The 115,343-nt window shown below is 46.1% G+C and carries 107 protein-coding genes, 1 tRNA gene and 2 pseudogenes (1 of these 110 only partly in view); 28 read left to right on the plus strand and 82 right to left on the minus strand.

Annotated features, from left to right (window positions below; all coding sequences use genetic code 11):
* Nucleotides 1–336 precede the first annotated feature (336 nt).
* Nucleotides 337–753 carry a GNAT family N-acetyltransferase gene (locus HU147_RS11790; protein ID WP_224076422.1) on the minus strand — a complete coding sequence of 139 codons (417 nt, stop codon included), beginning with the start codon at nt 751–753 and terminating at the stop codon, nt 337–339.
* A gap of 77 nt (nt 754–830) precedes the next feature.
* Between HU147_RS11790 and HU147_RS11795 the strand changes: the two genes are divergently transcribed.
* On the plus strand, nt 831–1,151 hold the full coding sequence (locus tag HU147_RS11795; protein ID WP_224076423.1) for a cupin domain-containing protein: 321 nt from the start codon (nt 831–833) through the stop codon (nt 1,149–1,151).
* Between the two features lie 256 nt (nt 1,152–1,407).
* On the opposite strand, the gene HU147_RS11800 is transcribed toward HU147_RS11795, so the two are convergent.
* The 4 genes from HU147_RS11800 to HU147_RS11815 all read right to left on the minus strand — a co-directional run bounded on the left by HU147_RS11800 (nt 1,408) and on the right by HU147_RS11815 (nt 6,083).
* On the minus strand, nt 1,408–2,334 hold the full coding sequence (locus HU147_RS11800; protein ID WP_224076424.1) for a bifunctional helix-turn-helix transcriptional regulator/GNAT family N-acetyltransferase: 927 nt from the start codon (nt 2,332–2,334) through the stop codon (nt 1,408–1,410).
* Between the two features lie 129 nt (nt 2,335–2,463).
* A complete protein-coding gene (locus HU147_RS11805) occupies nt 2,464–4,470 on the minus strand; it encodes an ABC1 kinase family protein (RefSeq protein ID WP_224076425.1) in 2,007 nt (668 codons plus the stop codon).
* A 221-nt stretch (nt 4,471–4,691) separates the two neighbouring features.
* Nucleotides 4,692–5,201, minus strand: coding sequence for a GNAT family N-acetyltransferase (locus HU147_RS11810; protein ID WP_224076426.1), 510 nt, complete (start codon nt 5,199–5,201; stop codon nt 4,692–4,694).
* 87 nt (nt 5,202–5,288) lie between these two features.
* Nucleotides 5,289–6,083 carry an MBL fold metallo-hydrolase gene (locus HU147_RS11815; protein ID WP_224076427.1) on the minus strand — a complete coding sequence of 265 codons (795 nt, stop codon included), beginning with the start codon at nt 6,081–6,083 and terminating at the stop codon, nt 5,289–5,291.
* Between the two features lie 593 nt (nt 6,084–6,676).
* Here HU147_RS11815 and HU147_RS19585 point away from each other — a divergent pair.
* On the plus strand, nt 6,677–6,772 hold the full coding sequence (locus HU147_RS19585) for a putative holin-like toxin (RefSeq protein WP_220629479.1): 96 nt from the start codon (nt 6,677–6,679) through the stop codon (nt 6,770–6,772).
* A 257-nt stretch (nt 6,773–7,029) separates the two neighbouring features.
* Here the strand turns inward: HU147_RS19585 and HU147_RS11825 are convergent, their stop codons facing one another.
* The 6 genes from HU147_RS11825 to HU147_RS11850 form a co-directional block, all read right to left on the minus strand.
* Nucleotides 7,030–7,686, minus strand: coding sequence for a Yip1 family protein (locus HU147_RS11825; protein WP_224076428.1), 657 nt, complete (start codon nt 7,684–7,686; stop codon nt 7,030–7,032).
* A 55-nt stretch (nt 7,687–7,741) separates the two neighbouring features.
* Nucleotides 7,742–8,614 (minus strand): phosphotransferase family protein, encoded by an 873-nt coding sequence (locus HU147_RS11830; protein ID WP_224076429.1) that lies wholly within the window; start codon nt 8,612–8,614, stop codon nt 7,742–7,744.
* Between the two features lie 215 nt (nt 8,615–8,829).
* Complete coding sequence (locus HU147_RS11835) at nt 8,830–9,351, minus strand: DNA topology modulation protein FlaR (protein ID WP_224076430.1); 522 nt, start codon at nt 9,349–9,351, stop codon at nt 8,830–8,832.
* 74 nt (nt 9,352–9,425) lie between these two features.
* Nucleotides 9,426–9,881, minus strand: coding sequence for an SRPBCC family protein (locus HU147_RS11840; protein WP_224076431.1), 456 nt, complete (start codon nt 9,879–9,881; stop codon nt 9,426–9,428).
* Between the two features lie 104 nt (nt 9,882–9,985).
* Nucleotides 9,986–10,705, minus strand: coding sequence for a 3-ketoacyl-ACP reductase (locus tag HU147_RS11845; RefSeq protein ID WP_224076432.1), 720 nt, complete (start codon nt 10,703–10,705; stop codon nt 9,986–9,988).
* A 284-nt stretch (nt 10,706–10,989) separates the two neighbouring features.
* On the minus strand, nt 10,990–11,355 hold the full coding sequence (locus tag HU147_RS11850; RefSeq protein WP_224076433.1) for a nuclear transport factor 2 family protein: 366 nt from the start codon (nt 11,353–11,355) through the stop codon (nt 10,990–10,992).
* An 81-nt stretch (nt 11,356–11,436) separates the two neighbouring features.
* Here HU147_RS11850 and HU147_RS11855 point away from each other — a divergent pair, with 81 nt between their 5' ends.
* Nucleotides 11,437–11,628, plus strand: coding sequence for a hypothetical protein (locus tag HU147_RS11855; RefSeq protein ID WP_224076434.1), 192 nt, complete (start codon nt 11,437–11,439; stop codon nt 11,626–11,628).
* A 247-nt stretch (nt 11,629–11,875) separates the two neighbouring features.
* Here the strand turns inward: HU147_RS11855 and HU147_RS11860 are convergent, their stop codons facing one another.
* The 4 genes from HU147_RS11860 to HU147_RS11875 all read right to left on the minus strand — a co-directional run bounded on the left by HU147_RS11860 (nt 11,876) and on the right by HU147_RS11875 (nt 17,778).
* Complete coding sequence (locus HU147_RS11860; protein ID WP_224076435.1) at nt 11,876–13,990, minus strand: sensor domain-containing protein; 2,115 nt, start codon at nt 13,988–13,990, stop codon at nt 11,876–11,878.
* Nucleotides 13,991–14,183: 193 nt separating this feature from the next.
* Nucleotides 14,184–16,100: a PTS fructose transporter subunit IIABC gene (locus HU147_RS11865; protein WP_224076436.1), complete on the minus strand. Its 1,917-nt coding sequence runs from the start codon at nt 16,098–16,100 to the stop codon at nt 14,184–14,186.
* Complete coding sequence (gene pfkB / locus HU147_RS11870; protein WP_224076437.1) at nt 16,097–17,029, minus strand: 1-phosphofructokinase; 933 nt, start codon at nt 17,027–17,029, stop codon at nt 16,097–16,099. The genes HU147_RS11865 and pfkB overlap by 4 nt, the downstream gene beginning before the upstream one ends.
* Nucleotides 17,026–17,778, minus strand: coding sequence for a DeoR/GlpR family DNA-binding transcription regulator (locus HU147_RS11875; protein ID WP_224076438.1), 753 nt, complete (start codon nt 17,776–17,778; stop codon nt 17,026–17,028). Before HU147_RS11875 ends, pfkB begins: the two co-directional genes overlap by 4 nt.
* A gap of 177 nt (nt 17,779–17,955) precedes the next feature.
* Between HU147_RS11875 and HU147_RS11880 the strand changes: the two genes are divergently transcribed.
* Together HU147_RS11880 and ptsP are read left to right on the plus strand one after the other, a co-directional pair.
* The gene (locus HU147_RS11880; RefSeq protein WP_224076439.1) at nt 17,956–18,222 is read left to right on the plus strand and encodes a phosphocarrier protein HPr; all 267 of its coding nucleotides are present in this window, start codon (nt 17,956–17,958) and stop codon (nt 18,220–18,222) included.
* Nucleotides 18,222–19,934 (plus strand): phosphoenolpyruvate--protein phosphotransferase, encoded by a 1,713-nt coding sequence (gene ptsP / locus HU147_RS11885; RefSeq protein WP_224076440.1) that lies wholly within the window; start codon nt 18,222–18,224, stop codon nt 19,932–19,934. Before HU147_RS11880 ends, ptsP begins: the two co-directional genes overlap by 1 nt.
* A gap of 494 nt (nt 19,935–20,428) precedes the next feature.
* Here ptsP and HU147_RS11890 read toward each other — a convergent pair whose 3' ends face one another.
* The 3 genes from HU147_RS11890 to HU147_RS11900 form a co-directional block, all read right to left on the minus strand.
* Nucleotides 20,429–20,794 (minus strand): nuclear transport factor 2 family protein, encoded by a 366-nt coding sequence (locus tag HU147_RS11890; RefSeq protein ID WP_224076441.1) that lies wholly within the window; start codon nt 20,792–20,794, stop codon nt 20,429–20,431.
* 71 nt (nt 20,795–20,865) lie between these two features.
* A complete protein-coding gene (locus tag HU147_RS11895; RefSeq protein WP_224076442.1) occupies nt 20,866–21,825 on the minus strand; it encodes an MBL fold metallo-hydrolase in 960 nt (319 codons plus the stop codon).
* 123 nt (nt 21,826–21,948) lie between these two features.
* On the minus strand, nt 21,949–22,701 hold the full coding sequence (locus HU147_RS11900) for a ZIP family metal transporter (protein WP_317985517.1): 753 nt from the start codon (nt 22,699–22,701) through the stop codon (nt 21,949–21,951).
* 169 nt (nt 22,702–22,870) lie between these two features.
* Here HU147_RS11900 and HU147_RS11905 point away from each other — a divergent pair, with 169 nt between their 5' ends.
* Together HU147_RS11905 and HU147_RS11910 are read left to right on the plus strand one after the other, a co-directional pair.
* Nucleotides 22,871–23,725: an NAD(P)H-hydrate dehydratase gene (locus HU147_RS11905; RefSeq protein WP_224076443.1), complete on the plus strand. Its 855-nt coding sequence runs from the start codon at nt 22,871–22,873 to the stop codon at nt 23,723–23,725.
* 63 nt (nt 23,726–23,788) lie between these two features.
* Nucleotides 23,789–24,124 (plus strand): hypothetical protein, encoded by a 336-nt coding sequence (locus HU147_RS11910; RefSeq protein WP_224076444.1) that lies wholly within the window; start codon nt 23,789–23,791, stop codon nt 24,122–24,124.
* Nucleotides 24,125–24,166: 42 nt separating this feature from the next.
* Here the strand turns inward: HU147_RS11910 and HU147_RS11915 are convergent, their stop codons facing one another.
* From HU147_RS11915 to HU147_RS11930, 4 genes are all read right to left on the minus strand, one after another.
* The gene (locus tag HU147_RS11915) at nt 24,167–25,162 is read right to left on the minus strand and encodes a bile acid:sodium symporter family protein (RefSeq protein WP_224076445.1); all 996 of its coding nucleotides are present in this window, start codon (nt 25,160–25,162) and stop codon (nt 24,167–24,169) included.
* On the minus strand, nt 25,159–26,562 hold the full coding sequence (locus HU147_RS11920) for an FAD-binding oxidoreductase (RefSeq protein WP_224076446.1): 1,404 nt from the start codon (nt 26,560–26,562) through the stop codon (nt 25,159–25,161). Before HU147_RS11920 ends, HU147_RS11915 begins: the two co-directional genes overlap by 4 nt.
* Nucleotides 26,563–26,814: 252 nt before the next feature.
* Nucleotides 26,815–28,245 carry a carbon starvation CstA family protein gene (locus tag HU147_RS11925; RefSeq protein WP_224076447.1) on the minus strand — a complete coding sequence of 477 codons (1,431 nt, stop codon included), beginning with the start codon at nt 28,243–28,245 and terminating at the stop codon, nt 26,815–26,817.
* A gap of 275 nt (nt 28,246–28,520) precedes the next feature.
* Nucleotides 28,521–29,258, minus strand: a complete 738-nt coding sequence (locus tag HU147_RS11930) for a GDSL-type esterase/lipase family protein (RefSeq protein ID WP_224076448.1) — start codon at nt 29,256–29,258, stop codon at nt 28,521–28,523.
* A gap of 157 nt (nt 29,259–29,415) precedes the next feature.
* On the opposite strand from HU147_RS11930, the gene HU147_RS11935 reads away from it, so the two are divergent.
* The 3 genes from HU147_RS11935 (at nt 29,416) to HU147_RS11945 (ending at nt 31,658) form a co-directional block, all read left to right on the plus strand.
* Nucleotides 29,416–30,405, plus strand: a complete 990-nt coding sequence (locus tag HU147_RS11935) for a potassium channel family protein (protein WP_224076449.1) — start codon at nt 29,416–29,418, stop codon at nt 30,403–30,405.
* A gap of 41 nt (nt 30,406–30,446) precedes the next feature.
* A complete protein-coding gene (locus HU147_RS11940) occupies nt 30,447–30,959 on the plus strand; it encodes a GNAT family N-acetyltransferase (RefSeq protein ID WP_224076450.1) in 513 nt (170 codons plus the stop codon).
* 123 nt (nt 30,960–31,082) lie between these two features.
* Nucleotides 31,083–31,658: a TVP38/TMEM64 family protein gene (locus HU147_RS11945; RefSeq protein ID WP_224076451.1), complete on the plus strand. Its 576-nt coding sequence runs from the start codon at nt 31,083–31,085 to the stop codon at nt 31,656–31,658.
* 17 nt (nt 31,659–31,675) lie between these two features.
* Here HU147_RS11945 and HU147_RS11950 read toward each other — a convergent pair whose 3' ends face one another.
* Nucleotides 31,676–32,251: a divergent PAP2 family protein gene (locus HU147_RS11950; RefSeq protein ID WP_224076542.1), complete on the minus strand. Its 576-nt coding sequence runs from the start codon at nt 32,249–32,251 to the stop codon at nt 31,676–31,678.
* A gap of 231 nt (nt 32,252–32,482) precedes the next feature.
* On the opposite strand from HU147_RS11950, the gene HU147_RS11955 reads away from it, so the two are divergent.
* The gene (locus HU147_RS11955; protein WP_224076452.1) at nt 32,483–32,881 is read left to right on the plus strand and encodes a DUF2512 family protein; all 399 of its coding nucleotides are present in this window, start codon (nt 32,483–32,485) and stop codon (nt 32,879–32,881) included.
* A 68-nt stretch (nt 32,882–32,949) separates the two neighbouring features.
* Here the strand turns inward: HU147_RS11955 and HU147_RS11960 are convergent, their stop codons facing one another.
* Both HU147_RS11960 and HU147_RS11965 read right to left on the minus strand, forming a co-directional pair.
* The gene (locus HU147_RS11960; protein WP_224076453.1) at nt 32,950–33,399 is read right to left on the minus strand and encodes a DUF1259 domain-containing protein; all 450 of its coding nucleotides are present in this window, start codon (nt 33,397–33,399) and stop codon (nt 32,950–32,952) included.
* 3 nt (nt 33,400–33,402) lie between these two features.
* Nucleotides 33,403–33,726 carry a GNAT family N-acetyltransferase gene (locus HU147_RS11965; RefSeq protein ID WP_440137300.1) on the minus strand — a complete coding sequence of 108 codons (324 nt, stop codon included), beginning with the start codon at nt 33,724–33,726 and terminating at the stop codon, nt 33,403–33,405.
* A 414-nt stretch (nt 33,727–34,140) separates the two neighbouring features.
* Between HU147_RS11965 and HU147_RS11970 the strand changes: the two genes are divergently transcribed.
* Both HU147_RS11970 and HU147_RS11975 read left to right on the plus strand, forming a co-directional pair.
* Entirely contained in the window at nt 34,141–35,808 is a 1,668-nt protein-coding gene (locus HU147_RS11970) for a DUF2207 domain-containing protein (RefSeq protein WP_224076455.1), read from the plus strand.
* A 158-nt stretch (nt 35,809–35,966) separates the two neighbouring features.
* The gene (locus HU147_RS11975) at nt 35,967–36,728 is read left to right on the plus strand and encodes an arylamine N-acetyltransferase family protein (protein WP_224076456.1); all 762 of its coding nucleotides are present in this window, start codon (nt 35,967–35,969) and stop codon (nt 36,726–36,728) included.
* Between the two features lie 63 nt (nt 36,729–36,791).
* Here the strand turns inward: HU147_RS11975 and HU147_RS11980 are convergent, their stop codons facing one another.
* The 8 genes from HU147_RS11980 to HU147_RS12015 all read right to left on the minus strand — a co-directional run bounded on the left by HU147_RS11980 (nt 36,792) and on the right by HU147_RS12015 (nt 47,091).
* On the minus strand, nt 36,792–37,688 hold the full coding sequence (locus HU147_RS11980) for a proline iminopeptidase-family hydrolase (RefSeq protein ID WP_224076457.1): 897 nt from the start codon (nt 37,686–37,688) through the stop codon (nt 36,792–36,794).
* Between the two features lie 138 nt (nt 37,689–37,826).
* A complete protein-coding gene (locus tag HU147_RS11985; RefSeq protein WP_224076458.1) occupies nt 37,827–39,854 on the minus strand; it encodes a Na+/H+ antiporter in 2,028 nt (675 codons plus the stop codon).
* An 87-nt stretch (nt 39,855–39,941) separates the two neighbouring features.
* Complete coding sequence (locus HU147_RS11990) at nt 39,942–40,940, minus strand: HNH endonuclease (protein ID WP_224076459.1); 999 nt, start codon at nt 40,938–40,940, stop codon at nt 39,942–39,944.
* A 157-nt stretch (nt 40,941–41,097) separates the two neighbouring features.
* Nucleotides 41,098–41,928 (minus strand): carbohydrate ABC transporter permease, encoded by an 831-nt coding sequence (locus HU147_RS11995; RefSeq protein WP_224076460.1) that lies wholly within the window; start codon nt 41,926–41,928, stop codon nt 41,098–41,100.
* Nucleotides 41,929–41,941: 13 nt separating this feature from the next.
* Complete coding sequence (locus HU147_RS12000) at nt 41,942–42,820, minus strand: carbohydrate ABC transporter permease (protein ID WP_224076461.1); 879 nt, start codon at nt 42,818–42,820, stop codon at nt 41,942–41,944.
* A 92-nt stretch (nt 42,821–42,912) separates the two neighbouring features.
* A complete protein-coding gene (locus HU147_RS12005; RefSeq protein WP_224076462.1) occupies nt 42,913–44,178 on the minus strand; it encodes an ABC transporter substrate-binding protein in 1,266 nt (421 codons plus the stop codon).
* Nucleotides 44,179–44,500: 322 nt separating this feature from the next.
* Nucleotides 44,501–46,243 (minus strand): adenine deaminase, encoded by a 1,743-nt coding sequence (ade, locus tag HU147_RS12010; protein ID WP_224076463.1) that lies wholly within the window; start codon nt 46,241–46,243, stop codon nt 44,501–44,503.
* Between the two features lie 23 nt (nt 46,244–46,266).
* Entirely contained in the window at nt 46,267–47,091 is an 825-nt protein-coding gene (locus tag HU147_RS12015; RefSeq protein ID WP_224076464.1) for a hypothetical protein, read from the minus strand.
* Between the two features lie 153 nt (nt 47,092–47,244).
* Here HU147_RS12015 and HU147_RS12020 point away from each other — a divergent pair, with 153 nt between their 5' ends.
* Nucleotides 47,245–47,676 (plus strand): YgaP-like transmembrane domain, encoded by a 432-nt coding sequence (locus HU147_RS12020; protein ID WP_224076465.1) that lies wholly within the window; start codon nt 47,245–47,247, stop codon nt 47,674–47,676.
* Between the two features lie 58 nt (nt 47,677–47,734).
* On the opposite strand, the gene HU147_RS12025 is transcribed toward HU147_RS12020, so the two are convergent.
* The 12 genes from HU147_RS12025 to HU147_RS12080 all read right to left on the minus strand — a co-directional run bounded on the left by HU147_RS12025 (nt 47,735) and on the right by HU147_RS12080 (nt 59,976).
* Nucleotides 47,735–48,997: a mechanosensitive ion channel gene (locus HU147_RS12025; protein WP_224076466.1), complete on the minus strand. Its 1,263-nt coding sequence runs from the start codon at nt 48,995–48,997 to the stop codon at nt 47,735–47,737.
* Nucleotides 48,998–49,187: 190 nt separating this feature from the next.
* Nucleotides 49,188–49,275, minus strand: a tRNA-Ser gene (locus HU147_RS12030).
* 118 nt (nt 49,276–49,393) lie between these two features.
* The gene (locus HU147_RS12035) at nt 49,394–50,545 is read right to left on the minus strand and encodes a mannitol-1-phosphate 5-dehydrogenase (RefSeq protein WP_224076467.1); all 1,152 of its coding nucleotides are present in this window, start codon (nt 50,543–50,545) and stop codon (nt 49,394–49,396) included.
* Nucleotides 50,546–50,983: a PTS sugar transporter subunit IIA gene (locus HU147_RS12040; RefSeq protein ID WP_224076468.1), complete on the minus strand. Its 438-nt coding sequence runs from the start codon at nt 50,981–50,983 to the stop codon at nt 50,546–50,548.
* A gap of 34 nt (nt 50,984–51,017) precedes the next feature.
* Entirely contained in the window at nt 51,018–52,496 is a 1,479-nt protein-coding gene (locus HU147_RS12045) for a PTS mannitol transporter subunit IICB (protein WP_224076469.1), read from the minus strand.
* A 495-nt stretch (nt 52,497–52,991) separates the two neighbouring features.
* Nucleotides 52,992–54,074 carry a YkvI family membrane protein gene (locus HU147_RS12050; RefSeq protein ID WP_224076470.1) on the minus strand — a complete coding sequence of 361 codons (1,083 nt, stop codon included), beginning with the start codon at nt 54,072–54,074 and terminating at the stop codon, nt 52,992–52,994.
* Between the two features lie 29 nt (nt 54,075–54,103).
* Nucleotides 54,104–55,240 (minus strand): o-succinylbenzoate synthase, encoded by a 1,137-nt coding sequence (gene menC / locus HU147_RS12055; RefSeq protein WP_224076471.1) that lies wholly within the window; start codon nt 55,238–55,240, stop codon nt 54,104–54,106.
* Nucleotides 55,237–56,079 carry a GNAT family N-acetyltransferase gene (locus HU147_RS12060; protein WP_224076472.1) on the minus strand — a complete coding sequence of 281 codons (843 nt, stop codon included), beginning with the start codon at nt 56,077–56,079 and terminating at the stop codon, nt 55,237–55,239. Before HU147_RS12060 ends, menC begins: the two co-directional genes overlap by 4 nt.
* A gap of 5 nt (nt 56,080–56,084) precedes the next feature.
* The gene (locus tag HU147_RS12065) at nt 56,085–57,221 is read right to left on the minus strand and encodes a M20 peptidase aminoacylase family protein (RefSeq protein WP_224076473.1); all 1,137 of its coding nucleotides are present in this window, start codon (nt 57,219–57,221) and stop codon (nt 56,085–56,087) included.
* Nucleotides 57,218–58,084 (minus strand): MurR/RpiR family transcriptional regulator, encoded by an 867-nt coding sequence (locus HU147_RS12070; RefSeq protein WP_317985518.1) that lies wholly within the window; start codon nt 58,082–58,084, stop codon nt 57,218–57,220. The genes HU147_RS12065 and HU147_RS12070 overlap by 4 nt, the downstream gene beginning before the upstream one ends.
* 397 nt (nt 58,085–58,481) lie before the next feature.
* Complete coding sequence (locus HU147_RS12075) at nt 58,482–59,090, minus strand: TetR/AcrR family transcriptional regulator (RefSeq protein ID WP_224076474.1); 609 nt, start codon at nt 59,088–59,090, stop codon at nt 58,482–58,484.
* A gap of 394 nt (nt 59,091–59,484) precedes the next feature.
* Complete coding sequence (locus HU147_RS12080; protein ID WP_224076475.1) at nt 59,485–59,976, minus strand: DUF1648 domain-containing protein; 492 nt, start codon at nt 59,974–59,976, stop codon at nt 59,485–59,487.
* A gap of 168 nt (nt 59,977–60,144) precedes the next feature.
* Here HU147_RS12080 and HU147_RS12085 point away from each other — a divergent pair, with 168 nt between their 5' ends.
* A complete protein-coding gene (locus tag HU147_RS12085) occupies nt 60,145–60,555 on the plus strand; it encodes a DUF4275 family protein (protein ID WP_224076476.1) in 411 nt (136 codons plus the stop codon).
* A gap of 31 nt (nt 60,556–60,586) precedes the next feature.
* Here HU147_RS12085 and HU147_RS12090 read toward each other — a convergent pair whose 3' ends face one another.
* Nucleotides 60,587–62,185: a pyruvate oxidase gene (locus tag HU147_RS12090; protein ID WP_224076477.1), complete on the minus strand. Its 1,599-nt coding sequence runs from the start codon at nt 62,183–62,185 to the stop codon at nt 60,587–60,589.
* Between the two features lie 53 nt (nt 62,186–62,238).
* Nucleotides 62,239–63,258, minus strand: a complete 1,020-nt coding sequence (locus tag HU147_RS12095; RefSeq protein ID WP_263427844.1) for a zinc-binding alcohol dehydrogenase family protein — start codon at nt 63,256–63,258, stop codon at nt 62,239–62,241.
* 201 nt (nt 63,259–63,459) lie between these two features.
* Here HU147_RS12095 and HU147_RS12100 point away from each other — a divergent pair, with 201 nt between their 5' ends.
* Entirely contained in the window at nt 63,460–64,488 is a 1,029-nt protein-coding gene (locus tag HU147_RS12100) for an alpha/beta fold hydrolase (RefSeq protein ID WP_224076479.1), read from the plus strand.
* A 74-nt stretch (nt 64,489–64,562) separates the two neighbouring features.
* On the opposite strand, the gene HU147_RS12105 is transcribed toward HU147_RS12100, so the two are convergent.
* The 4 genes from HU147_RS12105 to HU147_RS12120 all read right to left on the minus strand — a co-directional run bounded on the left by HU147_RS12105 (nt 64,563) and on the right by HU147_RS12120 (nt 68,170).
* A complete protein-coding gene (locus HU147_RS12105; RefSeq protein WP_224076480.1) occupies nt 64,563–65,543 on the minus strand; it encodes an aldo/keto reductase in 981 nt (326 codons plus the stop codon).
* A gap of 144 nt (nt 65,544–65,687) precedes the next feature.
* Nucleotides 65,688–66,248, minus strand: a complete 561-nt coding sequence (locus tag HU147_RS12110) for an alpha/beta hydrolase (RefSeq protein ID WP_224076481.1) — start codon at nt 66,246–66,248, stop codon at nt 65,688–65,690.
* Between the two features lie 196 nt (nt 66,249–66,444).
* Nucleotides 66,445–67,092, minus strand: coding sequence for a vWA domain-containing protein (locus tag HU147_RS12115; protein ID WP_224076482.1), 648 nt, complete (start codon nt 67,090–67,092; stop codon nt 66,445–66,447).
* A gap of 82 nt (nt 67,093–67,174) precedes the next feature.
* The gene (locus tag HU147_RS12120; protein ID WP_224076483.1) at nt 67,175–68,170 is read right to left on the minus strand and encodes a macro domain-containing protein; all 996 of its coding nucleotides are present in this window, start codon (nt 68,168–68,170) and stop codon (nt 67,175–67,177) included.
* A 176-nt stretch (nt 68,171–68,346) separates the two neighbouring features.
* Here HU147_RS12120 and HU147_RS12125 point away from each other — a divergent pair, with 176 nt between their 5' ends.
* The gene (locus HU147_RS12125) at nt 68,347–68,781 is read left to right on the plus strand and encodes a DUF2809 domain-containing protein (protein WP_224076484.1); all 435 of its coding nucleotides are present in this window, start codon (nt 68,347–68,349) and stop codon (nt 68,779–68,781) included.
* Between the two features lie 256 nt (nt 68,782–69,037).
* Nucleotides 69,038–69,580, plus strand: a complete 543-nt coding sequence (locus tag HU147_RS12130) for an ECF transporter S component (protein WP_224076544.1) — start codon at nt 69,038–69,040, stop codon at nt 69,578–69,580.
* A 52-nt stretch (nt 69,581–69,632) separates the two neighbouring features.
* Here the strand turns inward: HU147_RS12130 and HU147_RS19615 are convergent.
* The 4 genes and pseudogenes from HU147_RS19615 to HU147_RS12145 all read right to left on the minus strand — a co-directional run.
* A pseudogene (locus tag HU147_RS19615) lies at nt 69,633–70,877 on the minus strand (ATP-binding protein); the annotation flags it as partial.
* A 125-nt stretch (nt 70,878–71,002) separates the two neighbouring features.
* Nucleotides 71,003–71,708 (minus strand): annotated as a pseudogene (locus HU147_RS19620) (GAF domain-containing protein); the annotation flags it as partial.
* A gap of 267 nt (nt 71,709–71,975) precedes the next feature.
* Nucleotides 71,976–72,923, minus strand: coding sequence for a cation diffusion facilitator family transporter (locus HU147_RS12140; RefSeq protein ID WP_224076486.1), 948 nt, complete (start codon nt 72,921–72,923; stop codon nt 71,976–71,978).
* Between the two features lie 320 nt (nt 72,924–73,243).
* Nucleotides 73,244–74,827: a BCCT family transporter gene (locus HU147_RS12145; protein WP_224076487.1), complete on the minus strand. Its 1,584-nt coding sequence runs from the start codon at nt 74,825–74,827 to the stop codon at nt 73,244–73,246.
* Between the two features lie 523 nt (nt 74,828–75,350).
* Between HU147_RS12145 and HU147_RS12150 the strand changes: the two genes are divergently transcribed.
* On the plus strand, nt 75,351–76,214 hold the full coding sequence (locus tag HU147_RS12150) for a metallophosphoesterase family protein (RefSeq protein ID WP_224076545.1): 864 nt from the start codon (nt 75,351–75,353) through the stop codon (nt 76,212–76,214).
* A 69-nt stretch (nt 76,215–76,283) separates the two neighbouring features.
* Here HU147_RS12150 and HU147_RS12155 read toward each other — a convergent pair whose 3' ends face one another.
* From HU147_RS12155 to HU147_RS12185, 7 genes are all read right to left on the minus strand, one after another.
* A complete protein-coding gene (locus HU147_RS12155) occupies nt 76,284–76,910 on the minus strand; it encodes a flavodoxin family protein (protein ID WP_036803543.1) in 627 nt (208 codons plus the stop codon).
* A gap of 204 nt (nt 76,911–77,114) precedes the next feature.
* Nucleotides 77,115–78,533, minus strand: a complete 1,419-nt coding sequence (locus tag HU147_RS12160) for a sensor histidine kinase (protein WP_224076488.1) — start codon at nt 78,531–78,533, stop codon at nt 77,115–77,117.
* Nucleotides 78,520–79,197 carry a response regulator transcription factor gene (locus HU147_RS12165; RefSeq protein WP_224076489.1) on the minus strand — a complete coding sequence of 226 codons (678 nt, stop codon included), beginning with the start codon at nt 79,195–79,197 and terminating at the stop codon, nt 78,520–78,522. Before HU147_RS12165 ends, HU147_RS12160 begins: the two co-directional genes overlap by 14 nt.
* 187 nt (nt 79,198–79,384) lie before the next feature.
* A complete protein-coding gene (locus tag HU147_RS12170) occupies nt 79,385–80,644 on the minus strand; it encodes an ATP-binding protein (protein WP_224076490.1) in 1,260 nt (419 codons plus the stop codon).
* A 166-nt stretch (nt 80,645–80,810) separates the two neighbouring features.
* Nucleotides 80,811–81,794, minus strand: coding sequence for a ketoacyl-ACP synthase III (locus HU147_RS12175; RefSeq protein WP_224076491.1), 984 nt, complete (start codon nt 81,792–81,794; stop codon nt 80,811–80,813).
* Between the two features lie 202 nt (nt 81,795–81,996).
* Nucleotides 81,997–83,559 (minus strand): acyl-CoA carboxylase subunit beta, encoded by a 1,563-nt coding sequence (locus HU147_RS12180; protein ID WP_440137301.1) that lies wholly within the window; start codon nt 83,557–83,559, stop codon nt 81,997–81,999.
* 7 nt (nt 83,560–83,566) lie between these two features.
* A complete protein-coding gene (locus HU147_RS12185) occupies nt 83,567–85,231 on the minus strand; it encodes a class I adenylate-forming enzyme family protein (protein WP_224076492.1) in 1,665 nt (554 codons plus the stop codon).
* A 383-nt stretch (nt 85,232–85,614) separates the two neighbouring features.
* Between HU147_RS12185 and HU147_RS12190 the strand changes: the two genes are divergently transcribed.
* Complete coding sequence (locus HU147_RS12190) at nt 85,615–86,376, plus strand: SGNH/GDSL hydrolase family protein (RefSeq protein ID WP_224076493.1); 762 nt, start codon at nt 85,615–85,617, stop codon at nt 86,374–86,376.
* A 168-nt stretch (nt 86,377–86,544) separates the two neighbouring features.
* On the opposite strand, the gene HU147_RS12195 is transcribed toward HU147_RS12190, so the two are convergent.
* The 12 genes from HU147_RS12195 to HU147_RS12250 all read right to left on the minus strand — a co-directional run bounded on the left by HU147_RS12195 (nt 86,545) and on the right by HU147_RS12250 (nt 98,344).
* Nucleotides 86,545–86,739: a hypothetical protein gene (locus HU147_RS12195; RefSeq protein WP_224076494.1), complete on the minus strand. Its 195-nt coding sequence runs from the start codon at nt 86,737–86,739 to the stop codon at nt 86,545–86,547.
* Nucleotides 86,729–86,884: a hypothetical protein gene (locus tag HU147_RS12200; protein ID WP_160316106.1), complete on the minus strand. Its 156-nt coding sequence runs from the start codon at nt 86,882–86,884 to the stop codon at nt 86,729–86,731. The genes HU147_RS12195 and HU147_RS12200 overlap by 11 nt, the downstream gene beginning before the upstream one ends.
* Before the next feature lie 135 nt (nt 86,885–87,019).
* Complete coding sequence (locus tag HU147_RS12205) at nt 87,020–87,376, minus strand: hypothetical protein (RefSeq protein ID WP_053167224.1); 357 nt, start codon at nt 87,374–87,376, stop codon at nt 87,020–87,022.
* A 55-nt stretch (nt 87,377–87,431) separates the two neighbouring features.
* On the minus strand, nt 87,432–87,863 hold the full coding sequence (locus tag HU147_RS12210; RefSeq protein WP_224076495.1) for a hypothetical protein: 432 nt from the start codon (nt 87,861–87,863) through the stop codon (nt 87,432–87,434).
* A 786-nt stretch (nt 87,864–88,649) separates the two neighbouring features.
* Nucleotides 88,650–88,973, minus strand: coding sequence for an IDEAL domain-containing protein (locus tag HU147_RS12215; RefSeq protein WP_051413706.1), 324 nt, complete (start codon nt 88,971–88,973; stop codon nt 88,650–88,652).
* A 287-nt stretch (nt 88,974–89,260) separates the two neighbouring features.
* Entirely contained in the window at nt 89,261–90,298 is a 1,038-nt protein-coding gene (gene tcuA / locus HU147_RS12220) for an FAD-dependent tricarballylate dehydrogenase TcuA (protein ID WP_263427833.1), read from the minus strand.
* Nucleotides 90,261–90,485 carry a GntR family transcriptional regulator gene (locus tag HU147_RS12225; RefSeq protein WP_224076496.1) on the minus strand — a complete coding sequence of 75 codons (225 nt, stop codon included), beginning with the start codon at nt 90,483–90,485 and terminating at the stop codon, nt 90,261–90,263. Before HU147_RS12225 ends, tcuA begins: the two co-directional genes overlap by 38 nt.
* A 180-nt stretch (nt 90,486–90,665) precedes the next feature.
* Nucleotides 90,666–91,685 (minus strand): LacI family DNA-binding transcriptional regulator, encoded by a 1,020-nt coding sequence (locus HU147_RS12230; RefSeq protein ID WP_224076497.1) that lies wholly within the window; start codon nt 91,683–91,685, stop codon nt 90,666–90,668.
* A 388-nt stretch (nt 91,686–92,073) separates the two neighbouring features.
* The gene (ppdK, locus tag HU147_RS12235) at nt 92,074–94,740 is read right to left on the minus strand and encodes a pyruvate, phosphate dikinase (protein ID WP_224076498.1); all 2,667 of its coding nucleotides are present in this window, start codon (nt 94,738–94,740) and stop codon (nt 92,074–92,076) included.
* Nucleotides 94,741–94,770: 30 nt separating this feature from the next.
* On the minus strand, nt 94,771–95,574 hold the full coding sequence (locus HU147_RS12240; protein ID WP_224076499.1) for a pyruvate, water dikinase regulatory protein: 804 nt from the start codon (nt 95,572–95,574) through the stop codon (nt 94,771–94,773).
* Between the two features lie 236 nt (nt 95,575–95,810).
* On the minus strand, nt 95,811–97,196 hold the full coding sequence (locus HU147_RS12245) for a S8 family peptidase (protein WP_224076548.1): 1,386 nt from the start codon (nt 97,194–97,196) through the stop codon (nt 95,811–95,813).
* A gap of 368 nt (nt 97,197–97,564) precedes the next feature.
* Nucleotides 97,565–98,344: a CPBP family intramembrane glutamic endopeptidase gene (locus HU147_RS12250; RefSeq protein ID WP_224076500.1), complete on the minus strand. Its 780-nt coding sequence runs from the start codon at nt 98,342–98,344 to the stop codon at nt 97,565–97,567.
* A gap of 225 nt (nt 98,345–98,569) precedes the next feature.
* Between HU147_RS12250 and HU147_RS12255 the strand changes: the two genes are divergently transcribed.
* The 6 genes from HU147_RS12255 to HU147_RS12280 all read left to right on the plus strand — a co-directional run bounded on the left by HU147_RS12255 (nt 98,570) and on the right by HU147_RS12280 (nt 103,910).
* Entirely contained in the window at nt 98,570–98,938 is a 369-nt protein-coding gene (locus tag HU147_RS12255) for a hypothetical protein (protein WP_224076501.1), read from the plus strand.
* Nucleotides 98,939–99,207: 269 nt separating this feature from the next.
* Entirely contained in the window at nt 99,208–100,368 is a 1,161-nt protein-coding gene (locus tag HU147_RS12260; RefSeq protein ID WP_224076502.1) for a Gfo/Idh/MocA family protein, read from the plus strand.
* Nucleotides 100,369–100,402: 34 nt separating this feature from the next.
* Nucleotides 100,403–101,146: a ThuA domain-containing protein gene (locus HU147_RS12265; protein ID WP_224076503.1), complete on the plus strand. Its 744-nt coding sequence runs from the start codon at nt 100,403–100,405 to the stop codon at nt 101,144–101,146.
* 11 nt (nt 101,147–101,157) lie between these two features.
* The gene (locus HU147_RS12270; protein WP_224076504.1) at nt 101,158–102,255 is read left to right on the plus strand and encodes a Gfo/Idh/MocA family protein; all 1,098 of its coding nucleotides are present in this window, start codon (nt 101,158–101,160) and stop codon (nt 102,253–102,255) included.
* Between the two features lie 232 nt (nt 102,256–102,487).
* A complete protein-coding gene (locus HU147_RS12275) occupies nt 102,488–103,216 on the plus strand; it encodes a GDSL-type esterase/lipase family protein (protein ID WP_224076505.1) in 729 nt (242 codons plus the stop codon).
* 220 nt (nt 103,217–103,436) lie between these two features.
* A complete protein-coding gene (locus tag HU147_RS12280) occupies nt 103,437–103,910 on the plus strand; it encodes a hypothetical protein (RefSeq protein ID WP_224076506.1) in 474 nt (157 codons plus the stop codon).
* Nucleotides 103,911–104,307: 397 nt separating this feature from the next.
* On the opposite strand, the gene HU147_RS12285 is transcribed toward HU147_RS12280, so the two are convergent.
* The 5 genes from HU147_RS12285 to HU147_RS12305 form a co-directional block, all read right to left on the minus strand.
* Nucleotides 104,308–105,276 (minus strand): NAD(P)-dependent alcohol dehydrogenase, encoded by a 969-nt coding sequence (locus HU147_RS12285; RefSeq protein WP_224076507.1) that lies wholly within the window; start codon nt 105,274–105,276, stop codon nt 104,308–104,310.
* 28 nt (nt 105,277–105,304) lie between these two features.
* Nucleotides 105,305–106,021: a DUF4386 domain-containing protein gene (locus HU147_RS12290; RefSeq protein ID WP_224076508.1), complete on the minus strand. Its 717-nt coding sequence runs from the start codon at nt 106,019–106,021 to the stop codon at nt 105,305–105,307.
* A gap of 135 nt (nt 106,022–106,156) precedes the next feature.
* On the minus strand, nt 106,157–106,867 hold the full coding sequence (locus HU147_RS12295) for a hypothetical protein (RefSeq protein ID WP_224076509.1): 711 nt from the start codon (nt 106,865–106,867) through the stop codon (nt 106,157–106,159).
* A gap of 49 nt (nt 106,868–106,916) precedes the next feature.
* On the minus strand, nt 106,917–107,165 hold the full coding sequence (locus HU147_RS12300; protein ID WP_224076510.1) for a hypothetical protein: 249 nt from the start codon (nt 107,163–107,165) through the stop codon (nt 106,917–106,919).
* A 229-nt stretch (nt 107,166–107,394) separates the two neighbouring features.
* Nucleotides 107,395–110,109, minus strand: a complete 2,715-nt coding sequence (locus tag HU147_RS12305; RefSeq protein ID WP_224076511.1) for a LuxR C-terminal-related transcriptional regulator — start codon at nt 110,107–110,109, stop codon at nt 107,395–107,397.
* A 168-nt stretch (nt 110,110–110,277) separates the two neighbouring features.
* Here HU147_RS12305 and HU147_RS12310 point away from each other — a divergent pair, with 168 nt between their 5' ends.
* A complete protein-coding gene (locus HU147_RS12310) occupies nt 110,278–110,688 on the plus strand; it encodes a DUF2809 domain-containing protein (protein WP_224076512.1) in 411 nt (136 codons plus the stop codon).
* An 88-nt stretch (nt 110,689–110,776) separates the two neighbouring features.
* On the opposite strand, the gene HU147_RS12315 is transcribed toward HU147_RS12310, so the two are convergent.
* Nucleotides 110,777–112,171 (minus strand): PD-(D/E)XK nuclease family protein, encoded by a 1,395-nt coding sequence (locus HU147_RS12315; RefSeq protein WP_224076513.1) that lies wholly within the window; start codon nt 112,169–112,171, stop codon nt 110,777–110,779.
* A gap of 39 nt (nt 112,172–112,210) precedes the next feature.
* Nucleotides 112,211–112,876, minus strand: a complete 666-nt coding sequence (locus tag HU147_RS12320; RefSeq protein ID WP_224076514.1) for a hypothetical protein — start codon at nt 112,874–112,876, stop codon at nt 112,211–112,213.
* 640 nt (nt 112,877–113,516) lie between these two features.
* Between HU147_RS12320 and HU147_RS12325 the strand changes: the two genes are divergently transcribed.
* Entirely contained in the window at nt 113,517–114,689 is a 1,173-nt protein-coding gene (locus tag HU147_RS12325) for a type I restriction enzyme HsdR N-terminal domain-containing protein (RefSeq protein ID WP_224076515.1), read from the plus strand.
* 167 nt (nt 114,690–114,856) lie between these two features.
* Here HU147_RS12325 and HU147_RS12330 read toward each other — a convergent pair whose 3' ends face one another.
* Nucleotides 114,857–115,343: the 3' portion of a restriction endonuclease gene (locus HU147_RS12330; RefSeq protein WP_224076516.1), read on the minus strand. It continues 422 nt past the right edge of the window; the window shows 487 of its 909 coding nt (coding positions 423–909); the start codon falls outside the window, past its right edge; its stop codon occupies nt 114,857–114,859.

Genomic DNA, 115,343 nt, shown 5'->3' on the forward strand with positions numbered 1-115,343 from the left:
ACTATATAGCGCAGCAAGCTTATAGGGTCCCAGTTTATGCTGATGTTCGGCTTTAGACTGAACCGTACTTGTCTGATGTTTCTTCCGCTTTAGCTTCACGATCTCCGCTTCGAAAGCTTATATCATAAGGAATTCTAGGAAAAGTGCTTTTTCTTTAAGCAATTTGAATTTGGCTAGCGTTCTTTCACGCATTAATCGGATTTTATTCATCTTTCTTCTTGTTTACAATCCATCTTGAACTCATTTCGCGGAATGTTTGATGAGCTTATTGTATCTGAAATGACAGAAAATTACCATGTAATTTTATTGATTTTCAGGACAAGTAAAAAGGAACGATTACCCTTCTTTACGTGCTCTTGCCATGCCGATCGTAAATTTCTTAAAACCTGACGTCTCATAATAAGACTCCAATTTCTCATCACACATCAGCTGCGGAATGACCCGGTGCCTATCACATTGTTCAATCAGTCCGCTTATCAGCTTGCGCCCGATGCCCATACCTTGATAGCTTGGCAAAACACCGACTCCGCAGATCAGTCCGGTAATCACGCCATCTGAGATAATCCGTCCCATTCCAACCAACTTATCGCCTTGGTAAGCATACAGCACGTACCAGCTTTGCTCGCACATTTTCTGCAGCTCATTTGCTGTTAAGCCAAGTGAATCCCATTTTAGTTCCTCGTATAACTGGTAAACCGATTCATTACATGCTGGCGGTTCTATCGTAATCCAAATATCCTTTGAGAATTCCATAAAATTCACGCTCCTGTCTTTTCCTCTTTTCTTTGATCTTTATATAGCCAAATTAGTGAATCAAGGAGGTTAGCGAAATGATGCCACAACAAACCATTATCAATCAACAATCAGGCCAGCGCATGATTTTCCGCCAAACGGCAAAAGATACGGACGGACAATTACTGGAAATTGAATCGTTCAATCCCCCTTCAACTGAAAAAGAACCGGAACACGTTCATCCGAAACAGGAAAGCTCAGCTGAAGTGCTGTCTGGTACCGTGCATTTTTCAATCAATGGGCGGATCCAAATTGTTAAAGCAGGAGAAAAAGTCGTCATCCCGCCTGGAGTCCCCCACTATTTCTGGAACGAGGGCCACTGGAAGCGCGCACAATTCAACGGTTTACGCCGGCTTTAACAATCGAACAGTTTTTTAAATCATATTTTGCTTTAGCCAATGAGGGGAAGCTGGACAACAACGGGATGCCGCCTCTTTTGATTACTTCACACCTCGGGCTTCAGCATCAAGATGACATCCGCGTGACTAAGCCGCCTTGGATCGTCCAAAAATTCCTTTATACCCTACTGGTTCCCGTAAGGTTGATATTGCGACGCACCAAACGATAAGAGAAAAAATCCTTTGCGGCACTTGGGGGTTAGCAAAGTGCCGTCTTTTAATGAAGAACCAGCTCCAAATCCCAACGTTCTTCAATCAATTCCTGATCGGTCCATTCGGCATTCGGTTTTTGCTCGGTGCATTCAAATCCGTATTTGCTATACAGATGCCGTGCAGCTTCAAGAATATGGACGGTCCATAAGAAAATATGGCGGTAGTTCTGCGCCTGGCAAAACGCCAAGGCTGTGTTCATCAGGCTTTTGCCGATGCCTTGGCCCTGGAACCGATCATCGAGCACAAACCATCTCAATTGAGCGGTATGGCCATCTACGCGCGCAATGGCAATCGAACCCGCGATTTCCCCGTCCACTTCCGCAATCCACAGTTCACCGCCTTGCCGGTCCATTAGAAATTCTGATAATCCCTTCATGACATAGTATTCAAAAAGCTCACTGAAGCCATAGGCTTTGTTGTAAAGTCGGCCGTGCAGATAAGAGACATACCCCAGTTCCCCGGGCTGAAACGGCCGGATAAGGACGCTCAGCGCTTGCGGCTCTTCATGAGTCAGCAATTTCTCCACTGTATGCATGGCACTTGTCAATTGGTCCAATTGATGTGGAGTCAGCGAATCAATCATCTTTGCGACTTCTTTATTGGCTTCGTCCACCAAGGCCAAATGAACTTTTTCTCCGGAGCCGGTCAAGTGAAGCAAATGCTGTCGTTTGTCGGAAGGTGCTTGTTTTTTGGCAATGAGCTTGTCGTCTTCGAATTTCTGGATGATGCGGCTCATATAGCCCCGGTCAATGCCCAGTTTCTCGCGGATTTCCGTTGCCGTGATGCCGGTTTTCCCGTAAAGCTCAGCAAGGACGCGAGCTTCGCTTAACGGATACGGCTTATGATAGATTTCCTGGTCAATTTTGCCGAGAATGTTGGCATAATGCCGGTTGAATCGGCGGATTTCTTCAATTTTTGCCAAGTCTGCCACACTCAACACCCCTTTAGTTTTCAGAATTTTTAATTACGCATAGAATAACGTTAGTAGTTGACTTAGTCAACTTATTTTCCTCAAATAAAAACCATCCAGCTCATAAGACTGGATGGCTTCAGTACTAAACTAATTGTCGTTGCTGCGCTTCATATCCCGTATGGCCTGCACCGATAGACGGACAAGCAGGATGACGCACAGGAATAGGCCCGTATAGGCTGCGGTATTCAAGTAAACCGCATAGGCGGTATTGATAAACTGGGCAATGGCCAGCAACGCGGATGAAATCAATCCGAATGTGATGCCCGTCATCAATAGCACCAGGCGTGAAAACATCTGCGTGATGAAGTTGGCATTGTGCCGGTCGGAAAATACATCGTGATGCAGGATGATCTTGCCGCTTTCAACCCGTTCCACCAGCCGGTCCAATCGCTTCGGCAGCCGGACCAGTTCCGGAATCACCAGAGCCAGCTCGCTTTCCAGCCGGTCTTTCACGGCTTTCGGTTCTTTGAACGGCTTTTTCAGGAAATCCGACTTGTATTTTTGGGCAAAAGCCTTGGCTTCTGTAAACATATCAAATGTCGGGTCGATGGTATGCAGCGTGCCGTCGAGCGTAATGAGTGAGCGGAGCGCCGTTCCGACAGACGGATAGAACGACAGCCCGAAATCGCGCACCAGGTCAAACAAGGAATGGATCAGCTCGGTTGTCGGAATCCGGTGGACATAGGAGATCTTCAACAGGATCTGCCCGATCGCCTGTTCAAAGCGGTGCCGGTCGATTTGCTGATTGTCTTCCACTAACAGCATAATCGAGTCGTAAATGACGCTCGCATCGCCTTGCTGCACCCCGATGATGAACAAACTGAGCCCTTCCTGCTGCGGAGAAGCAAGTCTCCCCACTGCCCCGAAATCGAGCAGAATCGGTTTGCCGTCCTGTTCATCAATAAAGATGTTGCCCGGATGTGGATCCGCATGGAAGATGCCGGAATCCAGCATTTGTTCAAAAAACGAAAACAGTACGGTGCGGGCGAAATCTTTTTCATTGCTGCCAAACTGATGGAAGACGGCGCTGCCTTGAGCGATGCTTTTGCCTTCCACATATTCCATCACAATCAGTTTGTCGCTGCTGTACTCGGTATAGACATGCGGAATGCGTACTTTATAAGGGCTGTTCTTCATGGCATTCGTGATTTGGATCGTGTTGCGGATTTCGATGTTGAAATTGATTTCTTCCCGAAGCCCTGCAGCAAAACCGATGGCCAGTTCACGGAATCCGAGGTTTTCAGCCCACACGGAGCGGTTCGATACCCATTCTGCAAATTCCACCAGGATGTTCAGATCATCGCGCATGATGCGTTTGATCTCCGGCCGCAGCAATTTCACCACCACGTGGCGGTTGTCTTTTTTCAAAACAGCTTTATGCACTTGCCCGATGGACGCAGCAGCGAGCGGCTCCATATCAAAAGAAGAAAAAACTTCTTCGAAGCGTCCGCCTAACGAAGTTTCCAAAATGTCCTGGACCTGGCTGTTCGGAAGCGGCTTTACCCGTTGCTGCAGCGTGCCCAATTCTTCGACAAAGGCGGGCGGAAACAGTTCGGTGCGCGTGGACAGCACTTGGCCGAATTTGATGAAGATGCCGCCGCTTTGTTCCAGTGTATCCCGGAACGCGATTGCCAGTTCCCGGTCGTTTTCCCGGTGCCTGGCGTACTTCAACGCTCTGGAAATCCCGTTGCGAAGCGCAATTTCCACCACTTCGCGCAGCCGTTTTTGCCGGCGCCATTGATGCTGCAGGCGCTTAAAGATAAATTTCCTGCCGGTGATGCGTTCTCCTTTGGCGCCCAGTTCAATTGGATCGAACAATTCAAAGAGCAAATACAGGAGCATCGAAATCAACAGGATGCTGCCGACCCAAACAATCGTACTGACGTCTGTCGCGGTATTCAGGACACTTTCGGACAGATAATCGGTATAGCGCAAATAGGAATACCAATATACAAATGTCGTCAACGATACACCGAGCACGACCGACAGCACCCGTTTTGTGAAATTGACTTGTGCACCCATCAAACGTCCGCTGACAAAATAAATGAAAACGGTGATGAGCAGCACCTCTAAGAGCAGAATTGCATAAACCATTCGCAGTCTCCTTTCAGGAAGGAAATAGTCGCAATAATAAAAAAGAAAAGTTCATTTACCTAGTATAGCAAACATTGTCCGATTCGTTTCGATGTACTCTGTGGAATGAGCAATTTTTACAATTGCGGGTTCCCATAAAAAAAGACCTATGGAAGGTCCATTTAGTTCTGAGTTCGATATGTCCTGTATCGCTTTAAACAGGTCGGCAGGTATCTTGGCGGTCAATCATTTACTGCCAGTTCAAAATACGGTTCTTCTTGTCCGGTGTCGTCAAACCAGCGCATCTCTATATACTGCAGGCCGGCTTTTCGGAGCACACGGATAGAGCTTTCATGCCCCGGTGCAGCAGAAGCTGTAATCATATGTACTCCAGGATGCTCCTTGGCCAGGTCCACACAAACTTGAGCGGCTTCGGTGGCATAGCCTTTTCCCCAGCTGTCTTTCGCAAAATGATAAATTAATTCCACTTGTTCAAGAGAACCCTGGACATTAAAGCCTGCTGCGCCGATCACCTTTCCAGACGCCTTTTCAATGACCGCGTACACGGAAATTCCGTTTTCAACGTGGCATTGTCTATAGCTCTCTAAGACGCGTGGAAGCGCATCTATCGGCGTTGGCCCGCCGGATGCGGCCATTACTTCCGAATCGCCCCAAAAGCGTTCTGCAGCGCTTGCATCCTGTTTTGAGAAGACGCGCAGCACCAAGCGGTCGCTTTCCATTATTTTTGTCAATGAATCTACCTCCAATAAATGTTTTCAAAAACGAGCGGAAACGCGTGAATCAGCGCGGCTTAACATACAGAGCTTAAGCTTTTGGTGTTACTGATGCTCACCCTCTATTATAGAAGTGACAACGTGCCGGGAATCCCATTGGTTTTCTGAAAAGCCGATAATCGGATAATCAAGCGGAAAAATTTTTTGCTTGATTTCTTCGACCGACAAGCCCTCCCTGTTCATAGATTGAACTTTCAATGTGAGCTTTTCAAGATTTTGCAGCTTTTTCTCAATCATTTCCCGGCCGTTTTCAAAATAACCGGAATGACTACAAAACAACGAATCAAAATCATACTTGAGTAGTTTGCGGAGCGACGCCATGATGAGCGGAATCGATTCGCTGTCCATGATGACCTTGGTTTTAGGGGCAACAAACAAATCCCCGGAAAACAGCTGTCCCGTTTTTTCGTTCAGAAAAGACACATGATCGTCTGCATGGCCAGGCGTCTCGATAACAGTCCATTCCTGAGTCCGGGAACGGATCGTTTCCGGAAGCGGCAAGGCTCGGAACGCTTTTCGGCCGCCCCAGGTTTGCTTTCTGTATTCCGGGTAGTTTCCCGGCTGTTCGCAGAGAGGAATGCTTTTATGATGCAAATAAATTGGAATATTAAGATGTTCCTGGATCCACGCGGCTGTTCCCGTATGGTCTTCATGGCTATGTGTAAGTGTGACCAGGTCCATTGGATGTTCTTTGTAAAAGCGGATCAGTTCTTTTTGTAGTTTTTCCGCTCCGGTGTCCACCAGCATGCCATCGACCAAATAGACAAAGACTTTCCGGCCAAAACTTTCAATCGTCCCTTCCACACAAATAACGTTTTCTTTCTGATAAACCTCGATCATCGATTTCCCTTCTTTCTTCTGTCAACAGATTTATCGCTTCTCTCTTTTAAAGGGTTCTTCTTAAAGCGCCCTTAGTCCTTCTGTGTTCAGCTCATTTTTTTCGTTCTTGTTGGCGGTTTTGGTTTTAGTTGTTATTCCTTATGTAGATACCTACATTTATTACACTTTTCTTTCTTCATTGATTATTAAGCCGTCAAGATCGATAATTCTCTCATTACTTTGCTTCTTCCTGAGTATTCGGTGGTTTAAATATACACGCCTCTCTAAAAAAGAAAAATCGCATTCCACACATTCAATGCCGTTTTTCGCTTTTTAACCGATTTGCTTTTAAGTTTTTTATTCTTAATACTCTCTACCTCTTCCTTATAAAATCCATCATACTTACGATAAAAAAAGCCGTTAAGATTGAGCGGAATCCTCAATCTTACCGGCTTTTTGGTTAGAAATCATGGTAGGTTCTTTTTATAAATATCCTCAATACGGGAACGTGTGTATGGTATAATTAGAAAGGTAGCAATTAGTGGATGTTCATAGGCGGTTGCATGTCTCACTTTCCAATCAGTTTTTGCTGAACGGGAAAGGAGGTGATGCAAATGACAGTTTTTCAAGCACTGACATTGATGATTAGCTTTTCTGGCTTAATCGTTTCAATCATTGTGTTGTCATATACTTTTTCGAAAAAAAAGTAAACCGCCTGTGCTCCCCAGCATAAGGTACGGTTTACTTTGGTACTGACATGCGATCGCCTTTGAAGCGATGCTCGTTGTTATTGGCCGTTGGGTGTTCGAGCACCCAATGGTCTTTTTTATGTGCTTATCTCCATTCATTATACCATTCCCGAAAAGGATTGCAATTAGGCAATGATTTTTGCTGTGAGGGACAGTTGTTTCGGGACATCACCCTATCCGTTTTTTCTAAAATAAAAAAGAAGACCGAAGTCTTCTTTTTAAACGGAGAATCCTATGAATAGGATAGCGATCAGCACTACAATTGCAACGATGATAATTCCGATAACGATCGACGGAATCATGATGGTGAAAAAGCCTTTCCAACTGGAAATCCGGTGCGCTTCCCCGATCGCTTTGGCATTAATGAAAATGCTCCAGATTGTCACAACGGTGATGAGAACGGAACCAACCAAGGTGATGACAAGCTCGCCCCCGCCCCCTGACGTTCCGAGCGGTTCTGCAAAATAGGTTGCTGGAGCAGCCAATATCCAGATCAAATACACCGGAAGCAGCCAGATCTGCGGGATGGCTGCAGCCCCTACCGCTTTAAAAAGTTCCATATACGTCCCTGTCCCTTTAAAAAGCTTGCCTGTAATCAAGTAAACGCCTGCCATAATTGCATAAATGATCAGGATAAAAATTGGCCCGGCAATGACTGAACTTAAAATGATTCCCCATACCGGCATCATTTGGTTCATTTCTGAATCAAAAGCGCCGACAAGGGCACTGCTGATGCCCGATAAAATCATTAAGAGGATAACAAACCCCATCGATTTTTCTTCAATCACATAACGGACTGCTTTTCTTGTTTTCAGCCAGATCGCTGTGAACGGATTCACTTCTCCGTAGCTTTCTTTCTCTTTAAATTGCACCATTTGAATCCCTTCCTTCTTTCTACTAATACGGACCAACAGCAAGAAAGTTTCGAGATCACGTCGATTTCCCGGATTTTAGTTTCTTGAATTTATCCAAAGCGTGGTTCCATTGAACCGTTTCATTATTTTTCACTGTACGGAGCAGTTCGTGGAAAACAGGCTGCAGCCCGTAAAATTTCTTTACCAGCTGCCAGATGCTTTCTTTATCTGCTGAACCGTTGTAATGTTCAAGAACCATTTGGGTGAATGTTGGCCCATAATCCCAGTAGATTCCTGCAAAATCGAAAGCAGGATCACCGATTTGGGCATCGGCAAAATCGATAACACCATTGATTCGCTTATTTTCCGCATCAAATAGCAAATTCGAAGCGGTCAGATCACCGTGAATGACGGTTCTTGTGTTCGCTTCGCTGGAAGCAGCAAAAAAATCGGCAAATGTGCTTTGAATGTCCAGACGCTCTTCTGTAGAGAAATGCGGAAAAATTAATTGGTCAATGTCGCGGTAGAGTTTTTCCCAAAACAGCTGGGTATGCCGCATAGGCAAATAATCCGGCACCGGCATGCCGTGCAATTGAGTTAAAAACTCTCCAAGCAGCCGTGCATTATCTTCCGATAGCACTTCCCTTGAACCGATCGCTGCATCCCCTTCAATCAAGTCATAACAGCTGCATATCAGTTGCTGCTTGCCGTCGTTTAAAAGTGTGGGTTGAGGCACTTTAAGGTTTAAAGCGGTTTGTTTCCGCAAGTCATGAAGCAAACGCGTTTCAATTTCTACACGTTCAGCTACCTTTTCTATTTTGGGAAACCTGAACACCAATTGGTTGTTGACGACAATAACGTCATTGTCCCATCCCGTCTTTTTTTCATCAAGTTGTTGGATGTTCAAATGCGGCATTGCAGTTTGGATAAAGTGAAGCATCTCTTTCATTTCCATTGCGTTCTCCTTTTTTTGATTGCGGTTTTGATTTTTTGATGTTAGCCTTATGTAGTTTTCTACATATATTAGAGAAAAACCCGTTTTATTAATAATTTTTCTTGCAGGACCGCTTCTAAAGGATGATTTCCCTGGACGCATGCTGCGAATACAACTTATTTCATTTTAAGGATTCTTTTTCCCCTTTCTTTTGCTCCCTTCTCTGATCACTAAGGTCCTCTGATCTCCCACTTATTGTTTACCTTTAGTTCTTTAAGCTCTCCCTGCGTTTTGACAATCGTTGTTTTAGCCTGGCAATGCTGCAACTTTTCCAGGAATTCCGGCCTCATGGTTTCTTCAAAATAACGGTTCCAGCCGAACATCTTGAAAAAGATGCGAAGCGTCTGCCGGTAATTCGCCTTTTCCAGCATTAGCGTCTGTTTTATATAGCGTTTAATGATGCGCCAGGTCCGGGTTCTTGGAGGGAAATCCAAAAAAATAATCCAATCCGCTTTTTCCAGCCCCTGATCGGTCCAGCCGATATGCACTCCTTCAATCACCCACTCTTCAAGTTCGACCGCTTCCTGGAAAAGCTTATTGCGTTTTTCTTCGCTGTTCCGCACGTCACCGCCAGGCTTCCGCTCCCAGACAAAATTATCCGTTTCAAAACGGGGAATGTTATATGCCAAAGCGGCTTTTTTGCCCAGCGTCGTTTTGCCGCTTCCCACCGAACCAATAATGTACATTCGCATAGTCTGTTCTGGCCTCCTTTAGGTTTCTTTCAATAAAAAAACCGGCAGCCGCTTTTTTGCAGTTGCCGGATCTTTTATACAAGTTTGCCTGCTTCCGACTCGACCCGGTCCATGAACGCCCGTACCGTTTCCTGGCGTTTTGCTGTGTTGCCGGAAAGCAGCATCGCTTTGCCCGTCAACGTCAAACCTTTTTGGGAACCTTCGTAAATAAAGCGGGTTTCCGTTTCGGATATTTTCAGTAGCGTATAGCGGTAATCCACTTGGAACAATTGGCTCATCACAAAACGAATATGCCGGTGTTTCCGCTCAGGCAAATCTTCATAAGCAACGGTCTCCACAACATAATATTGCAATTGCGTGCCTTCGTAATAGCTCTGTCCGTGTTTGGCTCCCGCTTCGTCGTCGTTATTTTCCAGTAGGGTGTGTTCTTCCACTTTCGGCAGAAGCCGTTTGACATTTTTGTCGGAGAACAAACGCCATACCGTTTCGATGTTTTCCGGAATCACCCGCTCTTCTTTCCATTTAACCATTCGACTCTCTCCTTACTGATGCTAATGCGTTCCATAGCACTAGCGTATCATAAACGAGGCAAAAAAATCTCCGGAAGCGGTAAGCCTCCGGAGATCGGTTTTCATTAAAAAGGATTGGTCGCCCACTGGCTGGACGTCGGGATGAAGATTCGCGGATGCAGTTTCAGCTGCGCCACAATGTATTCTGCGATGTCTTCCGGCTGCATGAACTTCTCTTTGCTGTTTTCCGGTGCTTCCCCGCCGCCGAAATCGGTAATGACCCGGCTTGGCGTCAAAGCAAATACCCGGATATTGTGTTTGCGCACTTCCTGCGACAACGATTCCGTCATGCCGAGCACCCCGAACTTCGAGGCGCTGTACGCACTTGACCCGGCTGTCCCTTTGAGTCCGGACATTGACGAAATATTGATGACGTCGCCGCCGTTTTTCTCAATCAATTGCGGAAGCACCGAACGCGTCACATAATACATGCCGAGCAAATTGACATCAAGCGTCTTTTTCCAGTCGGCCGGATCGATTTCCAGAAACGGCCCGAAACTGCCCATTCCGGCATTGTTGATGAGGATGTCTGCCTTCCCGAGAGCCTCAGTCAACCGGGACACGGCATGTTCCACTTGTTCCATTGAAGAGACGTCCGCTGTCGCATAGGCTGCTTTTACGCCGAGTGCTTCCGCTTCTTCCGCTACTCCCTTCAAATCGTTTTCCGTGCGGGCGATCAGCCCGACATGAACGCCTTCATTCGCCAACGCGAGCGCCGTTGAACGGCCGATTCCTTTACCCGCTCCTGTGATGAATGCGATTTTTCCTTTTAATGATTGCGCCATCATGCATTCCGCCTTTCGTTTTCTTAATCCTGCATAATCCCTTGTTTCCCTTTTTCTGCAGTTCTACACTTCACATGGAAAGGAATAAAGGAAAGGGATTGAAAGAAACACGGAATTTGGCTGCAGCTAAAAAATGAGCCAGACCTTCAGGCATCCGGCTCATTTGAAGCATCCCACTGGGTATATTGATAACGGTCAGCCGTTGTATTAACGCAGCTCATCAAAAGTTTTTTTAAATATCGCATTTTCTGCCCTCTAATTCAGCAAACTGTCTTGTTTAGAAATCATTCTTTCATGTCAAGATAGAACGACGTCAGTTCCTTGATTTTTCCGGCTCCGTCCATGACATAAACATCACAGTAGGTATACACTTTTTCTTGTCCCGTGTCCGTATTCGCGTGCATTTTCCCTTTTAACGCCACTTCGTTTCCGCTGGCAATCAGATTTTCAATCGTCAACGCCACGTTGGTTTCATTGCCCATGCCCATTTCCTTGACGCAGTCTAAAAAGGCCTCGCGTCCAATCATTTTGTTGCCATACATCGACCACGCCACATCATCCGTCACATGGTCAGCCAAAAAATCAATGTCTCCGTCTATAAAGGCCTGGTTCACTTTAGTGAAAAATTGCTGATTGGTTACGACCGACATGATGGTTGCTCCTTTCGCTCTTTTGATTTTTGCCGTATTTACGGTACACTTAAGCTACAACAAAAGATGGAGGACCGCTTCATGAAAACTTCGACCATATTACTGATCATACTCGGCTTTATGCATGCCTTGACATTGATCAACATTTTGCTTTTTGAAGGGATGTTTAACGACATCGTCTTTTTCTTTAATACAGCGATTTTCTTTTTTGCTTTTGCTTTTTACACCAAGCGGCAAGGCAATCCCAAAAAATCAGCCGATTTGAATGACTGACAGATGAAACGAAATCATTTTATGGTTTCGTTTTTTTTGTGCCTTCTTTTTTGAATAAAAGCTTGCCACCTCCTTGTTTGCCGGCAACGTCAGAAAATCCTCGCAGCACAAAAAGCAGCCCTACAGCAATCTATTTAGAATGCACCAGGCTGCTTCGAGCAACGGTTCGGGGATAAGATTGGAAAATCCCATCCAATCGTACTAATAAATTTCCCCTTTTTATTAATTTTACACCTGATTTTAAAAATCATTTGAGCTTTGGCCAAGTCTGGAAATCGAGGTCGGAAGCCGGTCTTGGCGGACTGAAATAATAGCCTTGCCCTTCATCGCATAGCTCTTGTTCCAAAAAGCCAAGTTGGTCCTGATTTTCTATGCCTTCTGCGATGACGCCAATATTCAGCTTATGCGCAAGTGCGATGATGGACGATGTAATGGCTTTGCCGTTCCGGTCCTCTTCGATGTCCCCGATAAAACTGCGGTCGATTTTCACCCGGTCAAAAGCGAATTGGCGAAGATAGCTGAGCGATGTATAGCCTGTGCCAAAATCATCGATCGACATGGAGACGCCGAGTTCTTTCAAGCGCTGCAAACTTTCTTTTACGATTTCTGTGTTTTCCATCAAGATGCTTTCTGTGACTTCCAGTTCAAGCCACCTGGGTGAAAGTCCCGTGGCCATCAATATATTCTGCACGGTCGCCACAAAATTGGGGTGTTTTAACTGGATCGTCGAGATGTTGACGCATACTTTAAACGGCGGGTGCCCGGCATCTTGCCAGTTTTTGAGTTGCCGGCAAGCGGTTTCAAGCACCCATTTGCCGATGTGTACGATTTCGCCGCTTTCTTCTGAAATCGGAATGAAATTATCCGGCGGCACGAAACCAAGTGTCGGATTGTCCCAGCGGATCAACGCTTCCATGGCAGCCAGTTTGCCCGTTTTCAAATTGACGATTGGCTGGTAGTGAAGGCAAAGTTCTTTCTTCTCAATGGCGTTTTTCAAATCTTTTTCAATGGCTACTTTGTAGATGGTTTTAAAATCGAGTTCTTCCGAATAAACCGTATAATCATTGGAGCCGTGTTTTTTGGTGAAATACATCGCCGTATCCGCTTTATGGATCAATTCGGCCGCCCGCTCTGCCGGCTCGCCGGCAAACGCGATGCCGATGCTCGCTGAAATGGTGACCGAATGGCCATCGACTTCGAACGGTTCGCGCAAAATGGCGACCAGCCGCGCAGCAATGCGCTCCGCCTCGCTCATCTCTACCGTCGGCAGCAAGACAGCGAATTCATCCCCGGCAATCCGTGCGACGGTATCGCCTTTCCGGAGATTTTCCTGCAGCCGCAAAGAGACGGTTTTCAAAAATTCATCGCCGAGATGATGCCCCAGCGAATCGTTGATAAACTTGAACCGGTCCAAATCCAGAAACAGTACAGCCGGCTTGGCATAGCTGATTTTCGAGAATTCAATCGCTTGCTGGACCCGGTCTTCAAACAATCGCCGGTTGGGCAATTTGGTCAAGGGGTCGTAAAACGCCAGGTTTTCCATTTGCTGCTTGTAGCGCACTTTTTCCGTAATGTCTTTGGCAATGCCGTAAGCCCCGACAATTTCGCCATCCTGCTTTTTGGGGAAATTGGTAACTTCCAGATTCAAATAGGTGCCGTTTTTATGGAAAACAACGATTTCGTATTGATTGGTGCGGCCTTGAAGCGCCTCCCGGAAAAAATTGAAGGTTTTCGGCAAATATTCAGGTACGATTAACGGGGCAAAGGACATTTGGAGCAATTCCGGAATTGTGTAGCCGGTCAACACTTCACAGCTCGGATTGGCATCGGTGAAAGTGCCGGTGGAATCAAAAGCAAAAATGGCATCCGGATTGCTGTAAAAAAGCGAATGGAACCGCTCGTTGTTTTCCTTTAGCCGAAGGGCGGCGGTCACTTCTTCGGTAACATCAATCACAGCCCCTGCCATCACAATTTCGCCGTTGATGCTTGATTTCTTGGAATGGATTTCGCTGTGGATAAGCGAACCGTCTTTTCGGATCACCCGCACACGGTAGCGGGCCTCTATAGCCCCATGGTGGAGACGCTCATGGATATGCCGTCTCACGACCTGCAAGTCCTCCGGATGAACGATCAATTCCAGCGCTTTTTCATGTCCGATGATTTCCTCTTTTGAATAGCCTGTGAAAATGCAGAAGGCCTGATTGAAATAAGTGAAGGCATTGCCGTTCAATATATACATGCCGACGGTAGCCTCTTCGACCAGGCTCCCGAACAATTCAGTCAGCAGCCGGACCTCTTCGGGTTTCGCCGACAGGACATTGCCTTTGGCTATGTCGTAATATCCTTTGCCGTTTCTTTTCATTATGTAACCTCCTTGGTGCATCCATGCCCGGCAGCTGCCAGTTTGCCTGTTAATTATTATTTTACCACTTTTAATGGATGGATAAGCCTTATCCGTAATAATTTTTGGATTTTTTTTACTGTTCCATAACGCCGCTGATGCGGGATTTCAGCGCAAAAAAGCCGTTCCCAGAAACCGGGAACGGCTTTAATAGTTATGCGGCTGCAACGACTTTCTTTTTCAGAAGCCCTGCAACAATAGCTGTGACGATTGCGCCGGCAATGATAGCTGCAGCGTACAGAAGGATCTTCATAACGCCGCCGTCCACCAAGCCCATGACGAACACTCCGCCGTGCGGAGCGCGAAGGCTGACGTCAAACAGCATGACCAGCGCGCCGGTAAAGGCTGCACCGGCCACTGACGCCGGAATGACGCGCGCCGGGTCGGCAGCAGCAAACGGGATGACGCCTTCCGTGATAAAGCAGGCACCGAGAACGTAAGCGGTCTTGCCGGCTTCGCGTTCCGGTTTCGTGAATTTGTTCTTGAACATCGTTGTCGCAATGGCCATGCCAAGCGGCGGTACCATGCCGGCCGCCATTACAGTGGCCATGAAATTGAAGTTTTGGGCATCCAGCATCGCAATGCCGAATGTGTAGGCCGCTTTGTTGATCGGGCCGCCCATATCGATGGCCATCATGCCGCCGAGAAGAAGGCCGACCAGCACCAGGTTCGTGCCTCCAAGGCTTTCAAGGAACGCTGAAATGGCGGTATAGACTTTTGTCAGCTGCGGGTTCACGAGCATCATGATGATGCCGGTGATGGCAATGCTGAATACCGGGAAGAACAGCACCGGTTTCAAACCTTCAAGCGAATTCGGCAAGACGGAGAAAACGCGTTTTACGAGAAGCGTGACGTAACCGGCCAGGAACCCGGCAATCAAGCCGCCGAGGAAGCCGGAACCGCCACTTGCCCCTTCTACACCCGTAACCGTGATGGCAATCAAGCCGCCGATCATACCCGGTGCAAATCCGGGCCGTTCCGCGATGCTCATCGCGATAAAGCCGGCAAGTACCGGAACCATCAGGAAGAACGCATTGCCGCCGCCAATGGTGTTGAGCATCGCTGCAAATTCATTGTATTCGGGGCTGTCCGGGTTCGAAGCATTGATGCCCCAGAAAAACGAGATGGCGATCAAGATCCCGCCGCCGACAACAAACGGCAGCATATTGGAAACGCCGTTCATCAAATGCTTGTAGAAAAGACCTTTGGATTCCGTATCCGCCGCTTCGTCTTTGGACTTGTCGTGCTGGTAAACCGGCGCGTCGCCTGTCATCGCACGGTCCAATAAATTGTCCGTCTCGTAAATGGCTTTTCCGACTTTGGTCTGGATGACCGGCTTGCCGGCAAACCGCGCCATTTCCACTTTCGTGTCTGCGGCGACAATGATGGCATCCGCAGCGGCAATATCGGCATCCGTCAAACGGTTTTTCACGCCGCTTGAACCGTTCGTTTCCACTTTGATGTCAATGCCGCGTTCTTTTGCGCGTTCATTGAGCTTTTCCGCTGCCATATACGTATGGGCAATGCCCGTCGGACAAGCCGTAACAGCCAGAATGCGCTTGCCTGAACCGGCCGGCGCCGTGTGTTCATCTTCCGGTGCGACCGGCCCGTCTTCTTCCGTTTCTTTATCCGTCACGGCCTGCAGAACCTCTTGTTTCGTTGTGGCAGCCAGAATGCGCGAGCGGAAATTCCCGTCCATCAGGAAAGTAGCCAAACGCGACAAGGCTTCAAGATGGGCATCATTTGCGCCTTCTGTTGCCGCTATCATGAAAAAGAGATTGGCCGGCTGGCCGTCCATCGATTCATAGTCAAGGCCCTTGGCTGAGCGGCCAAACGCGATGGCCGGTTCTTTCACGGCACGGGATTTCGCATGCGGAATCGCGATGCCTTCCCCGATGCCTGTGGTGCTTTGTTCCTCGCGCGTTAAAATGTCTTTCGTAAACTGGGCGGGATCGTTCAGTTTCCCGGCGCGGTCCAGCTGCGCAACCAGCTCAGCGATGACTTCCGCTTTGGATGATGCTGCAACATCCAGGATAATGGTCGATTCGGTCAATAATTGCGTAATTCTCATGTGGTCACATCCTCTTCAGTAATGGGGTGTAAAACAACTTGGCTGAGCAGCGCTTCTGCATCTTGTTTCTCGCATAAATCCGAGCGGAATGCAGTGGCGCTTCCGCACGCCACTCCGTATTGGAACGCTTTCACGGCGTCCGCTTGTGCGGCGTAGGAAGCGATAAAACCGGAAACGAGCGAATCGCCGGATCCTACCGTATTGACGACTTGGCCTTTTGGCGCCTCCGCAACAACGGTCTCGTTTGCCGTAACCAATAACGCTCCTTCTCCGCCCATAGAGACGACGACGTTTTCAATGCCGTTTCGGACCAATTTGGAAGCGTAGGAGACGGCTTGTTTTTTATCCTTGATTTCAACACCGAATAATTCCCCCAGCTCATGCTCGTTCGGCTTGATCAGAAAAGGCTTTGCTTCAACCAACTCTTTTAAAGCAGGGCCAGAAGTATCCAGGACAAAACGGACGCCTTTGCTTTGGCAAATCGCTGCAAGTTCCAGAAAATAAGTTTGCGGAACGGAAGCCGGCAAACTGCCGGCCAGCACAAACCAGTCGTCTTTTTCGAAGGAGCGCACTTTTTGGGCAAGCTTGTCCAACTGCGCTTCCTGCAGCACCGGTCCCGGGCCGTTCAATTCGGTTTCTTCTTCGGACTTGATCTTCACATTGATCCGGGTAATGTCTGAAGTTTCAATAAAATCTGTCGAGACGCCTTCATTATTAAGGAATTCTTCTATATAATTACCTGTAAACCCGCCGGCAAAGCCCAGCGCCTTGCTTGGTGTGCCCAACCGGTTCAATACGCGGGAAACATTAATGCCTTTTCCGCCCGGATAATAATGCACATCAGCGGTCCGGTTCAGTTTTCCCGTCTTGAATTTGGGTAAATAGGTGGTGTAGTCTATAGATGGTGTAATGGTGCAGGTATAGATCATGCTTTTCCCACCTTTACAGTTGTCTTTTTTTCAAGTATTTCGAATGTATCAGCGGACAATTCATCCACGACCAATGTCGCCTCTTCCAAATCCATGATTTTCGCAAAGCTTACTTTATTGGATTTGGAATGGTCGGCCAGCACATAAGTTTTACGGGCCAAGGAACTGGCCATCTTTTTGACGGCGGCTTCTTCCGGATCCGGCGTTGTGTATCCATAATCAGGATGAAACCCGTTGACGCCCAAGAAACAGATGTCAAAGCGGTAATTTTTTAAGGATTGGATTGTTTGAGCTCCGACCAGTGCACCGGTTCTCGGCTTGATCATCCCGCCAGTCAAGTAAGTGGTGATGCCTTGTTCGTTTAATGCTTCGACAAGTGTCAGCCCATTCGTGACGACTACCAAATCTTTTTCCATCAGAAAAGGAATCATTTGAAAAGTCGTTGTGCCGGCGTCTAAAAATACGCTGTCGCCTTGCTGGACAAAACCGGATGCAAATTTGGCAAGGCTGATTTTTTCCTGAAGGTTCTGCGCCGATTTGTCGGCGACACTCGGTTCAGCCAGGTTGCGGCCCGGGAGGACAGCACCGCCGAAAACGCGTTCCAATTTTTGCCGGTTTTCAAGTTCCGTCAAGTCCCGCCGGATTGTCGACTCGGAAGCGGCCGTCAATTCGACGATGTCCTGAATTTTGATCGTCTGTTTTTCTTCTAGCAGCTTTAAAATAAAGTCATGGCGTTCATTCGTTAACATCTATTCACCTTCTTTGCTAGTTGGTTAAATAGATAATACTTGAAATCGCTTCCAAAATCAATCATAATCATTCATAAGCAATCAAAAACAGTCATTTGATTTTATTTTCAATCAAAATCGTTCATAATAGAGATTGAAACGATCAAAGACAATCATTCATATTAGGAGGAATTTTACATGGTAGAAAAACAATTCACAATCACAGATGAAGCAGGTATCCACGCACGTCCAGCATCCGCATTGGTAGGTTCATTGGCGAAATTCAAATCCGACATTACGCTTGAGCACAAAGGCAAAAAAGTGAACTTGAAATCGATTTTAGGTGTGATGTCGCTTGGCGTGGCTTCCGGATCAACAGTAACGGTGGCAGCAAACGGAGAAGACGAAGAAGAAGCATTGGCTCAAGTCAGCCAGGTTATGGCATCTGAAGGGCTTTCAAACTAATGAAAAAAACATTATCCGGAATTGCAGCTTCGAATGGGATCGCCATTGCAAAAGCGTTTCGCCTTGAAAATCCGGAACTGAATGTTGAAAAGACAACTGTAACGGATACAGCGCAGGAAGTAGCCCGATTCGAAGCCGCCTTAAACCAATCCACATCTGAACTCGAAGCCATTAAAGAACGCACCGCCAAGCAAATCAGCGACAAGGAAGCGGCGATTTTCGGCGCTCACCTTCTCGTGTTAAGCGACCCGGAACTCATCGGGCCCATCAAAGAAAAAATTGAAACAGAACAGACAAATGCCGAATATGCGTTGCAGGAAACGGCAAATATGTTTATTCAAATGTTTGAAGCGATGGACAATGATTACATGAAAGAACGCGCCGCGGACATCCGCGACGTAACCAAACGTGTATTGTCTCACCTGTTAGGTGTAACCATCCAAAGCCCAAGCATGATTTCTGAAGAAGTTATCATCATTGCGGAAGATTTGACGCCTTCTGATACGGTTCAATTAAATCCGGTCTACGTCAAAGCGTTCATCACCGACATCGGCGGACGCACTTCCCATTCGGCAATTTTAGCCCGTACGCTTGAAATCCCAGCGGTAGTCGGCGCTAAAGAAGCAATGTCTTCAATTGAAAACGGCACACTTGTTATTGTTGACGGCTTGGATGGCAACATCATCCTGGATCCGGACAGCGAAACGGTTGCCGAATATGAAGAAAAAAAGGCTCAGTATGACCGCCAAAAAGCGGAATGGGCAAAACTGAAAAACGAACCGACAGTGACAACAGACGGACATACCGTGGAACTTGGCGCCAATATCGGTACGCCGAAAGATACGACTGGTGTTCTTGAAAACGGCGGAGAAGCGATCGGCTTGTACCGGACAGAGTTCCTGTACATGGGACGTGACCAGTTCCCGACCGAAGATGAGCAGTACGAAGCGTACTCGTCGGTGCTAAAAGCAATGGAAGGCAAACCGACCGTCGTCCGCACATTGGACATCGGCGGCGATAAAGAGTTGTCCTACCTGCAATTGCCGCACGAATTAAATCCTTTCCTGGGCTTGCGGGCCATCCGTTTATGCCTGGAAATGCCGGATATGTTCCGGACACAACTGCGTGCATTGCTTCGCGCCAGCGTCCACGGCAATTTGAAAATCATGTTCCCGATGATTGCGACGCTGGATGAATTCCGCCAGGCAAAAGCGCTGATCGAAGACGAAAAAGCGAAGCTGCAGGCAGAAGGCATTGAAGTCAGCGATTCGATTGAAATCGGCATCATGGTGGAAATTCCTTCTACGGCAGTTATGGCAGATACATTCGCCAAAGAAGTGGACTTTTTCTCGATCGGCACAAACGATCTGATTCAGTACACAATGGCCGCAGACCGCATGAACGAAAACGTATCGTATTTGTACCAACCGTTCAACCCGGCGATTTTGCGCCTGGTGAAAATGGTCATTGACGCCTCCCACCGCGAAGGCAAATGGACCGGCATGTGCGGCGAAATGGCAGGAGACGAAATTGCGATTCCGATTCTACTCGGCTTAGGGCTCGATGAGTTCTCAATGAGCGCATCTTCCATCCTGAAAGCCCGCTCACAGATCAGCAAATTGTCGAAAGCCGAGATGGCAACACATATTGACCACATTTTAGCGATGGATACATCAGCCGAAGTGGCGGACTATGTAAAAGCGAATATGTAAAAAAAACCGCAAGAGCGATCGAGCTCCTGCGGTTTTTTGTTTGCAAGTAAATGAATATGCATATGAATAACAAATGAATATATTATGGATAATAGATAAACGTCAAATGAATAAACAATGAATAAAAATTAATCAGTATCCAGACTGTTGTTTCGGCTGAATACTTAATTTGATAGCCAATCAAAGCGACTACTTTTCTCTAATTGGAGGGTTGGGTTTATTCATCGCTATTCATTCGTTTCAAAAAAGTCAAAGAAGTTCAATTGCTTCTTTGGCTTTTTTTATATGGATGTTTGGAAAGAATACCGTGCGAAAAAAGAACATGCTGGCTTCCAGCACTTTTGATTATTAAAAATTTCCTTTGCCTTATCGTCTGTTATTAACTCTTGGTTCGCCATCAACACCATGCGGGAGAAATAATTCAATGATATATTGATTTAAGCAGTTTCTCAATTTACTAATAAAAGAAAACGGCGGCCTTCTCTTTTGCCGATTCAACTGTCTTCCTGGGTGGTCGAAGTTAAGCTGACGATTTTCCCGCCTTCTTCCCGGTCCATTTCATAAATGTCTTGATAGGAATAAGATTGGATTCCGCCTTTTTTGTCATCAATGGTCATTTTTCCCGTGACCGTTGCCTGCAGTCCATCCGTCCTGACATGGTCAATGGTCACTTTCACCTCATGGTCGCTGTCCATATTGCCGACATAATCGAGAAACTTTTGTTTTCCTTCAATCGTTTCTTCACCTTCCATTTTCCATACGACATCGTCCGCTATATGTCTTTCAATAAATTCCAAATCACCGATTACAAACGCTACGTTCATTTCCTTGAAAAATTTTTCGCTGTTGACATTCGCCATCTGTATTTTTCCTCCCTGGAGAATCAGTTTTCTATTCAATACCCGAAAAAAGGAACTTGAATCCTGCACCTTCAACGGATTTCATGGGTTGCGGCCGCCTTTTGCAGTTTTAAAAAATAGTCCGCCATTCCCATGGCGCTGACTTCCAAATCAAGTTGAATGATCTTGTACACTTCATGATCATCTTTTACGCCCAGCCCCTGAAGGTGCTTTTGGATCCGCTGCTGCAGGCGCTCGACGAGTTCATCCGGCCCGAATCCTCCTGCAAAAGTTTTTTTGGCTTCCGCCATAAAGACTTCCAGCCACTCCGAGACTTGGCGAAGCGCCATTTCCGTTTTTTCCGTCATGCCAAAATGGCCGTAGTAGATGGCGCTGAAATGCTGGGACTGCATCCGGGAAATGGCTTGTTTCATCGCTTCCGGATCAAACTGATTGGGTGAAGTGGACGGCAAAAAGAAATCGATTCCGCCTTTAGCGAGCTGTTCATACCGGATGCCGACCGTATCGCCTGCAAAAATGCCGTTGCTTTGAGGATCCACTATGCCGAAGTGATGTTTGGCATGCCCGGGGGTATCCCAAAACTCCAGCGTACAGGATGGACCGATTTTCAGTTGTCCGCCTTCGCCTTTTATGAGCAGCCGCTCTTCCGGAATCGGCACAATCGGATCGAATAATTTATCAAATTTTTCGCCGTACACTTGCTTTGCTCCGGCAATCAGTCGCTCCGGTTCTGCCAGATGGCGTGCACCTTTCGGATGGACCACAATTTTGGCATTCGGGCAATCTTTCAGCAAAAGCCCGGCTCCTCCCGCATGGTCCAGGTGGATATGCGTGACGATTATGTATTTTACCTGGCTGAGTTGATATCCGAGTTCTTCGAGCCCTTTCTTAATATACGGCACGGACGGGCTGGCACTGGTGTCAATCAGCGTTAGTTCTTCTTCCGCAATGACATACGTGCCGGTGCGTTCTTCAACCCCTAAGTCCATCCCGTCGATAATAAAAATCCGTTCGTTCAGCTGTTTGTACATGTACATCCCCCTTAAAAGTTCAATTGTTATAATAGTGAATATTCTAACATTTTAACCAAAATATAGATACTGCGGCAACTGGAATCCAAAAAGCCTTTAAGGAATTTCCTTAAAGGCTAATGGTTAAATCTGTTGCAACAGCAAGGTGATAAAGATGCCGGCCGCTGTAATAAAGCCGGCGATCGGCCCGCCTTTTTCGTGGGCTTCCGGCATCATGGTCGAGGCCACCATGGCGATGATGCCGCCTGCGGCAAACGCACTGAGTATGGCCTGGACGTCTTCCGTGGCATTTTCCAGGAACGTATAGCCGGCGAGAGAACTAAGCGCTGAAGCAATCAGCACAAACACCCACATCCACAGCACCTTCTTTTTGTGGTAACCGCCTTTTTGCAGGCCGGTTGTACTGGATATGCCTTCCGGCAAATTGCTGATAAATACAGCAGCGACCAATGCAAAGCCGACACCCCCGCCTTGTGCGATTCCAAGGCCAATCATCGCCGTCTCAGGAATGGCATCCATGATGGTTCCGATAAAAATCGCCATTCCGGCTCCTGCTTCTGAACTGCTCGGCGCATCACTTCCGTGGCCGGACCGCTTCCGGTGCATTCCGCCTTTACGGGTTACGAGAATGTCCAAAATTGTGAAAATAAGAGCTCCCCCGAGAAAGCCTAATGCAATTTGAGTCAACCCGCTGATTTCCATCGCTTCATCGAGCAGCTCGAATGCCACCGCTCCGATCAACGCTCCTGTACCAAGCGCCATAATGTAGCCAATCAGTTTTTGCGGCAAGTTAAACGCCATCACAATCAATGCGCCGAGCAAGTTCGCCCCTCCTGCCACTGCTCCCCATAACAGCGCTTGTGCCATTTCCATCATCCTTTCAATTCGCCAACTGTTTTCCTATTTCCCTGTCCACCACAAGATTAATCCTGTCCCTACAGGCAAATCAACCAAACCGTTAGATTCGGTCTGGAAGCGGGTATGCAGATAGCGAAAAGCATTTTCCGACTTTCATTAAAAATTCTTTGGCTGGAGTTGATCCCGAATGGCGCATGCCGATCAAACAGATTCAATTTGGACAATCAAGCACGTAAAAGAAACACTTCCAAAAAGAGACCGTTCCAGCCATAAAGGCACGTTTGGAACCGGCCTGCTGGTGGCCGGCAGCCGCGACATGCCTGGAGCGGCCATTTTATCCGGACTTGGCGCGATGCGTTCAGGAATCGGCAAGCTTGAAATCGCCACCGAACCGGAAGTGGTATCGCTGATGGTGTCTTCCTTGCCTGAAGCGACCTATGTCCGCAGCGGGCTACAGAAAATCGCAGACGGCCTGGTGGATTTATCTTCTTACCGGGCTGTTGCGATTGGCCCCGGCGTTCTGCCTGACCGGCTGACAGAACAAGCCATCGAAAACATCCTTGACAGCCATTCCCCTTTAATTTTGGATGCCGGCGCATTATCACAGCGAAATTATACGGAGCGTCCTGCGCCCGTCATTTTAACTCCTCATCCCGGAGAATTCAGTCGAATTACGGGAGTGGAGCTGCAGGAGCTTATGCCGAAACGAAGCTTCTATGCGGCCAAGTTCGCGGAAGAGCTAGGCGTTGCCATCGTTTTAAAAGGAGACAAAACGGTCATCGCTTTTCCGGACGGGGAAACTTGGATCAACCCTACCGGCAATGCCGCACTTGCCAAAGGCGGTACCGGCGATACTTTAACCGGGATGCTGCTTGGCATGCTTTGCTTCCATGACGATTGGAAGCATGCGGTTTTGAACGCGGTGTTTTTGCACGGTGCCTGTGCCGACAAATGGGCAGAGACCCGCTCCACTCATACCCTTCTTGCCCATGAAATCAGTGGACTTCTTCCGGAAGTATGGAACAGTGTGGAAAAGGAATAATTGTTTCCATTTTATTAGACAGCAATAAATGCAGTTCCATTTTGCTAAGGAGGCTGTAAAGCAATGAAAAAATGGCTGAAGTTGGGCAGTGCATCTATCTTGGCATTAGGCCTTGCTGCTTGTATTGAACGGCCCGAAAATGAAATGGTGCAGGAAACCGAGCGCGCAGATCCTGCCTCTGGCATTGACTTGACGACTCAAAGCGAAGGGGTTTTCAAAGGTTTCACGAACAGCTCACAAGATGCTCTTACGATTGAAGTGGACGGCAAAGATAAAAGATATGAATTAGCAGAAGATGCCACCGGTGATTTCGAATCGCTCCAGGAAGGAGATTCGATTTCATTTTCGACAAAGAAAGTTGGAAACAAGGAACTGATTGAAACCATCATGAAAAAGTAAAAAACCTATCGGCCGCTTCCAGGCCGACAGGTTTTACTTTCATCAGTTTTTTCCAAGCTTCGCTCTGGCTGACATCGTACTGCCAGTTGGCGAAGCGGCAGTGTTTTCTTCTCCGGCCGGTTTTTTCGACCAAATCGTGGCCAAAATCGGCCCGGAAATATTGTGCCAAATCGCACCCCAGACACTTGGCAGTGCGGCGAGCGGGCTAAAGTGTGCAGTTGCAAGGGCAACACCGAGGCCTGAGTTCTGCATGCCGACTTCCAGTGAAATCGCTCTTCTGTCGGTTTCGTTCAAGCCCATGGCTTTTGCCGTCATATAACCCAGCAGCAATCCAAATCCGTTATGCAGGAACACTGCTGCGAAAACGATAAACCCGGCACTAATGACATTTGCCGCATTGGCTGCAGTCACGGCAGATACAATGATTAAAATTGCCAGTACCGAAATCAACGGGACAATGGAGACGCTTTTTTCGACGGCTTTTGGCAGCAGTTTTTGGACAATCAGCCCCAATGCAATCGGAACGATGATCACTTGGATGATCGACATGAACATCGATACCGGATCCACCGGCAGCCATTGGCCGGCCAAAAGCAATAGAAGGAGCGGCGTCATGACAGGCGCCAGCAAAGTCGAAAGTGACGTCATCGCAACCGACAGCGCCAGATTCCCTTTTGCCAAATACACCATCACGTTGGAAGCTGTCCCACCCGGAACGCAGCCAAGGAGCACCAGACCCGCAGCTAATTCCGGTGGCAGTTTCAGGAGATAGGCAATTGCAAAAGCGACCAGCGGCATGATCAAAAATTGTGCAGCGACTCCGATAATGACCGGTACAGGACGCATCAGGACGATTTTAAAATCGACGGGCTTTAACGTCAGCCCCATGCCGAACATGACAACGCCGAGCAAAATCGTGATGTAGCTGCCGAAACCAAGGAAAGGTTCCGGAATCAAAAAAGCGATGACTGCAATGGCAACAACCCATACAGCAAAATATTTGCCGGCAAACGCACTTAGCGATTCAAGAAATTTCATAGATGAACTCCCTTCTCAGCTGCTTTAACGTTTTTATTCGGGTTCAGGAGATTGAGCGGGTCCAGCGCTTGCTTGATTTTTTCCATCACCAGCAGGGCATCGCCATGTTCCTGGCGCTGGTATTTCTGTTTGCCGATGCCAACACCGTGTTCACCGGTGCAAGTGCCGCCGCGCTCAAGTGCATATAGGACGATACGTTCGTTAAAATCGGCCGCTTTCTGAGTTTCTTCCGGATTATTCAAATCCATCATCAGCAGCACATGGAAATTGCCATCGCCGACATGCCCGACGATTCCGCCGATCAAGTTTAAACTTTCCAACTCTTCACGTGCATGAGCCACTGCCCCTGCCAGTTCCGAAATCGGCAGGCAGACATCCGTTACCATCATTTTCTTGCCGGGATAGCCGTGTATGAATGCGTATGCCAGATTATGGCGCGCTTCCCACAGTTTATTGCGGCTCGCGGTGTCGGTTTCAAACTGGATTTCCGAGCAGCCGTGTCCATCCACGATTTCTTTCATGAATTCCACATCTTGCTTCAGTCCGGCTTCGTTGCCGTGAAATTCCAAAAACAGCGTCGGTTTTTCTTGGTAATCGGTTTCGCTGTACAGGTTCGCCTGGCGGATTGACGGTTCATCAACAAGTTCCACGCGCGCCACCGGAATGCCCGCCTGAAGAATGGAGACTACCGCTTCCACCGCATCATTGACGGACGGGAAACAGGCCCGCGCTGCTGAAACGTGTTCCGGGATTCCGTAGACGCGCAGCGTAATTTCGGTAAAACATCCGAGCGTCCCTTCTGAACCGGTAAACAACCCATTAAGATGAAGGCCGGACGAGGACTTGGCTGCCAAGTTGCCGGTGTGGATCACCATCCCGTCCGCCAACACGACTTCCAAGTCACGGACTTGGTCGCGCATGACGCCGTATTTGACTGATGTTGTGCCGCTCGCGTTTGTTGCGACCATCCCACCGATTGTGGCATCCGCCCCCGGGTCCACACTGAAGAACAACCCGTATTTTTTCAATTCCTTGTTCAATTGGAGCCGTGTCACTCCCGGCTGCACTTTCACCAGAAAATCATTCTCCATGACTTCGAGCACTTGGTTCATCAATGAAAAGTCAATCGTGATTCCGCCTTCGGTCGGGATGACATGCCCTTCCAAACTGGACCCCAGGCCAAACGGAACAACCGGAACCTGGAATTGGTTTGAGATTTTCATGATGGCGCTGACTTGTTCGGCTCTTTCAGGAAAAACAACGATGTCAGGCAATTGCAGGGCATGATACGATTCATCTCTGCCATGCAGTTCTCTCACGGTTTCATTGACCGTGACCTGTTCTTCAGTCAACGCCGCTTTCAAAGCTTCGATGACAACGGTGATGTTCTGTTTAGTCATGATTAATCGCTCCTTAATGTATAACGTTTTGCAGCACTTAAAAGAATTAAAATTTTAAATAGTTCGTCTTTTCAGTACGGCCAATAGAGTTAATTATACATAATTGTCTGAATAGTTCAATGGAATTCGATATTAAAATAACATTTCTCGCTTTTTCACCCTGAAATAGAGCTATTTTCAATCTAAAAAAGCAATATAAAAAGCGGGCTCAAAGAGCCCGCTTTCACCTACTCAAAACTTTTACCTGTTTCTTTAATCGACTGCTATAGCAGTTTCCACATCTTCTTCCCGGTTCTTTCTAGCTTTTGCATAGAACATCGCGACAATAATAATTGTCAAAACAAAACCGATGATAAATGAAATGTTCAAGTCGAGATTGAATCCAATTTTCTGGTTTAAGATGTAGACGAATACCATGTACGTAATGAAGATGGCCGGCGCCATGGAAACCAAGTAGTTTTTGCCTTGGATGTACAAGTACATCGTACCAATCCACAAAGCGATTGCGGCTGTTGCCTGGTTAGCCCAGGAGAAATATCTCCATAGCAGATTGAAATCAATTTGCGTCAAGAGCACCGAAATGGCAAACAACGGAACAGCGATCATCAATCGTTTCATGACTTTTTGTTGATCCAGTTTGATATAGTCGGCAATAATGGACCGCGCTGCACGGAATGCAGTGTCCCCCGAAGTAATCGGCAAAACGATGGCGCCAAGGACCGCAATGGTTCCGCCGACTGCACCCAATAAGGTCATGGACACTTCGTTGACCACTGCAGACGGTGTACCCGAATTGATGATGCCGCTCAGCGTCTGGCCATCGAAAATACTCATCGAAGCCGCAGCCCAAATCATCGCGATGATCGCTTCTGCAATCATCATGCCGTAGAAGATATAACGCCCCTGAGATTCTTTTTGCACCGTTCTGGAAATGATCGGTGACTGGGTCGCATGGAAACCGGACAATGCTCCGCATGTGATGGTAAAGAACAGCATCGGGAAGATCGGCAAATCAGCCGGATGCATATTCGTCAAATTCAATTCCGGGATCTTGTAATCCGAGAATACGAGTGCGATGCCGACTCCGAGAGTCCCAATCAGCAAAATCGCGCCAAAATACGGATACATTCTGCCGATGATTTTATCAATCGGTAAAATTGTGGACAGGAAGTAATACGCAAAGATAACCGCAATGATGATGCCCAACGCCACTTTTCCGTCCAGTAAAATAGCCAATAACGAAGCCGGCGTGGTAACAAACACGGTACCTACCAATAATAAAAGCAATAAGGCAAAGACGTTGACGATATGACGTGAAGCTGCCCCTAAAAATTTGCCGGCAAGTTCCGGAATATGAGCGCCTTTGTTGCGGATGGAAATCATACCTGTTAAATAGTCATGGACAGCGCCGGCGAAAATGGACCCAATAACAATCCATAGAAAAGCGACCGGACCATACAATGCCCCCATGATTGGACCAAAAATTGGACCGGTACCAGCAATATTCAGCAATTGGATCAATGCATTTTTATGCTTGTTCATCGGCACAAAATCGACGCCGTCCTGATTGGCGTATGCCGGTGTTTTTCTTGTTTCAGCCGGGTCGAACATTTTTTCAATAAACTTTCCATATGTAAAATATGCTATTACCAAAATGATAATCGAGACAAAAAAAGTAATCATTGTGCACCCCTATTCTTAAAATGTGTAACCGTTTTCATATCGTTGAAAATTTCCCATGCTTGGTTTATTAAGCCCCCCTTGCATAATTGCAACATAAAAAGAATGAATTTATTAAAAAATCCTTTTATTATTGTATAAGCAAGTTTTTAAAGCGTCAATCTATTATTGTTTATTATTTCAAATTTGCCCGTCTTTTCGCTATAGCAATATAAAAAAGCCAGCCTGTATGATTTTTCATACAGGCTGGCTTTTGGAATTTGAAACCAATTAACGGATCAAGAATGATCGCTGATGCCCAATGAAACCGTTTTGTTGGACTGTATCGACTCTTCTCCGGGATGAAACACAAATCCGGTCGAGGACAAGGTTTTCATTAACAGTTCATGCATCAATTTATAGCCCTCATCATTCGGATGAATGGAATCCAGCCAAATTTCCGGATTTTTGCCCATCAAGTCGGTTTTTGACACGATGACGCCTTTTTCTCCAATAGCCGAGTTCCATAACCGCAAGAGCAATTCCGTAAACCCAAAATATTGCACTTCTTTTTTCATGGAATTGTACAAGTTGTTCTGCACGATAATCATGTTTGTGTTCAGTTCACGAAGATGGCGGTATGTTTCAAGCAAGTTTTGGCGGAATGTCCGCTTAATTATGGAAAACTGGCGCACAAGACCTTTTGCTCCCTGCCCCCTGAATCCATGGAGCAAGTCATTGCCGCCGATATTGATCAACACCAGATCGGCTGTTTCGAGCACTTTGTCCCAAATGCCGAAACGCAGACGTTCAACCATGCCGTTGCTTGTCAGACCGTTGATGCCGAGGTTGGTTACTTTGCTTTTATGGAATGTCTCTTTTAAATATTTCGATATGCCGCCTTTTGTGCCGTAGCCATAAGCGACTGAATCACCTAAAATGACAATGTGGTTTATATGGAGCAGGTTTTTCTGCTGTTTTGTTGTTATAAGAGGCGCTTCTGTTAGAGGTGCGCCCTTTTGAGCATTTTTTTCCAAATGGCAACACGACCCTTTCCTTTATAGCTATACTCTTATTTTACCATAATATAGGGTTTTCTTCGATTCAGGCGATTTGCAAATTCTTATTTTTTTACTTTCAGCCAGGCATCCCCTACCATTATATTTAAGAAATTATAAACTAGGGAGGATTTGGATGAATGAGATTTATATCATGATTGGGGTTTTGCTGCTCATTATGGGGATTATGGATTTTATTTGGACCACTTTATGGGTAGACGGAGGCGCGGGTCCACTGACGAAACGGCTGTCGCATACCATATGGAAATTTCTTTGGAAAATCAGCCGGAGCAATCCGAAAATTTTAAGCCTTTCAGGACCACTTATTTTATCGCTGACCCTGCTCATGTGGATTGTCTTGCTTTGGATCGGCTGGACATTTGTGTTTGCCGGCAATGACCATTCCATCATAAATGCCCAAGATAACAGTCCTGCTACTTGGGTTGAGAGAATCTATTTCACCGGCTATTTGATTTTTACACTTGGAAACGGAGATTTTAGCCCTCAAGGAACTGTTTGGCAAATTGCTACGGTCTGTGCAACTGGCACCGGAATGCTTTTTATCACGCTTGGCGTTACATACCTCCTGTCAGTTCTGGGTGCCGTTACACAAAAACGGGCGTTTGCAGAAAGTGTCTATGGTTCAGGGAAAACCAGTATGGAGTGGGTCAAAAACGCTTGGAATGGCGAGCATTTCCACAATTCGGATTTTCTTTTATCCAAATATTCAAACCAATTAAGCACCATTACCGCTCAGCATAAAGCCTATCCGATTCTCCATTATTATTATGCCGAAGATAAAAAGGGAGCAGTCCCCTTAGCAGTCGCCATATTAGATGAAACTTTGACTCTCTTTTCTTATGGAATTTGGCCGGAAAATCAACCGAACCGCTTGCTTGTCACAGAAGCGCGTTCTAGTATACAAAGTTATTTGGATACGCTTTACTCAGCGAAGGTCAAGCCTTCAAAGGAAGTTCCGCCTTTTGACGATATTGAGAAACTTCATCACGAAGGTTTTCCTACAGTCCCAAAACAAGAGTTTCTCGATTCATTGGTTGCACTGGAAGATCGACGAAAAAAATTGCTGGGCATTATCCAATATAACGCCCTCAAATGGCCAATGTAGAAGTTAATCGACTAAAGACATACACTGAAATGAGGCATATCATGAAGTTCAGAAGAATTGAAGCGAACGATATCAATCAAGCGGATCAACTGTTTCAGGAATGCCTGAAAGACCTGCTGAAGCGCGAAGGATTTGACGATCCGTCCTTATGGGCAGAAGAAGTTGCCAGGTTGAACCAAGCCGTGCAAAAAAGTTTTGTGGATCCCTTAAACCATTTCTATGTTGCCGAAAAAGAGAAAAAATTGCTGGGAACCATCGCACTGCAGACACCCGGCAAAATGTTAAACGCGATGGTCAAGGTGGAACCTGGAGAACTGGAAGTTGCTTGTGTGTATGTGCATCCGGAACATCAGCGGTCCGGAGTCGGCGACTTCTTATTTCAGCAAGCTTGCCGGGAACTGAAAGCGATCGGGAAACAGAAATTTTATTTGGATGCCGGCTTTACGAGTTCCCAACAATACTGGCTCGCAAAGTTAGGTGAACCGTTCCGGCTTTTGGAAGATTACTGGGTACCGGGAAAGCCTCATATGGTCTGGATAAAAAAAGTCGAATAATCGGGAGCTGGCGTTTGTCTAGCTTTCCCGCTTCTGAACCTTTATGCAAGCCCTTTTCTTGCATTTTCCAAGCGTCTGGCTTATTCTTCAGAATTAAGAAGAGATAAAGAGCGGAGAGAAGAAATGGAACAATTCGAATACACATTGGAGAATTTCATCGCAGGTTTTGGATGGTTTGCCCCTCTTCTTTTTGTGCTTTTGCATTTATTGCGGCCTATTCTTTTTTTGCCGGTCGTCTTGGTTTGCGTTATTGGCGGCGTCGTTTTCGGATTTTTCGAAGGGGCGCTCCTGTCATTTATTGGCCTTTCACTAATGAGCCTGGTTTCATATGTGCTCGTCAATAAATTTCCAAAGTTCAAAAAGAGGATGTCCGAACTTAAAAACAAAATGTTTGCCAATCGGAAAATTTCCGTCGGCCAAGTGATGATTTTGCGCATTATGCCTTTTGTGCACTTCCATTTGCTATCGTTGTATTTGATGGAAATGACTCAAAGCCGCAAGGAATATATGTATTACTCCATGTTGGGGCTGATCTTGCCCGCTGTCATTTATACGGCTTTTGGCGAGGCCATAACCGAGTTTCCATGGTATGTGACCGTGTCCTTATTCGCCATTTTGCTGGTTGTCTATTTACTGGTTGGAAAAATGAATAAAATTCGGCCAGCTTCAGCTGTCGGCAATACAAAAAAGCGTGCCTGAACCGGCACGCTTTTTTGTTATCTTCTATTTTTAATATCCTGTCTTTTGGCTGGGATATAAGCTTCATTGGAATTGATTTGTACTTTAGAAGCGTTTTTACGATTGGCCCGCCGATTCCGGCGCCGCTCATCATTTTCAATTTGTGCGGAAATCAATCCGAACAAGATTCCGAAAACTGCACCGCCGAGTACTTCAATCGGCTGGTGGCCAAGAATTTCTTTCAGTTCTTTTTCCCGCTTTTCAAATTCAAGGCTCGGAAAATCGCCTGACAAGGAAACGAAACTATCTTCCAAGTCGTTTACAAGATGCGCAATTTCGCCGGTGTGGCGTCGGATTCCTTGTGCATCATACATGACAATCGTTCCAAACACTACTGCCAATGCAGTTTCGGTATGGCCTGTCCCTTTGTTCGCTGCTACATACGAAGCAAGGGCAGATACGCCGGCTGAGTGGGAACTCGGCATGCCGCCAGTTGTAAACGCCTGTTTCCAATCCCATTTCCCGGTTACTTTTTTGTGGGTAAATATTTTCAATGCCTGCGCTATTCCGATTGCCGACAATGAGGTTGCAATACCTCTGTTCATTTGTTTGATTTCCATATCCATCGTCCTCCACTCTGCATCTCAATCAAAAGCCTGCTTTTCATTTTCAAGTTCTATTTCTTTTTATTACCCTAACTTCCCTTTATTTATGCCGAAAAAGTTGAAAAATGGCCTGTACAATTTCTAACGCACAAAATATCTAATAAATTTATCAAAAGCATATTTATTTATTATGCATTTCGGGTAAACGGAGAATGAATATAAAAATAGGAGGAGATCATTATGAAGCACCTCATTGCATTAGCCATCAAGTTTGTCATGATCGCCGCGGTATTATTAATTATGTTAACCGGATTTTTCGGCGTTTCATTCGCGGATACTTTATTGATCAGTTTGGCTCTGACCTTGATCGCCTATGCCATGGGCGACCTGCTGATTTTCCGCAGCGGCGGAGCTCGTTCTGAACAGGCGACCCGCAATTCTATTGCAACAATCGCCGATGTGGCTGTAGCCATTCTGGTTATCTGGCTGGTTGGAGAAGCCCTTGTCGGCAGCAGCACCGATATCATTACACCTGCTATCATTTCAGGCTTATTTATCGGAGGCGGAGAATGGTTCTTCCATCAATATTTAGATAGCCGGGTATTCCGAGATCGAACCCGTACCCGGTCTGCCGCTTGAAAAGTTTCAGCGTCTACTTTAAACAGCATGCAAAAGGCCGGAATCGGATTCCGGCCTTTTGTCGTATATCATGAAGTTTTAAAATTCAATTGTTCTTCCCTTGGCTCCACCGAATTCAAAGCCGCAGCCAAGCGGCCGGCAAAATGTTCGGGTGGTTCCAAGGTTTCCAAATTCACGGAAACGATATGGGGGTTTTCCACTGTCCACTGGCGAAACTTATTGGGAAATGGAATTTGGTAGTCCAGTAAAGCCGAGTTGAACGGCTCAACTTCTTCGGGGAGCAATAGAATCTCCGCACAATTGAAAGCTTTCCCGTCAGGCTGTAGTTGTTTAAACGAAATATCCAGCTCCAATGTGCAAGCGAAGCAAAGTTTGTCATCGCAGATAAAAAGCGTGCGATTTTTTTTTACGGTATGTTTTCCAGCAATCGTTTCCACTTCAGCATCTAAAAGTATGCTGACGTTTTCGCTAGTTGTTTCAGCTGTCTGCATATGATTCAGTCCTTTCCTATAGCTCATTACTTATCGATAACTTTTCCTTCTTTCTTTGAATGCTTCGATGAATGAACTTGTTTCTTCTGTTGCCTCCATTTTTAGCGGATGCATCAGCTCTTGGACCTTTTCCAGCATAGTTTGTCCAATTCCTTCTCCGCGATAAGAAGGCATGACTGAAATGTGGCGGACCGTATAGCTGGTTTCGTTAACTTTTATACCGATCAATCCAATAAAGTCTTCCCCTTTTTTCCACAGGTACAAATGGCTGGACTGATTTTCCTCATAATCCTTCATGGTTTGTTTCAGTCTTTTCAAGTCTTTTTCGAACGGCATGAACGAAAGCAAACCCATGGCTATTTTTTCACAGGATTTTTTATATCTGATTAACATTCCGGAAACCTCATTTCCACAGTGTTGATCTGGTTTGTCTTTGCTGGATGCAAGCATTCCAATGCTTCATTACTTAAAATCACACGACCAAAGTAATTTCTAGGAGATTCTATCGATTAAATCAAAAATTAAGTAAATAAAATTAACATAATCCCGCCGAAAAGGATTATAATTTATTTATTCTTCTATATATTACTAAAAATTCAGCCAATTATAAAGGGATTAAATACCCAGATACTTTTACACTGATAAAGTATTTCTAAATTTTGTAAACAAGTATGTATTTCATTCAAAACAATTCCCACATGCGGTTTTACATGAAAGTCATTATAATTTTTTCTTTTGCTTTGCATCCCGGACAAAGAGGTGATAGAGATGAAAAGAAAAATGCTGATGTTTTTTTCATTCTTTCCGCTCCTGCTGCTAGTGCCCGCCGAAGTTTTTGCAGCCGACTTTGAAATTAGCAAAGCCGACATCCATGCACTATTAAACAGAGATGGCACTGCTTTCGTCACAGAACGCTATACGTATGAATTTGATGGCAATTTTAGCGGGATCACCCGGCAAATCGAGCCGAAAGCTGGAACTGCCATCACCAATTTCAGCGCTTCCGAAGGAACGAAAAAGCTAAATGTTCAAAAGTATGGAGAGCTTTATAAGATTGATCGAACGGGCGATGATGAGAAAATCACCGTCTACTTGTCGTATACCATAACAAATGCAGTTGAAAAATTTAAAGACGGAGCTCAGTTTTACTGGCCGTTTTTTGATGAACGCAATGCCACTGCTTACAAAAATCTGGCCATCACCATTTCTCCGCCCGCACCTACCCAAGAGGCAGAGTATCTTGGCTACGAGGAAGCTTATGGCACTGCCGCACTATCGGAGGACGGCAGCATCACTTTCACCCTTGGCGATGTGCCGGCAGGCGTAAACGGAGATGTACGGGTAGTGTACAATCCAGAATTCTTCCCTGCTGCCGCTCCGCTTTCCGGTATGATAAAAAATGACTTGATAAACGACCGTAACCGCTTGGCAAACGAACAAGCCGTTTTCAAGAATAAGCAACAGACAACAATTATAGTCAGTTCGGCAGCTCTGCCGCTTGCCGCTTCAGCTCTTGCTTCCCTTTTCGGCTTAGCCTTCTGGAGAAGAATACATCTCAAGAAAGACAGTAAAGGACAAGCAACTGAAACAATTGTGCCGGATGAAGAACTGAGCCTCCCGGCAGTTCTCTATTTCACAAAATCCCCGTTCCTTGGTCCGAACGCCATTGCAGCTGCCTTGGTTGAACTGGTCCGCAAAGGGCTTGTTCGGCAGCATAGCGAAGACCACTATGAATTGGTGAGCCGGAGAACTGAGCTGGTGCACGAATCCACTTTAATCGATTTGCTGTTCGACCGGATAGGTGATGGGACACAATTTCGGTTAAGCGATGTGGAAACTTATACAAAAAACGAAAAAAATCATATTCCCTATAACGATTCCGTAAGTGATTGGAACGAACACGTGTCCCAGGAAGTCAAACTGAAAAACCTTTACGGAAATCGGTCCGGCATGCGCTGGCTCGCTGTCGGTTTAAGTGCTGTCTTCACTGTTTTAGCCATTTATACCGGCAATTACGAACTGCATTGGCAGACGGCCTGTTCCATGTTCGCAGCGATGGCCGCCATCATATTCGCCGTCTTCTACACGCCGCTCACAGCAAGAGGCCACCGAATCAAAGCGCAATGGAAGCGACTCGGAAAAACAATGAACGAACTGCAACCGGAACGCTGGGAGCAATTATCACAGAGTGAGCGAATACGTGTGTACGCTTTTGCACTTGGAAGCGATTCGGTTCCTTCGAATAAGCCCTCAGCCGTTTTAGCGCTCTCTGATAATCGTGCCAACCAGCTGGACCATGACGGATTCTACTTGAATGCATTGCTCCTCACCGGCGTTTTCATGGCAGCCAGCTCCATTACCAGTGCAGAAGCGAGCGGTTCTTCTTATGCAAATGGCGGAATCCATGATGCCGGCGGAGGATCCGGCGCTTTCTAGCCATCGCCTAAATCAAGTGCTTAAACCGCCCGCTTATAAAAAGTAGGTGGTTTTTCACGTACAATAGAAACGCTGGAAATTGTAGTTTAGGGAAATTCAAATTTCGTGTCCATTGTTTCCAGCCATGCTACTATTAGGAAAGACAATGATTGAAAGGAATGGGTTGGAGTATGGATAAAGTCGCTTATTTGAAAAGATTCAATGCTTATCCGGTCGAAGAATGTTATTTGCAGGATTTAGCGCGTCTGCAGTCGCTGCATATGCAGAACGTCCCTTTTGAAAATCTGGATGTCATCCGCGAGGTTCCGATCTATTTGAACCTCGAAAACATATACGAAAAAATCGTCACTCAAAAACGCGGCGGCTACTGCTACGAAATCAACGGATTGTTTCACTGGCTGCTCCAGGAGCTGGGGTTTGACGCCCAATTGATTTCTGCAACTGTCCAAAAACCGGACGGCACCTGGTCAAAGGCGGATACGCACGCTGCTATTTTGGTCAATCTTGATGTGCCTTATTTGGTGGATGCCGGATTTGGCGATTCTACCGTCAGCCCGATTCCTCTCGGCGGTGAACGCCACACCGACCATAGCGGAACTTACAGCATCAATCAAGTAGACGAGAATTTTTATGATTTGGTGCGGGAAAATGATGGCAAAGAACGCACGCTTTACCGTTTTAGCCTGGAAGAAAAACAATTGGCTGATTTCCACGAAGGCTGTGTTTTTAATCAGGTTTCCAAAGATTCTCCGTTTACGCATGACGACCTGGTTACGAAAGCTACACCGGAAGGGCGCGTCACTTTATCCGACCATCAACTGACCCGGACCCAAAACGGCAAAAAAGAACGGACGGATTTATCGCCGGATGAAAAAACGAAAGTGCTGGAAGAGGAATTCGGCATCGCGTTAAAAAATTGAACTTTATATAGTTTAGGCCGGAGTCAAAAACGCTTCACAGCATCTTTGACTCCGGCTATTTAATTACCTTAACTCAAAGCTTCCACTTTCTACGTCCTTCAAAAAAGTGATAATGTGCTGGAAGTAGCTTTCCGGTTCATCCCACATAGTTAAATGGCTTCCATTTTCACAAATCGCTGATCTGGAGATTGGAAGCAGCCTCGCCATTTCTTCTATCTCTGCTGCTCTCATGTTGTCGAATCGCCCTGTTATCACTAAAGAAGGAATATAAATATCTTGAAGCACATCCCACCGGTCCCAGTCTTTTAATCGCCCATTCACTTCAAATGTTGCAGTTCCCAGTAGAATCTCAATGATTTGTTCATTTATCCGTGCCTCTGAACGCATCACTGCTTCTGGCATGCTTTCCAACCTGCAAATATATTTTCTTCCGAAGAAATTCCAGGACAGCTCATGATATTCCTCTGTCATCGTTTTTCCAAGCTGTTCTAAAACTTCCATTCGTTCGATTACTTCTGACGGCAGCGAATCACGGAGTTCAAGCAAATGCTTATCCCATAACTTCATGCTTGCAGTTGTGCTTGAAATGATTAATCCTTTCAAGGATTCTCCGTACTTCAGCGCATATTCAATCGCCAGCATGCCTCCCCAGGAATGGCCATATAGATAGAAGTCATCCAAGCCCAATCCGACTCTTACTTCTTCCACTTCATTGCAGAACCGTTCAATTGTCCACAAATCCGGGTCGTTCGGCTGGTCTGAAAAATACGAGCCCAACTGTTCGTAAAAGTAAATTTCAATTCCTTCCGGCACCAGGAAATCCTGGAAGTTTTCCAGATATTCATGCGTCAATCCCGGACCACCGTGGAGCAATAAAACCTTGATTGGACCTTCTCCTGCTTTTCTCGTCCATACATGATAGCCGTTTGCTAACCGAATGATTTTTGACTGCCCTGCCATTTGCCTTCCTCCTTTGGTGCTATTGCTATTATTTATTATCTGATTATTCTGAATTAATAACAAGAAAATAATTTTTCGGCATTAAAAAGGCTAAGCAGCTTCTTCAGGAAGCTGCTTAGCCTTTTCATATACAAACATTTAATCTCCGCGCTCCATTAGCGTGATGCTTTCAATGTAATTGACGAACCTTCTAAGTTCCCTTGCTTGTTCGCGGGTAATATCGCCTTCTGTATACAGGCGGGCAATTTCCGCACGTCCCGTATCCATAACGATAATGCGCAGTTCTTCTTTTTGCAGCTCAAATTGCTCATTGAATTGCGATTCCGGACGCTGCAGCCCGCTGACCATTTGATTGTAATCAGAGATTACTGCCTCCACGAGTTCTTTGTGATCTGCCTTTTTTTCGTTTTCCTCTAGATAGTCCCGGGCAGCCAGCAGCGCTTCCAGTTGGATTTCTTTGCCCATTTGCAGTTGGACCAACCGGGTTTCTTCATCTTTTAAGTACTGCCCTCTAAATCTGCGCCATGCACGGATTAGCTTGCCTCGAAGGTGTATGCTCAGTGACCGAAGATTATGGTTAATGGCCTCTTCCCGCCTGCTTAACGATTTTTGGAAGGCTTCGTATACATCGGTCTCCAAGCCTTTGGAACGTGCTTTTTCAATGTATTTTCTTTCTTCCTGCAAGGCTGAGAGCCGCAGTTCCTTCAGCTTGCGCCGGTATTTTTTTGTGCTGTCCATCATGGAATCTTCATTGTATGTCTGTTGCAGCCGGATCTTGTATTCATCCATCAATTCATAGGCGGCCACTTCGTTTTCTTCGGTCATTTCTGATTTGATTTGTTTAATGGACGCCAGCAAAATTCTTCGTCTTGCTTCCTCGGTATCCAGGTAATCAGATTGCTCGCCTTCTTCCATGCTTCCTCTACTGAGCAGTGGCAGCATGATGGTTGCCAAAATAAGCGTGAACAAGATGGTGCCTGCCGCCAAGAAAATGATGAGCGACCGGTTCGGAAAATCATCGCCATTTTCCGTCAAGAACGGAATAGACAATACCCCAACCATTGTTACGGTCCCCCGCACACCCGTTAAGCTGACAAATAAAGTTGTCTTTAAACTCGGCTTGGCTGCGTCTTCCATTTTGCCGAAACGGTATTCGTAAATGGAGAATAAATACCCCCAGACAAATCGGATGCCGAGAATGACAAGTCCGATGGCAATAACGTAGCCGACTAGTGCCCATATATTGATTGCGGGATTTTCCAACACTCCGCTCATCGAAGAAGGAATGTTCAATCCCAGTAGCAGAAAGACGATGCCATTCAATACAAATAAAATGATGGTCCAAATGTTTTCAGCCAGCATCTGCTCTTCCGCCACCAATGTTTCTGTCCGTTCCCGTACCAGAGAATGGACGATGCCCGCGACAACTACCGCGATTACGCCGGACGCATGCAGCAAATCCTCGGTGATAATAAACACCATAAAGGGCGTCATGATGTGAAGAAGCGATAGAAAGGTCACATCGTTGATGCCTTGCTGGCGGATAATGTAGCGGATCCAGATGACCAAGAACCCCAATACCAGCCCAAGAACTCCGCCTGCGACAAATTTATAAGAAAAGTCGAGGACCGCTTCGGATAAAGAGAAGTAGCCGGTAACCACTGCGGTCACCGCATAATTAAACGCAACCAATCCCGATGCATCGTTGATCAGGGATTCTCCTCTAACCAAGTTCAGTACTTTTTGAGGAATATGTATGCGCTGCGCAATCCCATTGACCGCTACAGGATCCGTCGGAGATAAAATCGCTGCCAAGGCGAATGCAGCAGCGAGCGGGATTTCATCAATCATCCAGTGGATAAAAAAGCCGCCGGCGACTGTAGTAATCAGCACCAGCAAAACCGCATTGCCGAGGATTGGCCCTCTCATTCTCCACAATTCTTCCCTCGGAAAATGGCGTCCGTCGTTATATAAAAGAGGCGCGATAAATAAGAGCAAAAACCATTCGGTTTCAATATCAAACGAAATGTCCTCGAATAGGAAAACAAGGATGACGCCTAGCGCCACTTGGACCAATGCTGTGGGAATAAAGGGGGTGTAATGGCTAATAATATTTGAAATCAATAAAGCTGTAATCAGCAGTAGAATCGTCATTAAAATATCCATGCAGGCTCTCCGTTCTTTAAGGGAATCATGTAATTGTTATATACCCAAAAATTCCAGATTCACCGCATGGATAACTAATTTAACTTCTTATTCTTCTATCTTATTTTCAGCCGCTTTGCTTTCAGCAGAAACCAGCTCTTTTTTCAGCGAGATGGACCGGGTTCTTTTATCGGCAAATAGATTCTTCCTGTGCCATTTGAAATAAACGCCATTTTCCGGATAAACCGAAATTTTCACCTTTTCATTCAGCCCATAATCCGCATACTTTTCAACAGGAATTTTTTTCGCAATCTGTAATTTGCCATTGGCATTGAATGAAATCAAGCCGGCCAAATACATGGCGTTGTGGTTGCTGCACAACAATACGCCGTTATAAGGATCCAGCCGTTCCGGATCGGAACTGTCTTTCCATGGCTTGGCATACGTCGCTTTTAAAACCGGCTCCAGATCCATGCCGCATAACGGGCAGGATTTATTCCAAAGACGGGACAAACGCTTGCCGAATTGCTGCTCACCGCGCTGAATTTTCGTTTTCGCTTCTAAAATGGTTTCGGCAATGAGCGACACAAGCGGGTTGTGCTCCGTTGTCCGGACCACTTCCATCGCGAGTTCCAGCTGCTCTGCCTCCGGTGCATACACATTCAGCATACTGATGCCTTCCAAAAGCTTAATGGCCAGTTCTTCGTTGCACGGATACAGATACCCTGGATTACCGGTCCCGTCTTCCTGGAACGCCGAATATTTTACCGGAAGCATACTTTTCAGCTCCGTTATGTATGTACCGATGTTCAAGGGGTTCTCCAGTTCATGATATTCCACAGACACGGCGAAGATTTTTTCATTTTCGTCTGCCGACCCATGTAGTAAAGCGGATTTGCTGCCAGTACGGCAATTTTCTTTCGCGACACTCATGGCGATGATAAAGCCCTTCACATAATGGAAAATCCGGTCCCCTTTTTTTATTTCTTCCATTCTTCTATAAGAATGCGGCACCATGCCTGATTTATCGTGTTGGGGCGTCCACAAGAGCCCTAATCTTTTTTCATCCTGATACGTTTCTCCTTGCATGACAATAAAACTGTTCACCTGAAGTTCCTCCTAAACGGCTCTTTCTTGCATCCTGATGGTTCCTTACCTTAATCATAACCCAATTTGCGGCTCTGCGTTTAGAAGTTTGCCTTTTGGATTGCCGAACACATCAAAAATGCGGGCACCCATTGGAAGGTGCCCGCATTCATAAGCTTTATTTAATCCCCGAACTGATGACGCTGCGCACAAAATATCTGTTGGCTGCTACAAAAATAATCAATGCGGGCAACGTCGCTACCACAGTTGCGGCCATCATGCGGCCCGGGTTAACAAAATTGGCTCCCTGGACCAGATTGGCAACGCCGACCGTCACGGTTTTCATTTCATCGGCGCTTGTCACAACGGACGGCCATAGAAAGTCATTGTAAATCGTCAGGAAAGTCAGAACCGCAAGCGTCGCCACCACCGGCCGGATGGCGGGGAAAATGACAAAACGGAGGATCTGCCAAAGTGAAGCGCCGTCAATGACAGCAGCCTCTTCCAAATCTTTCGGGAACCCTTTCAGGAAGCTGTAAACCAGAAACACACCCATCGTATTTGCCGAATAAATCAAGATGAGCGGCGCGAACGTATTGATTAAATTCAATTCGCGGAATATGTAGAACATCGGAAACAGTGTAACGATTCCAGGAATTGTCAAAGCCGCCACCACGACCGTGAAGAAAAACTTCTTCCCCGGCAAATTCAGCCTGGCCAAAGCATACGCCGCCAGCACATCGACGAATACCACCAATAAAGTACCCGCAATTGTTACGATGCCGGTATTCAGCAGCCAGCGGATGACCGGCACATCTGCTGCAATGCCGAAGATGCTGCCGTAGTTTTCAAGTGTCCACTCTTTGGGCAATAAGGCAGAAGACGACATGGCTTCGCTTAATGCCTTAAACGACGTAAACAACATGAATATCAAGGGCAGCAAAAACACGATGGCCAGCAAAGTCGCGACGATTAGAACGAATGCATTTTTTTTCATCGATTTTTTCATCATTCCTGCCTCCTTAATCTTTGCGCAATGTATATAAATACTGGGCGGCTACGATCAAGACCATCACCAGCCCCATCAGCATGGACATAGCCGAAGCCATCCCGAGGTTGTTCTGATTAAACACCATCTGCTGGATTACCATAATCAAGGAAGTTGTGCTTTGCGAAGGCCCACCTGCTGTAATCAGCAAGGTTTGGCCATAGAGATTGAAAGAAGCAATGACGGTAATGATGGTTAAAAATACAAATACCCCTTTAATGGAAGGAAACGTGATATTGCTGAAACGCTGCCACCAATTGGCTCCGTCTAGACTGGCTGCTTCGTATAGATTACGGTCCACTTCGTCCAGCGCGTTGATAAACAGGATCATATTAAAGCCGATCGTCCACCAGACAGTCGCAATCAGGATAGCAATCCAGGCGAGCGGCTGGTCGTTCAGCCAGTTCAACGCTCCGAGGCCGAAGGTATTCATGACATTGTTTACATAGCCGCCGTTGCCGGTAAACAGCCATTTGAAAATGGCGGAGACGGCTGTGACGGAGACGGCATAGGAGATAAAGAAAATGGTCCGGTAAAAAACTTTCAACTTATCGGGTATACTGTCGATCACCAAAGCCAGTGCCAAGCTGATGACAACCAATGGGATGACACTGATGGCCACAAAAATCAGTGTATTTTTAAACCCATTATAAAAGGCATTGCTATATACATTCCCAGGTGTCAAAATGGAAACATAATTATCGAAGCCGACAAAACCGCCATTTCCGCCAAAAATAGACCATTGATGAAAACTGATATACAGGCCGTACGCAAATGGAACAACCAAAAACAAAACAAAGCAAATCAGAAACGGCAAAAACAAGATAAACGACCAGGTTTTTGAAATCCGCATACAGGCGCCACCTCCTTGATTTAAATAGAACGGCATTTCACTGATTTCCAGGATGAAATGCCGTTCAGCCATATTTTTGACTATCGTTTACTTTATTGAGGCGCTGTTTCTGCCACTTGTTTTGATTGCTCTGTTGCTTTTTCCAGTTCGCCCATCAAGGTTTCTTTCGTCATGTTGGCGTCCCCGACTACTTTCGGATAGACATTTTCAACAACATAGCGGACCTGTTCACGGTATTGATACAGCTTCGGTGCCCCTTCGAACGAATCGAACTGTTTAATGTTTTGAGCCGAAAGCGGATATTTCGCCGCATCAGATTCCACCAATTCCATCGTCGGCATATGGGTCGGCGCCTGTCCGCTGTCAGCCCAGTTGATTAAGTTTTCCGGCGTATACATATATTTTAGAAACTCGGCAATTCCGGCAATCCGCTCTTCATCTGTTACCGATGAAGGCAAAGCCAGTGTATGGCCAGCTCCATATACTCCCGGCTGTTCTCCAATAACGGGCACAGAGGCAATTCCCAAATCATCGCCATACGCTTCTTTGACCGCCTGGTAATACCAAGGACCGGTTAAAGCAGTCGCCGTCTGCACAGCGCTTCCGCCTTCATCTACTTGTTTCATGAATGCCTGGAATTCACCATCAAGCCCCAAGCCTTCAGGAGAAATCTTGTCTTTAAAAATCATATTGTTGTAAATCATCAAAGCGTCTGCTAATTCTTCCTGCGCAAAATTCATGTAATTATCTTCAACCAGATCAATGCCATTTTGGGCAGCGACTGTCATGATAAACCATTCTCCAAGGCCTGCACTCGGGACGCCGGTTGCAAAAAGGTTCGGATCCTGCTGCTGGAGCGATTGCGTCAAACTTGCAAAATCCTCATAAGTTTGAGGGGCTTCAGGTGCCAATTTTTTGTTGTAAAACATCGTCATCGGGTGTATATCAAGAGGCACTGCAAAAACGCCGTCATCAAATGTCACTTGTTCTTTGGCTTTATCATGGAAATCATCCGGGCTAACGCCGGCAGTTTCCATAACACTGCTGATGTCTTGGATCATTCCATCCTGCTTGTAAGTCTCAAGCAAATCTGTGTGAATGATTACTAAATCATAGTTGCCTGTTTTAAATTTGGTGTAATGGTCTTTTTCCTGGGATTCTTTGATAACGTACTTATCTTGCGACTCGTTGAATCCATCGGTGATTTTTTTCATAAAATCACCGTCACCCCCAGTGAAGCCGTTGATATACGTCAACTCAATCTTCCCATCTGCTGTTTCGCCGCTTCCTGATCCACCACCGCACGCTGATAAAAAAAGTACAGCCAAAATTACTAGAAAAAATGCCAGTTTCTTCAATGACTTGACCCCCTTTTAAATTTGATAGCGCTTACATCAGAATTTACTGAAAACATTATGATTCCAGTAAAAAGAGACCTTTTTAATAACTTTATCCGTTTTTTGTACATATTAACCCACTTAGCTAAATGTCTGTCTTCTGCACTAATTCCTTATTCACAGGTTTTATAAACCTATTTCGTCCATCAATTTCAAATAAATGGAACGCAGAGAACCGGTCGATTTACGGTCCGTCTTCTCTCGAAAGTGGGCTGCGAATTATTGAAACATGCAAAAAGGCCGACTCTATAAGCAGAGGCGGCCAATTGGCATCGGTTAAATTTCATTCAAAGCTTTTCTCTTTTTCTTCAACCAAGACAGCAATGTGCCGAAATTTATCCATGTCGAACAATCCACAGTCCGTAATTTTCAGATGGGGAATAACAGGAAGTGATAAAAATGACAAAGTTAAGAAAGCATTAAAACTCTCCGGTGCTTCCAGTTCCGCCAATCCCGCGTCAATCCCTTTAAGTTCATCGTAAACTTCTTCAAAGCCTGCTTCAGCCATCAGCCCGGCAGCCGGCAAGGCAAGAGCGGCCAATATTTCCCCTTCATTGACTACCACCAAGCCGCCTTCCATTTGTTTTAAGGCTTCCACTGCCACAACAATATCTGCATCATTGGCGCCCGCTGCAATGATATTGTGTGAATCGTGCGCAACTGTGGTGGCAATTGCCCCTCTTTTCAGCCCCAGGCCTTTCACAATGCCGACTCCAATATTCCCAAGCGCCTGATGCCTTTCGACCACCACGATTTTCAGCAAATCTCTTTCGGTGTTTGGTACAAAAAAGCCGCTGTCTGTATCGACTTTTTCCACCAAATGATCTGTGACCAAACTGTTCGGATTTATACCGATAACATGTGCTTTTGCATTTTCAGGCAAGGGGATTTGTATATCTTGTTTGGTGAAATCGAGGATATTCACCGTGTTCCGCACGCTGTTTGCTGCTGCGCCTTGAACATGTGGCCCGGCATAGCGCCCGTTTTCCGCTGCGAGCTTTCCGTTTTTATATACTTGGTGGATTTTAAATTCTTCCAAGTTGTCCAACAGGATAAAATCGGCATCGTAACCGGGGGCAATGGCGCCTTTTCTATGCAAGCCGTAGCACTGGGCTGCATTGAAACTTGCCATTGAAATTGCTGTAATCGGATCTAATCCATAGCGAATGGCAGTTCGGACGTTGTAATCGATGCTTCCTTCTTCAATTAAATCATCCAGATGCTTATCGTCTGTACAAAACAAACAGCGGTGGGCATTTTTCTCGTTGATCGCTTCAAGCAGCGAGGTTAAATTCTTGGCTACTGACCCTTCCCGCAGCATGACATACATGCCGCGCTCCAGCCGCATGGCCGCTTCTTCTTTTGTAACGCATTCATGGTCTGTCGTAATGCCTGCAGCCAGATAGACATTGATATCATTTTCTTGCAGCCCAGAAGCATGGCCATCGATTTGCCGGCTAAGCAGCAGCTTATCCATCATTCCGTCCGCTCCTTGGGCGACAGAAGGGAAATCCATCACTTCTGCAATTCCCATGACCCTCTTATGGCTTATAAATTGATGGAGGTCTTCCGAACTTAGCGAGGCTCCGGAATTTTCAAAAGCGGTTGCCGGCACACAGGATGGCAGCATGATCAGCACTTCAAGCTGCACGGCTTCAGAATCGTTGAGCATAAATTCGATTCCATCTAAACCGCACACATTGGCGATTTCATGGGGATCGGTAATGACGGTTGTTACGCCATGAGGCAAAACCACTTGCGAAAATTGATGAGGCGTGACCATGGATGATTCGATATGGACATGTGCATCTATCAGGCCTGGGGATATATAGCGCCCTTCTGCATCAATTTCCCGGTTGCCCCGGTAGTTGCCGATGCCGACAATGACGCCATCTTGTATAGCGACGTCCCCCTTTGTCAGCTCTTTCGTAAAGACATTGACGATTTTTGCATTGCGGATCACCAGGTCGGCCGCTTGTTGCTTATGGGCTGTAAAAATCCTTGTTTTCAGCTGTTCTCGGTTCATGGCGGCGTTTCGCTCCTTTGGGCTTAAGTCTCAAATAATTTTCCGTTGAGTGCATCGATATAGCGCTTTGCAGATTCCTGAATCCGGTTATCCGCTTGGTCCGGAATGATGCGGTGAAACGCATCATATACTCGTTTGAATTTGATCGTGCTGAGCTTGTTTGCCATCCTTTCGACAATGTCCGGCGGCAAGGGAATGAAGTTCGGGTAGCTGTACATAAAACTTGCCCAGTCCCGCCCCGGCATCACCCGTACAATATCGCCCGGAAGCAGCACTCCTTTCCGGTCAAAGCCATTTTGCCACTCGAGCACGGCCCCTCCTTTGAAATGTCCACCCAGCCGGTGAAGAATGAGCCCTTCGTTCAGCACAAGTGATTCCCCTGACCAGAAAACCATTCTTCCGCTTGGCCGCGTGACCCATTGCCTGTCGTCTTCGTGAATATAGATTTTGGCATCAAGCGCATCTGCCCATTCTACTTGGCTGGCATAATAATGCGGATGGGACAATGCAATGGCATCAATCCCGCCCATTTTTTTAATGGCTTCTATAGAATTTGCATCGAAATAAGTAAGGCAATCCCACATCAGTTGAAAGCCGCTTTCCTGAACTATATATGCGGACTGGCCAATCGCAAAATCCGGTTGGGTTTTGATGCTGACTAGGGCTTCTTCTTCTCTATGGAAGAAGTTTTTATATGGCTCTGTATTGACCATGCGTTCGAGCGTCGTCCATTTTTGTCCGCTATGGTTCACGTATTGCCGTTCTTCACTGCAAATCATACAGAAACTTGGCGGGCTTTCAGAACTTTCGTATTGTACGCCGCACGTTTCACAAATATAGTTCTTCATTCGCCTCACTCTTTCCTTAGGGTCAGATTTCGTCTGAGTTTATTATAATGCAAAATTCAGTCAAATTACACACAGATATGCAGCAATGAAACCGCTTGTATAAAAAATGTTTATTCCTCCCGATTAGCGGAATACTACAACAGAAGAAACTAAATGAAAGCAGGGATATGGATGGCCATGGATATTGAACAATTGCCTTCAACAAAATCGAGAATCACAATGAATACGCCTGAGTCGATAAACGGAGAAATTGAGCGGCAAATAGAAGCAAACGTCAACTACTTCAAGCGCCAGGATAAAGAGGCGATTGAACAGCGCATCAGCCAGTTGAATCGGGAATGGGATACAGAGCGCGTATTGGAGTTGAATATGGCTTCCATCGCTTTGGTCTCTTCGCTGCTTGGCCTGGCAGTAAACAAGAAATGGATGTATGTGAGTGGAGCTGTCAGCGTCTTTATGCTGCAGCATGCCGTTCAAGGCTGGTGTCCGCCGCTGCCGGTGATCAGAAAGCTTGGCATTCGGACAGTCGATGAAATCAATTTGGAGAAGCAGGCACTTCAAAATTTGCTGGATGACGAATTCTAAAGCGAGTGAAATCAAAAAAAGAGAATGCCCTTGGTGGGCATTCTCTTTTTTGCTGTTCTTATAGATTTCCATCTGTCGGTTTTTTGTCTTCCTCTTGTGCTTTTGCTTCAAACTTATCCAATTGGCGCTTCGCGAAGTCGCGGCCGCCGATGCCAAAAGCGATGGCGAAGGCTACGGCTAGTCCTGCAATGATGAACAGGAATGCCAAGTTGACGATGTTGGTAGCAAAGTTCAGCTGGTCAAGCGTCATGAAAATCGCCATGATGATGATGGCGTATTTGACAATCGCACCGTACATGCGGTTTCCAGAAGCACGCTGGACATAATTGCCAAGCAAGTTCGCGCCGACAATGCCCAGGCCAAGAATAATCAAGGCACTTAAAACATTCGGCAAGTAGCTGATAATGGAAGTACCGATATTGTTCAGCACATCCAGTTGAAGAACATTCAATGCTTCAACTGTAAAGAACACAATGATCAAGATTTGTACGACTTTGCCGATGATGGCAGCGATATCAAAAGTCGGCATATTCGGCCGTGAACCGGAATTCAACGAACGGGAAAGATTATCAAGTCCCGTTCCTTTCAACAAGCTGCTCAGCAAATCACCGACAAATTTCCCGATGGCAATACCGACCAAAATCAGGATGATCGCCACAAAGATATTTGGAATCATATTCAGTACTTGATTGAGCATTGCTGTAATCGGGCGTGAAATCGAATCGATGTTCAACGTTTCAAGTGCCACGGTGACAATTGGGATCAACACAAGGACGAATACGACATTGGCGAGAACATTTGCCAATGTGTTTTTGTTGCTCGGCGACATCTTTTCAGGTGTGCCGGTTTTGTTCGTCAGTTTGTTGAACCATTTGTCGATATTGATTGTGGTTAAAATCGTCGCCACCAGGTTCTTGACGAACTTGGCGACAAAATAGCCAAGGATGAGGATAATGGCTGCCATTAATAAGTTCGGCAAAAATGCCAGCAGCTTATCCATCATGTTTGAAATCGGAGCTGCTACAGCTCGCATATTCAGTTGGTCAAAGACACTCGGAAGAAACAGGATAAAGACAAGGTAATAGAAAATTTTTCCGATTGAGTCCAGTTTGCTGTCTGCGTCTTCTTGGGTTTTCGCCATATGCCCTTTCACCATGGCTCTAGGTGCCCCTGCCTTCTTTAGCCCTTTCGTAAAGATGGCACGGACAATGGTTGCGACAAGCCAGGCAACCAGCAGCAACAGAAGTGCGCCGATGACATTGGGAATAAAATTGACGATTGTCGTTCCCATGTCCCGAAACGCTCCGGTAAATTGGTTCATGCACTTCTCCTCCATTCAGTTAGGTATTTATAATTGCAACTTTCCTATTCCCTCTATCAATCCACCTAAACAAAAAACGTCAAAATTTTATGATTTTTCATTTAACCGTATAATCTTCTTGGTTCTTTTGACACAAAAAAAAAAAAAACGGCTTTCAGATTTCAGCCGTTTCTTTTAACAGATTTAATGACGGAGATGAGAGGATTCGAACCCCCGCGGCGCTTGCACGCCCTAACTGATTTCGAGTCAGCCCCCTTCAGCCTCTTGGGTACATCTCCATAAAGTTATGTTTATTTTAGCACCGTATGCAGTCCTGTCAATTCCTTCAACCTAACGCAACTTTTAAAAATTCCAGCAAGAAAAAGAGGCAGCTTGCCTTGCCTCTTTTTTGAATTCTTATTTTTTCATTGCCTTTAATTGCTTCATGACTGTTCCGACAAGCGGGTCCCCTTCCGGCAATCCGGAAATTTGGCGGAAAGCATTTTCGTATCCCTGCTCGCTGATCCGTTTTTGCAGTTCCCGCGCTTCATCGTCTTCATCGTTTTCATATAGCAATACCGCAGCAATAACCGTCGCTAAGTTGACCGGTTCTTTTCCAGTCAACTGCATATACAGGCTGGCTGGCCGGACCAATCGATCATTGCTTCCCAGTTTGCGGATCGGCCCTCTTCCCACCCGGGTTACAAAATCGGAAACATAGGGATTCCGGAAACGGTCAATGATTTTGCCTGTGTATTCCTTATGCCGGGATGGATTGAATCTATGCAATTGCACCAGGACTTCGCCGGTTTCTTCAAGCGCTCCCTGGAGAACTCTTTCAATTTCTTCATCGTCCATCGCTTCATTGATGGTCTGATACCCTTTATACCGGCCTAAATAAGCGGGGACCGCATGTCCCGTATTGACTGTAAACAGCTTCCGTTCAATATAAGGTTCCAACTCGTCCACATACGTAATGCCGTTAACAGGCGGAGGATCTCCTTTGATTGCTGGACGCTCCACGACCCACTCGAAATATGGCTCGACAGCAACGCCTAAAAGGTCGCCGCTCCGCTGATCCGGTACAATTCGGTCTACTGCCGCATTCGGAAAGCCGATCAATTCATCAGCCAGCCGTTTTTCCTCCGCTGACAAATGCTGATAGACATGTTCTTTCAATATCGAGCTGCCGCCGATCATGTTTTCGCACGCAATGACGTTAAGCGGCTCAGGCCGGTTTTGAAACCGCCTTTTCAGCCCTTCAGCCAACAGCCCCGCTATGGCCGGCAGCACTTTCGGTCCAACAGCGGCCGTCACCAAATCCGCCATGCTTAAAAATTCGGCAGCTTCTTCCGCGTTTGTCAGGCTATTGATGCCGCTGACATTGCCGACTCGCAGTACTTCCCTTTTTTCACCGGTTAAGGTTACTTCGTATTCCTTGTGTTCATTCAAGGCATTGATGACCGACTCGTTGACATCCAGAAAAAGCATACGGTAGCCGGACTGGCTAAGCAGCAAGCCGATAAATCCGCGGCCAATGTTTCCAGCCCCAAAATGGACGGCCTGCATTTACCCCACCTCGCTGAAAAGTTCCAGGATTTCTTCTTCCGACCGGGCATTCAGGATTTTTTCGATATTTTCTTCTTCGGAACAAACGATTGCGATATTTGACAAAATCTCCAAATGCTCGTTTCCTTTGCCGGCAATGCCGATAAAGATCTTCGCTAGGTTCCCCTCGCCAAAATCAATGCCTTCCGGTACCGTTACAACCGAAATACCTGTTTCAAAAACGTTTTTCTTGGCATCTTCCGTGCCGTGCGGAATTGCCAGGAAATTCCCCATATAAGTGGAGGCCATTTCTTCCCGTTCGAACATTTTATCGATGTAACCGGCGTCCACATAGCCGCCGTTCACCAAAATTTCACCGGTATAGCGTATCGCTTCTTCTTTGCCGCTTAACGGAACATTTAACTTGATATTGTCTCTGCTTAATACTTCTTTTGCCATCCGAATCACTCCCACTGTAATTTTTCAGTCCTGGCTATTCTTTTTTCAATCGTCTCGCCAGTTTGTCGTATTCCGGGCTGTTCATGAAATTTTCAACGGAAATATGTTCTGCATTCGGCAGTTTCGCTTTTGCCCGGTCCGTCAAATCTTTATGGGTGACTACGACATCGGCGTCTTCCGGCAGCTGGTTGATTGAGGTATTGGAAACCGGTATATCGATGTTTTCTTTTTTGAATTTATTGCGGAGCAGCGAAGCTCCCATTGCACTCGATCCCATCCCGGCATCGCATGCGAACACCACTTTATGGATGTCTGTGGCATTTTTAACAGGTGCGGCATTGACCGGCTGCGTATTGTCCTCTTCCACACGGTCACCGGAAGTCATTCCAACCACTTCTTTCGCCGGTTTCGGAGTCAAGTAGCCTGTAGCGTCGCTTTTCTTCCCTTTCATTTCTTCCATTCTGCCGGCTGCGGCAGCCAAATCTTCTTCTTCCGCTTTGCTCGTTTTCAAAACGACCGAAGCAACCAGGAACGACACAAGCGCCGCAACCACTACGCCGGAAATAACTCCAAGATAATTGCCTTGAGGCGTTAAAGCAAGCAGGGCGAAAATACTGCCGGGAGACGGAGTGGCAGGAAGCCCTGCATTAAAGACAGTGAATGTAAAGACGCCGCTCATCCCGCCGGCGATAACCGCCAACAGTAAAACCGGTTTCATCAGTACATAAGGGAAATAAATTTCGTGAATCCCGCCCAGGAACTGGATGATAGCCGCTCCTGGTGCAGACGCTTTAGAGACCCCTTTTCCAAATACTGAAAAGGCAAGCAAGACACCAAGACCAGGACCCGGGTTGGTCTCAAGCAGGAATAAGATCGATTTCCCGGCGTTCGCTGCCTGCTCAACACCAAGCGGACTTAAGATCCCGTGGTTGATCGCATTGTTCAAGAACAGGATTTTTGCTGGCTCGATGATAATGCTTGCGAGCGGCAATAGCCCCATATCAACAATCACTTCTACCCCGTCTGCCAATGTATTGGTCAAAGCATTGACAATCGGACCGACAAAGAATACGGCAATTCCAGCGAGGAAAGCACCCAATATCCCGGCTGAAAAGTTGTTGTACAGCATTTCAAACCCGACGCGGATCCGGTGCTGGAACCAGCCATCGATCACTTTCATGGCAAATCCGGCCAGCGGCCCCATAATCATGGCTCCGAGGAACATCGGGATTTCTGCGCCGACTATAACCCCCATTGTCGCGATTGCCCCCAGGACACCGCCCCGGAAATCATAGACAAGCCGGCCACCGGTGAAACCGATCAAGAGCGGCAAGAGATACGTAATCATCGGCCCGACGAGCGAACCTAAAGTTTCATTTGGGAACCAGCCATCCGGTATAAACAAAGCGGTGATGAGTCCCCAAGCAATAAAGGCACCGATGTTCGGCATGATCATGCCGCTCAAATAACTCCCGAAACGCTGAATTCGCGCACGGACACTTGCATCAGCCATCCTAATCCCTCTCTTCTTTAAGTTAATCAAACGATAATAAGTCCAAAGCAAACTCACCTTGCAAAGCTTAAACCGCCAAAAACCATTCCATTTGTTTTCGTCCAGTAAAAATCAGTGGACAAGACCAGATGTGAAGAAACAGATGAAACTGATTACAAGTGCACCACCTTCTCTCTCTAATTTATTCAAACTCCGAAATTCCAGCATGTATGTATCTAAATGGTAGCATATTCCTATCAAAGCGGGAAATATTATTTCTGAATTTTCAAATTAAAAACAATAATTTCTTTTCTGGGGAGCAACGGATCCTCCTTTAATCCTTTAAATCCAGTTCTTTTGTTGATTTGGCACTTAGTTAAAACCTTAACTCCTGAAATTTTTCATCTAGCCAGGCTCATCGGAAATGCGGCGCTTTAAAGCAGTTCAAGGCATATAAAAAACTTCCTGCAAAGTAACAGGAAGTTTCTGAAACCAGATGATTTTGTGGCAACCGTATTACAAAGTACTGATTGCATTTCGGCTGCTTTGCACTTTTCTTTTACGGACCCAAGCGATGACAATCGCCGCAATCAAAGTGAACCCCAAGTAGCCCATCACCGGATAAACCGTTCCGACCAACGTGACAAAGCCGACAAAGCTGGAAGCAAATGCGACGGCACCGAAAGCACCGACCGACACCTTGAATTTTGCGCTGTCCGGCTTTACAATGCGCGCTGTAAATGCATACAACATGCCGACAGCCGTGTTGTAAATCATGCCAAGGAGGATGATGGACATCAAGCCGCCGATGAGCGGGCTGATGTTATTGGCAAGCACCAGCATCGGCATCGGGACAGCCGCGATTTCCTTCAATTGCGTCAACATCGAAACATTGATCAACAAGATCAGAATTCCAAGGCCGACACCCCCGATGATGCCGCCTCGGGCTGCAATTTTCGCGTCTTTCACCGTGCCGCCCATCACCGTCATCATAGCTGCTCCTGCAGCCAGATTATAAGAAACATAAAGCGCTGCTCCCAATAGCCAATGAGGCGCTGCTTGGCTGCCTGCAGCAGAAGCGGTGGCAGCAGCCAGTTCCGCTGAAGTCATATCAAAATTAAACAACGAATATACCGTGATGATGATGACCACCAAAAGCAGGACAGGAGTAAAAGCGCTGATCAGCGAGATCACTTTTTTTACACTCAGCATAACGGTCGCAATCGTCAAGACAGCCATCAGTACATTTCCCACCGATCCCGGGATTCCGAATTGCTGCTCAAAAATTGCACCGGAACCTGAAAACATAACAACCGTAACGCCGAACAAGAAGAAGGTAATGGCCACATCAACTACCGGCCCCAAATATCTGCCGCAAATGTGGCGGATGGCATGCTGATGGGATTTGGTCTGAAGCTGGCTGCCGAGCTGCGTCAAGTTCATCCCCAGAAAAGCGAACAGCGCCATTGCCAGAAGTGAACCGATAATGCCATATATCCCGAAACTCGTAAAGAATTGCAGAACTTCCTGTCCGGATGCGAAGCCTGCACCCACGATGACGCCGATAAATGCCCCGCCAATTTGAAAGCTTTGTCTCATAATCATTTCCCCCGTTGCTTTTTAAGTTTTTATTGGCCAGTGGCAGCTGTTGATGGTTGTGCTTGAAAAACCAGTTCTTCGACGGTGAAACGGTCCATGGCTTGCTCATTAATGGCATAGCCAATTCCGTAGGCATCAGGAACAGTGATATAGCCTTCTTCCACTACCACTTCCGGCGAAATGACGTCTTCTTCCCAGTACCGCGATGAACCGGCCGTATCTCCCGGCAACGTGAAGTTAGGCAAGGTTGTCAACGCGATATTGTGCGCACGCCCGATACCGGATTCAAGCATTCCCCCGCACCAGACCGGAATGCCTTTTTCGGCGCAATAATCATGGATCTTTTTCGCTTCCGTCAGACCGCCGACGCGCCCAATTTTGATGTTGATGATTTTGGTGCTGCCGAGCTCTACCGCTTTCCGTGTATCTTCGAGTGAATGAATGCTTTCATCCAGGCAAATCGGTGTCTGAAGGTTCGCCTGCAAGGCGGCATGGTCAATGATGTCATCCGATGCCAGCGGCTGTTCAATCATTGTTAAATTCAGGCCGTCCAGCTGCTTGAGCAAATCGGTATCTTCTAGCCGATAAGCGGAATTCGCATCCGCCATCATCGGCACATCAGGAAATGCCGCACGCAATTTCCGCATGACGTCTACATCATAGCCCGGTTTGATTTTTACTTTGATGCGCTTATAGCCTTCTTCCACAAATCCGGCTACGGTTTGGATCAGTTCCTCGACATTTTCGTGGATTCCGATGCTGATCCCGACTTCGATCTTTTTGCGGGTGCCGCCTAATGCTTCGGCAAGCGTCATTTTGTTGCGCTTTGCGTAAAGGTCCCAGATGGCTCCTTCAACCGTCGACTTCGCCATATTGTTCTTGCGGAGATGGCCGAACAATTCGCTGACTCGATCGGGATGGCTGATTTCGTTTCCAAGGACAATCGGCACCAGAAAATCTTTGATGATGTGCAGATTGGTTTCGAGTGTTTCTTCACTGTACCAAGGCGAATGGAAAGCCACCGATTCCCCCCAGCCCGAGTTTCCGAGCTCATCTTTCGCTTCCAGCAAAAGAAAATCTTTTTCCTGGAAGGTGCCAAAACTTGTGGTAAACGGTTTTTTCATCATCATTTTCATTTTTCGGATGCGGATTTCTGTAATTTTCACTGCTGATCGCCTCTTTCTATTGGTTGTAGCGGAATCGTATCGGTTGGAACGAATTGATAATAATGCACACCTTCTTGGGCTTTTCGGACACTCGTCACGGCAAAACCGGCTTCAAACAAAGATTGGAACACCGAACGGATTTTCATGCGCCAATCCAGCGCCAATCCGGGTTCCTGTTTCTTGATGGTTTGAAAATCCTGCGGCACCGGCACTTCATAACCTTCTGCGCCTTGGGGCAAGTCATTTTCCGGAAGTTGGAGTACCGGAAAGCCTGATGGAGAACGGCTGATGTCAAATGGATTTCGGTATTCAGCGACTTCCGGCGTCCAGCCGCCTTCAACCCGGCCGCTTGTAATCCACCATTCGATTTGCAGGCGGTCGGTCGGCAATCCCCGGTTCAAGCCGTCATCCATTTCCCCGTAGCAATCTTCGATGTACGTCCGGCTGATGCCGAATAATTTGCTTGTATTCAAATGCGCATTGCGGCTTTCCAGTGGATCGAATGTCCACGTGATCAAATCGTAGCCCATTTGCTTGGCAATGCTGCGTTGTTCCAGTTTCAGCCTTTTGCCGATGCCCATCGATTGATAAGCGGGCAAAATGCCCATCATATGGGAGCAAAGATACGTCTTGCCGTCTTTGAATCCGGCAAAGCCGTAGCAATAACCGACCAGCGCTTTGCCGTCAAACGCGCCAACCAAGATGCCCCCGTTCTTGGAAGCTGTAAAGGTCTGGTGTGTCGGCACCGGCGACATGTCCCACACATCCCGTTCCAGTTGCTGGATCAAGCGCATATCCGCATTGCTTTCCAGTTTGCGGAGGGTAATTTCGTTTGCCATTTCCGTCACTTCCCTTGTTCCAGATGTTCAAAAGTCTGCTGGACGGTCCGGGCAAGAATTTCGATGCCGACGATTAAACTCTCTTGATTGAACGTCATAGCCGGATGATGCAGCCCCGGGGATAAATCGCAGCCAAGACCAAGCATAGAAGCTTTGACCGTGGGGCGTTTTAACGTATAAAAATGAAAATCTTCCCCTCCCGGCGTCACAATGGGCGGTACCAAGAATTCTTCTCCCAGCGTTTGGGCGATGGCTTCGCCCATTAAGCGGACTGCCGTTTCATCCACTTCCGCAGCCGCAATTTCTGCGATGGTCTCATAAGAAATTTCCACACCCGCCAGTTCTGCAACAGACCGGATCGCTCGATCGACTTGCGCAAACAATTCTTCCATCGCGCTGTTCGTCTGTGCGCGCATATCAATGCTGAATACCGCATTTCCCGGAATGATGTTTGCAGATTCGCCTCCTGCCTGGAACATCGTCACTTTCGCTGAATGCGGCACCATCGGGTTGATATGGATTGAACGGATTGCTTGTACCAAGAGAGCCATCACTTCAATCGCATTTTGCCCTTCGTGCGGCCGGGCGCCGTGGGCATCGGTTCCGCGTATTGCGCCTTTCAGCATTTTGGCTGAACCGTGCATAATTGCGGGAGCAGCATAGCCATGGCCAATTTCCTGAACCGGGCGAAGATGGACGCCGTACAGAAAATCGATGTCGTCGACAATTCCTTTTTCAACGAATGACAAAGCACCTGTCCCTTTTTCTTCTGCCGGCTGAAAAATCACTTTTAAGCGGCCCTTCTCGGGTATGCCAAGTTTTTTTAGCGTCAAAAGCGCTCCGACTGCAAGCGTCATATGCGCATCATGTCCGCAGGAATGATTGGCCTGATAGGTGCCGTCCACTTCCTGCCACAAGGCATCAATGTCTGTGCGAAGCCCGACGCATGGTTCGCCGCTTCCGACTGTTACCACAAGCCCGGTCGAATCATCAAAAGTTTCGACGCTGAAGCCTTCGCCCTCCAGCAGGTTTTTTAAATAGCGGGTCGTCTCCACTTCCTGCCAGCTGATTTCCGGATTAGCATGCAGGTGCTGAAACACTTCTTCAGCTATTGGTTTTATTTCATCCAAAATAGTTTTCAATGGGAATCGTCTCCTTCTGTAAATAAGAAATCACTGTCCAAAGCTTGATAGCGTTCCTGCCTTTTATGGAACTTTTCTTTGTTTTTTACTACTACGCCGGCTACGAGCGCGTTCAAGAATGAGAATAGCGGCGCTGTTGCATCCAGCGTCGATTTGTTTGGCGAATAGATTGAAAAAAGCACATCACTGTGTGCATGAATCGGAGCGAGCGGTGCATCAGAAATGCCGATAACAAAAGCGCCTTGCCGCTTCGCGAGCTCAGCCAGCCGTATCGGTTCTTTTAAATAGCGGTGAAACGATACGACGATCAACACGGAATTGGCGTCCATATCATTCAATACCTGCAGCACGTCCTGCGATTCCGGCCTTATTTGGTGCACGTTTCCGCGGACAAGATTAAGCGTAAATGACAGCCAATTCGCTGAAGCAAATGAAGAACGGAGACCCAAAACGTATACAGTGTCTGCTTCCGACAGTTTTTTTACAGCCGCTTCATAATGCGTTTCGTCGATCTGTTCCATCGTCTCTGAGATGGCCATCCTATCGCGCTCCATCACTTCTTCCAAAAAATGCGGCTGCTCTTCCAGTTCCATTTTGGATTGCTGGTAGGCATTCAAACTGCTTTCCCGGGAAAACAGTTGTTCACGAATCGCTTTTTGCAGTTCAGCGTATCCTGATAATTCGAGGCTGTAGCAAAACCGGATCACCGTCGTTTCACTGACACCAATGGATTCGCCTACATCCTGCGCAGGTTCTAAGGCTATCTTTCTGGGATGGTCCAAGACATATGCTGCAACTTTCTTTTGGCTCTTGGACAAATCGTTGTATTGTTCGCGAATCAATTCCATTAAATTCATAGTCATCTTCCTTTTTGAAGTAAAGGCATCTTTTTTGATAATTATGAAGTTTAAGCTTCATTTATGTTTTGATTAATTTATCACACAATTCTTAAAAATGCAATATATCGCATGCAAATAATTTTAACTATTTTGCCGTTTCTCAGTTGGTGGAAAGGAAAACCATATTTCACTTCTTCCTCGTCACCTTTAAATAATTAACGTACGAAAACTGCAGATCTTTTGTTCCCCGACACCAAAGCACGATAAAAAGCCAGCCTTATTAAAGGCTGGCTTAAAAGAAGTTGCTTATAGTTTATGAAAATTAGAATGAAATAATCGCTTTTTTAGTTTACATAATAATAATATATGAATTTAAAAACAATGCATCTTTATGCAAAGCACTTGTTTTTGCTATAACTTCTTACCACCCGACATTCCCGAACTCTTCATTGCAACTTGAATTCAGATGATAAATGATGATTCTTTTCATTCGGTTTGCTTCTAATAATTCCGGCCGGATCATAGCATCCAGTGTCAAGCCGTCCATCAAGCAGTACAGCCTCTCTGTTTCCAGATGCAAATCAGCATCCTTCTTCAATAAATTCAGCAATACGAGATAAGACATAACCTCTTTTATAGCCAAATAAACACTGTCTTGCTGGGCATCGAACTTCTCTCCTTTATGGCGCGTGTACACTTTAAACACCAGCCGCGCTTCCACTTCCAGCCGTTTTTCCTCAGAAGACGGCAGTAAATTCAGCAGCACTTGAACAATTTTGTCTTTTGGCGGCATGTCCAGCTTGAATACCCTACCCATCCTTTCTGCTGTTCTTTTGTATACAAGCTCCCGGGAATACGCGACCAATTCATCCTGGGTCTTGAAATAGTAGCGAAGCGCACCAAGCGACAAGTCCGCTTCTTTTGCAATTGTCCTTACAGAAGCTCCTTCCATCCCAAGTTCTAGTATGACTTTCCACGCGGCTTCAGCGATTGATTGTTTAACTTCTTCGTGGTTTGTAAGTTTTGGCATACCCCTATTTTATCAGAATACTATTAATATTCAATAAAATAATACAATTGTATCAAATAAAATAGCCTGAATCTATCTTTTTAATACAGTTGTATCGTCAAATAGTTAATAACTTTTCAGGGTTGGGGATAACTGTTGGGAGCTGTGAATTACTCACCGTTTCCCGGTTTTCCAGTGGAAAACTGCGTTGGAAACTCTGTTTTCTGCTTTTTGCTGTACCTCTTTTTTCAATCCAGTGATAGTTTTCTCTTTTTTCAGTATGGGTCTTAGAATGCCTTTGAAATGCCAATTGGATATGGGCAGCTTGAAGAAATAGCGAAATAATGCTTGCTGGCTCCCCTCCCCTACCGCTGGATTTTCAAAAAAAAAGCAAGCACGGTAATGTGCTTGCCTCTTATATCCGGACCATCCGGACCATAAAAAATAGAATGGTGCCAAAGATGACCGCCAAGAAGATTGGCATGAACCCTGCCCCTAATCCTTCTGCATTTCCGACGGCTACCTGGATGTTCTGGTAAGTTAGAAAACTGAACAACAAGACGATTTCATTTTTCAGGACATTGATCATCCATACTCCGTTCCTGTAATGGGCTTCAGCTTTCTCCTTGGAAAAATTCAAGTAATTGAAAGTATGTGGGTACTTTTCTGTGATGGACATAAAAACCCACATGGCCGCTCCGATGATCGGCAAGATGAACAATTCCATTTTGCTGCCCCACCGGTCCACTTCTCCGGCACCATTATAATGCCCAGGCACTTTATCCGGCAAAGAAGCAAATTGGCTAATCAAGTAAATGAGCAATGCTGCAAACACCAGCAACGCAACTGCATCGAGAAAAACAGCCAAGCGTGGTTTAGGAAGATCAATCTTCGGTTGCTTTTCCATAAAGTCCCCTCCCCTCTTCTTCTCTTTTACGAAAAAAAACGGCTTTGGTTTCAAAAACAGCCGGATGGATGGAGTAGGCCAAATAATTTCTAAAGACTTCCATAAGAATGAAGACATATAATAAAAGAAGTTGCAGCTAAAACGATAAGGTGAAAAGAGGAACAAATATTGCAATTTCAACCAGAATTAAAGTGTAAAGCTCTTCCCAAATGGGGCAAATATTTGCGCGGACAGTGGGAAGAGCGATTTGCGGCCCATTTATCCCCCAAAAAGAAAAAAGAAATCTATTTGAAGAGTTACCTTTGGCATCTTTGCAGCTATGAAGAAACCGCCTTTCTTTCCGGAGAAGCTGCAGTGGCTGCTTTTGAAAAACAGCCGAAAGAAAAATGCACCATTTTTTTCGAACTCCATAATGATGCGTATCTGATTGAAAACGCCGCCACCTTAACTGCATCAGTTTTGCTTCCGGTTGCAGACGAAGATGTATACGTCATGGACTGGAATGGCCAGTGGACGTTTATGAATACCCACGAAAAGAATCTCGGCCCTTACTTCATTGAACGCAAAAAGAACGCCTAAGGCGAGCCAGCCTCAGGCGTTCCGATATTCCTTATATCGCCGAGATATCCTCTACATAGGCATCAATGACGGCCGGTTTGCCGCTCACTTTGGCGTTGGCCAATGCTTCTTTTAGTTCTGCACGGTTCTTCGCTGTATAGCCGATTCCGCCGCAGGCTTTCGCAAAAGCGGCAAAATCGATGTTGGCAAGGTCCACATTGTCGGCGGGGTTGCCTTTTTGTTCTTGTTCATCTTCAATGAGCTGGATTTTCTGGTTATTGAAGACAACCAGCGTCATCGGCAGATTGTATTTAACAGCTGTCACAAAATCCTGCATGCCGATAGAAAAACCGCCGTCGCCGACCAGCCCAATCACCTGCCGGTCAGGGTAGGCCAGTTTCGCAGCAATGGCACCGGGCAGTGCACAGCCCATTGTCGCGAGCCAAGCCGATACGACGAGCGATTGGCCGGAAAGCTGCAAATATTTGGCTGTCCAGATCGTTACACTTCCGACGTCGAGTGAGATAACGGCATCACGGTCCATCACTTGCTGGACTTCAGCCAGCACATGCTGCGGCTGCAGCTTATCCGTTTCTTTGTCCATGTCTTTTTGCAGATCCGCATGCCACGTTTCCCGTTTTTGGATATACTTCGTTAAGAAATCCCCTTCTTTTTCATCCGCTCTCTCGGTGAACCAGGACAATGTCGGGGCAAGGTCTCCCGCTATGCCCACTGTCGCCGGATAATATTTGCCGATCACTTTCGGTTCGATATCGATTTGAATGGCCGGCGCTTGGTCCGGCAAATACGAACGGTACGGGAAGGCAGTGCCTGCCAAAATCACAAGGTCGGTTTCTTTCATCACTTCTTCGGACGGGTCTGTGCCGAGCTGCCCAAGCTGGCCCAAATTATAAGGATGGGTGTCTGGAACCATTCCTTTGGCAGGCAGCGAAAGAATGATTGGCGCTTTGATTTTCTCAGCAAAGGCTACCAGCTCCGTTCCTGCTCCTTTTGCGCCTTTCCCAGCCAGTATAACGGGTTTTTTAGCCGACCCGATCAATTTCAAGCCAGCCTGAAGGTCTTCTTCAGCAGCGCGTATTTTCGGAACTGAGTAAGCGGCAGACGTGAACGGCGTATCGCGCTTGATTTTTTCGGCAAATAAATCATCCGAGACTATCAACACGGCCGGCCCTTTTTCAGCATAGGCGGTACGGATTGCCTGATTCAGCATATCCGGCAATTGTTCCGCTGCATGCACTTGCCGATTGTAGACTGCTACGTCTTCAAACATCGATTCCAATTTCAGTTCCTGAAACGTATCCGTGCCGAGTGTCGAACTGCTCACTTGACCGACAATTGCCAGCACCGGCGTCTTGTCTTTTTGGGCATCGTACAAGCCATTTTGAAGATGGACCGCTCCTGGCCCTGCAATCGACATGCAGACACCGATTTGGCCGGTCAGTTTCGAATAAGCGGCAGCGGCCAGCGCACCGGTTTCTTCATGCCGCACCTGGATATATCGAATGGCGTCCTCTTTTCGCAATTCCTCCATAAACTCATTGATAGAATCTCCAGGCATTCCGTAGATATGGTCTACGCCCCATTCTTTCAATCCTTCGATTACATAACTGCCTGCTGTATTCTCAAACATTGCTTCCCCTCATCTCTCAAGAATTAATGATGGCGCATTCTTTCCCAGCTTGCTTATTCAAAAGGAGCTTCCAGCACAATTTTTCCGATGGTACGGCCTGTCAGCAATTGTTCATAAGCTTTCTTCAGGTTTTCGATGCTGATGGGCTGAAACCGGTCATTCAACGTCGTCTGGATGCTGCCCGCGTCCACCCAGTCCGCCAAGTCATTAAGATAATGGTGCTGCTGACTCATATCCTCTGTCTGGAAAACGGAGCGGGTATACATCAGCTCATAGGCAAACGTGACGCTTTTGGAGAAAAAAGCAATGTTGATCGGTTTTTGGGCGGGCAAAATCGAACATATTTTTCCTTGCGGCAAAATGATTTCCCCCATTGCCTCCATGTGGTCATCGATATTGGTCAGACAGAAAATATAGTGGACCCCTTCCATACCCAGCCCTTTAACTTGGTCCGGAAGCGATTCGCGGTGGCTTATGACATGATCAGCGCCATGAGCTTGTGCCCATTCGACGGTTTCCGGACGTGATGCTGTTCCAATGACCGTCAGCCCCACTAATTTCGCGATTTGTGTTGCGACAGAACCGACGCCGCCTGCTGCACCAATGATCAAAATCGACTTCCCGGCATTGTCTTCTGCATTACGGGATATGCTCATACGGTCAAACAGTGCTTCACATACCGTCAAGCTCGTCAGCGGCAAAGCAGCCGCTTGGGCAAAATCAATGCTTTTCGGTTTTTTGCCGACAAGGCGTTCGTCGACCAAATGGAATTCGCTTTGGCCGCCGGGCGCCGCACTTGTGCCGGCATAAAATACTTCATCTCCAGCTTCGAATAACGAACATTCATCTCCGGTTTCCACTACCACACCAGCAACGTCCCGCCCGACGATCGTCAACGATTCATCGTTGTCTTTTTTGGCATCACGCGTCCGCAAGTCCGTCGGGTTGACCGAAATGGCGCGCACTTCGACCAGCAAATTCCGTCCTTTAGGTACAGGTCTGTCCAATTGAACCGTTTCAAATAGGGGCGCTTTTGCTACATCTCCCTTTTTATAAAATCCGAATGCTTTCATTTGTTCTTGAGCCACTAGCTTCGCCTCTTTCCTTTTTCATTTCCATTTTAGTCCCTAATTACTGCTTACCCGAAAAGGTTCTTAAAAAACGCCTTCCATTTCGGTTTAAGCTTATTCATAAAGACTGGATAAAATGCAGCCGGCAAATTTCTGTGAACTGAGTATAATGAAGACAACTGAAGCACAGAAAAGAGGCGCTTTATGTACAAGAATCCTTATGAACAACTGTCCGGTGTCATCCATTCGCCAAAATTGAAAAAAGCAGGCTTTCAAGAACTTCAATTTGATACAGGGGAAGCCAAACTTAATTACGTTGTCGGCCCGAACCATGGTCCGCCGCTTGTGCTGATTCCCGCTCAAACGGGCATGTGGGAAAGCTACCAAAAAGTGATGATTCCTTTGTCCCGATACTTCCAGGTGTTTGTCTTGGATATCCGTGGGCATGGCAAATCCAGCTGGACGCCGGGGCAGTATTCCTGGCGCATTATCGGAGGAGATATGCAGGCTTTTTTGGAGAGAATAGTCAAACGTCCCGCAATGATTGCCGGCAATTCTTCCGGCGGCATCATCGCTTTATGGTGCGCGGCCAACCTGTCCCATCTGGTTTCAGCCGTCGTCCTTGAAGACGCACCGGTATTTTCTGCTGAAATGCCCCGATTCAAAGAACAGGACCGTTTTGTCTATAACGGGTTAAAAAAACTGGTCGAAAATATCGGGGATCCCGCAAACCGGGACTTGGCGAATTATTTTAACGAAATGAAGATGCCGGTGTCGGAAACACGGACAAAACGGATGCCCCCGCAATTTGTCCGCTACTTGTCCAAAAAAATCCGCAAGTTTGAAGAAGCCCATCCCGGCAAGCCCATTGAAACGGGTTTCCCGTCGCCCCTGCGCCTCCTGTTGAAATCGCTGTCGATGTTCGATCCGGATTTTGCACGGGCATTTGTCGATGGGCGCTTTTATGAGGGAATCGACCATGCCGAGGCATTAAAAAGGGTGCATTGCCCGCTTCTGGTTCTCCATGCCGATTGGCACCGCTATCCGGAACATGGTCTCATTGGAGCGATGGATGACCGGGATGCCGAACGGATAAAAGAGTTGGCTCCTCAGATGAAATACCGGAAAATTCATGCTAACCATGTGATTCATGCCTTTAAACCAAGACTTTATGTAAATGCGATAACGGAATTCGCTGCAGAAATAAAAGAGTTCACAGGTTCCAGGGAATAAAGCTCGTTCCAATCAAAAAACCGGAAGCATTTTCTGACACAGAAAATGCTTCCGGTGGAATGAACAAGTTTTCATCAAAGATTTACACTTCTCATATCCGGATACCGGTCACCGGAAGCTGCGCCTTTCGGTGCCATTTCATTGATTTGCTCCAAGTCCTGTTCTGACAATTCCACTTCCAGCGCCCCGATATTTTCATCCAGGTATTTGATGCGCTTAGTTCCCGGAATCGGGACGATATCCTCGCCTTGAGCGAGCAGCCAGGCAAGTGCGAGCTGAGACGGCCGACATCCTTTTTCTTCAGCCATTTCTTCGATTTTTGCAACAAGGTCCAAGTTTTTCTGAAAGTTCTCTCCTTGGAAACGGGGTGAATTTCGGCGGTAATCGTCTTCCGCCAAATCTTCGAAGCTTTTGATCTGGCCGGTTAAAAATCCTCTGCCAAGCGGGCTGTACGGCACAAAGCCGATGCCGAGTTCCCTGCACAGCGGCAAAATCCCATCTTCCACATCCCGGCTCCACAGCGAGTATTCGGTTTGCAGTGCGCTGATCGGATGCACGGAGGCCGCTTTCCGGATGGTTGCTGGCGCCGCTTCCGACATGCCGAGATAACGGACTTTCCCTTCCTGGACCAAGTCGCTCATCGCACCGATTGTTTCTTCGATGGGCACGTTCGGGTCGACCCGGTGCTGGTAATACAAATCGATGGTATCAAGACCCAAGCGGATAAGGCTGGCATCGCATGCTTTTTTCACATAGTCCGGGTGTCCATTGATGCCTTGAAAAGAGCCGTCTTCGCCTCGGACATTGCCGAATTTGGTGGCAACAATCACTTGCTCCCGCTTCCCTCTGATTGCACGCCCCACCAATTCTTCATTGGCCCCAACCCCATACATATCAGCAGTGTCCAACAGTGTAATGCCTTTTTCAATGGCGTGATGGATGGTTTTGAAGGACTCCTGATCGTCCCGGCCGCTGTAGAATTCCGACATGCCCATGCATCCTAAGCCGATTGCCGAAACTTCCAGACCTTGCTTGCCAAGTTTTCTTTTTTCCACGCTTATCCCACTCTTTCTGTTTGGTATTGTAGTGAATTTCAATTGAAGCTGAATCATTCAACTGTGCGCGCATTGTCCGTGGCAATAAAAGCTGAAAAATTTATACGCTCCTATACCCTTTTTTCATTTTTGCAAATCTGAATTTCATTTCAGCTTGATGCGCTTAATTTCTTCTACAAGTTCCGGCAAGCCGTTTTCAAACAAATGGCTGGTGCCGGGAATTTGTCTAAGGCGGGCTGACGGAAGCAGTTCAGCATACTTTTCTGCATGTTCAAATGGCACCACTTCTTCATCAACACTATAAAAAAGGAAAATATCCAAGTCTTCCGGCAGGTTTGATGAAAAGCCGGGAGCCAACAGAAAATCTTCTTTGTCCCAATCGGTGTTCATCCCCCATACCGGTGAAGCAATTAAGATGAGAGCAGAAATACGAGGTTCCATTTTTTCTTCCGACAGAAGTTTCAGCAGCGCCGAACCGCCCAATGAATGGCCGATCAAAATAGCGCCCTTTTTAAAATCGGTAAACCCCTCTTTTATTTGCTGTTTCCAGTCTTCGTACACCGGATTTCTTGGTTCGGGCATAGCCGGGTGGCGCAGTTCGAATTCTTCGCCCAACTCCTTTTCCAAATAACGAATCAAGCCACTGCTCCCTTGCGTTTCGCCTTGCGGACCGGCACTGTGAACGAACAAGATTTGCTTTTTCACTTTACTCGCCTCTTTTCTTTTCTTCTATATAAAGAGATACCCGGTATTGACAAAAAAAGCTTCAATTTGGATCGGAATATTTTAAAAGGGGCTTTGCTAAAGAACTTCACTGCAAATAAAAAAACCATCAACGGAATGATCGTTGATGGCCTCGTCGATTTAAATTAAACAAATTCCCTTGTTTCAAAGCAGCGGTTCATTTGCGGGATTCAAAATCCGTTTCAATATCTTTTTTCCAGGAACGGTCCAATTTCTTCCCTTGCCGGAACGAACTGATGGTTTCGCTCATCACTCGGTAGTTCAGTTCTGTCCCTTCTTCATCGGCATGGTAATTAACCGCAAATTCTTCCGCGATGCCAAACTCTTTTGCGGTTTTAACTGCGTCAATATTCGCTCCGATAAAAATGAATTCCCAACCGTAGGCTTCTTTTTGCCGGTTGATCATCGACTGGATCTTTTTGTGGGTATATTCACAGCTGGCATTTTCCAGCCCGTCCGTCGTGACGACAAAAAGCACTTTCCCCGCACGCTGGTCTTCGCTTGTCCGTTTTTGCACATTGCCTATTTTGTTGATAGTTGAACCAACGGCGTCAAGCAGCGCCGTGGTGCCGCCCACTTCGTAGTCCCTTTCCGTCAAAGGAGAAATGCCATTGATCGGCAGCCTGTCGTGAAGAAGTTCGTAATGGTGGTTAAACAGCACCGTCGTGACTTTCACTTCGCCCGCTTCTTTTTTCTGTTTGTTGAGCAGGGCGTTGAATCCGCCGATTGTGTCGCTTTCCAGTCCGCCCATAGAACCGCTTTTATCGAGAATAAACACCAATTCTGTACTGTCGTTCTTCGCCATTTAAAACTCCTCCTTTAATTGTGTTCTACAACTAAAGGATAGACTTTTTTCACTTTAGGCGGGTCGCCTGAAAAGCGACACTTTAAGCGCCGAGCAATGGCTGGTCAAAGGCAAACAGAGCTTCATTGATTTCATGGATGCCGTAATTTTCCTGTTCAATGAAATATTCGATGATGACATCAAACTTATTGCTGCGGCTCAAGGCATAGCCTGCCGACTCCAACAGTTCTTCTGTTTCTTCCAAATCGAGACGCAAGGCGATTGCAAAAGCGATGACTGTTTTTTTCATCGGTGTGTAGTTCTTGGAATTGCGGATTTTCGAGAACAGTTTGCGGTCGATATTCGCTTTTTTATAAGTATCCACATCGCTCATGTTTTTTTCGTCGATAAACCGCAGCAAACGCATCGAAAATGGTTCATCCATGCGCTTTAGCGCTTCTTCCAGCCCGCTCTGTGAAATGGATTGCTCCAATTGCCCAAATGCCGCATCCGCCATAACGTCCTGCTCCAGAATCCGGCGGTTCCGGGGATAGCGGATTTCCTGTTCTTCAATATAATTTTCATCGACAAACTGCTTGACCGATCGGTACAATTTCTCACTGATGCTGAACGATTGCTTGTCAAACACGACAACAAAGACGAGCATTTCATGTTCCAGCAAAAAATGATGGATTTCCGAAATGGCGACCTGCAGCGCCTGGTCTTTCGGGTATCCATAAATGCCCGCAGAAATGAGCGGAAAAGCAATCGATTCACAACCGAGCGAAGCCGCAAGTTCCAGTGAATTTTTGTAGCAGGACCGCAGCAATTCTTCCTCGCTTTCATTGCCGCCCCGCCAAATTGGCCCGACCGCATGGATGATGTAATCGGCATGCAATTGAAAAGCAGGCGTCTCGACAGCTCCTCCGGTTGGGCAATGGCCAATCCGGTCGCAGGCAGCCTGCAATTCCCTGGCTCCCGCAGCGCGGAAAATCGCTCCGCAAACCCCGCCGCCCATTTGCAGCGATGAATTCGCGGCATTGACAATCGCCCCGGTCTGCATTTTTGTAATATCATTGCGTACAATTTCAAGTGACATCTTTTTCACTCTCCTTACTTTCAAGTTACCAATAGCCTGCCCGGAATGCCAGCATTTGCAGAAAAATCAAATGACGATTCGTAAGTTAAAGTTTACCCTAATTTTTAGCTTTTCGTAAAAGCTCCAGGAACTTTTTCAGTTTTAAACCGTTAAAACTGGAAGAATGGAGAATGCCCATGATGACAGAGAAAAAGCAGTTCAACAAACCACCGCCCTCGCAAATTTTTTATTTACGAATTTTATTTATTGGTGCTGCCGTTCTATGCATGGCTCTTGGCTTAGCGTCCAGGCGCTTTGATGAAATTCTTCCGTCGTTTGTCTCGCAGCACGGAGGCGATGCAATATGGGCGATGATGATTTATTTCGGCTTCCGCTTTTTGCTTGTTAAAAAATCGGTTTCTACAGCGCTCGGAATGGCGATTCTTTTCTGCTTCAGCATCGAAGTGAGCCAGCTGTATCAGGGGGATTGGATCAACGAAGTTCGAAACACGGTCCTCGGCTCTTTGGTATTGGGCCATGGCTTTTTGACGGTTGATTTGTTTCGTTATGCAGTCGGCATTGCTGTAGGCGCCCTTCTTGAAAAAATAGTGCTTTCTCGTATAACTCGATAGCCGGCTGTTTTTCCGGCATGGAAAATCTGCAATGCAAGATGGCAAGCGAAAATACCCGCATCAGGCAACATGTAAAACATCTTGGGTTGTTCCTTAAAATTTCCCGAAGCAAACCTCGGTTCTTTTTTGCTTATACGGCACCGCACACCTGAAACTGACCCCTAAGTTTTTTCGCATATTGATACTTTTAAGTAGGCCACGGATTTGCTAATGTTAACCTTATCAAAAAATACTGACGATAAGGATGGTTACAATTATGCAAAAAACAACGGCCGCTCCCACTTATTCCCGCGCTAAAACGTTTGACTTAATCCTGACTGCGATGGCCATCGCCCTTGTGTTTGTTGCGACGCTTTTGCTTAATATCAAATTGCCGATTACTGCCAATGGCGGATTGGTGCATCTTGGCACTGCGATGCTCTTTATCATTTCGATGCTATTCGGACCGAAAAAAGGCGCCATTGCCGGCGCTGTCGGTATGGGGCTGTTCGATCTGATTTCAGGTTGGACGCTTTGGGCACCCATTTCCATCATTGCCCGTGGACTGCAGGGTTACCTTGTCGGTAAAATCGCCTGGTCAGCCGGTCGTTCAGGAAATAGTAAAGGCTTCAACATCCTGGCTGCCATCGTATCGATTCCGGTTATGATTGCCATCTATTACGTCGGTGAAGCCATCATTTTCAACAGCTTTATCGTGCCGGCCGCTTCAATTCCCGGCAATATCGTGCAAAACGTCGTCGGCTTGCTTGTAGCAATTCCGGCAGTGATTGCGCTTAAAAAAGTGCCGTTTTTCAAATAAACCCATAGAAAAAGGAGAAGTTTTGGCTGCCCAAAACTTCTCCTTTTCGCATTTACTTATTCAATTCATTGTCTTTGTCTTTATAGCAGAACGTCGTAAAGAACGTTGTGCCTTCAGGTCCCGTTTCTATATCAATTGTCGCGTTATGCCGGGCTGCAATGGCATAACTGATGCCAAGGCCGAGTCCGGTTCCATTGTCTTTTGTGGTATAGAACGGCGTTCCCACTTTCTCCAGGACCTCCGGCAATATGCCTTCTCCTTCATCCTGGATCGCCAAAACGACACAGCCATCGAGGTTTTGATAAGTGCTGATGGTCAACACTTGCCCTTCATGCATCGCTTCCAAGCCGTTCCGGCATAAGTTAATCACCAATTGCCGGATTTCGTTGCGGTTCAATAGCATTTCCGGTATTTGCTGAGTATTGAACTCAATCAGTTTGTTTTGGTTGAACGTATCGATTTTGATGAGCGGCGCAATTTCGCAAATCAATGCATTCAAATCTATCATTTGCAAATCCGAAGTACGTGTATTTCCCATTGACAGAAATTCCGTAATGATTGAGTTCGCCCGGTCCAGTTCTTCAATCATCAAATCAAAATAGCCGAAATGCTGGTTCAGTTCGTTTTCTTGTTTCAATAACTGCAGGAACCCGCGGACCGTCGTCATCGGATTGCGGATTTCATGGCTGATTCCGGCCGCCATTTGGCCGATCAAATCCAGTTTGGACAGCCTTCTCAATTCTTTTTCATATTTCTTTTTCTCGGCTACATCTTTAAACAAACAGCAAATGCCATCATCAAAAGGATAAGCGACCACTTCGTACCAGGACTCTTCCGTAAGCGAAGGCATTTCAAATTGCACCGGAATGCGTTCGAACATGGCGCGGTGGAATTCCTTGTACATGGCTGGCGCCGAATCCGGATGGATCACGTCCCAGATATTTTTGCCCATCACATCTTTCGCCTTTTTGTTTTCCGGCAATTGCTGGTGCTTGTTGATATAGATGAATTCCCATTCTTTGTTCAAGGCGAAAAACCCATCGGTGATGCTTTCAATAACGCTGGTCACTTTTTCATTCGCCGCTGCAAGCTCGCTTGTGCGCTTTTCCACCATGTGCTCCAGCTGGTCCATATAAAGCAAATGGGAAAAAGTCGGCGCGGTTGTATCGACGATCGATTGGGCCATTTGAATTTGTGACTCATCATAATGGACGTTTTCGTTATCGCATTTCAACACGGCAAGGACTCCTAGCACTTCATTCATGGCTACGAGCGGCATGATCAATAAATTCCGCGATGCCGGAAACAATACCGAGCGGACTGTTTTGGCATCAATTACCTGCCGGATGATTTGCCTATAGTTTAAATTCGTCTGCACTTCGCGGAAGTTTTCATTGCATCCAACTTCTTCAGGATCGTACTCGTTGCTGTATTTTGTCAACGATACAGTCTTTTTATCATTCGGATCCAATAAATGAGCAGCCATTACTTTGCTGCCAAGAACTTTTTCCAAGTAAAAAAAGCATTTATCGATGCTTTCATGGATCGAAGAACACATCGACAGTTCGCGTGTGATATTGAGCAGCAATTGATTTTCAGAAATCAGGTTTTCTTTTTGGGCTAAGTTTTTTGCATTCTGAATCGCAACAGCTGCCATGTTCACATAAGCCTCCACACTTTGAATTTCTGATTCCGTCAAATTCATTGGCGTTCCGTAGTCAAACAAAAACACCAGGCCGAACAATTCTTTTTCATAAGAAATAGGCAATGCTAAAAGGGATTTAATATCAAATGCTTCAACGGACCTTGGATCCGGCCGATGGTCTTTTGACGTATCCGGGATATATATTGTTTTGTGGCTATCAATGACTTCCTGTGCGAGCAAATCTCTTTCCAGATCCAGCACTTGAGATTCAAACGAATTGCCATTGATATACTCAGGCTTTCCTGCGAACGCCCGGAAGCTGCCGTCTTCGTGCGGCAAAAAAATCCCCACCGAATTGCACTGGACAATTTCTTCAGAAATCGCTGTTGTAACATGCGCCAGCACTTCTTTAAGCTCCAGCTTTGTATTGATGACTTTTGTTAAATTAGCCAGTCGGGAATAGCGAGTCTGTTCCTTCAACATCCGGTTGTTCTCCAATCAAGGACATGGAACATCAATTTCCATTCCCGTTAATTTTTGTAGTTTCCATACTATTTTCATTCCTGTAAGCTTTTACCTATTATTTTACATCTCTTTCAGAAAAACGAACAGGGAAAACTCTTAATTTCTTCAATGATTCGGAAATGGAAATAGATTTTTCACCTGAAACAGGACAAAAATACTTTTAAATTGAAAAATCCTGACCAACCGGTGATTTGCGGTTGGTCAGGAGTTGATTTGCATGTCCTTCTAATGCTGATGATGATGTTCGTGTTCATGTTGAACATCCTGGCACAAGACTGATTCGCCGTGCGGATGTTCTTTGTTTTCAATTTGGATGGTTATGTGGCCGATTTTCATATCCTTTAATAGATGTTCTAATTTTCTCAGCAGTGTCTGCGTTTCTTCAAATGAAACGTTGTCTTCTACGACAACGTGGCCGGACAATGCGTTTCGCCCGCTGGTAATGCTCCAGACATGCAGATCATGGATATTGCAGATTCCTGGCACATTGTTAATCGCTGCAGCTACTTCGTCGATATCCACATTGCGCGGAGTTCCTTCCATTAACACATGTATCGCTTCTTTTGTGACGCGCCAGCCGCTGATCAATACAAGAACCGCCACAATAACACTTGCGAGTGGATCTGCCCAGGCCCAGTCAAAATACAGGATCAGCAATGCGGCCAGAATAGCACCGACAGACCCAAGCAAATCGCCCAGTACATGGAGGAACGCCGCTCGCATGTTCAAGTTTTCCTTTGTGTCGCCGCCACGCATCAGAATCCAGGCGACCAGCACATTGACCAGCAACCCGACTACCGCAATTGCCAGCATGCCGCCAGACGCAACTTCAGGCGGATCGGCAAAACGGCGGGACGCTTCGTAAAAAATATAAGCGGCAATGGCGACCAACGAGACGCCATTAAAAACAGCTGCCAGTATTTCAAAACGCTTGTAGCCATACGTTTTTGCTTGGCTTGCTGCTTTTTCCCCTACAGTGAATGCCAGAAATCCCACCAATAGCGAGATGGAATCGCTCAGCATATGCCCCGCGTCCGCAATCAGCGCCAAACTATTGGTCAAGAATCCACCGATTGCCTCTGCCGCCATAAAAAGCGTCGTTATTAGAAAGGCTATAAATAATGTTTTTTTATTCCCACCATGCGTATGGGAATGTCCGTGGCCGTTTCCCATTCTCTCTCCCCCCTTAGCCTCGACAGCCAAAGTTTTATTAAACGTTTATAAAAGCAGTATCAGGGTGCCCAAATGCTGGATCCCATACTGTCCCAAGCTTAGTATCGCCTTGATGAACTTAAAAAAACAGGACGTGAAAGCCTATACAGTATATAATTCCTTTTCTGTTAATCCTATAAACCAAAAGCTTTGGAGATGTCTTTACGAAATAGATCAGCTTCTTGTTTTTCTTCAATCGTCTAAACTTAACCGGGAAAAAGCGCAACAGGCGATGGAAAGCCCGTTGCGCTTTTTGCAGTTTTGAAATAAAGTGGCTATTCTTACGAATTGCTGGATACATCTTTCGGTTCCCGTTTTATGCTGTCCTTTTTTTCACGGACATTGGTTAGCCATGCTTTGTCGTTGTCCATCATTTTCTTGGCTGCATAAAGCATCAAAAAGGTGATGAAAATAATCGGCAGCCCCATAAGGCCTGAAATGACTTCCAAAGGAGCCAGCCCCCCGATCCGCATCAGTACAAGCGCGATGGCAGTGATTACTCCGGCCACGACAATGCGCAACGATTTAGGCGGTTCATGCTTGCTCATATCTTTTGTGCTTGTATAAGCCGCTACGGTATAAGTAGTAGAATCGAGCGTGGTGGTAAGGAAGACTAATGCAACGATTATGAATACGACAATCGCCAATCCGCCTAACGGCAAGGTAGACAAAATTTCGGGAATTACAGCCATCCTTTCATCTCCTTTGACCATATCGAGAATAGGCAACTGACCTGTTAAATATCGGTGCACCCCTAATCCACCAAGAATGCCGGTTGCAATCCAGGATAGCAAGGTTGGAGCCAGCAAATAGGTAAGAATCATTTCCCGGACAGTCCGCCCTTTGGAAATACGAGCGGCAAATACCGAGTGGAGCATTGCCCATGTGGCACTGTAGGCAAACCAGAAAACGGTATTGCTTTGAATATGGGATGCTTCTCCCATATAAACTGCATCCGTATTCAGCGAAAAGCTCAAATAATTAGCCGCCAAATAGGAGATGCTGTCCGTAAAGTAATTTAAGATAAAAACTCCTGGCCCAAACAATAAGATGAACAAAGCGAAAGCGCCCGCCAAATAAATATTGAAGGTACTCAAGCGTTTAATTCCTTTATCCACTCCAAGATAAGCACTTATCGAGAACAGGACGACCCAGACGATTGTGACAATAATAGTCAAGCCAAAGGTCACTTCAATATTTAACAATTTTGAAAGGTTATAAGTAACGATAGGAGCTCCCAAGCCCAGTGTTACTGCAGCTCCAGTCAAAATACTCAACAAGAATAGGATATCAAGGATTCTCCCTGCCCATCCATCAGTCAATTTGTCTCCAAGAATGACGCGCGCCGCTTCAGAAATCCGCATCAACGGCCGTTTTTTTACATGCAACACGTACGCCATTGCAGGTGCAATCATGACAAAAATAGCAAAAACCTGGAAGCCCCATAAAAACATACTATATGAGTTCCCCATCAATATCGCTTCTGCTGATCCTGCTTCCACTCCGGCTGGAGGGTTATTGGCTACTGAAGTCCATTGCAGCATACCCGTGCGCATAATCGTAGATCCAATTCCCATCGCAATTAAAATGGACGCATATTCGAATAAGGTGAATTGAGGCTTTTCTTTCGGGTCTCCGAGAACGATGTTTCCGTATCTGGAAAATGAAAAATAAAGGGCAGCAGCTACCAGTAAGACCCCATACCATAAATAACCCCAACTAAATACTTCTACTATGTACGTAAATACTGCATTCAATGCATTCAACGATTTCTCTTCATACAATGCTAACGGAATACAGATGGCAATGATGATTAATAATGCCGGCATAAAAATTCTGTTGTCGATCAACCTGTTTTTATTCATTAAATCCTCCTCTTTTTGCAGACGTTTATCTTCCTTCCTTGAAAATGAATGCATCTGGTGGAATAATAAAAATCCTTGAAATCTGAGGATTCGCGATGAAACAAACCAATTGGATTACGGAAGAGACTGCTGGTAAGTAATTTATCATTCATTTTATTTCAATATTTCAGCTGAATCAAGGCAAGCGGCTTACATAGTCACTTCCCATTCCAATTTATCTTATATAATAAATAGTGATTTTTTCAATTTTTTAGTACAAATTTTATCACTCTATTATTTCGACCTCTTTTTTCTGAGTAAATTGACTGTAAATATTGAGGTTTTTAAGCCAAATGATTGGTTAGCCAATCGGTTTCATATTTTCCTTCTTCCATTAAATAAAACAACGCTTATTGCGATTTTTAAATTAGGCAAACATAAAATACGGCAGTAATTTTACATAGTTTTACAATCCCTTTAATCCAACTACACAATCTTATGGGATACTGGAATTGTCAGATAACTGAGGGGAGTTGGACAGTTGATGAAAATCGCAGTAATCGGTGATTTGCATTACCCGAGCTTAAAAGATGGCTGTGCGTATATCGAAGAGGACCGTCAGGCATTTTATGAGACTTTTCTGGAACGGTTTTTCGCAGTCCCTGCTGATTTGTATGTTTCCATAGGTGACTTGACGAATTTCGGACGAATGGATGAATTAGAAGAAGTGTATGCGTTGATCCGCAAGCACAATAAACCATTCAAGCACGTACTCGGAAACCACGACCTATATGCAATGCCGCGTGAAGCTGTGTTAACGGTGTCCGGTCAGGAACGTTTCCACATGTTGTCTACGGATGAGGCCGTTTTCGGATTCCTTGATACAGCCCGGGAGCAGAATTACGAAGACTGGGGCGGAACGATGGATGCGGTCCAACAGTACTGGCTGGAATCCGTCATTGAAGAGTCGGAAGATCGCCCGCTCCTCTTGTTTGCACACCATCCGGTTTTCTCGACCACAAAAGATTCCGAGAAGGAAAAGCGCTGCATCCATCCCGATGTGCCCATCTGGAACATCTTGAAACAGAAACAAGGCATTGGGCTGTACATCAATGGCCATAATCATTCCAACTCCCTGGCAGGCCGCGGCCAATGGAACTTTTTGCAGCTTGCAGCCGTGCTCGATGAACAAGCGGTTCGTATAATTGAAGTCACGGAGGCGTTCATCTCCATCGATTCTGTGACTGTGGATGATGCCAAAATGCGCAGCCACGCCCAGGAAATCGGAAATGCCATCAAGCATTTCACGTTAAAGCAGCAATCGGTCCAAAAAGCGGCATACTTTAAATACATGATTCCCGTTCCGGTTCCGATTGAAGTCCCTCCACAAGTGAAAATCAAAATGTAAACTTCAACCTAAAAAGAAGCCCTCTTTATTGAAGAGGGCTTCTTTTTCGAGTGTCTAATCAATCGGCAATTATTGATCGAGCGTATTGCCTTCGGCGGGAATGGGGTTGTTTTTAAGAAGCCCTGCCAAATGAAAGGTGTTGTAAGCCAAACGTTCAATCGCTGTTTTGGTAAAGTCATTGTCACGTCCCGCTTCGTTGTAAGACGGACCCGGCCCTGCTTCCCCTACCCAATACGCATCCACATTCGGCGGAATCAAAAAACCGATATGGGACAGCCCGTAAAGGAGGGAAGCCGATGCGTGCTTGGCGCCATCTTCGTTGCCGGTCACCAGCGCTCCTCCGACTTTATTATAAAAAATAGCTTGTCCTTTATCATTGGTTACACTGCTGCTGCCGTATAGCCGTTCAATGGCGAGCGTGGCCAGTGAACTTTTCTCCCCGAGCCAAAGCGGTGTTCCAATAATCAGAATGTCCGCCGCTTTCACTTTTTCCAATATTTCCGGCCATTGGTCCCCGTCGCCCATATCTTCCTGTACGCCTAAAGCGACGCGGTAATCCGCCAATCGTATAATCTCTGATTCCACGCCTAATTGATTGTAGTGGGTCTGCACGTCTTTCATGATGCCTTCTGTATTGGAAACTTCATCAGAACTTTTAAGCGAACAATTTAGAAATACTGCTTTCAATGCCTGCATATTCTCATTTCCCTTCCATAGTTATTTATCCGTCAGTTATAGTTGTTCCCCAAAGGCTTTTTACTAAACTCTGAAATCAATTACGACCAGCAGTTGAATAAATACGATTCTGCAGCCGAAATACCCATCCTCTGAACCGTATCCACAAAAAAAAGCCAGCTTCTGCAAGCCGGCATCCGTTCTTCAATTTAACTCTCAAATTTTTCAAATCACCGTCTGCTTCACTGAAGCTTCCGCTGCCCTTCCCAGCTGCGCTGTTTCCGCTTCAAAAGGAATCGCCACGCTGAATACCGAGCCGCGGTCAGGCGTGCTTTCTACTTTAATCGCTCCGCCGTGCGTTTCGGCAATCGATTGCGCAATCGACAAACCCAGGCCGTAGCCGCCTTCTTTGCGGGAACGGGTTTTATCAGCGCGATAAAAACGCTCGAAAATCTTTTTTTGATCTTCAGGCGAAATGCCGATGCCGGTATCGGATACAGAGAAAATGAAATCATCGTGTTTCTTGTGGTTCTGTTTTTTTAACTTGATTTCCACATGGCCGCCTGTTGGCGTATATTTGATGGCGTTGTCCGTCAATATATACATCAGCTGAATCAGTTTGTCCCGGTCGCCGATCACTTCAATTGGAACGTGGGCATCGAGTTTCAAGCTGAGCCCTTTTGTTCGAATGGCGTTCGTAAAGGATTCGACCATCTGCTCAGCCGCCGGCCGGATGTCAAACTGTTCCTTGCGAAGCTTCATAGCCCCTTGTTCAGAATCGGATTTCGCGAGCACCAGCAGTTCCGTAATCAGCCCGGACATCCGTTTCACTTCGTGTTTGAGCGTGCCGAGCATTTTTTCACGGAATGGGTTGGATTTGTCGCTTTCCATTCCCAATGCTTCCGTCGCTGACAAAATGACGCTAAGCGGCGTCCGGAGCTCATGCGATGCATTGGAAACGAATTCCCTCTGCAAATTATAAGCGATTTCAACCGGTTGGAGTGCGCGTTTCGACATCCAACGGCTCACCAGTACCCCGATTGCCGAAAACAAAAGGGTCATTCCGGCAAAAATGGCAATGGTCCATTTGATGACACTGCTGTAAAAAGTATTGTCGACCGCCAAATACAGCATGGCAATCCGTTCTCCACCGTGCATGACGGGCCGAGCCAGCACCATCAAGTCCACTTCCGTTTTTGTGAAGCCTTCGAACAGCGGATCGTTTTCAGGTATATCGATTTCAACTTTCTTGACTTCAATTCCATCTGTTTCCCAACCTTCTACCACGTCCATATACAGTTCCCGCAATTCCTCGTAATTGTCATTGTTGATGATTAATTCGTCTTCATTGCTGGTTACGTAGTAAAATACCTGGTTGCCGGATAAATCCCGGCGCTCCTGTTCTCTCCATGCCCCACCGCTGCCGTCAAGTGCGCGTTCCGCCATGCCGACTTCCCGGTCGGACAGTAAACGAAGCGTCTGTTCCTGGTCATTGTTGACGACAATGTAAAAAACGAACAACGCCAATGCGACAAAAACGGACAAGAACAAGGCCAGGATGGTGCTGTAAAAAAGCGTCAGGCGATTCCGGGTTTGTGCAAACACATCTTTTTCATCTTTTTTGAAAAAGTCAGCCCTTTTCAACTTTATACCCCACTCCTCTGACAGTCTCGATCATGCTGCTGCTTTCATCGTGGTCGATTTTCTTGCGCAGCAGCTTCACCGTCGCATCGATCGTTTTCATCGAAACATCTGTATCAAAACCCCAAATCCGGTCAAAAATCAACTCCCGGGTCAGCACGGTTCCCCGGTTTTGGATCAACATGTCCAACAACTGAAACTCGCGCGGCGTCAAATTGATTTTTCGGTCGCCGCGGCTTACCGAATGGGCGGTGCGGTTAATGTTCAAGCCTTTGACTTCCATGACTTCCTCTTGAATCGGTGAATACGTGCGCCGCGCCAGTGCCCGGAGGCGCGCCCATAATTCTTCGATTTCAAACGGCTTTGCCAAATAATCATCTGCACCCGCATCAAGCCCTTCCACCCGGTCCATGAGTGCATCTTTTGCCGTAAGCATCAACACCGCTCCGCCGTAGCCGCTTTCCCGAAGTTTTTTGCAGATGTAAATGCCGTCTCCGCCAGGCATCATCCAATCCAAAATGACAACATCGTAAAATGACGCGGCTGCATAGTCATAAGCATCTTCCCCCTCAGTCACCCAATCGACGGTTTTCGCTCCTTTTTTCTTCAATAAATGCACTACCAATTCACCAAGCATCTCATCATCTTCTGCCAATAAAATCTTCACAGTGAACACCCTCCCCGGCGGCCCCATCTCTTTTAATTCCAGTATTCCACACAAAGGTTAAGAAGAGATTAAAATTATTCGCTTAATTTGCTTTTCTTGCGAAATTTAAAAGAAGCTGAAGCCGAATAAATTACGGCACAGCTTTTAGGAATCCCGTCTAGAAGTTTATTGGCAAATGCTTAACGGCCTATTGTACTCCGGAGGGCATGCAAGGGTTTCCAGGCATCGAAGCAATAAGCTCTTTTCCTTCAACCGAAACGACCCGAAGCAAGCGGTTGATCTGTTGGATAGTAAGATCCAATTGATCGGAGACGATGTTAAATCTTCCGAGCATTTGGCCATAATTGCCGGTGGCTTGCACCACATCGCCCGGTTCTTTCAATTGGACAAATGACAGCACTTCCGGCATTTGGAGGATTGCCTCAAGCCCCTGAATGGAAAGAATCTTCCCGGGGTGCAGCAACACGGCCAGATTGCATGCCGGGCTTCTTGTATAACCATTATCAAACTCCACTATCGAATCGGCATTGATCGTTCCCCCAGTCGCAAAATCCAGCATTTCTTCCAGCAAGTTGATGCCGGTCTGCTTTTCGATGATTTGGTAATGCTGCTCGCCGCTTAAGCGGAAGCCCATTTCATAAAGATAGAAATCGCCATCTTCAACCAGTGATTGAATGAACAACAAGCCGTTTTCAATGCCCATGCCGCGGATCATATTGCGCACTTTTGCGTCCAGTACGTTTACATACCGGTCCAAGTGTTCGGAAGGAAAAACGGTCGCAGTCGGCAGTGGCGGATGATTTTCTGACATTTTTTGCACATAGCGGTCGGTCATTGCCGTTAGTACGACGGTTCCTTCCGCAATCGTGTAATACATTTCTACGCCATGTGAATTATCGATAAAGCGTTCAATGATGGCGATCCCGCTTTTGGAACGTCCGACTGCTTTTGCATAGGCTTTTTCAAGTTGTTCTTCACTGTGGCAGACGGTAATTCCCTGGCTCGCATAACTGTCGACCGGCTTGACGATCACCGGGTACGAAAGATTTTTGGATGTATTCCCCTGAAAGTCACTGATGCTGTATTCTTCGATGACCGGAATCCCGAAATCTCTGCAATAAGCTTTAAACCGGTCCTTGTTCGAACAGATTTCCAGCTGTTGTTTTGTCGCATAAAACGGCAAGCCGAGCCGCTCACAAAGCGCTTGCGCCTGCCAGGTATTGAAATCATCAAAGGCATTGAAAACGCCTGAAATTCCTTCTTCTCTTGCCAATTCAGCCAAGCGCTCCGTTTCATCCGTACTGATCGTAAAAGATTTGTCTGCATACATTTTCGCCGGCGAATCGGGGTCCCGGTCCGCAACGATTGTATACATGCCCATCTGTTTTGCCGTTTGCACCACATCGATTAAATGCGTATATCCACCGAGTATCAATATCTTTTTCATCCTATCCGCCTCTTTCCCAATCAAATCGCCTTTTCCTGCTTTTACTTTAACCGGCTAAAGTGAAAGTTAAGTGAAAGTTCAATCCGCTACAAACAATAAAAAAAGTTTTCTTCAATAAAGAAGAAAACTTTTTAGTCCATATTTAGTTCCATTGGCTGCAGCCAAATTAGATTGACCAATCCACCAGCATGCCGGCATGGGTCAACCCGCCGCCGAATCCGTAAAGAAGCAGCCGGTCTCCCGCTTTGATTTTTCCTTCCAGCACGCCTTGGGACAGCGACAGCGGAATCGATGCAGCAGACGTGTTGCCGTAGTATTCCAAACTGTAAATGGTCCGCTCAAGCGGCAGCCCGTTTCGGCTGCAAATGGACTCAATGATGCGCAGGTTGGCGCTGTGCGGCACAAACCAGTCCACTTGATCGTTGTCGTATCCCGCTTTTTCCATTAATGCCTTCATGCCTTTTGGTACAGTATTGACCGCCCATTTGTACACTTCACGGCCATTTTGCGTCACAAATCCATTGACCGCCAGCTCGTTTCCAAACATCCGGTCCGACAGATCCGTGCAATATAAATTGTTTGCCAGAGCCCCGTCCGTTTCCATATGGGAAGCAATGAAGCTGGGTTTCTCCTCATCGTATTCGACCAGTACGGCTCCGCCGCCGTCGCCGAACAAAATGCAGGTCGAACGGTCGCGGTAATCCAAAATCTTTGAAAAGGTTTCCGCACCGATCACCAGAATCTTCCGGTTCAAGCCGGACGTAATCAAGCCGTTCGCCATATGCAAGCCGTATGCGAAACCTGAACAGGCCGCATTCAAATCAATCGCACCAGTATTTTGGATGCCAAGCTTCGCTTGCACGAGTGCAGAGACGCTCGGTGTTTTGAAGTCCGGTGTCATCGTGCAGACGATGATCATGTCGACGTCATCCACGGACTTTCCATAGCGCTCTTGAAGATTTTCAACGGCTTTAATGCTGATATCGCTAGTATATTCTGTATCCGCTGCAATGCGTCGTTCTTTTATGCCAGTCCGTTGGACAATCCATTCGTCATTGGTTTCCACTAACGCTTCCAAATCGTGATTCGTCAGCCGTTTTTCCGGTACATAGGAACCGATGGCTGTAATTCTCGCTTTTGATGTATTCATGAAGTTCGCCCCTTTGCTGGTACTCGCTTCATTTTAACATCAACTATTAGTATTAGGTACTAATTTGTATAGTTAATTTTATTATACAAACAATAATAATATTGTTTTTTCATTGAAAAGCTGATTATAAGGGTTTTCACCGCAAAAAACGACCTGGAATGATCGATTCCCAAGCAGTTTTTTGCTTTCTGCAGTTCTCCGTTTAAAACCCGGTCGGCCAGTTTGCCAGGCGGCGTTCGCTTTTGCCGCCGTTGGCCGCACAGGAAAATTCCAGCGTTCGGCATATAAACTTGCGGGTATCACGCGGATCAATAACGTCGTCCAGCAAATGCTTGCCGGCCGCTTTATAAGGCGAACTGTCAAAAGCCCAGCCTTCCAGCAAAGCTTGCCGTTCTTTCTGCGGGTCTTCCGCCTGCTGCAGCTGGCGGCCATATACTACATTCACGCCGACTTCCGGCCCGGTGAAGTTGATTTCTGCGGTCGGCCAGGCAACAACAAAGTCCGCTCCCATTCCCGGCCCGCACATATTGCCATAAGCCGCGCCGATGCTTTTGCGGATTACGACCGATATTTTTGGGACCGTCGACTGGGCAAGTGCCTGGTTCCACACCATGATTTTGGTCGGCATTTTTTCTTTTTCCGCTTCCATTGAAACCCGGAAACCCGGCGTGTCGTGCATGAAAATAAGCGGAATGTGGAAAGAGTCGCATAAACAAATAAAGTCGGTTGCTTTTTCGCATTCTTTCGGCCCTGCTGCACCGGCATATTTTTTCGGCTGGTTGGCGATAATCCCGACGGCGCGTCCCCCCATATGTGCGAATGCAGCCAGCAGCGCTTCGCCGTAGGCGGCTTTGTACTCGAAATATTCCCCGTCGTCGACAATTTCGGCAAGAATTCGATGCATATCATAGACTTGGTTGCGCCGATCCGGCAGGATATCGAGCACATTTTTCAACAATCGCTCCGGACTGTCGCTTGTTTCTTTAATTGGCGGCAATTCATGCGCATTTTGCGGCATAAAACGGAAAAAGGCTTTCATTTGTTCGATGCATTCTTGTTCGGTGTTGCCGAAAGCATCCGCTTGACCAGTATTTTTGGCATGGACGGTCCAGCCCCCGAGTTCTTCCGGTGAAATCTTTTGCCCGGTTGCCATTTCCAAAATGCGCGGCCCGGCAACGGCCATCGTACTGCCTTTCACTTGCGTCACAAAGTCAGAAGACACTGCAGTCCAAGTCGGGCCGCCATAGCTGTCGCCCAGGATAGCCGTAATTTGCGGAATTCCGCGCCGGTTTAACAGCATTTCTGGCGGAAACAATTTGTCGCTGATGCCGTCAGAGCCCATTCCGTCCGGCATCCGCAATCCTCCGCCTTCGTTCAAATTGAACATGGGCAATCCGCGCTTTTGTGCGTAATGGTGAAGGTCTTTCGACTTTTTCAGATGCACCGCCCCTTCAGTCCCGGCAAAAACGGTCTTATCACCCGCCTGAACGACTACTGGCCGGCCTTCCACTTTTGCAAGTCCCCCGATCAACCCATCGCCGTTTCCGAAAGAACCTCCCCCTGAGAGGCCAGAACCGTTTAAAGCACCCAGTTCGAGGAAAGTTCCTTCATCCACCAGCAGTTCAATGCGCTCACGTGCCGAAAGTTTTCCTTCTTCCTGAAGGCGCCGAAGTTTTTCACTGCCGCCGCCTTGTTCTGCGATTTTCCTGCGCTGTTCAAAGTCTTCCATAAGCCGTGCATTTTCGCCCATTACTTGTTTATCCATGACAGCGTCATCCTTCCTGATCCTCTTTTAAGAGTCTGCGCAAAATTTTGCCTGAACTGGTAGCCGGCAATTGGCCGAGAAAAACGATTTCACGCGGAGTTTTATAAGCGCTCATATAGCCTTTTGCCCACTCCATTATTTCCTGTTCAGAAATTGTCCCCTTTAAATCCGGCTTCAACACAATAAAAGCTTTGACGCTTTCGCCGCGCACAGCATCCGGAATACCGATCACGGCGCTTTGCAGCACAGCCGGATGCTGATTCAAAAGCGCTTCAACGTCTTCAGGGAACACGCTGTAGCCGGAGCTTTTGATCATTTCTTTGGTGCGCCCGAGAAAATACAAATAGCCTTCGTCGTCCAGTTTTCCGACGTCCCCCGTATGGACCCAGCCGTTTCGGAGTGTTTCCGCTGTGGCGTCTGGGCGGTTAAAGTAGCCCATAAAGACGCCTGGATTTTTGACGAGGATTTCTCCTTGCTGCCCCGCCTCCATTACTTCTTCCGTCACCGGGTCAATGATCCGGATCTCCGTCTCATAAGTCGCGATGCCGCAGCTCCCATACTTGATCCGGTCTTTCGGCATGAACGTGTCGCACGTATGCGTCTCACTCAGCCCGTAAGCCGCTTCAAACAATGAACAGCCGCCTGTCATCCCGCTCCAACGCTGCGCAAGTTCTTCCGTTACGGCGATGCCGAAGCTCGTGGCCATATTCGTTTTTAGTGAACTCCAATCTCTTTTTTCGATTTCCGGGATGGCAAGAATTGCGGCATTCATCGGTGCGATGCTGTACCAGGAAGTAATTCGGTGTTGTTCAATTGCGTCCACTGCTGTCTGCGGAATAAACCGAGTCAGCAAGACGCATTCACAGCCGGTGTATACCGGCATATTGACGCCCATGACCATGCCCGCAATATGGCAAAGCGGCGCCACCGCCAGCATCCGTTCATCTTTTGCAATGCCGTATGCTTCCACTGTGGCCGCTGTTTTGAACAGCGCATTGCCAAAAGACAAAAGTGCGGCTTTTGGCCGTCCGGTTGTTCCGGATGTAAACACCATCAAGGCGGGATCATTGTCCAAATCGATTTTTGCGTCTTCTTCCAGCAAATCGGCCCCGTTTAAAATCTCAGCCAGATCAAACGGATCACCTTGCCGTTTTTTGGGCACGCTGCATTCAGGCGGCAACGTCAAAACGGGTTCAGCCGGCAGAAAGTCGCTGTAATTGGTCGTGACCACAAACTGGAGATCCGGCATCTGCCCTTCGCTGTTTTGCAGGTTCTCTAGCAGCTCTTCTCCAGCGACAATTGCCGAAATGCCGCCTTCTTGAATCAAAAAAGTCAGTTCCGCTTCTTTGTACATCGGATTTAAAGGCGCAACAATTCCGCCGATTCGCTGCGCCGCGTAATGGGCGATGATATACTGCGGGCAATTTTGCATATACAACCCGACCCGGTCGCCTTTTTCTATGCCTTGTGACCGAAGAAACTGGGCAAACCGGTCAACATGGCGGTCCAGCTGCCTCCAGGTAATCTGTGCGCCATAATAATGGTAGGCAGTTTGATCCGGCATGTTTTTCGCGTGTTGTTTAAGGTACTGATGAAGCGGCTCCTTCCCCAAGCGGTAATCGATCTGTACCGGAAGCGACTCCGGCCAGTACTTCTTTAAAATTTCGGTCATGCATGTTTCCCCCTTTAGTTGATTAACATCGAAAAATACTAACCAGTCAGTATTATCGGAATATTAATTCTATAGTAGCGTTGCTGGAATAAGATTGCAAGAACGCAAAATCTTTTAAAGCAGGCAGTTCCAGTTATTTAAATCCTCCTTTACGAACCAATTCAAGTTGACTATGTAAAGAGGACTTTTACTGATCTTCAGCAGGATTCCAATACCGGCAATCGCTAATTAAACAGGATGTTCCCAATCAAACCGTGCTGCATGCAAAAAACTCCAAGACTTCCTATCTAAGAAAAATAGATAAATTATCTTAATTTTACATACAATTCAGTCTTTTTAGTATATAATAAGCTTGAAAATTTTTAAAAGAAAGGAGGTACCTTATGAACAAGTTATTTAAAGTGATCGTAGCGGTCCTGCTGGCATTGTCGCTTGGCACGCCAACCGCTTTTGCCCACCAGGACCATGGACACGGACATGGCAAGGATTCTCTTGTTGCTTTAGGAGACTCTATTCCGTTTGGCTACAACCTTACAACGAATAACAGCAGCCCGGCCAAAAATGCTTTTCCTGGCCTGATTGCCGACGAAGCTGATTTGCGCGTACGCAATCTGGGCGTGCCGGGATGGCAGACAACCGATTTGCTAAAAGCCTTGGAAACCAATCAAAAATTCCGCCAAGCTGTCCGGCACGCTGACTATGTGACAGTCAATATCGGAAGCAACGATTTTCTCGAAATTTTAAGAGCAGCCAATGCGGAAAGCGGCGGAAATCAGCAGAAGTTCCAGGAACTGCTCGCTTTCAAATTGGCGAACAGTGATGTTTTCGACAACATCGCTGCAATTCTGGAAGAAATACGTTCCCGGACAGATGCACCCATTGTTCTCTACAATATTTACAATCCGTTCCAGGTAAACGATCCGTTGCATCGAGTTTCCGACCTGTTCCTGCCGCAGATCAATGCCAAGTTTGCAGGGCTGGCGGAAGCGTATGACGATGTTGAATTGGCGGACGCTTACAGCTCTTTTGGCAACAACCAGGCGAAATACGTATTCCCGCGCGACATCCATCCGACCGCTGCCGGCCATAAAGTGCTTGCTGCTATCGGCATAGAAGCATTCTGCTTTGACTTTGTTCATAACTAAACCCTAAAAGCTGCATTCCCTTTCTCGAGGAAATGCAGCTTTTGAATTCCCCGATTTTCAATGCTGCAGAATTGGAGAACACTTTTTCAGCAGACAATATAAAAAGAGGCGCTCAAAGTTCGAGCAGCCTCTTGAAAATGTTCAGCTGTTTTAAATTCAGATAAAAAATTAGACCCTTTTGCTTTTCACAAACTTTTCAACGTCGATTAAATTATCATACCAGACTGGATTCCCTGTACTGTCTTTTGTTTTTTCCTGCGCCAGTAACTTTCCTTCGGGCAATATCGTTGCAGATTGTTGCGCCGTGGCGGAAGAACAAGAGGGTTCTTCTTTAATGCCCTTTATGTACAGGTCATTTTTCATGTCTTTCAGTCTGTGGCGCTGTGTTATGCCCATGGGATTTTCCTGACTTATATTGAAGATAGCCGTTAATAAACTCTTTGTACAGTTCCAAGTACGTCTTTTTCGTGTTTTCCATTCTTGTCGCTTCTTTTAGCATTGTATTCATCTGATTCATCCTCCTTGGGTTTGTTCAATATATTGAGTAACCTTAGTACCGAAAAAAATGATAATTGCTTAAGCCTTAAATGAAAAACCGGCTTCCGCTGCAAAATGCTTTACGGGAACATCTTCTTCCAAAAACTTAAGTTATGAAATCTTCCCGGGTGAAATGCCGCGAGTAAGGGCTCACATAAAAAAGTTCTTTAGGACAGCTTTTCGACATTTGGTAGAGATGGTAAAAGACGTTTTGCGGAATTTCATACCGCTGCATGCAATTTGGCATGGCTTTTGCTTTTGGGGAGGCGCGATCCAATGGAACTTCGTCAATCTTCACCCAAACCGTCTCGACTTTCGGCTTTTCTTCTCTGCCTAGAAAGATTTCTCTTGTCAGGCGGGCAAAAAAAGTAATGACGGCTGAATCGTTTTCGATATGAACGTCTTTGGACCTGAGAAAAAAATAGCTAACCGACTTTTGATGCCTTCGCTTCATCTGTTCCATTTAGTTTTTCCTCCTTGCTGCAATCTATTCGCGTCCATTGAAAAATTACTCTTCTTTATTGGCCAAGTGTACACAGCGTCTCTGAAAGCCGTGCAGCAAAGATTTCCGGGGCTTCCTGAGACATTAAGCGCACACAATACATGCCGCGCTCCAATGAGATTTTCTGTGAAAAGTTAGTCGGCATTAAAATCGGGTTTCCGATCAGCGATGCCGTGAATAATGGCAGTTCTTCCGGAAGAAGAAATACTTCCGCTTCATTGGCAGCGATTTCACATCCGGCCGATTGGACTCTGACGGTCAAATCCAATGACCAGCAGACATGCACGTTAGAACTTTTCCGTTCTTTCACAATTCGCTTCTTTTTAAAAACTAACCCTTCAGGACGAAGTTCCGCTTCTGCCTCGAGCAATTCTCCGACTTTCTTGGCAATTGCGACTAGAGAATTCATTTCTAACATCCAGATCAACCCTTCCATTCTTAGTTCCATAATCTATCTTTGCCTCCACTTATAATTAGCAGAATGCATAACAGGCTGTATAATTAACCACAGGCTAAACGATTCAATAAATAAATGATAATTCCAAAAATTAAATCAACAATTATTTGCTATTCAACCTAAATTCATAAACTATTTGCTTAAATTTAACTGTTATTTAATAATCAGTTAAGGTTTTTCGATACCTTAAGACTATATTACCCCACAAAATATGTAAAGGGCTTTAGAATATTCTTTTAATTCTGATACTTCAAATGCTTTTCTTGTATAACTTTCACTCATATAAAAGTCCTATGAATGGCAATTCATTAATTAAAGTTTACAATCTTTTTTTATAAATATGCATAACTATCTATAAAAAAATTCAATGCAATGAGCGGAAGATATTTCTGCGGCCTGCACCTCAAACAATTGTTTAAGATAAAATGCTTAATTTGTAATACTTTTAATGGAAAAATTCTTTTGCTTTTTTAAGCTAATAACAGGTAAATAAGGATGTTCTTTGGCTGCTCCTATTTTAAGCTCTATGCATTTTCTCTTTTCAGCCATTTGCCGTAAGATGCAATTCGGCAGAGCAGTTAAGTTTTCGTGAAATATAAAATGGACGGCATTAATTTCCGTGTTTTTTTAGAAATGGAACATTCAATCAGCCAATGAACCCGTTTTCCCTGCCATTTGACTGCCTGAATTTGAATGTCCATTAAACCGATTGCCTCAAAAAAAAGCAGCGGCTCAATTAGAGTCCGCTGCTTTTTTAAAATAGATGCTGCTATTTATTTAATTGACCGATTGTTTCTTTCCATTCAGCTCTGCTGAAAGTTCGTTGAACCATTCTTTATCTCCGGTCGATAAGGCTAAATCGATCAGAAACTCCAATTGGCCGGCATCTTTCGTTTCGTTGTCCGGTATGCTTTCAACTTGTGTAAGTGACATCGGGATGGTCTTGCCGATCAGTTCCTCATTATCGCTCTCGGCTACTACTACGTATACCGCTTCCTGAAAAATATTCATCGAATCGATGAACCCGATAATCAGTTCACCGTGGCGGGATATGCCTTTCACCCAGTCACTGTTTTTTAAAATCGTTTTGTGATCATTCATCATAGGTATACACCTTCTTCTTTGAATTCTCCAACTGGCTCCACTTTGCTCTGTAAGCATTGGATAATGCTGCTTACTAACTAAAAGTCTACGCGCATAGTGAAGCGATATCAATTTATATGCCTCGGCTTCGAGATAAGTCATTTGAGGGCATATTTTTGTCTCGCGTGAAAAGGAGTTAGTATATCTGATACCCTTCCCGCAAAAGACAAAACGTTTTCCGGAATCTCACAGATGAGAATTCCAGAAAACGTTTGTAAACATACATATATATTAATAGAAGAAACTTAAATTTTCTCGGTCAGTTCCGACTTCACATAGTGTGCTGCCTGTTCCCCGGCAATTTTTCCAAATACGGCCCCCGCCATCAACCCGGCGCCGCCTGGGTAATTGTCATAGAACAGTCCGCCAGCCGCTTCTCCAGCCGCATACAGGCCATTAATCTTCTGATACATCGTGTTTTGGACTTCTGCCTGTTCGTTGATTTTCAATCCGCCAAACGTGAATGTGATGCCGCAAGTAACAGCGTACGCTTCAAAAGGAGCGGTATCGATGCGGTTCGCCCAATTTGTTTTGGGTACATCAATCCCTTTAGTGCCTCTTCCGTCTTTTTCATTTGGATTGAATGGCACGGCCTCATCAATTGCTGCATTGTAGCGGGCAATTTCTTTGAGGAATTGTTCTTTGTGGACGCCTTCCATTTTGTCCGCCAGTTCTTCCAGGGAGTTCGCTTTTAATTTTTTCACTTGCTTGCCTTTGTACTCTTCGCGCAGCAAATGTGAAACTTTCCCGTCAAATATCTGCCAAGCAAAATTATCCTTTTGTTCCAGAATCAAACGGCCGTATTTGGCATACGTATAATTGCGGAAATCGGCGCCTTCATCCAAGAAACGCTGGCCGTCGGAATTGACCAAGATGCCAAACGGATAGCTGAGCCGCTGGAATCCTTCCTGAAAATCCGGAAGATATCGGTCCCCCGTCACCGCATGTGCCATCGACCAGTTGCCGGCAGACAATGCGCCGATATCCAACGCCATCTGGATGCCTTCTCCGGTGTTGTAGCGGCTGCCGCGTGTATGGACCACATCCCATTTCGGCCCGAGGTATTTCGTGCGCATTTCGACATTGGCATGGAAACCGCCGGAAGCCATGACAACGGCTTTCGCCAGGATGGTTTTGCTCCGGCCTTTCTCTTTCATCCGGACACCTTGGATTCCCTCGTCATTGTGCAGCAATTCAATTGCCATCGTATCGTATAAAATTTGGACGCCTTGGCTGGATGCTTCGTTATGCAGCGCTCCGACCTGGCTCCGGGCGGCGGACAAAAACGCCGACTTGCGGGGTAATCGTGGTATAGCCTTCTCTCTCCAATTGCGCCAATGCTTTGTGGACCGGCGTCCGGCTCATGTTCATTTCTTCTGCCAGCCCGTTGATGCTGATCGATTCCTGCATCGTGAATTTCCCTTGGACAATCATATTTTTGATGGTTTTATACGCTTGTTCTTCTTTCATATTGACCCCTCCATTTTTCAGCTCTAATATTTTAGTATAGTCGGAATTAAATTTTCAGACAGTTTAGTCGAACTATAATGGGCGAGTGTTTCTTTTGTCAATGTCCTTAGTAAAATACAGGCTTAACTCTTAGGCATAAAAAAGCTGCACCGGTTTTTACACCGGTGCAACTTTTTTCATTTATGATTTAGATCCCTTTTTAACAAGTAGAGGCATCGTCGTTTGCCGGTCGACTAACACTACTTTTTTCTTAATATGCCGAAGCTCGGGATCCTCCCCGTCCATCCCTTGGAAGAGCAGTGAAATAGCATCCTTCCCGAGCTCCTCATTAGTAGCCGAGATGCCCACAGAAGTAAGTTCGTTATATGGATGGCCCGCCTCTTCGGAATTGCCGATTCCAATGATGCTGAGATCCTGCGGCGCCTCGATTCCGGCAATCTGTAAAAACTCCATCAATTGAATGGCTATGTTGTCAGATGCTGCTACAATGGCAGTCGGCTTTTTCTTAAGCACCATCAAACTTTCAAAAGCGGCATAAAGCGATACTTTGTCCTGTTTCGTAACCACTAAGCGCTTTTTACGGATTTTATGGTTATTCGCCTGCAAGGCATGGACAAAACCGAGGAGGCTGTCTTTATTCATTTCGGAGTCGAGCGGCCCGCCGATCCAAGCAATCTCTTGATGCCCGCTGTCAATGAAATGACTAGCTGCCAAATAACCGGCTTCTGAATAATCCAAAGAAACCGAATAGCCGTGTTCCGAATAGCCTTCATTCAACAGAACAGATGGAATACGAGACTGTTTCAATTTTTCAGCAAGCTCTTCCTCAATAGATACGGAAGAAACGATGACGCCAGCAGTTCCTTGAGCCGCTAATTCATTGTACACCGCTTCCTTGTCGCCTGCAGCAAACACATGAATATTCACCAGCATACCTTGTTCTGCAGCACTATTCACAATTTCCTGCATAGCGCCCTGGTAGATGATAGGGTCGTTTGCGGATGCTAAAATTCTGATAGTCTTGGCCGCTTTCAGTTCTTCTATTTTTTCTTTCGGTTCAGCCGAATAGCCCCATTCAGTGATGGCTGCCATGACTTTATCGTAAGTTTCCTTTTTGACTTGATCGGGTTTATTCAACACTCTTGACACGGTGGTCTGGGAAACTCCTGCATATTTAGCAATCTCTGTAGTTGAAACCATGAAAACATCCTTTCTGAATAACATTTATTCACCAGTTTATGTATGCTCTTTAACCATACCATGTATGAATGCATAATTGTTCTCTGTTTTTTTATTCATTAAACTTTTTTGTAAATATTTCAAATGAATAACTAAAAAAGCTGAATCCTTTTCAGGAGAGTCCGGCGTCGGTTTGGATTGAGAGTGAATAATCACCAACTCCTTGTTGCGCTTTAATCATTTCCATTCATTTAGAAAGTTCTGTCCTTTGCGATAAAGGCCGCAGCGAAAAGCTGGTTTGAAAAACTGGATTTTTTAAAATTGAAAAGAGACCTTCCCAAAGGATGATTCTCCTTGGAAAGGTCTCTTGCCTCACGTAGCTATTTTTCTGGAATTGCTCCTAAACCCTTCATTTCTGTGTCACTTCAGCCCGTTTTAGCCCATGTTTGATTGCGGCTTGAGCGGCAGCCAAGCGCGCCAATGGAACGCGGTACGGCGAACAGCTGACGTAATCCATGCCTTGCAGGCAGCAAAATTCAATCGAACTCTTTTCTCCGCCATGTTCTCCGCAGATTCCTGTTTTAAGGTCAGGACGGGTTTGCTTTCCTAATTTGATGCCCGTCTTCACCAATACGCCCACACCTTCCCGGTCGAGCACGGCAAACGGATTGTCCGGAAGAATCTTTCTGTCCACATAATCTTTCAAAAACTTGCCTTCCGCATCGTCGCGGCTGTAGCCAAACGTCGTCTGCGTTAAATCATTCGTGCCAAATGAAAAGAAGTCGGCTTCGGTGGCAATTTCATCGGCTGTAAGCGCCGCACGCGGCACTTCGATCATGGTGCCGACCGAGTATTCAATTTGTTCACCCGTTTTCTCTTGGACAGCAACCGCGGTTTCGTTGACAAGCTCACGCAGGATTCTCAGTTCATTAACATGGCCCACAAGCGGAATCATGATCTCGGGTTTTACTGAAATCCCTTTGCTTTGTAATTTAGCCGCTGTGTTAAAAATAGCGGTTACCTGCATTTGATAGATTTCGGGATGGATAATGCCGAGGCGGCATCCCCGGTGTCCAAGCATCGGATTGGACTCATGCAATTGGCGGACGCGTTTCAACAGTTTTTCTTTTGCAGCGAGTCCCGGAGAATGGGAATCCGTCATATGCATTTCAGCCACTTCAACCGCTAACTGTTCTTTGTCCGGCAAAAATTCATGAAGCGGCGGGTCCAGCAGCCGGATGGTAACTGGAAGCTCCTGCATCGCCTCAAAGATGCCTTCAAAATCACTTTCCTGCATCGGCAGCAGCCGGTCGAGCGCCAGTATTCGTTGTTCTTCCGTTTCTGCCAAAATCATTTGCTGAACAATCGGGGCACGTTCCGATTCCATAAACATATGCTCGGTCCGGCACAGCCCAATGCCTTCCGCTCCAAATTCCACCGCTTTTTTGGCGTCTTCCGGATTGTCGGCATTCGCACGTACATCAAGGCTCCGTTCCTGATCCGCCCATGACAGCAACAGTTCAAATTCCTTTGAAAGCTCAGGCGCAATCATCGGAATCTCTCCCGCGAAAATTTCACCGGTCCCGCCGTCTATCGTAATGATATCCAGCTGCTTGATGACTGTATCGCCGACTTGGAATTGTTTTCGCTGCATATCAATTCTCACTGCTTCACAGCCGCAAATGCACGATTTGCCCATGCCTCTTGCCACTACGGCCGCATGGCTCGTCATGCCGCCCCGGCTCGTGACAACTCCTTGCGCTGCGATAATGCCATGGATATCGTCCGGAGTGGTTTCTGTGCGGACCAATATCACATTTATGCCTTCTTTGCTCAAATGCTCTGCTTCGTCCGGGTCAAATACGACCCGTCCGGTAGCCGCTCCCGGAGAAGCCGGCAAGCCCTTCGCCAGCACATCTTTATGGTAGCGGTCGTCAATGCGGCGGTGAAGCAATTGGTTCAGCTGTTCGGGCTCCACGCGGCCAATCGCTTCCCGTTTTGTCAGTACGCCTTCTTCCACCATTTCGACCGCAGTCCGCAACGCTGCCTGGGCAGTCCGTTTGCCGTTCCGCGTCTGCAGGATGAACAATTTGCCGTGTTCAACGGTAAATTCAATGTCCTGCATATCGCGGTAATGGCGCTCCAGCTGCCGGCATACTTCCGTAAACTGTTCAAACACTTCCGGCATATCCTGCTTTAACGTGTCGATCGGGTTCGGGGTCCGGATGCCCGCCACGACGTCTTCTCCTTGGGCATTGATAAGGTATTCACCGTACAGCAAAGCCTCACCGGTCGACGGATTGCGCGTGAAAGCGACGCCCGTTCCGGAATCATTTCCCATATTGCCGAATACCATGCTTTGGATATTCACCGCTGTGCCGTAATGGCCGGGTATTTTATTCAGCTGGCGATAGAAGATTGCGCGCTGGTTGTTCCATGAATCAAAGACGGCGTTGATCGCCAGGAACAGCTGCTGCATCGGATCTTGCGGAAATTCTTCTTTTTTGTGCTTTTTGACGATCTTTTTATATTCCGCAATAACTTCCTTCCAATCGTCTGCTTCCAGCTCGGGATCGTTTTGGTAGTTTTTTGCTTCTCTGAATTTCTCCAGGTACTGCTCAAAATAAAACACGTCAATTTCCAGCACCACATTTGAAAACATTTGGATAAAACGCCGGTAGGAGTCATAGGCAAAACGCGGATTGCCGGTCAGCCTGGCTACCGCTTCCACCGTTTCATCGTTCATTCCGAGGTTTAAAACGGTATCCATCATTCCCGGCATCGAAAAGACCGAACCGGAGCGCACCGATACAAGCAAAGGATTGTCTGTCCCGCCTAATTTCTTCCCGGTCGTTTCTTCCAAACGGGTCAAGGATTCCAGGATTTCGGTTTTCAATCCTTCTTGTATGCGCTTTCCGGATTCATAATAATCGTTGCAGGCTTGTGCAGAAATCGTGAATCCGGGCGGTACCGGCAAACCGATATTCGTCATTTCGGCTAAGTTTGCCCCTTTGCCGCCCAAGATCTCTTTCATTTCACTGTTTCCTTCATCAAACATGTATACCATTTTAACCATCCAATTACCTCCTTAAAATGATCAACCCGTTTAGAGATTCAGAATATCAATTACGTCGTTCGCCGTTTCTTCAATCGCCTTGTTTGACACATTAATGACCGGACAGCCGACGCGTTTCATGATTTTCTCTGCGTAATCCAGTTCTTCCAGAATCCGCTCCAGCCGTGCATAGGATGCGTTCGGCTGAAGGCCCATTTTTTTCAGCCGTTCTTTGCGGATCGCGTTTAAATTGTCCGGTGTAATCACCAGTCCAATGCATCTTCCTTTCGGAACCTCAAACAGCTCAACAGGTACAGGCACTTCCGGAACCAACGGAATATTGGCGACTTTATAGCCTTTATAAGCCAAGTACATCGAAAGCGGCGTCTTGGACGTCCGGGAGACGCCGATCAACACAATATCCGCTTTTTTGATTCCTTCCAGGTCCCGCGCATCATCATACTTTACCGCAAACTCAATCGCGTCCACTTTTTGGAAATACCTTTCATCCAAGACATGCGTGAGCCCCGGCTTATGGGCGGGTTCCCGATTGAACTTTTCGACAAAAGCCTGCATCAAAGGAGCCAACAAATCAACCGCGGACACATTTTCTTCTTCGGCCCGTTTGTTTAAATAATCCCTCAATTCATCGACGACAATGGTGTAGACAATGATAGATTGATCTTTTTTGGCTTTTACAATGATTTCTTCAATATCCGCTTCATCGCTGACGTGCGAACGATGATGGATGCCAATTTCATCCTCGAGGAATTGGGCGGCTACTGCTTTGACCACCCGTTCGGCTGTTTCGCCGATGGAATCTGATACAACATAGACGATTTCTTTTCGGCTCAATTTACCCTCTCCCCGTATTTAAAAGTAAATAAGAAAAATGCTCTACTGATAGAAGAGCATTCATTAAGATTAATGATAGGGCAAAGCCAACAAATTTGCTATAGTTTTTGTAATTTTCCCACCATTTAGCGTTTATTTAATTTTAGAGAATATTATTTTGCAAAAAACATAAAACAGCCGCCTCCGGAATCGACTGATTTCGGAGACGGCTGTTTTTCATTTATGTTGTTGCCAAATCAATCCAGTGCGTCTACCGCATCGATCAATCCGAATCCTGAATACTTGTCATAGCCTGTTTTAAAGACATCTTCTGATGAAGACTGGATGATGTGTTTGACTTGGGCCGGCTTCAATTTATCTTTGCCGTGCTGTGCAATGATGACGCCTGCAAGTCCTGCCACTTTTGGTGCAGCCATCGACGTGCCGGCTTTATAGCCGTATTTGCCGCCCGGAATGGTTGCATAAGACAAGTAGGAATTGTCACGCCCTGTCTTCGTTACCGGATCGTAGTTCGGGCCTAAATCGCCGCCCGGGGCCATCACGTCAATTTTGCCGACGCCGTAGTTCGAGTAATACGCCAAGTTCTTAGCCGCTCCGCCTGCTGAAACGCGGATCATCGTTTGGCTGCTCGGGCTTCTGTGCGTCGCTCCGCCGTATTCACCGGACATTTGGCCAGGGCTTGTGATGTCCAGGCTGTTGTTGCCTGAAGATCCGACTACTGTCACGCCCTGCTGGATTGCGTACTGGATCGCGCGGTTGAATAAGCGCATGTCTGCCGCAATATCACTTGTTTTTTGTTCCGGATCCTGCAGCCAGTCATAGCCGCCAAGCGACATGTTGACGACATCAACATTGTCATCTGCCGCTGTTCTTAAGGCTTCAGCAATGCTCGCTGTCGATGCTCCGCCAGTTGGCCCGAAGACGCGGTAAGCTGCCACTTTCAAGTCGGGCCCAACGCCCATTGTCCGGCCGTTTGCCGCAATGGCTCCTGCTACGTGCGTTCCGTGGCTGTTTTCATCCATCGCATCCGGATAGCCGGGAACGAATGACTTTCCGTAGGCATAGTTTTCTTTTAAGTCCGGGTGGTTGTAATCAATGCCGGTATCAATGACCGCCACAACGATATCGTTGCCATCGACTGATTTCCCGGTTCCGCCCGGCAGATTCCATGAAGCGCCGTTTTGCGTCACTTGCTTAATGTCCCATTGGTACGCATTGTAAAGATCGGCGCCGTCTCCAATCGCTTCCGTTGCGGCCGCTTCAGCTACTGCAGGCGCTTCCGGATAAATAACGCGTTCTGGATCTGCATCCAAAACTGCGGATGATTTTTGCACTTCAGCTAAAAAGTTCGGATTGGAAGAAGATACTTCCACCGCACCAAGCTTCGCCAATTTTGTTTTCACTTCTCCGCCAGCATTCGCCAGTACATTTTCATAGCCTGTCGGCAAACTGTTCTGGTTGTTAAAGACGACAATATAATCTTCTTTTGATGTAACGGTTTCTTCGGCGCTGACTGCGCTGCCTAATAATGATGCTGCCCCTAATGCGAATGCAAATGTTCCTGCTGCCAATTTCTTTTTCATCGGTTTTTGCTTCCCCCTTGTAATCGTTTCATTTTTCATTTTATTCAAAATATTGGTACTGGTCAATCTTATTTTCCTTCATTTTGAAGCAGGTTCAATAAAGCGTAGACCGGAATAAAGCAAATCGAGTAACAGCTTTTAAAGATATCTTTCCTTTCCATTGCATTTATTTGCTTATTTTTATTTTCTCTCCCTTTTAGAAGTATCCGGATGCCTAGTCGATTTTTCGAAAAATGAGCGGTTTGGCATGAGAAAATAAAAGGACAGCAACTGCCTGTATTGGCGATTGCTGTCCTTTTAGGCGAAACCTTCTATTGATCACTATCTTCATAGAATCTGCTTGTATAGACGGCTTAAAGATTTCTCCTCTGTCATTTTCCAGTCATGATTTTTAGAGAATTTGTCTCTCACAGCACTAATCCGCTCAACACCATCAGCAAGTTTAAAACCAAATGCCAGGCCATTGCCGGCAGGATGCTCCGGGATCGAACCGTAATGCCCCCGAAAAATAGGCCGCCGACAGAAAACGCCAGGCAAACCGGCCACGAAAAGCCGAGTGAAAAATGCTGCAGCCCGAACCCTACGCTCGTCAAAGCGACTGCCCATTTTTCCCCCCTCCCTTCAGCAAAACGGCTTAAAAGCACACCTCTCCAAATCAGCTCCTCGAGCAGTGCATTTGTCACTGAAAAAATGATAGCTAAAAGCCAAATCTCTGCAAAAACAGCCCCATCGTTCATGTAAATGAAAGGGATAAAGACAGCCAAGTTGACGGCTAATGCTATGGCGAGAAAATAAGCAATGCTGACACGATGAAAACCGCTCCAAATAAAAGGGAAAACCATCGTTTCTTCCCATGCCGGCTTTCTCCAGTAATTTAGTAAAGGACGGCGCAAAAAGAACGACAGCAGCCACAAAGGAAGCAGCACAAAGATTAAAGAGATGCGGCTCAAAAAGACATGCATTTCGGTTGATTGAATTTGCGGAATCCAGTGTGCAAGTGTATATAAGTACAGTGAAAAGCCGGCGCCAAACACGGCCTGCGCAACGATGACCGTTTTAATCCGCTTATCGGAAAAGACGTAAAGAATAAACGTAAAAACTCCCCAGATGAGGAACAAATTATTGTTTTGGGTTTGCAAAGAAACCAGAAGCACGGCGAATAAAACCAGACAGACACTATTGATCATGAATTGTTTTTTTATATGGCTCCCTCCTACCCGTTTTAAGCTTTCAACACAGAATTACTGACGCTGTATTCAACCGTTTCTCCCCGCAGCTTTTCATTCCTATATTTAAAAAAGTATCAAAAATTGTCTAGAAGCTCTCATTTGACAAGTCTTTTATCCAACCAACTGCTTATCGGGTATACTGAACTCATTATGTATGAAAAAAAAAGAAAGAGGTGCAGTGCGATGGAAACTGTATCAACCGAAGTCCGATCAGAAGCGATCAAGTCCTTTCAATCCACCATCAGCAAATGCGAAAATGCCTTGGATCAAATGATGCAGAAAGGCTCGAATACAAGCTTGTTAGAAAAAAGGCTAAACGCATTGAAAATTGGTTTAGCGCTATTGGAAAATGCCTGGTACCAAAAACCCCCCCACCACTCATCTGAGGAGCTAGCAGAAGCACGGAAAGTCTTAAGTGGCCTGTTGCCTTCTATTGAAAATAGTTATACCAAGTCCAATCCAGGCAGTCCGCAGCGCACGCTTTTAGAGAGAAGACTGAAATCCTTGGACTTTGCAATTCAAGCGCTTGATGATTATTTGTGCGTTAAATAGTCAAGGCACCTTGGAGATCTCCAAGTATTTCGGAGAGGAAGAATGGCAAAAGCTGTCTATCTCCACCCAATATATTCCGAAGCGCTAAACTGCACACTTTTACACTATATGGAATAAATTCGCCAGAAACGCTTTCCACACCTCTTTTTACAATCATAGCTCAGGCATATTTAATAACAAAAAACCCCTTAAATTTGACAGAATATTAACTATTCGAGAAAATGAAAATAGGTTTGTTTAATCATTAAACAAAGAATGGGGATGTACACATGACTAACCTAAATATCGGCATGGTCGGCTATAAATTCATGGGCAAGGCGCATAGCAACGCATATCGCGCGTTGCCGATGTTTTTTCCGGACCGCATCACGCCAACAATGAAAGTGATCTGCGGCCGAAATACCGAAGCCGTATCAGCTGCCGCGGAACAATTCGGCTGGGCAGAATATACATCGGATTGGAAGGCGCTTGTTTCCCGGGACGATATTGACTTGATCGACATCAACGCACCGAGCAACGCCCATAAGGAAATTGCTGTTGCGGCGGCAAGTGCCGGCAAACATCTCTACTGTGAAAAACCGCTGGCACTTTCACTGGAGGATTCACGCGACATGCTCGATGCGGCGGAAAGAGCGGGCGTCAAGCATATGGTCGGCTTTAACTACCGCTTTGCGCCAGCCGTCATGCTGGCGAAACGCTTGATTGACGAAGGCCGTTTAGGTGACATCTATCATTTCCGGGCCTGGTTTTTGCAGGACTGGCTGGTCGATCCGGACTTCCCTCTTGCCTGGCGGTTGCAGAAAGAAATTGCCGGTTCCGGTGCACACGGCGATTTAGGGGCGCATCTGATAGACATGGCCCATTACTTGATTGGCGATATTACTGAAGTGATCGGCATGAGCGAAACCTTCATTAAAGAGCGTCCACTGCCGGAAGAAACAGGCGGCTTATCGGCAACGAGCGGAAACCAAGCAGAAACAGGCCTTGTCACCGTGGACGACGCCACTTTGTTCTTGGCGCGTTTTGGAAACGGCGCACTTGGCAGTTTCGAAGCGACCCGTTTTGCGACCGGGCACCGCAGCACCAACTCATTTGAAATCAATGGATCTAAAGGCAGCGTCATTTTTGATTTTGAACGGATGAACGAACTGCAAGTTTACTTTAAAGATGATAAAGACGACGTCCAAGGCTTCCGCCGCGTAATGGCAACCGATCCGGCACACGCCTATTCCGGTGTTTGGTGGCCTGCCGGACATCCAATCGGCTATGAACATACATTCACGCACGCGTTCGTTGAATTTTTGGATGCAATTGAGCAAGACCGGCAGCCGGTTCCGAATTTCAACGACGGTGTCAAATGCCAGCAAGTGCTGGAAGCCGTCGAACTTTCCGTACAAGAAAGAAAGTGGATTGACGTCGCAAGCCTTTAATAAACCAACTTGAACCGATAGGAGTGCTAAGACTATGAAGAAAAAAGCATTGATTGTCCAAGGCGGTTGGGACGGCCATGAGCCGGAACAAGTTGCAGAAATTTATAAAGACCTGCTCACTGCAGAAAATTTCGACGTGGAAATTTCCGATACTCTCGACGCTTACGCAGACGTTGAAAAATTGAAAGCGCTCCATTTAATTGTGCCGCACTGGACAATGGGCGAAATTGACCCACAGTATGTACGAAATGTCTCAGAAGCCGTCATCAGCGGCGTCGGGCTGGCGGGCAGCCACGGCGGCATGTGCGACTCGTTCCGCAAAAACGTCGACTGGCAATTTATGACCGGCGGCAACTGGGTGTCGCATCCTGGAAACGACGGCGTTGAGTACACGGTCAATATTAAATATTCTTCGAGCCCGATTTTGGAAGGGCTGAACGATTTCAAAGTCGTCAGCGAACAATATTATCTGCACGTCGACCCGGCTGTAGAAGTGCTGGCCACTACCCGCTTCCCCGTGGCAGACGGACCGCATGTCTTGAACAAAGCCGTCGACATGCCCGTGGTTTGGACGAAGCGCTGGGGCGTCGGCCGTGTGTTTTATAATTCTTTAGGGCATGTGGCGGATATCATGGCGATGCCTGAAGTGTCGTTTATCATGAAAAAAGGATTTTTATGGGCAGCGGAAGGCAAAACGCTTTATGGGGATTCAAGCAATGGAAACTATGCAGTTTCTGGAAACACTCAAATCTACACAGGTATGGGCGACAGCCAATAAGGAGGAACAACATGAGCACATTAAAGATTGGCATTATCGGCTGCGGGTACATAAGCTCCGTTTATATGGAAAACATTCCGGCCTTCAGCCATTTATCGCTTGTGGCCTGCGCAGATTTGGATTTGGAACGCGCTCGCTCACAAGCCGAACAATACGGAATTCCAAAAGCCTGTACCGTCCAGGAATTGCTGGACGATCCGGAAATCGATCTGGTCATCAATTTAACGCTCCCGAAAGTCCATGCAGAAGTTTCGCTGCAAATTCTGGACGCGGGCAAACATGTCTATGTGGAAAAACCGCTGGCCATTAGCCTGCAGGAAGCGAAACAAGTGTTAGACAAAGCGCAAGAAAACGGTTTATTGGTCGGCAGCGCCCCGGATACCTTCCTTGGAGCCGGCATCCAAACAGCTCTTCGGCTGATCGAAAACGGAGACATCGGCGTTCCGATCGGCGCGTCGGCATTCGTCATCAGCCGCGGGCACGAGCATTGGCATCCGAACCCTGCTTTTTATTATGAAGAAGGCGGCGGTCCGCTGTTTGATATGGGCCCGTATTATTTGACCGCGTTGATTGCTCTGCTTGGCCCCATCGAGCGCATTGCCGGATCCGCACGCATCAGTTATCCGGAACGCACTGTCTTGAGCGAACCGAACGTCGGGCAGAAAATTACCGTGTCAACTGAAACTCATATTGCCGGAACAATCGATTTTGCATCTGGCGCGATCGGCACCCTTACTTCCAGTTTTGACGCGTTCGGCGGCTCCACGCTTCCGCCGATTGAAATCTACGGCAGCGAAGGCACCTTGCTCGTTCCGGATCCCAATACATTCGGCGGACCGGTGCGGCTGCGCAAAAAAGACCAAGAGGATTTTAGCGACATTCCTCTTGTCTCCAGTTTCCAGGACAACGCCCGCGGCATCGGCGTCGCGGATATGGCCCATGCCATACTGAACGGCAAAACGCACCGTGCAAACGGAGAGCTCGCTTATCATGTCTTGGAAGCGATGCACGGCTTTTTGAATTCATCTCGGGATAGTGCGTATTACCGGATGGAGAGCAGTTGTACGAAGCCTCAAGCATTCTCGATTAGTGAGCGGGTTTTCAAGTAAGCTGTTTGATTATTATTGCTTATTAAACATAAAAAAGAATGGAGAAATTCGTCCTTTCACGGATGAATTTCTCCATTCTTTTATTCGTTTTGTCTTTCCTCAGATTTCCCTTGGATAGTTATGGCGAAAAACCGTCACCCTCAGCATAGAAAATTTCCTCTAAGAGCTTCGTGAAAGGCGCACTGTTTGACCTCTATGATATATTGTAGAAAAACATAAAAGGAGAGGCACTATGGCCAAATTCAAGCAGATCGGCAGGAATGCCCTTTTCGCCTTATCAGCCGTTTTCCTGCTCGGCGCCTGTGCACAGGAAGAGGCCGAGCAGGAAACACTCGTCGCTTTAGGCGATTCCATCACTTACGGCGCCAACCTCGAAGACAGCGGCCAGTCGGCTTATCCGTATTTAATTGGGGAAGATGCCGGATTCGAAGTGCAGAACCTGGCTGTATCAGGCTGGCAAACCGCACAAGTCACGGCAGCCCTTCGCGAAGACGAAGACTACCGCCAAAAGGTCAAAGACGCAGACGTGATTGCCATGACAATTGGCAGCAACGATTTGCTGGAGATCCTCCGGCTTGCTGAAACCTCCGGTGCAGGCGATCCAAAACAAGTAGAAGAAATACTGCGGCAAGAGCTTGGCAACAGCATTGTCTTCGATGAAATCGGTGAACTCATTGAAGAAATCCAGTCACTAACAGACGCTCAAATTCTTCTTTATAACATTTACAACCCTTTTCCGCCTGGCAATTCCATGCACCAAATCGGCGAAGCCCTTTTGCCTGAAGTGAACGCCACATTCCAGGAAGTTACTGAAAGCTATGAGAACGTCTACCTGGTCGATGCCTATTCAGCTTACAATCGCAAACAGGGGGACTATATCATCCCCGGTGACATTCACCCGACAGAAAAAGGACAGGCTGTACTTGCTGAAATCGGGCTGGCGGCTATAAATACTGATTAAAAAAAGCATTGCCCAATCGGCAATGCTTTTTCACTTTCTTGAAGCCCAGCAGACAAACCAAGCATTATTTTAACTTATTTAACTCAAGGCTAATACTGCTCACTAAATGATTAATTTTGTAAACTATTTTTAAAAATTACTTTATTTCCTTAATTTTCTGATGCATACTAATGAAGAAATAAGACTATCTCTCAAATCGCATATCAAAAGGGGAAAAACAATGCACCAATCCATTCACTTATTAGCGCCTAGCACGATGGCACTAGACAGGTATTATAAAGTTTATTCAACTGAATCTTCTTTTTTATTCGCTAAAGTTGGCGGCCAATTTTATGATGAGGCAAGCGATGAGTCGATGCCGTTGGTTATAGGGCTTGCCATGATGCTTTCAAGAAAGCTATTTTTCCATAAAAGAAAAGAACAGCGAGAAGCGGCAATCGGTCGTCAAATGAGCGAAAATCCACAAAGCCTGCTCAATAGCAGTAAGAATTTTGATATCCATTTCTCAGTCATCAACAAAGTAGAGATGAAGACCCAATCGACATTCCACACTGCCGGCACTGCCACTGGGACGCTTCGTATCTATTTGAAAGACGGCAGCGAAAGAAAATTCACGATTCCTTCTTTTGTTACCACAGAAGCTGTCGCCGAGTTCTTCGAAGCCCAGCATATTCCTATGGAAACCGTTAAATAATAGAAGCATTTTATAAGGAATTCGGCGAAAGCGGATTTTGAGAACAATGTTAAACATAGGGCGTATAGATGAATGATGGTAGCATTTGGATTTGCTGTTAAAAGGGGAAATCCTTTTCACGGCAACACCACAAAAGGATCATGTGATTTAGTCCAATAGTTATAAAATTATTAAAATAAAGAATTTCAAATTAATAATGCTTTGAACTTTCCAAGTTAATATTTACCATCTTGCGTTACATTTATTGCAATTGCCTCAACAAAAAGAAGTAATCCCGCCTCCTTTATTCGGATGGTGGGGGTTACTTCTTTTGCTTACGCATCCTCACATTGATCAGCCACTTTTTATTACAGGAAGGGGTTTCAAAATAAACAGGTCTATTAAAGAAACCTGCTTTTTAATCCATCGTGATGACCACTTTCCCTTTAGCTTGCCCTTCTCCAAAATACCGGAGAGCATCGGCTGCCTGGAACAATGGATAGCTTTTATCGATAACAGGCACGATTTTGCCCCTTTCGAAAAGCTCTCTTATCACGTTTAAATCCTGTTGGTTTGGAAGATGGATGAGAATTCCCATCTTCTTTTTCGTCATTCGTGAAACCAATGGACCCAAAAACGCAAACTGAATAATTCGGGCAGTTCTGCCTCCAATTACGACATAGCGACCTTTCGGTTTCAATGAGCGTTTACAGTCGAAAATCGAGCGATGGGCGACAACGTCCAAGATCAAGTCATACTGCAGGCCATTTTCAGTAAAGTTTTCTTTTGTATAATCAATGACATGGTCTGCGCCTATCGAACGCAGCATAGCCAATTTCCCTGAATTGTCCACAGCGGTCACTTCCGCACCAAACGATTTTGCGATTTGCAGCGCAAACGTACCGACTCCCCCGCCGGCACCATTTAACAAAACTTTTTGACCTTTGCTTATCCTTCCTTTATAGCGGAGCCCCTGCAAAGCGAGGACTGCCGCTTGAGGAATAGCAGCTGCCTGTTCGTTTGTCATGTGGGCTGACTTTAATGCTATTGCATCTTCTCGGACACATACATACTCGGCAAAGCCGCCCCATCCAGCTCCTGAGATATCGCCAAATACCTCGTTGCCCGGCAAAAATTGCTTTACATTTTTGCCCACCGCTATGACCTGCCCCGCAATGTCAGCTCCAAGTATTGGGTATTTCGGTGTAAAAAGCCCTCCTATCCGGGTCAATAAAGGTTTCCCTCTTAAAAGATCCCAGTCCCATGAGTTTACGGAAGCCGCACAGACTTTTATCAGAACTTCATTGTCATTAGGCGAAGGTTTTTTGACCTCTTTGAACCGAAGAACCTCAGGCAAACCGTATTTCGTTGCGACAAGTGCTTTCATTTTACAACTCTCCTCTTTTAGGCGGGCGCTAATAGACAGGTACAATTGTTTTTTCATCCTCCGGAACAACATCTGAATCATTAAAGCCTTTCAAGATGAGCCATACCGCTAAGGTCATTTCATAAACTGCTATCGGCAGCGCCAACAGACCTCCAACTAATGAAACTTGCTGGATGACTCCGAACAGGACCAGCAAGGCACAGATGAAAACAAGTACGGCACCCGCCATGCCTAAGTAGGCGATAGCCGCCGGCACAAGCTTTGATTTATAAAAGATATAACTGTACATGATCGTATTGATGCCGAGGAAAAAAAGCGGCCCGAGCATGAAAGTCCAGTCGTGTATGGCAATCAACGAAGTTCCGACAGCTTGAAATGAAGCGGCATCCGGAGCTCCTGCTGCAGCAAATTCACGGCTTAATGTCAAAAGAGCCAGCACGCTGACTATTCCTATTGTGATGATAACCGCTTCAAGAAACCGGAAGCAAACGTGCCAAAGTGCAATGGTTTCATTGTACTTTCGCAAAATGGGAAACATCGTAGTTGCCGTACCAATGGCTGATACCACTAGAATCAGTTCCATCAGTGCGCCGAGCAACACTTGATAGGCGTGGCTGGACCCTTCAATTAAATAATCCGTACTATTCAGGATGGGATTATATAAAAGAACCCCTGCTATGGCCGAAACTGATGCAAGAATAAATAAAACACCTATGAGTTTTGCCGTTTTTTTAGATGATTTCATTTTTCTTTTCCTTTCTATATGAATCGACTGCGGCAGTTCTGTGCAAATTACGCTGAGACAAGCGTCCTTTTGGCCGCTTGTCATTCTCTTGAAACAATCCATGTTCCCGCTATCATGAAAAACTCCTTAGACTTTCTATCGCCGCTGCTTCAAGAGCGAATAGCCGAGCCAAGCGATGCCAATTCCCATTGGCACTGCCATCAACCTGTCCAGCTCGTGCGGGAGCACCGCGGCTCCCAAAGAGGCCACTGCCCCGAAAGCAAATATGGCGGCACCCCAGCGCGACAGGACGCCTGCGCGGAATGTAGCGATGCCAAACACCACGCCACCGGATAAATACAATATCCCGCCTACCGGCCCGATTGCTGCAAGAATTCCAAGGTTGACTTCGCTGCCGGCTCCGCTGAAAATCCCCAAGAAGCCTTCTACAAATTTTGGTGCGTCCGTCGCCAGCAGTGGTATGATCAAGGCTTCAGCGAAATTGAAGGAAGCTGAAAGCACCAGAAAGAGGCTAAACAGAAGAAAACCAGCAAGGCCGAGCCACCCGGCCTTTTCCGCTTGTTTCACGTAAATCCCCACCAGGCCCAAAAGCCAGAAGAGGCACATGGCAAAAGTTAAATAGTGGACGTTTGCCCATGCTCCGGACGTGACAGTCGAAAGAAGTTCAGGCGGGTGGATCATTTGAATGAGCACGTAAAGGAAACCTGCCACCATTGCCGATAACCCTGCCCCGCGGAAAAGAGCCAGAGCCGTTAAATTCCATTTTCCTTTTACCTTAACCGCAGATTTTTGGTCAACGTCAGCCTGGATGTTTTCTTTATAAACCGGAACTTGTTGTGTATTCATAATATGTTCGTCCCCTTTGCGATTGTTTTTAGTTGTTAGCTCTCAAGCTTTACTGGTTGTTCTCAACCTGCATAACTGAAATTAAAGGAAGCCCCAGATCGCGCACTTTCCTCAACAGACCATGTAAGGCTGCCTGATCCGCTACTACACCGGAAAGGATGGTTGTCCCGTCGCTTTCAAGGGTGAAGGAAAAGCCCTCAAACCAGTCGGCCCATCGGTCATTCAGGTGCCCTTTGAGGCGAATTTCATACCATTCTGGCGTCTCGTAGTCGTTGATCGCTTCTTTTTCCTCGTTCATTGTGCCCCTCCTTTTCTCTTCTTGAAAATTTGGCTTTTCATCGCTGGATGCGCTCCTTGTTTAATCCAAAGATACATGGGCATGTGGTGAGAGCACATCACCATATGTGGTGATTTATCAAATAAAAAGAGTAAATTTAAAAACAAAAAAACTGCACCGGAATTGCTAGACTGGTGTCTAACAATTCCGGTGCAGTTCAAATCCGCCTGGATCGGAAGGGTTGTTCTCGTCAAAACAGTCCGAGTTCCTCAGCACGGCGGATGGCTGCACGGCGGTTGTTTACTTCAAGTTTGCCGTAAATGTTCTTGGTATGGGACCGCAGCGTGTTTAGGGAAACTGTAAGTTCCCGGGCAATGTCAGGGCCGCTCATGTCGGATCGAAGCAGCCGCAGCACGTCAAGTTCGCGTTCACTCAGCTGTTCGCTTAATGTCTGTTTAACAGGCATGCTAGGTTCTGTCTGGCTAAAAGCTGTTAACAAGCGACTGACATAGTGCGGGGCAATCTTCTTTTTTAGGGCAGCTTCAAGCAAGGCCGCCATAGGAGGTCCTTCATCTGCAAAGACCCGGACATATCCTTCCGGCTCTGCCAGGGACAATGCTCGCTGCAGCGGCACAAGTCCTGCGGGGATGCCGCTTTCCAGCTGATCGGCAAGCGCCTTGACAATCATGATTTCAATTACGCTCCCCAGTCTTCCGCCTTCTTCTGCAGCTTTAAGAAGGCGTTCCAGGAATCCGATTGCCACAGGCAAAGAGCGATGGTCTGTGCGGCCACTCGCATAGCGGGCCAAAAACACTCGGATCATGGTGATATGCTCAAATTCACGCAGGTAACTAAGGCTGTTGTCGACAGATAAGCCCTGCTCCCGCATCCAATTGAGAGCGTCGTCCAGCCGCCCTTGTTTAAGCCACACCCGTGTCTTTAACGCCGCAATGGGCCGGACGTTCGGGAAAAAGTCACTGACATACAGCTGTTCTGCCTCTGCGTAAAGTTTGAGCGCATCGTCGAGATCTCCTTGAGCTTCCTGTATGCGGGCCATGGCGACGCGCCAGCGGTATTGGTTTTGCGGGAACCCGGTATGCTCACCTTGTTCCTTGCTTTTTACTAAATGCTGCAAGGCTTTTGGCAAATCGTTGGATTCCCGGCAAAGCTCACTCATTCCCACCCACATATCTGCCGTTCCCCGCATGGCAGGTTCGCCCTGTTCCGCCGCTAACTGCAAGCCGTGCTCGTAGATGCGCATTGCCTGACGAAGCCTGCCTTGGGCAATCCGAATATCAGCCAAAGCGATTGATCCCCCGACGACGTCAGATAGATTGCCGGCCAGCTGAAGATTTGCCATGCCATCGAAATAGCTATGGTATGCCGTCTCGAGTTCCCCATTTGTCCAGTAGGCGAGCCCCAAAAGCCCGGCTGCCGCTCCCCGCCGGAGATGATCCGTTTCGGGGACGAGGCCGAGAACCCGCCGGGCGTTTTTCATGGCAGCGGATATGTCTCCCTGCGCCAAAGCATTTGCGGCCCGGTAAAGGGAGATTGAACTTAGGAGCCCGCGAAATTCTTCTTTGTCTACGACGACCATGCCCTCCAAAAAAGATTCGGTTTTTTCATGCGCGTCAGCCATTTCCAGCCACCGTTCAGCGTCCTGCAGCCGCTCCTCTACTGTCGCTATCTCACCGGCCGACAATAACGCCCAGGCATAGATTACACTAAGGACCGGCCTCTGGCGGACAAGCTCATCGGGAATTGCTTTCAGCCAACCCAGCATCGCCGCTTCCTGGCGATTCCTGCGCATATCTGCCCAATCCAGCTCGATCAAGCCCGCCGCCCGGGCAAAATCTTCAGCGGCAAGTGCATGGCGAATCGCATCAGCCGAAAATCCGTGTTTTTCATACCATGTGCTCGCGCTCAAATGCAGACCAGCTAACTGGTCCGGCTGCTCCTCCTTTAAATACGCAGATAGAACTTCGGCAAAAAGGTGATGATAGCGATACCAGTGGCGAGTTTCATCCATCGGAACCACGAAGAAGTTGCCCTGCTCCAACGCCTCCAACTGCATTGCCCCGTCCTGCCGGCCAGTGACAGCATCGCAAAGCGGCCCGTTCAACCGGTCAAGAATGGAGGTCTGAAGCAAAAAGGCCCGGACATGGTTTGGCTGCAGCTGCAGGACCTCTTCTACCAGGTAGTCCACGATATACCGATTGTCTCCGGCGAACGCCTGGATAAACGCAGGAATGTCTCTGCGTCCCTGCATCGATAGGGCTGCCAGCTGAAGTCCGGTTATCCAGCCTTCGGTACGGGACTCCAGTGCCGTAATTTCATCAGCTGTGAGGTCCAAGCGCATCATCCCTTTGAGGAACAAAGCCGTTTCATTGGGAGTAAAGCGCAGGTCGGCGGCACGCAACTCGTTCAGCTGCCCTCGGGCACGCATCCTCGCCAAGGGCAGCGGTGGGTTTTCACGTGTGGCAATGGCCAAATGCATCTGTGGCGGAAGGTGCTCGAGCAGGAAGCTGAGAGCCTCATTTATTTCTTTGGAATCAACCACATGGAAATCATCAAGGACAAGGATAAATTTGAACGGAATGGCCGAAATGTCATTGATCAGAGCCGTCAGAATCGATTCGATTGGCGGTGGCTGCTGGGACTGAAGCAAATCCACCACGCCGGTTCCAAGGTCTTCTTTAATCGTCTGCAATGCCGCAACAAAGTAAGTCAAGAAGCGTACTGGGTCACTATCCCCTTTGTCCAGCGACAGCCATGCGACCCGCCGGCCGCAATCGGCTGTCCATTCGCTAATAAGCGCCGTCTTGCCAAATCCAGCGGAGGCAGCGATAAGCGTCAGCTTGCGGTCTAATCCAGCATTAAGCCGTTCAATCAGGCGTGGCCGCTGGACACTGTTTGGCCGTGGCTGTGGAATATAAAGTTTGGTCGATAAAATTGGAATATTCATAATTCTATATTACCATGAAAATATTCTTTCTCACCTCTATCTTTTATCAAGCGTGAAATAGATCTCACTATCCCGCTAAAGCCTTATTTGGGAAGCCGCTTTGCATGTCTCCACTCAGTGATGGTAATATGTAGAAATATTTATAATTTATATAACTTCCTAAAACGAGTGATTTTATTGATTATTAAAAACGAAATTTACCGAAATAAAAGGATCGCCTATCTTTTAGCTATTTTAACAACTATATTTTTCGGCCTGGCTTCCAGAAAATACAGCAATTTTTTGTTGCCCGTTGTATCCCATAATGCAGGAGATGCACTTTGGTCCATGATGGTCTATTATGGGTTCCATTTTTTATGGATACAGAAAAGCTTGTCGACAGTTATTTTCTTTAGTCTTTTGTTCAGTTTTGGAATCGAATTCAGCCAGCTATACCAGGCTGAATGGATTAACCAGACCCGTGGCACGGCTTTAGGGGCCCTTATTTTTGGCCATAGGTTTCTTCCAGTTGATCTTACCCGATACCTAATCGGCGTTTTACTTGCTTCATTCTTTGACCAGCAGACAATCATTTTATAAGAAGCCGATCACCGCAGGGTTGCTTTCAACTAATTAGTTTATAAAGTCAGATAAATAGGAGGAATTAATAAGACAGAATCAAATCCACCTATGATAAATCTTTAGCTTCTATCATTTTCAGGTCTATGGGTTCGTACCCCAGCTCTTCAGAAGCTGCTGCAATGCTTTTGTTAATCCGGCTGATGTGGTCTTCAAATTTCTTGGAAGCCTTCAATTTATGTATCGCTTTCTGAACCACTTCAATGCTCGTCCAATCCGTCACTTCCACTTGATCAGTAAAGATGCGCGTGTACATGGAGTTCGGAGTTTTAGATGATGGCTTTATCGAAAAACCATTATCTTCGAGTTTTTCTAACAGCTTAATTCGATGATCAAATTCCATATTGCCGACTTCAATAATCAATTGGAGACGTTCACTTCCAACCCGGTGCATAAAAATTATTAATCCATATTTAAGCCAGTAAACTGCTTTATCATTGATGTTTTTTAAGAAATCAGCATACCTGTGCCATTCAGGATAGATGAAACTTGGATAGGATTTTGATGCATCGTATAACTGAATATCCAACTGGTTGTTTTTCTGAACAAATCGTTGAAAAGCTTTTTTCAGGACCAGCGAACCTTCGGTGTAAATGAAATCAATCGCCTCATTCGATGCAGTGTAGATTTTTTTCATCCATTGTTCTTCCTCTTCACCGATTGTTTCAAGCTGTGCTTTAAATGGCTGATGATGATTCAAGAACTTAATTCCTGGATTGTTCAATAAATAAAGATATGTAATGGCTTCTCCGTACTGTTCAAAAATCTCTTCAGCCAGCATTAAGCGTTCCTCGTCAGGTGCAAAACGTTCCTGCAGAATCGATAAATAATTCTTTAAGAAAACGAAAACCTCTCCGCTTATGGACTCCTTATAAAATTTCAAGACGAACTCCAGCACTTCTGCGATATCCGTATAGTTAAGCGCCCAGTACTGGTCATTGGCCGGCTCTTCATTAAGCAATGTCAGGAACACCGGGATAATGGTGAAGCCTTCATATTCGTTTTTTACATACTCCAAGTAATCATCGAGCTGCTTTTCTGATTGAGATGAATAAAATTTATTCTCGATGATAATTACCGTTTCGTTTTCCTCAGAAGTCAACAGAAGGTCAATATACCGCTTCTTTGTCGTCAGCTTTTCCCGCTCCACTTTCCAGTCAACGTGCTTCATCGCCAATGTCTTTAAGAAAAACCGAGAATCACTGACAAACCGGTCATTCTCTGGTTTCATCACAAGCCTGCTAATAAGCTTTTCAATAAATACCGAATTCAGCCCGTGGTTTTCTTCATGGTTCAACAGCCAAGCAAGTACATTTGAATGCCTAATTTCATGGCTGTCCATCCGCAATACTTTTAAAGGATTGAAAGCTTTGAACATGCGGTTTAGTTCTTCGAACTGCTTGCTGTAGATTAGGTTTGTGATGTTTTTTACTTCAATTGTCATTATAAAAATCAGCCTTTCTCCATTTCAGTCGGTGATACTTTACGATTGTGGAACTTCTAGCAATAAAGATTCCATCACATCTAACCATGTGATTCTATCTGCTATTAATGCTGGCCTAGGATGCCGTGGGAATAATTTTTCATAATGAATCCATGCCACCATATGTTTATAGTCCGTTGATGCTACTCCTTTATCATAAAGCATAAATTCTTTTGCTAGCCTTTTGGCTGTAAGAGATGAGCCCCAAGCAAATATTAAATGCTCGGTAGCAGACAAAAGCATATCTCGCTCCAATGCGTTAACATCTTGAAAAATTGAGTGCGGCACTCCAGCAGCTGTAAACTTCTTTTCAATAGACTTAAATCTATCCAAATTCCCTTCGCAAATATCCGATAAATTTAAGATGACTAAGACATTCCAATTTTTCCTTATCATTAAGTTCATCAATTGTTCTTGCGTTTGATCAGAATCAGCCGGCACAAACTCCATTTGATTTGAAGTAGTCTCATTTAACTTTATAGATGGTTTACAACTTCCAGGATTAATCATGACTACTACTGCGTCACTCTTTTCTTGAACAACATTTTTCCGTGTGATTCTTGCCTCACGGCGCATCAAAAAACTTTCTCCATTTACACTTGCATAGTAGAATTTCGCATTTACTTCAAAAGTCTTTCTCAAATTATCAACAGAAACTAAACTCATTTCATCCACTCCTTAAATGTTGTTAAACCAGGAATATTAGTATTTTAAAAGCCTCATTCCTTATATAAGGAACAAAGGCTTTAAATATGTATAATGCCAAATCAAACTATAGCCACATTAATTAAATAATTATAGTTATTAAATCATTTTATAATGCCTTAAAGCCGCCGTAATATCAGCTTGTTTCTGCTCAGGGCACGGTAAACTCGACTGGTTTCAGAGATTCTTCTTGGAGAAACTTTTGGATTTAAACCGTTTACTTCTTTCATATGAGCTATCCAACAAGTTTTAGCAGTATAACCATTCTCGTGCTTAATGAATGATTGTATTTCTTTGTATGTTGCCATTTGTTTTCTTCCCTTCATCTTTTAGATGACTTAACATGGTATTGATAATGGTAAATAGCAATCATGACTCCAACCATTAAAGGGGTTTTAATTGATTCTAAAAACCCAATTAAAAATTCCAAAAATGCAATCGACAATTGACTCAACTCCTTTTGTTTTTATATTTTTTATTTTCAACTAAAACTATTTAACTATTCAAAACTACATTTCAATAGTAACATATCCCTTATAACAGAAATTACCTTTTTATTTAAATAAATTATGAAATAAAACTTATAGGATGTGAAAACTAATTGAAATCAATAAAACCTAGTTCACTTAATTTGTTTAGCAGAAATAATAAAAAATATATTTATGATCCTATTAGACAAAAACTTGTATTTGAAACACCCGAAGAAGTAGTACGTCAAAAAACCATTCAATATTTAATCAATGAAAAAGAAGTTCCTGAAAATATGATTGAAGTAGAAGTTCCTATGTCTTATTTCTTACCGAACGCTAAAGGCCGAGCCGATATTATCGTCTATTCAATTAAAGGGGATACCATGATTCCTGTATTAATTATTGAATGTAAATCAATGAAAACTCCTTTAATTGATAACGTATATGACCAAGTATATAAATATGAAACCTTACTACAAGCAAATACCATAGCTGTTACTAATGGAAATGATTTCTTTGTAGAAACATGGGATGAACAGGAGGATCAATATTTCCCACTAAATGAGCTACCAAAATTTAAAGATTTAGTCGTTGCAAATAATTTCGAATTTGTTAAACCCAATGTTGTGCTTTATAAAAAGAGAAAGTTCGAAGATTTTAATTCAGAAGAAATTTCTAATTTTAAAGGGGGTTTCTTAGAGGGAATCAAAGATAAGAGTTTACAAAAATTTATTATTAATTTAAATGAATTATTTTGGGATGATACAGTTCTTATTCACTATGATGAATTATATGGAGTAAAATACATTCAAGATAATGGACTCAGATACACAAAGTTCAACAACGCTTCTGGCATCGGTTGGACCGGAGACTACAGGTCATTTATTGTAGAAGACAAAAAAGGAAGCCACCAGATTATCAGTTTAGCCATAATAGAAGGTTACATTATTGTCGCTATAGATAATGACAAGGTAAGCCATAACTCATTGCAATTATCTCTCCCTACCTATGCGAAATCGGATGAACAATCAGTAGAAATATTGCATACCGGCAGACTTACAGTAGGTAAAAGCGGAATGGCTAAATTTTCGGAAGTACTGGATTTCGTTGAAGAAAAAGAACCGAGATTACTTAATGCAGAAAGAAAAATACAGCTTGGCAATTTGGACAACACGGAACAACTTGAATGGGAAAATAAAGATGTAAAAGATTTCATTGGTCGTTTGGTTAAATATGCGTTAATTAGAGATGAGTTTAGAGAACAAAAGAAAAAGCAGCTGAAGAAAAGAAGAAAGAAAAAATAATTTTTGTATCTTTTATTATGAATATGAAGTAACACGTCTTCTTTTAAATTATAAAAAAATATAAACTAACTCTTCAAAAAACCGTAAAAATGAGAGCCTTATAAAATAGCAGCTCAAGCATTTATTTGCTTGAGCTGCTATTTATAAACATTGCTTATACCTTATTTCTACTCTTCCTCAAAATATTCCTCATTAACTTTCTTTATGACAAAGGTTTCTTCACGGCCTACTCCAATGTTGTATTCAAACATATATTCAGCAAGATCAGAGCCATCTATTAAAATGACTTTCTTGTCTATTTTTCTAACGTATTCCTTTGCTCCTTCTGAAAATGAAGAGGTGGTTATAAAAACTCCTTTACCAGCCTGCTGACCATACAAGCTACCAACAAATTTTTGCAGTTCTGGACGAGTTACCGTATTCTCCCAACGTTTCGCTTGTAAATAGATCATATCAAGTCCCAGAATATCTTCTTTGATAACACCGTCAATTCCTTCATCTCCAGAACGTCCAACAGCTTGGCCGGCATCTTTAATTGAGCCTCCATAGCCCATTGCTACTAACAATTCAACAACAAGTTTTTCAAAGAACAAAGATGTTCCACTTTTCACCTTGTCCAATAAATCACTTTTAGCTTCTTCTTTTAGGATTTTG

It is taken from the genome of Planococcus chinensis (assembly GCF_020071995.1).
Classification (GTDB): Bacteria; Bacillota; Bacilli; order Bacillales_A; family Planococcaceae; genus Planococcus; species Planococcus chinensis_A.

What these genes read in the sequence shown, in the direction of transcription:
- HU147_RS11790 (WP_224076422.1), bottom strand. Translation starts at nt 753, where the DNA reads ATGGAATTCTCAAAGGATATTTGGATTACGATAGAACCGCCAGCATGT.
- HU147_RS11795 (WP_224076423.1), top strand. Translation starts at nt 831, where the DNA reads ATGATGCCACAACAAACCATTATCAATCAACAATCAGGCCAGCGCATG.
- HU147_RS11805 (WP_224076425.1), bottom strand. Translation starts at nt 4,470, where the DNA reads ATGGTTTATGCAATTCTGCTCTTAGAGGTGCTGCTCATCACCGTTTTC.
- HU147_RS11815 (WP_224076427.1), bottom strand. Translation starts at nt 6,083, where the DNA reads ATGATCGAGGTTTATCAGAAAGAAAACGTTATTTGTGTGGAAGGGACG.
- HU147_RS19585 (WP_220629479.1), top strand. Translation starts at nt 6,677, where the DNA reads ATGACAGTTTTTCAAGCACTGACATTGATGATTAGCTTTTCTGGCTTA.
- HU147_RS11825 (WP_224076428.1), bottom strand. Translation starts at nt 7,686, where the DNA reads ATGGTGCAATTTAAAGAGAAAGAAAGCTACGGAGAAGTGAATCCGTTC.
- HU147_RS11830 (WP_224076429.1), bottom strand. Translation starts at nt 8,614, where the DNA reads ATGAAAGAGATGCTTCACTTTATCCAAACTGCAATGCCGCATTTGAAC.
- HU147_RS11835 (WP_224076430.1), bottom strand. Translation starts at nt 9,351, where the DNA reads ATGCGAATGTACATTATTGGTTCGGTGGGAAGCGGCAAAACGACGCTG.
- HU147_RS11840 (WP_224076431.1), bottom strand. Translation starts at nt 9,881, where the DNA reads ATGGTTAAATGGAAAGAAGAGCGGGTGATTCCGGAAAACATCGAAACG.
- HU147_RS11845 (WP_224076432.1), bottom strand. Translation starts at nt 10,705, where the DNA reads ATGGCGCAATCATTAAAAGGAAAAATCGCATTCATCACAGGAGCGGGT.
- HU147_RS11850 (WP_224076433.1), bottom strand. Translation starts at nt 11,355, where the DNA reads ATGTCGGTCGTAACCAATCAGCAATTTTTCACTAAAGTGAACCAGGCC.
- HU147_RS11855 (WP_224076434.1), top strand. Translation starts at nt 11,437, where the DNA reads ATGAAAACTTCGACCATATTACTGATCATACTCGGCTTTATGCATGCC.
- HU147_RS11860 (WP_224076435.1), bottom strand. Translation starts at nt 13,990, where the DNA reads ATGAAAAGAAACGGCAAAGGATATTACGACATAGCCAAAGGCAATGTC.
- HU147_RS11865 (WP_224076436.1), bottom strand. Translation starts at nt 16,100, where the DNA reads ATGAGAATTACGCAATTATTGACCGAATCGACCATTATCCTGGATGTT.
- pfkB (WP_224076437.1), bottom strand. Translation starts at nt 17,029, where the DNA reads ATGATCTATACCTGCACCATTACACCATCTATAGACTACACCACCTAT.
- HU147_RS11875 (WP_224076438.1), bottom strand. Translation starts at nt 17,778, where the DNA reads ATGTTAACGAATGAACGCCATGACTTTATTTTAAAGCTGCTAGAAGAA.
- HU147_RS11880 (WP_224076439.1), top strand. Translation starts at nt 17,956, where the DNA reads ATGGTAGAAAAACAATTCACAATCACAGATGAAGCAGGTATCCACGCA.
- ptsP (WP_224076440.1), top strand. Translation starts at nt 18,222, where the DNA reads ATGAAAAAAACATTATCCGGAATTGCAGCTTCGAATGGGATCGCCATT.
- HU147_RS11890 (WP_224076441.1), bottom strand. Translation starts at nt 20,794, where the DNA reads ATGGCGAATGTCAACAGCGAAAAATTTTTCAAGGAAATGAACGTAGCG.
- HU147_RS11895 (WP_224076442.1), bottom strand. Translation starts at nt 21,825, where the DNA reads ATGTACAAACAGCTGAACGAACGGATTTTTATTATCGACGGGATGGAC.
- HU147_RS11900 (WP_317985517.1), bottom strand. Translation starts at nt 22,701, where the DNA reads ATGATGGAAATGGCACAAGCGCTGTTATGGGGAGCAGTGGCAGGAGGG.
- HU147_RS11905 (WP_224076443.1), top strand. Translation starts at nt 22,871, where the DNA reads ATGGCGCATGCCGATCAAACAGATTCAATTTGGACAATCAAGCACGTA.
- HU147_RS11910 (WP_224076444.1), top strand. Translation starts at nt 23,789, where the DNA reads ATGAAAAAATGGCTGAAGTTGGGCAGTGCATCTATCTTGGCATTAGGC.
- HU147_RS11915 (WP_224076445.1), bottom strand. Translation starts at nt 25,162, where the DNA reads ATGAAATTTCTTGAATCGCTAAGTGCGTTTGCCGGCAAATATTTTGCT.
- HU147_RS11920 (WP_224076446.1), bottom strand. Translation starts at nt 26,562, where the DNA reads ATGACTAAACAGAACATCACCGTTGTCATCGAAGCTTTGAAAGCGGCG.
- HU147_RS11925 (WP_224076447.1), bottom strand. Translation starts at nt 28,245, where the DNA reads ATGATTACTTTTTTTGTCTCGATTATCATTTTGGTAATAGCATATTTT.
- HU147_RS11935 (WP_224076449.1), top strand. Translation starts at nt 29,416, where the DNA reads ATGAATGAGATTTATATCATGATTGGGGTTTTGCTGCTCATTATGGGG.
- HU147_RS11940 (WP_224076450.1), top strand. Translation starts at nt 30,447, where the DNA reads ATGAAGTTCAGAAGAATTGAAGCGAACGATATCAATCAAGCGGATCAA.
- HU147_RS11945 (WP_224076451.1), top strand. Translation starts at nt 31,083, where the DNA reads ATGGAACAATTCGAATACACATTGGAGAATTTCATCGCAGGTTTTGGA.
- HU147_RS11955 (WP_224076452.1), top strand. Translation starts at nt 32,483, where the DNA reads ATGAAGCACCTCATTGCATTAGCCATCAAGTTTGTCATGATCGCCGCG.
- HU147_RS11960 (WP_224076453.1), bottom strand. Translation starts at nt 33,399, where the DNA reads ATGAGCTATAGGAAAGGACTGAATCATATGCAGACAGCTGAAACAACT.
- HU147_RS11965 (WP_440137300.1), bottom strand. Translation starts at nt 33,726, where the DNA reads ATGGGTTTGCTTTCGTTCATGCCGTTCGAAAAAGACTTGAAAAGACTG.
- HU147_RS11970 (WP_224076455.1), top strand. Translation starts at nt 34,141, where the DNA reads ATGAAAAGAAAAATGCTGATGTTTTTTTCATTCTTTCCGCTCCTGCTG.
- HU147_RS11975 (WP_224076456.1), top strand. Translation starts at nt 35,967, where the DNA reads ATGGGTTGGAGTATGGATAAAGTCGCTTATTTGAAAAGATTCAATGCT.
- HU147_RS11980 (WP_224076457.1), bottom strand. Translation starts at nt 37,688, where the DNA reads ATGGCAGGGCAGTCAAAAATCATTCGGTTAGCAAACGGCTATCATGTA.
- HU147_RS11985 (WP_224076458.1), bottom strand. Translation starts at nt 39,854, where the DNA reads ATGGATATTTTAATGACGATTCTACTGCTGATTACAGCTTTATTGATT.
- HU147_RS11995 (WP_224076460.1), bottom strand. Translation starts at nt 41,928, where the DNA reads ATGAAAAAATCGATGAAAAAAAATGCATTCGTTCTAATCGTCGCGACT.
- HU147_RS12000 (WP_224076461.1), bottom strand. Translation starts at nt 42,820, where the DNA reads ATGCGGATTTCAAAAACCTGGTCGTTTATCTTGTTTTTGCCGTTTCTG.
- ade (WP_224076463.1), bottom strand. Translation starts at nt 46,243, where the DNA reads ATGAACCGAGAACAGCTGAAAACAAGGATTTTTACAGCCCATAAGCAA.
- HU147_RS12015 (WP_224076464.1), bottom strand. Translation starts at nt 47,091, where the DNA reads ATGAAGAACTATATTTGTGAAACGTGCGGCGTACAATACGAAAGTTCT.
- HU147_RS12020 (WP_224076465.1), top strand. Translation starts at nt 47,245, where the DNA reads ATGAAAGCAGGGATATGGATGGCCATGGATATTGAACAATTGCCTTCA.
- HU147_RS12025 (WP_224076466.1), bottom strand. Translation starts at nt 48,997, where the DNA reads ATGAACCAATTTACCGGAGCGTTTCGGGACATGGGAACGACAATCGTC.
- HU147_RS12035 (WP_224076467.1), bottom strand. Translation starts at nt 50,545, where the DNA reads ATGCAGGCCGTCCATTTTGGGGCTGGAAACATTGGCCGCGGATTTATC.
- HU147_RS12040 (WP_224076468.1), bottom strand. Translation starts at nt 50,983, where the DNA reads ATGGCAAAAGAAGTATTAAGCAGAGACAATATCAAGTTAAATGTTCCG.
- HU147_RS12045 (WP_224076469.1), bottom strand. Translation starts at nt 52,496, where the DNA reads ATGGCTGATGCAAGTGTCCGTGCGCGAATTCAGCGTTTCGGGAGTTAT.
- HU147_RS12050 (WP_224076470.1), bottom strand. Translation starts at nt 54,074, where the DNA reads ATGAGACAAAGCTTTCAAATTGGCGGGGCATTTATCGGCGTCATCGTG.
- HU147_RS12060 (WP_224076472.1), bottom strand. Translation starts at nt 56,079, where the DNA reads ATGGCAAACGAAATTACCCTCCGCAAACTGGAAAGCAATGCGGATATG.
- HU147_RS12070 (WP_317985518.1), bottom strand. Translation starts at nt 58,084, where the DNA reads ATGACTATGAATTTAATGGAATTGATTCGCGAACAATACAACGATTTG.
- HU147_RS12075 (WP_224076474.1), bottom strand. Translation starts at nt 59,090, where the DNA reads ATGCCAAAACTTACAAACCACGAAGAAGTTAAACAATCAATCGCTGAA.
- HU147_RS12080 (WP_224076475.1), bottom strand. Translation starts at nt 59,976, where the DNA reads ATGGAAAAGCAACCGAAGATTGATCTTCCTAAACCACGCTTGGCTGTT.
- HU147_RS12090 (WP_224076477.1), bottom strand. Translation starts at nt 62,185, where the DNA reads ATGTTTGAGAATACAGCAGGCAGTTATGTAATCGAAGGATTGAAAGAA.
- HU147_RS12095 (WP_263427844.1), bottom strand. Translation starts at nt 63,258, where the DNA reads ATGAAAGCATTCGGATTTTATAAAAAGGGAGATGTAGCAAAAGCGCCC.
- HU147_RS12100 (WP_224076479.1), top strand. Translation starts at nt 63,460, where the DNA reads ATGTACAAGAATCCTTATGAACAACTGTCCGGTGTCATCCATTCGCCA.
- HU147_RS12115 (WP_224076482.1), bottom strand. Translation starts at nt 67,092, where the DNA reads ATGGCGAAGAACGACAGTACAGAATTGGTGTTTATTCTCGATAAAAGC.
- HU147_RS12120 (WP_224076483.1), bottom strand. Translation starts at nt 68,170, where the DNA reads ATGTCACTTGAAATTGTACGCAATGATATTACAAAAATGCAGACCGGG.
- HU147_RS12125 (WP_224076484.1), top strand. Translation starts at nt 68,347, where the DNA reads ATGATGACAGAGAAAAAGCAGTTCAACAAACCACCGCCCTCGCAAATT.
- HU147_RS12130 (WP_224076544.1), top strand. Translation starts at nt 69,038, where the DNA reads ATGCAAAAAACAACGGCCGCTCCCACTTATTCCCGCGCTAAAACGTTT.
- HU147_RS12140 (WP_224076486.1), bottom strand. Translation starts at nt 72,923, where the DNA reads ATGGGAAACGGCCACGGACATTCCCATACGCATGGTGGGAATAAAAAA.
- HU147_RS12145 (WP_224076487.1), bottom strand. Translation starts at nt 74,827, where the DNA reads ATGAATAAAAACAGGTTGATCGACAACAGAATTTTTATGCCGGCATTA.
- HU147_RS12150 (WP_224076545.1), top strand. Translation starts at nt 75,351, where the DNA reads ATGAAAATCGCAGTAATCGGTGATTTGCATTACCCGAGCTTAAAAGAT.
- HU147_RS12155 (WP_036803543.1), bottom strand. Translation starts at nt 76,910, where the DNA reads ATGCAGGCATTGAAAGCAGTATTTCTAAATTGTTCGCTTAAAAGTTCT.
- HU147_RS12170 (WP_224076490.1), bottom strand. Translation starts at nt 80,644, where the DNA reads ATGAAAAAGATATTGATACTCGGTGGATATACGCATTTAATCGATGTG.
- HU147_RS12175 (WP_224076491.1), bottom strand. Translation starts at nt 81,794, where the DNA reads ATGAATACATCAAAAGCGAGAATTACAGCCATCGGTTCCTATGTACCG.
- HU147_RS12180 (WP_440137301.1), bottom strand. Translation starts at nt 83,559, where the DNA reads ATGGATAAACAAGTAATGGGCGAAAATGCACGGCTTATGGAAGACTTT.
- HU147_RS12185 (WP_224076492.1), bottom strand. Translation starts at nt 85,231, where the DNA reads ATGACCGAAATTTTAAAGAAGTACTGGCCGGAGTCGCTTCCGGTACAG.
- HU147_RS12190 (WP_224076493.1), top strand. Translation starts at nt 85,615, where the DNA reads ATGAACAAGTTATTTAAAGTGATCGTAGCGGTCCTGCTGGCATTGTCG.
- HU147_RS12195 (WP_224076494.1), bottom strand. Translation starts at nt 86,739, where the DNA reads ATGAAAAATGACCTGTACATAAAGGGCATTAAAGAAGAACCCTCTTGT.
- HU147_RS12200 (WP_160316106.1), bottom strand. Translation starts at nt 86,884, where the DNA reads ATGAATACAATGCTAAAAGAAGCGACAAGAATGGAAAACACGAAAAAG.
- HU147_RS12205 (WP_053167224.1), bottom strand. Translation starts at nt 87,376, where the DNA reads ATGGAACAGATGAAGCGAAGGCATCAAAAGTCGGTTAGCTATTTTTTT.
- HU147_RS12210 (WP_224076495.1), bottom strand. Translation starts at nt 87,863, where the DNA reads ATGGAACTAAGAATGGAAGGGTTGATCTGGATGTTAGAAATGAATTCT.
- HU147_RS12215 (WP_051413706.1), bottom strand. Translation starts at nt 88,973, where the DNA reads ATGAATGATCACAAAACGATTTTAAAAAACAGTGACTGGGTGAAAGGC.
- HU147_RS12225 (WP_224076496.1), bottom strand. Translation starts at nt 90,485, where the DNA reads ATGAAAGAAGAACAAGCGTATAAAACCATCAAAAATATGATTGTCCAA.
- HU147_RS12230 (WP_224076497.1), bottom strand. Translation starts at nt 91,685, where the DNA reads ATGGTTTCAACTACAGAGATTGCTAAATATGCAGGAGTTTCCCAGACC.
- ppdK (WP_224076498.1), bottom strand. Translation starts at nt 94,740, where the DNA reads ATGGTTAAAATGGTATACATGTTTGATGAAGGAAACAGTGAAATGAAA.
- HU147_RS12245 (WP_224076548.1), bottom strand. Translation starts at nt 97,196, where the DNA reads ATGAAAAATGAAACGATTACAAGGGGGAAGCAAAAACCGATGAAAAAG.
- HU147_RS12250 (WP_224076500.1), bottom strand. Translation starts at nt 98,344, where the DNA reads ATGATCAATAGTGTCTGTCTGGTTTTATTCGCCGTGCTTCTGGTTTCT.
- HU147_RS12255 (WP_224076501.1), top strand. Translation starts at nt 98,570, where the DNA reads ATGGAAACTGTATCAACCGAAGTCCGATCAGAAGCGATCAAGTCCTTT.
- HU147_RS12260 (WP_224076502.1), top strand. Translation starts at nt 99,208, where the DNA reads ATGACTAACCTAAATATCGGCATGGTCGGCTATAAATTCATGGGCAAG.
- HU147_RS12265 (WP_224076503.1), top strand. Translation starts at nt 100,403, where the DNA reads ATGAAGAAAAAAGCATTGATTGTCCAAGGCGGTTGGGACGGCCATGAG.
- HU147_RS12270 (WP_224076504.1), top strand. Translation starts at nt 101,158, where the DNA reads ATGAGCACATTAAAGATTGGCATTATCGGCTGCGGGTACATAAGCTCC.
- HU147_RS12275 (WP_224076505.1), top strand. Translation starts at nt 102,488, where the DNA reads ATGGCCAAATTCAAGCAGATCGGCAGGAATGCCCTTTTCGCCTTATCA.
- HU147_RS12280 (WP_224076506.1), top strand. Translation starts at nt 103,437, where the DNA reads ATGCACCAATCCATTCACTTATTAGCGCCTAGCACGATGGCACTAGAC.
- HU147_RS12285 (WP_224076507.1), bottom strand. Translation starts at nt 105,276, where the DNA reads ATGAAAGCACTTGTCGCAACGAAATACGGTTTGCCTGAGGTTCTTCGG.
- HU147_RS12290 (WP_224076508.1), bottom strand. Translation starts at nt 106,021, where the DNA reads ATGAAATCATCTAAAAAAACGGCAAAACTCATAGGTGTTTTATTTATT.
- HU147_RS12295 (WP_224076509.1), bottom strand. Translation starts at nt 106,867, where the DNA reads ATGAATACACAACAAGTTCCGGTTTATAAAGAAAACATCCAGGCTGAC.
- HU147_RS12300 (WP_224076510.1), bottom strand. Translation starts at nt 107,165, where the DNA reads ATGAACGAGGAAAAAGAAGCGATCAACGACTACGAGACGCCAGAATGG.
- HU147_RS12305 (WP_224076511.1), bottom strand. Translation starts at nt 110,109, where the DNA reads ATGAATATTCCAATTTTATCGACCAAACTTTATATTCCACAGCCACGG.
- HU147_RS12315 (WP_224076513.1), bottom strand. Translation starts at nt 112,171, where the DNA reads ATGACAATTGAAGTAAAAAACATCACAAACCTAATCTACAGCAAGCAG.
- HU147_RS12320 (WP_224076514.1), bottom strand. Translation starts at nt 112,876, where the DNA reads ATGAGTTTAGTTTCTGTTGATAATTTGAGAAAGACTTTTGAAGTAAAT.